Annotated in this window: 101 protein-coding genes and 3 pseudogenes (2 of these 104 cut by a window edge); 46 read left to right on the plus strand and 58 right to left on the minus strand. The window is 72.2% G+C overall.

Annotated elements, in window-relative coordinates; genetic code table 11:
- A protein-coding gene (locus V2J52_RS09955) for a DUF3140 domain-containing protein (RefSeq protein ID WP_331227529.1) crosses the window boundary here: on the minus strand, positions 1–263 show its 5' portion. It extends 76 nt beyond the left edge of the window; the window shows 263 of its 339 coding nt (coding positions 1–263); its start codon is at positions 261–263; its stop codon lies beyond the left edge, outside the window.
- Positions 264–274: 11 nt separating this feature from the next.
- Positions 275–511, minus strand: a complete 237-nt coding sequence (locus V2J52_RS09960; RefSeq protein WP_331227530.1) for a hypothetical protein — start codon at positions 509–511, stop codon at positions 275–277.
- Between the two features lie 135 nt (positions 512–646).
- Here V2J52_RS09960 and V2J52_RS09965 point away from each other — a divergent pair.
- Positions 647–757: pseudogene (locus V2J52_RS09965) on the plus strand (hydantoinase/oxoprolinase N-terminal domain-containing protein); the annotation flags it as partial.
- A gap of 271 nt (positions 758–1,028) precedes the next feature.
- Here V2J52_RS09965 and V2J52_RS09970 read toward each other — a convergent pair.
- Together V2J52_RS09970 and V2J52_RS09975 are read right to left on the minus strand one after the other, a co-directional pair.
- On the minus strand, positions 1,029–1,832 hold the full coding sequence (locus V2J52_RS09970) for a sugar phosphate isomerase/epimerase family protein (protein WP_331227532.1): 804 nt from the start codon (positions 1,830–1,832) through the stop codon (positions 1,029–1,031).
- Positions 1,829–2,584 (minus strand): YflT domain-containing protein, encoded by a 756-nt coding sequence (locus V2J52_RS09975; protein ID WP_331227533.1) that lies wholly within the window; start codon positions 2,582–2,584, stop codon positions 1,829–1,831. The genes V2J52_RS09970 and V2J52_RS09975 overlap by 4 nt, the downstream gene beginning before the upstream one ends.
- A 104-nt stretch (positions 2,585–2,688) precedes the next feature.
- Between V2J52_RS09975 and V2J52_RS09980 the strand changes: the two genes are divergently transcribed.
- From V2J52_RS09980 to V2J52_RS09990, 3 genes are read left to right on the plus strand one after another with little or no spacing between them, the layout of a single operon-like run.
- Positions 2,689–3,993, plus strand: coding sequence for a magnesium transporter MgtE N-terminal domain-containing protein (locus V2J52_RS09980; protein ID WP_331227534.1), 1,305 nt, complete (start codon positions 2,689–2,691; stop codon positions 3,991–3,993).
- Positions 3,986–4,474, plus strand: coding sequence for a DUF1003 domain-containing protein (locus V2J52_RS09985; protein WP_331227535.1), 489 nt, complete (start codon positions 3,986–3,988; stop codon positions 4,472–4,474). Before V2J52_RS09980 ends, V2J52_RS09985 begins: the two co-directional genes overlap by 8 nt.
- Positions 4,475–4,511: 37 nt before the next feature.
- Entirely contained in the window at positions 4,512–5,648 is a 1,137-nt protein-coding gene (locus tag V2J52_RS09990) for an Mrp/NBP35 family ATP-binding protein (protein ID WP_331227536.1), read from the plus strand.
- Positions 5,649–5,651: 3 nt separating this feature from the next.
- Here the strand turns inward: V2J52_RS09990 and V2J52_RS09995 are convergent, their stop codons facing one another.
- Genes V2J52_RS09995 through sigE form a run of 4 tightly spaced genes read right to left on the minus strand, consistent with a single transcriptional unit; the run spans position 5,652 to position 9,140 of the window.
- Positions 5,652–6,008, minus strand: a complete 357-nt coding sequence (locus tag V2J52_RS09995) for a twin-arginine translocase TatA/TatE family subunit (RefSeq protein ID WP_331227537.1) — start codon at positions 6,006–6,008, stop codon at positions 5,652–5,654.
- A 45-nt stretch (positions 6,009–6,053) separates the two neighbouring features.
- Positions 6,054–7,706, minus strand: coding sequence for a S1C family serine protease (locus tag V2J52_RS10000; RefSeq protein ID WP_331227538.1), 1,653 nt, complete (start codon positions 7,704–7,706; stop codon positions 6,054–6,056).
- Positions 7,707–7,746: 40 nt separating this feature from the next.
- A complete protein-coding gene (locus tag V2J52_RS10005; RefSeq protein ID WP_331227539.1) occupies positions 7,747–8,586 on the minus strand; it encodes a hypothetical protein in 840 nt (279 codons plus the stop codon).
- Positions 8,583–9,140, minus strand: coding sequence for an RNA polymerase sigma factor SigE (gene sigE, locus V2J52_RS10010; protein WP_434056404.1), 558 nt, complete (start codon positions 9,138–9,140; stop codon positions 8,583–8,585). The genes V2J52_RS10005 and sigE overlap by 4 nt, the downstream gene beginning before the upstream one ends.
- Between sigE and V2J52_RS10015 the strand changes: the two genes are divergently transcribed.
- The gene (locus V2J52_RS10015) at positions 9,071–9,931 is read left to right on the plus strand and encodes an O-methyltransferase (RefSeq protein WP_434056405.1); all 861 of its coding nucleotides are present in this window, start codon (positions 9,071–9,073) and stop codon (positions 9,929–9,931) included. The two genes, sigE and V2J52_RS10015, sit on opposite strands and share 70 nt — an antisense overlap.
- A 20-nt stretch (positions 9,932–9,951) precedes the next feature.
- On the opposite strand, the gene deoC is transcribed toward V2J52_RS10015, so the two are convergent.
- The 4 genes from deoC to V2J52_RS10035 form a co-directional block, all read right to left on the minus strand.
- On the minus strand, positions 9,952–10,611 hold the full coding sequence (deoC, locus tag V2J52_RS10020) for a deoxyribose-phosphate aldolase (RefSeq protein ID WP_331227541.1): 660 nt from the start codon (positions 10,609–10,611) through the stop codon (positions 9,952–9,954).
- A gap of 42 nt (positions 10,612–10,653) precedes the next feature.
- A complete protein-coding gene (locus tag V2J52_RS10025; RefSeq protein WP_331227542.1) occupies positions 10,654–10,863 on the minus strand; it encodes a hypothetical protein in 210 nt (69 codons plus the stop codon).
- 73 nt (positions 10,864–10,936) lie between these two features.
- Positions 10,937–11,719: a hypothetical protein gene (locus V2J52_RS10030; RefSeq protein ID WP_331227543.1), complete on the minus strand. Its 783-nt coding sequence runs from the start codon at positions 11,717–11,719 to the stop codon at positions 10,937–10,939.
- Positions 11,716–13,008, minus strand: coding sequence for a thymidine phosphorylase (locus V2J52_RS10035; protein ID WP_331227544.1), 1,293 nt, complete (start codon positions 13,006–13,008; stop codon positions 11,716–11,718). Before V2J52_RS10035 ends, V2J52_RS10030 begins: the two co-directional genes overlap by 4 nt.
- Positions 13,009–13,319: 311 nt before the next feature.
- Here V2J52_RS10035 and V2J52_RS10040 point away from each other — a divergent pair, with 311 nt between their 5' ends.
- A complete protein-coding gene (locus V2J52_RS10040) occupies positions 13,320–15,386 on the plus strand; it encodes an acyltransferase family protein (RefSeq protein ID WP_331227545.1) in 2,067 nt (688 codons plus the stop codon).
- Between the two features lie 76 nt (positions 15,387–15,462).
- Here the strand turns inward: V2J52_RS10040 and V2J52_RS10045 are convergent.
- From V2J52_RS10045 to V2J52_RS10070, 6 genes and pseudogenes are all read right to left on the minus strand, one after another.
- Positions 15,463–15,879: pseudogene (locus V2J52_RS10045) on the minus strand (cytidine deaminase); the annotation flags it as partial.
- Between the two features lie 171 nt (positions 15,880–16,050).
- A complete protein-coding gene (locus tag V2J52_RS10050) occupies positions 16,051–17,331 on the minus strand; it encodes an ABC transporter permease (protein WP_331227547.1) in 1,281 nt (426 codons plus the stop codon).
- A complete protein-coding gene (locus V2J52_RS10055) occupies positions 17,328–18,629 on the minus strand; it encodes an ABC transporter permease (protein ID WP_434056406.1) in 1,302 nt (433 codons plus the stop codon). Before V2J52_RS10055 ends, V2J52_RS10050 begins: the two co-directional genes overlap by 4 nt.
- Positions 18,626–20,203 carry an ABC transporter ATP-binding protein gene (locus tag V2J52_RS10060; RefSeq protein ID WP_331227548.1) on the minus strand — a complete coding sequence of 526 codons (1,578 nt, stop codon included), beginning with the start codon at positions 20,201–20,203 and terminating at the stop codon, positions 18,626–18,628. Before V2J52_RS10060 ends, V2J52_RS10055 begins: the two co-directional genes overlap by 4 nt.
- Positions 20,204–20,332: 129 nt before the next feature.
- Complete coding sequence (locus tag V2J52_RS10065) at positions 20,333–21,463, minus strand: BMP family lipoprotein (protein ID WP_331227549.1); 1,131 nt, start codon at positions 21,461–21,463, stop codon at positions 20,333–20,335.
- A gap of 117 nt (positions 21,464–21,580) precedes the next feature.
- Positions 21,581–22,843 carry an amidohydrolase gene (locus V2J52_RS10070; RefSeq protein ID WP_434056407.1) on the minus strand — a complete coding sequence of 421 codons (1,263 nt, stop codon included), beginning with the start codon at positions 22,841–22,843 and terminating at the stop codon, positions 21,581–21,583.
- Positions 22,844–22,886: 43 nt separating this feature from the next.
- Between V2J52_RS10070 and V2J52_RS10075 the strand changes: the two genes are divergently transcribed.
- The 4 genes from V2J52_RS10075 to V2J52_RS10090 are packed head-to-tail and all read left to right on the plus strand — an operon-like array spanning position 22,887 to position 27,464.
- Positions 22,887–23,978 carry a mannose-1-phosphate guanylyltransferase gene (locus V2J52_RS10075; RefSeq protein ID WP_331227551.1) on the plus strand — a complete coding sequence of 364 codons (1,092 nt, stop codon included), beginning with the start codon at positions 22,887–22,889 and terminating at the stop codon, positions 23,976–23,978.
- 48 nt (positions 23,979–24,026) lie between these two features.
- A complete protein-coding gene (locus V2J52_RS10080; RefSeq protein WP_434056408.1) occupies positions 24,027–24,731 on the plus strand; it encodes a succinate dehydrogenase cytochrome b subunit in 705 nt (234 codons plus the stop codon).
- Positions 24,732–24,753: 22 nt separating this feature from the next.
- Positions 24,754–26,724, plus strand: a complete 1,971-nt coding sequence (locus tag V2J52_RS10085) for a fumarate reductase/succinate dehydrogenase flavoprotein subunit (protein ID WP_331227553.1) — start codon at positions 24,754–24,756, stop codon at positions 26,722–26,724.
- A complete protein-coding gene (locus V2J52_RS10090; RefSeq protein WP_331227554.1) occupies positions 26,721–27,464 on the plus strand; it encodes a succinate dehydrogenase/fumarate reductase iron-sulfur subunit in 744 nt (247 codons plus the stop codon). The genes V2J52_RS10085 and V2J52_RS10090 overlap by 4 nt, the downstream gene beginning before the upstream one ends.
- Positions 27,465–27,567: 103 nt before the next feature.
- Here V2J52_RS10090 and V2J52_RS10095 read toward each other — a convergent pair whose 3' ends face one another.
- Complete coding sequence (locus tag V2J52_RS10095; protein ID WP_331227555.1) at positions 27,568–28,896, minus strand: YihY/virulence factor BrkB family protein; 1,329 nt, start codon at positions 28,894–28,896, stop codon at positions 27,568–27,570.
- Between the two features lie 100 nt (positions 28,897–28,996).
- Between V2J52_RS10095 and V2J52_RS10100 the strand changes: the two genes are divergently transcribed.
- The 3 genes and pseudogenes from V2J52_RS10100 (at position 28,997) to galK (ending at position 32,277) form a co-directional block, all read left to right on the plus strand.
- A complete protein-coding gene (locus V2J52_RS10100; RefSeq protein WP_331227556.1) occupies positions 28,997–29,839 on the plus strand; it encodes a DeoR/GlpR family DNA-binding transcription regulator in 843 nt (280 codons plus the stop codon).
- Positions 29,829–31,048 (plus strand): annotated as a pseudogene (gene galT, locus V2J52_RS10105) (galactose-1-phosphate uridylyltransferase). Before V2J52_RS10100 ends, galT begins: the two are co-directional and overlap by 11 nt.
- Complete coding sequence (galK, locus tag V2J52_RS10110; RefSeq protein WP_331227558.1) at positions 31,045–32,277, plus strand: galactokinase; 1,233 nt, start codon at positions 31,045–31,047, stop codon at positions 32,275–32,277. The pseudogene galT and the gene galK overlap by 4 nt, the downstream one beginning before the upstream one ends.
- 67 nt (positions 32,278–32,344) lie before the next feature.
- Here galK and V2J52_RS10115 read toward each other — a convergent pair whose 3' ends face one another.
- From V2J52_RS10115 to V2J52_RS10125, 3 genes are all read right to left on the minus strand, one after another.
- On the minus strand, positions 32,345–33,094 hold the full coding sequence (locus V2J52_RS10115) for an SDR family NAD(P)-dependent oxidoreductase (protein WP_331227559.1): 750 nt from the start codon (positions 33,092–33,094) through the stop codon (positions 32,345–32,347).
- 40 nt (positions 33,095–33,134) lie between these two features.
- On the minus strand, positions 33,135–34,007 hold the full coding sequence (locus V2J52_RS10120) for an alpha/beta fold hydrolase (RefSeq protein WP_331227560.1): 873 nt from the start codon (positions 34,005–34,007) through the stop codon (positions 33,135–33,137).
- 90 nt (positions 34,008–34,097) lie between these two features.
- Positions 34,098–35,018 (minus strand): protein kinase domain-containing protein, encoded by a 921-nt coding sequence (locus V2J52_RS10125; protein WP_331227561.1) that lies wholly within the window; start codon positions 35,016–35,018, stop codon positions 34,098–34,100.
- Between the two features lie 288 nt (positions 35,019–35,306).
- Between V2J52_RS10125 and V2J52_RS10130 the strand changes: the two genes are divergently transcribed.
- Both V2J52_RS10130 and V2J52_RS10135 read left to right on the plus strand, forming a co-directional pair.
- Positions 35,307–38,033 (plus strand): ATP-binding protein, encoded by a 2,727-nt coding sequence (locus V2J52_RS10130; RefSeq protein WP_331227562.1) that lies wholly within the window; start codon positions 35,307–35,309, stop codon positions 38,031–38,033.
- Positions 38,034–38,296: 263 nt separating this feature from the next.
- On the plus strand, positions 38,297–38,770 hold the full coding sequence (locus V2J52_RS10135) for an NAD(P)H-binding protein (RefSeq protein ID WP_491062081.1): 474 nt from the start codon (positions 38,297–38,299) through the stop codon (positions 38,768–38,770).
- Here the strand turns inward: V2J52_RS10135 and V2J52_RS10140 are convergent.
- The 6 genes from V2J52_RS10140 to V2J52_RS10165 form a co-directional block, all read right to left on the minus strand.
- On the minus strand, positions 38,757–39,806 hold the full coding sequence (locus V2J52_RS10140; RefSeq protein ID WP_331227563.1) for a zinc-binding dehydrogenase: 1,050 nt from the start codon (positions 39,804–39,806) through the stop codon (positions 38,757–38,759). The genes V2J52_RS10135 and V2J52_RS10140 overlap by 14 nt on opposite strands.
- Before the next feature lie 55 nt (positions 39,807–39,861).
- Positions 39,862–41,643, minus strand: coding sequence for an alpha/beta fold hydrolase (locus V2J52_RS10145; protein WP_331227564.1), 1,782 nt, complete (start codon positions 41,641–41,643; stop codon positions 39,862–39,864).
- 64 nt (positions 41,644–41,707) lie between these two features.
- On the minus strand, positions 41,708–42,394 hold the full coding sequence (locus V2J52_RS10150; RefSeq protein ID WP_331227565.1) for a GOLPH3/VPS74 family protein: 687 nt from the start codon (positions 42,392–42,394) through the stop codon (positions 41,708–41,710).
- On the minus strand, positions 42,391–43,110 hold the full coding sequence (locus V2J52_RS10155; RefSeq protein WP_331227566.1) for an ABC transporter permease: 720 nt from the start codon (positions 43,108–43,110) through the stop codon (positions 42,391–42,393). The genes V2J52_RS10150 and V2J52_RS10155 overlap by 4 nt, the downstream gene beginning before the upstream one ends.
- A 29-nt stretch (positions 43,111–43,139) precedes the next feature.
- Positions 43,140–44,096: an ABC transporter ATP-binding protein gene (locus V2J52_RS10160; RefSeq protein WP_331227567.1), complete on the minus strand. Its 957-nt coding sequence runs from the start codon at positions 44,094–44,096 to the stop codon at positions 43,140–43,142.
- Positions 44,097–44,375: 279 nt separating this feature from the next.
- The gene (locus tag V2J52_RS10165) at positions 44,376–45,446 is read right to left on the minus strand and encodes a zinc-binding dehydrogenase (protein WP_331227568.1); all 1,071 of its coding nucleotides are present in this window, start codon (positions 45,444–45,446) and stop codon (positions 44,376–44,378) included.
- A 72-nt stretch (positions 45,447–45,518) separates the two neighbouring features.
- Between V2J52_RS10165 and V2J52_RS10170 the strand changes: the two genes are divergently transcribed.
- Both V2J52_RS10170 and V2J52_RS10175 read left to right on the plus strand, forming a co-directional pair.
- Complete coding sequence (locus tag V2J52_RS10170; protein WP_331227569.1) at positions 45,519–46,094, plus strand: TetR/AcrR family transcriptional regulator; 576 nt, start codon at positions 45,519–45,521, stop codon at positions 46,092–46,094.
- Between the two features lie 39 nt (positions 46,095–46,133).
- On the plus strand, positions 46,134–47,204 hold the full coding sequence (locus V2J52_RS10175; protein WP_331227570.1) for a protein kinase family protein: 1,071 nt from the start codon (positions 46,134–46,136) through the stop codon (positions 47,202–47,204).
- Here the strand turns inward: V2J52_RS10175 and V2J52_RS10180 are convergent.
- Positions 47,190–48,464, minus strand: a complete 1,275-nt coding sequence (locus V2J52_RS10180; protein ID WP_331227571.1) for a PQQ-binding-like beta-propeller repeat protein — start codon at positions 48,462–48,464, stop codon at positions 47,190–47,192. The genes V2J52_RS10175 and V2J52_RS10180 overlap by 15 nt on opposite strands.
- Before the next feature lie 149 nt (positions 48,465–48,613).
- Between V2J52_RS10180 and V2J52_RS10185 the strand changes: the two genes are divergently transcribed.
- A complete protein-coding gene (locus tag V2J52_RS10185) occupies positions 48,614–49,033 on the plus strand; it encodes a hypothetical protein (RefSeq protein WP_331227572.1) in 420 nt (139 codons plus the stop codon).
- A 37-nt stretch (positions 49,034–49,070) separates the two neighbouring features.
- Here the strand turns inward: V2J52_RS10185 and V2J52_RS10190 are convergent, their stop codons facing one another.
- Positions 49,071–49,889 carry an exodeoxyribonuclease III gene (locus tag V2J52_RS10190; RefSeq protein WP_331227573.1) on the minus strand — a complete coding sequence of 273 codons (819 nt, stop codon included), beginning with the start codon at positions 49,887–49,889 and terminating at the stop codon, positions 49,071–49,073.
- 121 nt (positions 49,890–50,010) lie between these two features.
- Between V2J52_RS10190 and V2J52_RS10195 the strand changes: the two genes are divergently transcribed.
- Positions 50,011–50,322, plus strand: coding sequence for a hypothetical protein (locus tag V2J52_RS10195; RefSeq protein WP_331227574.1), 312 nt, complete (start codon positions 50,011–50,013; stop codon positions 50,320–50,322).
- A 14-nt stretch (positions 50,323–50,336) separates the two neighbouring features.
- Here the strand turns inward: V2J52_RS10195 and V2J52_RS10200 are convergent, their stop codons facing one another.
- Positions 50,337–51,227, minus strand: a complete 891-nt coding sequence (locus V2J52_RS10200; protein ID WP_331227575.1) for a TIGR01777 family oxidoreductase — start codon at positions 51,225–51,227, stop codon at positions 50,337–50,339.
- A gap of 141 nt (positions 51,228–51,368) precedes the next feature.
- Here V2J52_RS10200 and aqpZ point away from each other — a divergent pair, with 141 nt between their 5' ends.
- Positions 51,369–52,112: an aquaporin Z gene (aqpZ, locus tag V2J52_RS10205; protein WP_331227576.1), complete on the plus strand. Its 744-nt coding sequence runs from the start codon at positions 51,369–51,371 to the stop codon at positions 52,110–52,112.
- Between the two features lie 57 nt (positions 52,113–52,169).
- Here aqpZ and V2J52_RS10210 read toward each other — a convergent pair whose 3' ends face one another.
- Positions 52,170–52,769, minus strand: coding sequence for a DUF998 domain-containing protein (locus V2J52_RS10210; RefSeq protein WP_331227577.1), 600 nt, complete (start codon positions 52,767–52,769; stop codon positions 52,170–52,172).
- Between the two features lie 69 nt (positions 52,770–52,838).
- Positions 52,839–53,984 carry a tRNA 2-thiouridine(34) synthase MnmA gene (gene mnmA / locus V2J52_RS10215; protein WP_331227578.1) on the minus strand — a complete coding sequence of 382 codons (1,146 nt, stop codon included), beginning with the start codon at positions 53,982–53,984 and terminating at the stop codon, positions 52,839–52,841.
- Between the two features lie 100 nt (positions 53,985–54,084).
- Between mnmA and V2J52_RS10220 the strand changes: the two genes are divergently transcribed.
- On the plus strand, positions 54,085–54,324 hold the full coding sequence (locus tag V2J52_RS10220; RefSeq protein ID WP_331227579.1) for a type II toxin-antitoxin system Phd/YefM family antitoxin: 240 nt from the start codon (positions 54,085–54,087) through the stop codon (positions 54,322–54,324).
- Positions 54,324–54,731 carry a type II toxin-antitoxin system VapC family toxin gene (locus tag V2J52_RS10225; RefSeq protein ID WP_331227580.1) on the plus strand — a complete coding sequence of 136 codons (408 nt, stop codon included), beginning with the start codon at positions 54,324–54,326 and terminating at the stop codon, positions 54,729–54,731. Before V2J52_RS10220 ends, V2J52_RS10225 begins: the two co-directional genes overlap by 1 nt.
- 193 nt (positions 54,732–54,924) lie before the next feature.
- On the opposite strand, the gene V2J52_RS10230 is transcribed toward V2J52_RS10225, so the two are convergent.
- Both V2J52_RS10230 and V2J52_RS10235 read right to left on the minus strand, forming a co-directional pair.
- Positions 54,925–55,707, minus strand: a complete 783-nt coding sequence (locus V2J52_RS10230) for an ABC transporter permease (RefSeq protein ID WP_331227581.1) — start codon at positions 55,705–55,707, stop codon at positions 54,925–54,927.
- Positions 55,707–56,651, minus strand: a complete 945-nt coding sequence (locus V2J52_RS10235) for an ABC transporter ATP-binding protein (RefSeq protein ID WP_331227582.1) — start codon at positions 56,649–56,651, stop codon at positions 55,707–55,709. The genes V2J52_RS10230 and V2J52_RS10235 overlap by 1 nt, the downstream gene beginning before the upstream one ends.
- Positions 56,652–56,862: 211 nt before the next feature.
- Between V2J52_RS10235 and V2J52_RS10240 the strand changes: the two genes are divergently transcribed.
- The 9 genes from V2J52_RS10240 (at position 56,863) to V2J52_RS10280 (ending at position 67,958) form a co-directional block, all read left to right on the plus strand.
- Positions 56,863–58,032 (plus strand): sensor histidine kinase, encoded by a 1,170-nt coding sequence (locus V2J52_RS10240; protein ID WP_331227583.1) that lies wholly within the window; start codon positions 56,863–56,865, stop codon positions 58,030–58,032.
- Complete coding sequence (locus V2J52_RS10245; protein ID WP_331227584.1) at positions 58,029–58,691, plus strand: response regulator transcription factor; 663 nt, start codon at positions 58,029–58,031, stop codon at positions 58,689–58,691. The genes V2J52_RS10240 and V2J52_RS10245 overlap by 4 nt, the downstream gene beginning before the upstream one ends.
- Before the next feature lie 198 nt (positions 58,692–58,889).
- The gene (locus tag V2J52_RS10250) at positions 58,890–59,360 is read left to right on the plus strand and encodes a hypothetical protein (RefSeq protein ID WP_331227585.1); all 471 of its coding nucleotides are present in this window, start codon (positions 58,890–58,892) and stop codon (positions 59,358–59,360) included.
- A 176-nt stretch (positions 59,361–59,536) separates the two neighbouring features.
- On the plus strand, positions 59,537–60,820 hold the full coding sequence (locus V2J52_RS10255; protein WP_331227586.1) for a glycosyltransferase family protein: 1,284 nt from the start codon (positions 59,537–59,539) through the stop codon (positions 60,818–60,820).
- Positions 60,810–62,189 carry a glycosyltransferase family 4 protein gene (locus V2J52_RS10260; protein WP_331227587.1) on the plus strand — a complete coding sequence of 460 codons (1,380 nt, stop codon included), beginning with the start codon at positions 60,810–60,812 and terminating at the stop codon, positions 62,187–62,189. Before V2J52_RS10255 ends, V2J52_RS10260 begins: the two co-directional genes overlap by 11 nt.
- Positions 62,189–63,604 carry a glycosyltransferase family 4 protein gene (locus V2J52_RS10265; RefSeq protein ID WP_331227588.1) on the plus strand — a complete coding sequence of 472 codons (1,416 nt, stop codon included), beginning with the start codon at positions 62,189–62,191 and terminating at the stop codon, positions 63,602–63,604. Before V2J52_RS10260 ends, V2J52_RS10265 begins: the two co-directional genes overlap by 1 nt.
- A gap of 1 nt (position 63,605) precedes the next feature.
- The gene (locus tag V2J52_RS10270; RefSeq protein WP_331227589.1) at positions 63,606–65,513 is read left to right on the plus strand and encodes an ABC transporter ATP-binding protein; all 1,908 of its coding nucleotides are present in this window, start codon (positions 63,606–63,608) and stop codon (positions 65,511–65,513) included.
- On the plus strand, positions 65,491–66,735 hold the full coding sequence (locus V2J52_RS10275; RefSeq protein ID WP_331227590.1) for a phosphotransferase: 1,245 nt from the start codon (positions 65,491–65,493) through the stop codon (positions 66,733–66,735). The genes V2J52_RS10270 and V2J52_RS10275 overlap by 23 nt, the downstream gene beginning before the upstream one ends.
- Positions 66,732–67,958: a hypothetical protein gene (locus V2J52_RS10280; RefSeq protein ID WP_331227591.1), complete on the plus strand. Its 1,227-nt coding sequence runs from the start codon at positions 66,732–66,734 to the stop codon at positions 67,956–67,958. Before V2J52_RS10275 ends, V2J52_RS10280 begins: the two co-directional genes overlap by 4 nt.
- 16 nt (positions 67,959–67,974) lie before the next feature.
- Here the strand turns inward: V2J52_RS10280 and V2J52_RS10285 are convergent, their stop codons facing one another.
- The 6 genes from V2J52_RS10285 to V2J52_RS10310 all read right to left on the minus strand — a co-directional run bounded on the left by V2J52_RS10285 (position 67,975) and on the right by V2J52_RS10310 (position 75,052).
- Positions 67,975–68,778 (minus strand): ATP-grasp domain-containing protein, encoded by an 804-nt coding sequence (locus V2J52_RS10285; protein WP_331227592.1) that lies wholly within the window; start codon positions 68,776–68,778, stop codon positions 67,975–67,977.
- Between the two features lie 42 nt (positions 68,779–68,820).
- A complete protein-coding gene (locus V2J52_RS10290; protein ID WP_331227593.1) occupies positions 68,821–69,933 on the minus strand; it encodes a class I SAM-dependent methyltransferase in 1,113 nt (370 codons plus the stop codon).
- Positions 69,863–70,231, minus strand: a complete 369-nt coding sequence (locus tag V2J52_RS10295) for a hypothetical protein (RefSeq protein ID WP_331227594.1) — start codon at positions 70,229–70,231, stop codon at positions 69,863–69,865. The genes V2J52_RS10290 and V2J52_RS10295 overlap by 71 nt, the downstream gene beginning before the upstream one ends.
- 133 nt (positions 70,232–70,364) lie before the next feature.
- Positions 70,365–71,987: a LuxR C-terminal-related transcriptional regulator gene (locus V2J52_RS10300; RefSeq protein WP_331227595.1), complete on the minus strand. Its 1,623-nt coding sequence runs from the start codon at positions 71,985–71,987 to the stop codon at positions 70,365–70,367.
- Between the two features lie 67 nt (positions 71,988–72,054).
- Positions 72,055–73,872 carry a glycerophosphoryl diester phosphodiesterase membrane domain-containing protein gene (locus tag V2J52_RS10305; protein ID WP_331227596.1) on the minus strand — a complete coding sequence of 606 codons (1,818 nt, stop codon included), beginning with the start codon at positions 73,870–73,872 and terminating at the stop codon, positions 72,055–72,057.
- A 13-nt stretch (positions 73,873–73,885) separates the two neighbouring features.
- Positions 73,886–75,052: a cysteine desulfurase family protein gene (locus V2J52_RS10310; protein WP_331227597.1), complete on the minus strand. Its 1,167-nt coding sequence runs from the start codon at positions 75,050–75,052 to the stop codon at positions 73,886–73,888.
- 116 nt (positions 75,053–75,168) lie between these two features.
- Between V2J52_RS10310 and V2J52_RS10315 the strand changes: the two genes are divergently transcribed.
- Positions 75,169–76,101, plus strand: a complete 933-nt coding sequence (locus V2J52_RS10315; protein WP_331227598.1) for an FKBP-type peptidyl-prolyl cis-trans isomerase — start codon at positions 75,169–75,171, stop codon at positions 76,099–76,101.
- Between the two features lie 57 nt (positions 76,102–76,158).
- On the opposite strand, the gene V2J52_RS10320 is transcribed toward V2J52_RS10315, so the two are convergent.
- Positions 76,159–77,148, minus strand: coding sequence for an electron transfer flavoprotein subunit alpha/FixB family protein (locus tag V2J52_RS10320; RefSeq protein ID WP_331227599.1), 990 nt, complete (start codon positions 77,146–77,148; stop codon positions 76,159–76,161).
- 22 nt (positions 77,149–77,170) lie between these two features.
- Positions 77,171–77,941 carry an electron transfer flavoprotein subunit beta/FixA family protein gene (locus V2J52_RS10325; protein ID WP_331227600.1) on the minus strand — a complete coding sequence of 257 codons (771 nt, stop codon included), beginning with the start codon at positions 77,939–77,941 and terminating at the stop codon, positions 77,171–77,173.
- Positions 77,942–78,027: 86 nt separating this feature from the next.
- Here V2J52_RS10325 and glgX point away from each other — a divergent pair, with 86 nt between their 5' ends.
- Positions 78,028–80,307: a glycogen debranching protein GlgX gene (gene glgX, locus V2J52_RS10330; RefSeq protein WP_331227601.1), complete on the plus strand. Its 2,280-nt coding sequence runs from the start codon at positions 78,028–78,030 to the stop codon at positions 80,305–80,307.
- A 287-nt stretch (positions 80,308–80,594) separates the two neighbouring features.
- Here the strand turns inward: glgX and glgP are convergent, their stop codons facing one another.
- On the minus strand, positions 80,595–83,183 hold the full coding sequence (gene glgP, locus V2J52_RS10335; RefSeq protein WP_331227602.1) for an alpha-glucan family phosphorylase: 2,589 nt from the start codon (positions 83,181–83,183) through the stop codon (positions 80,595–80,597).
- 133 nt (positions 83,184–83,316) lie between these two features.
- Between glgP and V2J52_RS10340 the strand changes: the two genes are divergently transcribed.
- The 11 genes from V2J52_RS10340 to V2J52_RS10390 all read left to right on the plus strand — a co-directional run bounded on the left by V2J52_RS10340 (position 83,317) and on the right by V2J52_RS10390 (position 98,554).
- On the plus strand, positions 83,317–85,395 hold the full coding sequence (locus V2J52_RS10340) for an alpha-1,4-glucan--maltose-1-phosphate maltosyltransferase (RefSeq protein ID WP_434056409.1): 2,079 nt from the start codon (positions 83,317–83,319) through the stop codon (positions 85,393–85,395).
- Positions 85,392–87,170, plus strand: coding sequence for a maltose alpha-D-glucosyltransferase (gene treS / locus V2J52_RS10345; protein ID WP_331227603.1), 1,779 nt, complete (start codon positions 85,392–85,394; stop codon positions 87,168–87,170). Before V2J52_RS10340 ends, treS begins: the two co-directional genes overlap by 4 nt.
- Positions 87,170–88,579, plus strand: a complete 1,410-nt coding sequence (locus tag V2J52_RS10350) for a maltokinase N-terminal cap-like domain-containing protein (protein WP_331227604.1) — start codon at positions 87,170–87,172, stop codon at positions 88,577–88,579. The genes treS and V2J52_RS10350 overlap by 1 nt, the downstream gene beginning before the upstream one ends.
- Positions 88,580–88,638: 59 nt before the next feature.
- Positions 88,639–90,861, plus strand: coding sequence for a 1,4-alpha-glucan branching protein GlgB (gene glgB / locus V2J52_RS10355; RefSeq protein ID WP_331227605.1), 2,223 nt, complete (start codon positions 88,639–88,641; stop codon positions 90,859–90,861).
- 721 nt (positions 90,862–91,582) lie between these two features.
- Complete coding sequence (gene purB, locus V2J52_RS10360; RefSeq protein WP_331227606.1) at positions 91,583–92,938, plus strand: adenylosuccinate lyase; 1,356 nt, start codon at positions 91,583–91,585, stop codon at positions 92,936–92,938.
- A 2-nt stretch (positions 92,939–92,940) separates the two neighbouring features.
- Positions 92,941–93,462: a GNAT family N-acetyltransferase gene (locus tag V2J52_RS10365; protein ID WP_331227607.1), complete on the plus strand. Its 522-nt coding sequence runs from the start codon at positions 92,941–92,943 to the stop codon at positions 93,460–93,462.
- An 8-nt stretch (positions 93,463–93,470) separates the two neighbouring features.
- Entirely contained in the window at positions 93,471–94,295 is an 825-nt protein-coding gene (locus tag V2J52_RS10370; protein ID WP_331227608.1) for a transporter substrate-binding domain-containing protein, read from the plus strand.
- Positions 94,296–94,358: 63 nt separating this feature from the next.
- Complete coding sequence (locus V2J52_RS10375) at positions 94,359–95,030, plus strand: amino acid ABC transporter permease (protein ID WP_331227609.1); 672 nt, start codon at positions 94,359–94,361, stop codon at positions 95,028–95,030.
- A gap of 5 nt (positions 95,031–95,035) precedes the next feature.
- On the plus strand, positions 95,036–95,848 hold the full coding sequence (locus tag V2J52_RS10380) for an amino acid ABC transporter ATP-binding protein (RefSeq protein ID WP_331227610.1): 813 nt from the start codon (positions 95,036–95,038) through the stop codon (positions 95,846–95,848).
- Positions 95,829–97,217 (plus strand): MmgE/PrpD family protein, encoded by a 1,389-nt coding sequence (locus V2J52_RS10385; protein ID WP_331227611.1) that lies wholly within the window; start codon positions 95,829–95,831, stop codon positions 97,215–97,217. Before V2J52_RS10380 ends, V2J52_RS10385 begins: the two co-directional genes overlap by 20 nt.
- Positions 97,214–98,554, plus strand: a complete 1,341-nt coding sequence (locus V2J52_RS10390; RefSeq protein WP_331227612.1) for a M20/M25/M40 family metallo-hydrolase — start codon at positions 97,214–97,216, stop codon at positions 98,552–98,554. Before V2J52_RS10385 ends, V2J52_RS10390 begins: the two co-directional genes overlap by 4 nt.
- Before the next feature lie 21 nt (positions 98,555–98,575).
- Here the strand turns inward: V2J52_RS10390 and V2J52_RS10395 are convergent, their stop codons facing one another.
- Genes V2J52_RS10395 through V2J52_RS10405 form a run of 3 tightly spaced genes read right to left on the minus strand, consistent with a single transcriptional unit; the run spans position 98,576 to position 102,343 of the window.
- Entirely contained in the window at positions 98,576–99,508 is a 933-nt protein-coding gene (locus V2J52_RS10395; RefSeq protein WP_331227613.1) for a tetratricopeptide repeat protein, read from the minus strand.
- Positions 99,509–99,554: 46 nt separating this feature from the next.
- A complete protein-coding gene (locus V2J52_RS10400; RefSeq protein WP_331227614.1) occupies positions 99,555–100,604 on the minus strand; it encodes a DUF8094 domain-containing protein in 1,050 nt (349 codons plus the stop codon).
- A complete protein-coding gene (locus V2J52_RS10405; protein WP_331227615.1) occupies positions 100,601–102,343 on the minus strand; it encodes a hypothetical protein in 1,743 nt (580 codons plus the stop codon). The genes V2J52_RS10400 and V2J52_RS10405 overlap by 4 nt, the downstream gene beginning before the upstream one ends.
- Before the next feature lie 234 nt (positions 102,344–102,577).
- Here V2J52_RS10405 and V2J52_RS10410 point away from each other — a divergent pair, with 234 nt between their 5' ends.
- Positions 102,578–103,996 carry a coiled-coil domain-containing protein gene (locus V2J52_RS10410; RefSeq protein ID WP_331227616.1) on the plus strand — a complete coding sequence of 473 codons (1,419 nt, stop codon included), beginning with the start codon at positions 102,578–102,580 and terminating at the stop codon, positions 103,994–103,996.
- Positions 103,997–104,011: 15 nt separating this feature from the next.
- Here V2J52_RS10410 and V2J52_RS10415 read toward each other — a convergent pair whose 3' ends face one another.
- Positions 104,012–104,500 carry a GNAT family N-acetyltransferase gene (locus V2J52_RS10415; RefSeq protein WP_331227617.1) on the minus strand — a complete coding sequence of 163 codons (489 nt, stop codon included), beginning with the start codon at positions 104,498–104,500 and terminating at the stop codon, positions 104,012–104,014.
- An 82-nt stretch (positions 104,501–104,582) separates the two neighbouring features.
- Here V2J52_RS10415 and V2J52_RS10420 point away from each other — a divergent pair, with 82 nt between their 5' ends.
- Positions 104,583–105,005 carry a hypothetical protein gene (locus V2J52_RS10420; protein ID WP_331227618.1) on the plus strand — a complete coding sequence of 141 codons (423 nt, stop codon included), beginning with the start codon at positions 104,583–104,585 and terminating at the stop codon, positions 105,003–105,005.
- Positions 105,006–105,012: 7 nt separating this feature from the next.
- Here the strand turns inward: V2J52_RS10420 and V2J52_RS10425 are convergent, their stop codons facing one another.
- The 10 genes from V2J52_RS10425 to atpA all read right to left on the minus strand — a co-directional run.
- Positions 105,013–105,825, minus strand: a complete 813-nt coding sequence (locus V2J52_RS10425) for an alpha/beta fold hydrolase (protein ID WP_331227619.1) — start codon at positions 105,823–105,825, stop codon at positions 105,013–105,015.
- A 50-nt stretch (positions 105,826–105,875) separates the two neighbouring features.
- A complete protein-coding gene (locus tag V2J52_RS10430; RefSeq protein WP_331227620.1) occupies positions 105,876–106,166 on the minus strand; it encodes an Rv1322 family protein in 291 nt (96 codons plus the stop codon).
- A gap of 4 nt (positions 106,167–106,170) precedes the next feature.
- Positions 106,171–107,631, minus strand: coding sequence for a GH1 family beta-glucosidase (locus tag V2J52_RS10435; protein WP_331227621.1), 1,461 nt, complete (start codon positions 107,629–107,631; stop codon positions 106,171–106,173).
- Positions 107,628–108,833, minus strand: a complete 1,206-nt coding sequence (locus V2J52_RS10440; RefSeq protein WP_491062178.1) for an N-acetylglucosamine-6-phosphate deacetylase — start codon at positions 108,831–108,833, stop codon at positions 107,628–107,630. The genes V2J52_RS10435 and V2J52_RS10440 overlap by 4 nt, the downstream gene beginning before the upstream one ends.
- A gap of 333 nt (positions 108,834–109,166) precedes the next feature.
- On the minus strand, positions 109,167–109,862 hold the full coding sequence (nucS, locus tag V2J52_RS10445; RefSeq protein WP_331227623.1) for an endonuclease NucS: 696 nt from the start codon (positions 109,860–109,862) through the stop codon (positions 109,167–109,169).
- Positions 109,863–109,890: 28 nt separating this feature from the next.
- Complete coding sequence (locus V2J52_RS10450; RefSeq protein WP_331227624.1) at positions 109,891–110,304, minus strand: DUF2550 family protein; 414 nt, start codon at positions 110,302–110,304, stop codon at positions 109,891–109,893.
- Positions 110,305–110,316: 12 nt separating this feature from the next.
- Complete coding sequence (locus V2J52_RS10455) at positions 110,317–110,589, minus strand: F0F1 ATP synthase subunit epsilon (RefSeq protein ID WP_331227625.1); 273 nt, start codon at positions 110,587–110,589, stop codon at positions 110,317–110,319.
- 2 nt (positions 110,590–110,591) lie between these two features.
- Entirely contained in the window at positions 110,592–112,070 is a 1,479-nt protein-coding gene (atpD, locus tag V2J52_RS10460; RefSeq protein ID WP_331227626.1) for a F0F1 ATP synthase subunit beta, read from the minus strand.
- A gap of 46 nt (positions 112,071–112,116) precedes the next feature.
- The gene (locus V2J52_RS10465) at positions 112,117–113,010 is read right to left on the minus strand and encodes a F0F1 ATP synthase subunit gamma (RefSeq protein WP_331227627.1); all 894 of its coding nucleotides are present in this window, start codon (positions 113,008–113,010) and stop codon (positions 112,117–112,119) included.
- Between the two features lie 3 nt (positions 113,011–113,013).
- A protein-coding gene (atpA, locus tag V2J52_RS10470; protein WP_331227628.1) for a F0F1 ATP synthase subunit alpha crosses the window boundary here: on the minus strand, positions 113,014–114,250 show its 3' portion. Its footprint extends 398 nt past the window's final position; only the last 1,237 of its 1,635 coding nucleotides appear in the window; its start codon lies off the right edge, out of view — the gene reads right to left on this strand; it ends in the stop codon at positions 113,014–113,016.

Raw genomic sequence — 114,250 nt, forward strand, 5'->3', positions numbered from 1 at the left:
TCTGCCTGCCCGCCGCGCAGCACGCCGACCTGCTCGATGATCTCCCGCATCAGCGCGGCGTCGTCCGCCGTGAGGTCGGTCCGGCGCTTGGCCAGGATGGCCAGCACGTGGCGGGTCCGGTCCGACCCTGCCTGGTCAGGGAACCGCTCGGCGCTCTCCCCGGCCGCGTCGGTGACCAGCCACTCCTGCAGCTCGCGAGAGCTCATGTTCACCACCGTGTGGAAGTCCTGCCACACGTCGTCGCTGACAAGATCATCAGCCATCGGTCAGCCCCCTATCTGCTCAGCCGCCCGCGCAGCAGCTCCTTGGCGATCTGGGCGCCCTTGTTGCTGTCGGCCTGCGCCTTGCCGAACAGCTCGGTCAGCTCGTCGTCGCCCTCGCGCTGGGCGTCGGCGATGTACTGCTCGAGGCGCAACGAGTTGGACAGGCATGCCTCCAGGTACCAGACGAGGTTGTAGTCCTTGTCCTTGGTGCCGGTCACCTGGCCGGTCTCACCGCTGATATCGGTCATGGTCCACTCCTTCGGTGAACGCGCCGCACCCATCAGGCTGACGAGGCGTCACGTTCCGGGGTGGTTCGACGCTACGCGCGACGCTCGGTGGTCGCACTCCGAGGCCGCCGAACGGCCTGCCCTAGGCTCGCCGCCATGAGCTGGCAGTTCTGGGTCGACCGTGGCGGTACCTTCACCGACGTCGTCGGGCGGCGCCCGGACGGCACGCTCGCCGTCTCGAAGCTGCTGTCCCACGACCCGGCGCGCTAGCCGGCTCGTCGTCGTCGACGAGGGCCACGGCGGCTCGCAGATGATGTCCGAGGTCGTGGCGGCCATCGCCGAGCTCACAGGTCGCTAAGCGGCCCCTGCCTCCCATCTGGCTCGGCGTCGCCTCCCCCGCCCCCGGGCTCGGCGTCGCCGGATCGTACGGGGGTTTGGCTCAGCGGCGCGTGCGGGATGCCCCGATCGATGATCGGAACCCCCGAACCACCGGGGCGGGCGCCGGGCCACGGGCGGGCGCCGCGCGCCGCCCCACCCCTCAGTTGAAGACCGGGAGGTGCTCTCTGGCGAAGGCGAGGGAGTCCGCCAGGGCGGACTCCCGGTCGGCGGGCTTCATCTTGCGGGTGGTGACCTCGACGGCGACCGAGCCGGTGAACCCGACCTCGGGCAGCAGCTCCAGCACCTCGCGGCAGGGCTGGGTGCCGCGGCCCGGGGTGAGGTGCTCGTCCCGGTTGGAGCCGGTGGAGTCGGTCAGGTGGACGTGCGCGAGCCGGCTGCCGAGCTCGCGGACCGCGGCGACGCTGTCGACGCCGGCGATGCCGGCGTGGGAGAGGTCGAAGGTCACGTGCTCGTAGGGCAGCGGGATGGGGTCCCAGTGCGGCAGGTAGGCGTCGCGCTCCTTGGTGCGCGAGCCGTCCTTGGCCTTGGCCTTCCACGGGAACATGTTCTCCACGCTCACCCGCACCGAGGTGCCGCGCTGCCGCTCGGCGATCCCCTCGACGAACCCGGCGGCATAGTCCTTCTGCCACCGGAACGGCGGGTGGACGACGATCACCTCAGCGCCGACGTCCTCCGCCAGCTCGATGGTCCGGTCGATCTTGCCCCACGCGTCCGAGCCCCACACCCGCTGGGTGAGCAGCAGCGTCGGGGAGTGGATCGACAGCACCGGCACGCCGTGCTTCTCCGCCATCGCCAGCAGCGCGCGGGCGTCGCGGGTCTCGGGCCACTTCCAGACCATGATCTCCATGCCGTCGTACCCGAGGCGGGCGGCGTCGGCAAAGGCCGAGTCAGTGGTGCCGGGGTAGCAGGAGGACGTCGAGAGCAGGACGGGAGGCTGTCTCACCGGGCGTCACCGTCCGTCGGGCCCTGCTCCTGCTGCGGCCGCCGTTGGCCGTACCGCGGGTTGCCGTGCTCGTCCTGCCACGGCTGGAAGGGGGCGCGCGGCTGCTCGGCGGTCTCGCCGGCCGGCTCGGCCGACGGCGGCGCCGCCTCCCCGGCGACCGGCGGCGTCACCGCGGGCCGGCCGTACGGGCCCGGCGCCGCACCCGGCGCCGGCTGCTGCGGCGCGCCGGCCCAGCCCTGGGCCGGGGGCGCCTCAGCGCCGACCCGGGTCCGGAAGCCGGCCTCCTCCAGGAGTCGACGGGCCTCGCCCACCACGCTCTCGTCGCACAGCAGCGCGTACCGGCCGGCCACCACCTGGCTCGAGGAGGTGAAGTCACGCTTGCCGCCGGTGAAGGCGTAGGAGACCAGCCCGAACATGATGCCGAAGGCGGCACCGATGACGAGCGCGGGCAGCAGCATGAGCGCGATGCTGCCCTCCGAGAGCAGCCCGAAGAGCAGCCCGACGAACAGGCCGAACCACGCGCCCGACATCGCGCCGGCCAGCGCCACCCGCGGGTAGGACAGCCGTCCGGTGATCCGCTCGACCATCCGCAGGTCGGTGCCCACGATCGTCGTGTGCTGGACCTTGAACTCCTTGTCGGACAGGTGGTCAACGGCACGCTGTGCCTCGAGATAGGTGTCGAAGGTCGCGATCTGCACGCCGGTGGGAAGCGTCGGAGCCTGCGGGACGCCACCCTTGCTCATGAAGGACATGTCCCGATTGTCTCCTGCGTCAGGGGTGTTCGCCACGCCTTGTCCACGAGTCGCCGGAGCAGCCGCGGGAGCGCGGGAGGCGTCGCTGCTCCTAGGCTGGCCAGGTGACGACCCCCGTGAGCAAGCCCGGCCCCAGTCGCGTCTTCGTCGCCCGGCTCGCCGGCACCCATGTCTTCGACCCGCTCGGCGACCAGGTCGGCCGGGTGCACGACGTCGTCGTCCTCGTCCGCAACGCTGCCGCACCCCGCGCCGTCGGGCTCGTCGTCGAGGTCCCCGGCAAGCGGCGCGTCTTCCTGCCGCTGAGCCGGGTGGTGAGCATCAGTCCGGGCGCCGTGATCACCACCGGCCTGCTGAACATCCGCCGGTTCTCGCCGCGGACCGGCGAGACACTGGTGCTCGGCCAGCTCGTCGACCGCCGGGTGGAGATGGCCGACGGCAGCGGCACCGTGGTGATCAACGACGCCGCCATCGAGCAGCAGCGCAACCGGGACTGGCTCATCACCGAGCTGTTCGTGCAGCGCTCCGTCGAGGGCCGCGGCCGGGGGCTGCGCCGTCGTCGTGGCGAGCAGCTCATCGTCGCCGTCGGCGACGTCGTCAGCCTCGCGCGCACCGAGAACACCCAGGAGGTGACGGCGCTGCTCGCCTCGATCGAGGGGCTCAAGTCCGCCGACGTCGCCGACTTCCTCCACGACCTGCCACCGGACCGGCGCACCGAGCTCGCCGGCGCACTGTCGGACGAGCACCTCGCCGACGTCATCGAGGAGCTGAGCGACGACGACCGGGTCTCGATCATCTCCGGCCTCGTCCCCAGCCGGGCAGCGGCCGTGCTGGACGCCATGCAGCCCGACGACGCCGCCGACCTCGTCAACGAGCTGCCCGCCGCCACCGCTGCCGCCCTCCTCGAGCTGATGGAGCCCGACGAGGCCGAGGACGTGCGCCGCCTCATCGGCTACGACGAGCACACCGCCGGCGGCCTGATGACCACCGAGCCGCTCATCCTGCCGCCCGAGTCGACGGTCGCGCTGGCGCTGGCCACCGCCCGCCGCGTCGACGTCACCCCGGCGCTGGCGACGATGATCTTCGTCGTCCGACCGCCGCTGGAGACCCCGGCCGGCCGGCTCCTCGGTGCCGTCCACATCCAGCGCGCACTGCGCGAGGCACCGCACGAACAGCTCGGCAGTATCCTCGACCAGGACATCGAGACCGTCGGGCCGCACGACGAGATCGGCAAGGTCACCCGGCTGCTGGCGACCTACAACCTCACCGCCCTGCCGGTGGTCGACGAGGAGCACCGGCTGCTCGGCGCGATCAGCGTGGACGACGTGCTCGACCACCTGCTGCCCGAGGACTGGCGCGACGCCGACGAGGACGAGACCGACACCGCGATGACGAGGAGCGCCCATGGCTGAGCGTCTGGACACCCCGCTGCAGTCCCGCCGCTGGCGCCGCCCCCGGGTGGACTCCGAGATGGTCGGCAGCGTGTCGGAGGGGATCGCCCGGTTCACCGGCACCCCCCGGTTCCTCATCTACCTCAGCGCGTTCGTCGGGCTGTGGCTGCTGTGGAACACGCTGGCACCGGAGAACCTGCGCTTCGACTCCGCGGCGCTGGGCTTCACCGCGCTCACCCTCATGCTCTCGCTGCAAGCGTCGTACGCCGCGCCGCTCATCCTGCTGGCGCAGAACCGGCAGGACGACCGCGACCGCGTCACCGCCGCGCAGGACCGCCAGCGTGCCGAGCGCAACCTCGCCGACACCGAGTTCCTCGCCCGGGAGCTGGCCGCGCTGCGGCTCGCGCTCGGCGACGTCGCGACCCGCGACTTCGTCCGCTCCGAGCTGCGCAGCGTCCTCGACGAGCTGCGGGAGGACGACGAGCACGACCGGGCGGTGTGACCAACGCCCGTCCGCGCCGCGGGGAATGCCGCCTACCATGGAAGGTATGAGTGCCCCCACGATCGAAGCTATCCGGGTCGAGCTCGACAAGGTCCTGGACCCCGAGATCCGCCGGCCCATCACGGAGCTGGGCATGGTGCGCTCGGTCGACCTCGAGGACGGCGGCAACGTCGTCGTCGGGATCGATCTCACCACCGCCGGCTGCCCGCTGAAGTCCACGATCACCAAGGACGTCACCGAGGCCGCCTCCCGGGTCGACGGCGTGGCAGGCGTCCGCGTCGACATGGGCGTGATGAGCGAGGAGCAGCGCAAGGCGCTGCGCTCCCAGCTGCGTGGCGGTTCCGCCGAGCCGACCATCCCGTTCGCCGAGCCCGGCAACCTCACCCGGGTCTACGCCGTCACCTCCGGCAAGGGCGGCGTCGGCAAGTCCACGGTGACCGCGAACCTCGCGGCCCAGATGGCCGCCGACGGCCTCAAGGTCGGTGTCGTGGACGCCGACATCTACGGCTTCTCGATCCCCCGGATGCTCGGCGTCGAGCACCCGCCGACCAAGGTCGACGACATGATCCTGCCGCCGGTGGCCAAGGACGTGAAGGTCATCTCCATCGGCATGTTCGCCCCGCCCGGACGGCCGATCGTGTGGCGCGGGCCGATGCTCCACCGGGCGCTGCAGCAGTTCCTCGCCGACGTCTTCTGGGGCGACCTCGACGTCCTCCTGCTCGACCTGCCGCCGGGGACCGGCGACATCGCGATCTCGGTGGCCCAGCTGCTGCCGGGCGCCGAGCTGCTCGTCGTCACGACCCCGCAGACGGCCGCCGCCGAGGTCGCCGAGCGGGCCGGGTCGCTGGCCACGCAGACCAACCAGAAGGTGGTCGGCGTCGTGGAGAACATGTCGTGGCTGGACCAGCCCGACGGCTCGCGGCTCGAGCTGTTCGGCACCGGTGGCGGCCAGACCGTCGCCGAGCGGCTGTCGGAGACCCTCGGCTACGACGTCCCGCTGCTCGCCCAGGTGCCCCTCGAGGTCGCGCTGCGCGAGGGCGGGGACTCCGGGGTGCCGTACGTCCTCGATGACGGCACGTCGCCCGGCGTGACGGCGCTGCGGTCGCTGTCGGACCGGTTGAGCCACCGAGCACGAGGCCTCGCCGGCCGCTCGCTGAGCATCAGCCCGCTGTAGCCCTCAGGTCGCCTCGTCGTCGAACGGGGCCTCGCCGCCGGGCGCCTGGTTGACGCCAGCGGCCCGGCTGGTGGCGGCCGCGGCGGCCGCCGGGGTGGCTGCCCGGGCGCCGGGCGCCGGGTCGCGCAGCGCGTCCCGCACGATCCGGCGCGGGTCGTACTGACGCGGGTCGAAGGAGGCGAGGTCGAGGTCGTTGAACTCGTCACCGATCTCGTCCTTGACCCGCTGCGAGGCGTCGGTGGTGAACCGCTTGAGCCCGCGCACGAACTTGCCCAGCTGCTCCGCGTACTGCGGCAGGCGCTCCGGCCCGATCAACAGCAGGGCGAGCACCGCAATCAGCATCAGCTCCGACCCGTTCACAGCCCCAGGATAGTCGGCCCCGCGACCCTCATGGACCGCAACGGATCACTCGCTGGTCTGCTCCCCGAGAACGACGTCGACCTCGCGCTCCGAGCCGTCACGGCGCACGGTGAGCCGGACCGTCTCTCCTGGCGCTCGGGCGCGCACCGCGACGATGAGCTCGGACGGGCTGGTGACCGGTGCGTCGTCGACCCGCGTGATGAGGTCGCCGGCCTCGATGCCGGCAACGTCGCTCGGACCGCCGGAGGTGACCGCCTCGGTGCCGCCGGTGTCCTGCTCGAGCACCCGGACACCCTCGCCCTGGTACTGCGTGTCGAGCGCGACACCGATGACCGGGTAGGTCGCCTGGCCCTGCTCGATGATCTGCTCGGCGGTGCGCCTGACCTGGTCGGAGGGAATGGCGAAGCCGAGCCCGATGCTGCCGGTCTCCCGGCCGGCGGTCTGCGCGATCGCGGTGTTGATCCCGACGACCTCCCCGCCGAGGTTGAGCAGCGGCCCACCGGAGTTGCCCGGGTTGATCGCGGCGTCGGTCTGGATGGCGTTGATGAATGCCGACTGCCCGTCGCCCGAGCCGCCGGCCTGCACCGGCCGGTTGAGCGCCGAGATGATCCCGGTCGTCACCGTCCCCTCGAGGCCGAGCGGGGCGCCGACGGCGACCGCCGGGTCCCCCACGACAACGGTGCTGGAGTCGGCGAGCACCAGCGGCACCAGCCCGTCGCGGTCGACGTGCAGCACCGCGAGGTCGTACTCGACCGTCCGTCCGACGATCTCGGCCGGTTCCTCGGCGCCGTCGGCGAAGGTCACCGTCACCCGGCCCGACTCACCAGCGGCCGCGACGACGTGAGCGTTGGTGACGATGTACCCGTCCTCGCGCAGCACCATGCCGCTGCCGCTGCTCGCCGCGGAGTCGCCGAACACCTGGATGAACACGGTGCTCTCCAGCGCTGCGGCCGCGATGGCCGCGACGCTCTCCGGCGCGCGGTCGACCGGCACGCCGGCCGCCGAGGTCGGCAACGACGGGGACTGCGAAGCGAACAGCTCACGGCCGCCGAGCGCGCCGCCGACGAGCCCCGCGAGCAGGGCCACGAGGACGAGGAGCACGACGACGGCGAGGCTCACCTGGCGCCGCTCGCGACGCTGCTTGCGGGGGCGCAGCGCCGGCTGCTGCTGCGGGTCATGCTCGTGGGGCGCGCCGTGGCCCCGGACGTCCGCCCATGGAAAGGCCTGGGTGGGAGCGGCGGCGTAGTCGCCCGGCGCGAAGTCCCGCGGTGTGGTCGACGGCGGGTAGGAGGTGAGCGGCTGCGGTGGGGCGGTGGGCGATCCTCCGGTGGGCCATCCCGCGGTGGATGATCCCGAGGTGGGCGACCCTGCGGCACTCGACCCTGCGGCCGGCGGTACGGCGGCGCGCGGCGCGGCGGTGGCCCAGCCGGCGTACGGCGAGGGGCTGCGGTTCTCGTCGGCCGCCCAACCGTCGCGGTCCCGCGGTCCGGCCGACGGCGCGCCGGGAACGGGCTGCTCGGGTTCGGGCTGCTCGGGTGCGGGGGCCACCACGGGCTCCGGCGTCGGGGACCAGCGCTCGGCCTCTTCAGCGGGAGCCGAGTACGGCTCGGGCTCCGGGGCGGGTGCCGGCGGGTACTCCGCCCCGCCGTCGTGCCCGGTGCGGGGATCGTCGGCGAACTCGTCGCGTCGCTCGGTCATGGTCCCATTCTCCACGCCTGCTCGCCGCTCGCCGCACGGTTCAGTCGGTGGCCCACGATGCCACCGCCTGCCAGCCCCGGCCGAAGCGTCCCAGCACCGAGGTGTCGTACTCGCCGGCCGGCATCACCTCGAGAACCTGCGCGCCGGCACCGTTCACGTTGACCGCCGGAGTGACGACGACGACGCGGTCGCCGCTCTGCAGCACCACGTGCTGCCCGCCGGTGCCCAGCCGCCACCGGCCGCCGTCGTCCAGACGGGTGACCGCGGCGTCGTCGGCGGCGAGCCGGCCGTGCTGCTGGAGCAGGCGGATGGAGGACGTCTCGCCCGCCAGCTCCACCTCGAGCACCTCGCCGGTGTCGCTCTCGAAGACCTCGACGTCGACGACCCGCATCCCCCCGGGCAGCGGGTCGGGCACGCTCCAGCCGTGGTCGGCGAGCCACCCGACGACCTCCGCGGTCGACGAACCGTCTGCCATGCCCGACGGCAGGCCCTCGGGGGTGGTGCCGGTGCGGCCCTCGACCGCCGCGAGGATGTCCTGCGGATCGGTCCGGTCCTCGCTGAGCGCGCCGAGCACCGGCAGGCCGGCAGCGACCACGCCGAACGCTGCCGCCGCACCGATCCCGACGAGCATCGGCCGTGACGCCCGGCGGCGGGGCGCTCCGTGCCCGCCCGGGTGCTGGATCGCGAGCAGCCGCGCGGTGAGGTCGTCGTCGGGCACGATGTCGCCGGCCTGCCACAGCACACGGCGGGAGGACCGCTCCCGGCGCAGCAGCTCGGCGCACTCGTAGCAGGTGACGGTGTGGGCCAGCGACTCCTCGGCCTCCTCGGCCGGGAGCTGCCCGTCGACCAGCGCCGTCACGCGCGACCCGAGGTGCGTCATACCCGCTCCGGAACCACGGCGCTGGGCCGCAGGTGCTCGAGCGAGTCGCGCAGCATTGCGCGGGCCCGGTGGATCCGCGAGCGCACCGTGCCCATCTTGATGCCGAGGGTGGCGGCGATCTCCTCGTAGGACAGCCCCTCGATGTCGCAGAGCACGACGGCGGCGCGGAACTTCGGCGGCAGCGCGTCGAGCGCGTCCTGGACGTCGGGGTCGAAGTTCTCGTACTCGAACCGGCGGTGGAGGTCGTGGCCCTCGTGGGAGGCGACGAGGCGCTCGGCGTCGTCGCCCAGCGGCGTCACCCGGTGGCGGGTGCGCTTGCGGGCACCGTCGAGGAAGAGGTTGGTGGTGATGCGGTGCAGCCAGCCCTCGAAGGACCCCGGCCGGTAGGAGTGCAGCGACCGGAAGACCCGGATGAAGGTGTCCTGGGTCAGGTCCTCGGCGTCGGCCTTGTTGCCGGTGAGGCGGTAGGCGAGCCGGTAGACGCGTGCGGAGTTGTCACGCACGATCTCCTCCCACGACGGCGGCGTCCAGGCGGAGTCGTCGGTGGTGGTCATCGGGGCCTCTTCCTCGCGGGTGGCGGAGCACCACGCTAGGTCGCGTACCTGAATGCTACCTGGGTGCACCGACATCCCCGCCGCCCGGCGGCACGACGCTACGATCGGGTGACTACCAGACGTCCGCACGGGCGACGACCGCCGGGAGGCCCACGATCGCTGCCGACAAGGCCCAGTCCTGGGCCTACACCGAGGATTTCATCGCTGAGGACGACGTCGTCGCCGAGGCACGCGCCCGCGCCGAAGAGCTCGGCTGCGAAGCCGTCTCGGCCGGCACCGGTGCAGCGCTGCGGCTGCTGGCCGCCGCCGTCGAGGCACGCGCCGTCGTCGAGGTCGGCACCGGGACCGGCGTCAGCGGCCTGTGGCTGCTCGGCGGGATGGCGCCCGACGGCGTGCTCACCACGATCGACGTCGACACCGACCACCAGCGCGCGGCCCGTGAGGCGTTCGCGGCCGCCGGCGTGAAGCCGGCACGCACTCGGCTCATCTCGGGGCGGGCGCTGGACGTCCTGCCGCGGATGGCCGACGCCGCCTACGACCTCGTGCTCGTCGACGGCGACCCGACCGAGGCTGCGGACTACGTCGAGCAGGCGGTGCGGATGCTACGCGTCGGCGGGGTGCTGGCGGTGCCGGGGGCGCTGTGGTTCGACCGGGTGGCCGACCCGGCGCGCCGCGACGAGGCCACCGTGGCGATGCGTGAGCTGGGCCGGACGGTCCGCGAGGACGAGCGGCTCGCTGCCGCGCTGCTGCCGTCGGGGGGCGGGCTGCTCACGGCCGTTCGGCGGCGCTGAGACCGCAGCGCCGACTCACCTCAGTCAGCGAACCCGTCGAGGACTGCGGCGGAGCCGGACAGCCCCAGCCGCGTCGCTCCGGCGTCGAGCATCGCCGTCGCGGTGGCAGCGTCCCGGATCCCGCCGGAGGCCTTGACGCCGAGGCGGTCGCCCACGGTCTGCGCCATGAGCGCGACCGCCTCGACGCTGGCGCCACCGGTCGGGTGGAAGCCGGTGGAGGTCTTGACGAAGTCGGCGCCGGCGGCCTCCGCGGCCCGGCAGGCGGCGACGATCTGGTCGTCGGTCAGCGCCGCTGACTCGATGATCACCTTGAGCAGCGCAGGCGCCGCCACCGCGGCGCGCACGGCGGCGATGTCTGCCTCGACCGCGGCCCAGTCACCGGTGACGGCCTGGGCGAGGTTGATGACCATGTCGACCTCGTCGGCGCCGTCGGCCACCGCGCGGGCGGCCTCGGCGGCCTTGACCTCGCTGTGGTGGGCACCCGACGGGAAGCCGCACACGGTGGCCACGATCAGCCCCTCGGCGTCGGCGAGCGGCAGCTGCGACGGCGAGACGCAGACGGCGAGCACCCCGAGGGACTGTGCATCCGCGACGAGCGCGCTGACCTGCTCCGGCGTCGCCTCGGGCTTGAGGAGGGTGTGGTCGACGAGCTGGGCGACGTCACGGCGGCTGCGGGTCATGGCTTCTCTCCTGAGGGTCGGTGGCCAGAGCCTACGCGAGGCTCACTCGCCCGCGGGCACCACGTCTTCCTCGTCGGCGGGGACCTCCGCCGCCTGGGCGAGCATGTCCGCCTCGGTGGCCTCCCGGTCGGGATCGACCTGCTCGGGCGGGTCGTAGTCCTCGCCGCTCGGCTCGGAGATCTCCGCGACGACGGCCTCCGGGTCGTCGGGCAGGTCGGGTGTGTCGGGCGTGGGACCGGTCTGGGTGCTCATCTGGCAACTCCCTCGTGCGGCGGCCGTGGGTCTCCAGTATCGCCACACGTCGCCGGTGCCCGCGACCGGGCAGTCAGGCCGGAACCGGCAGCAGCGCGACCGTCACGTGGGTCCAGCCGCCGAGCGCCGGGTGCGGCGTGGTGCGGTCGACGAGCGCGGCGGCCGGCACGCGGTAGACCTCGCCGCGACCCGGCTCGTAGAGGCTGAGCATCCCCGGCTCCCCCGCTCCGGGTGGCGGCGGTACCGCGAGGACGACGTGCCTGGGCACCGCGTGGGCGATCCCGCCGCGGAGGTCACCGCCGGTGAACATTGGGACCGGGTGCCCGCGGTGGGTCGCGGCCACCACCTGGGCCAGCACGGCCTGCGCGTCGTCGGTCGCGTCGTCGAACGGGCGGACCCGGTAGCGGACGCCCGGGAACCGCGCCTCCCGCGCAGCGGTCCACGGCGGCGTGCCGAGCGACGCCGGCCACGGCAGCGGGCCGAGCGCCCGGCGGCCGGTGCGGCGCTTGACCTGCCGCTGGGCGGCCGCGAACCGGCCGGCGGCGTCGAGTCCGGTGACCGACTCCCGGGGGATCTCCGGCGGCAGCGTGCCCCGCGGGACGCGGCCGGTCTCGAGCCACTCCGCCAGCACCGGGTCACCGGTGGCGGCCATCATCACCAGCACCGCCGAGCCGCAGGTCGTCTCGTCCACCTGGCGTGCCCGGGCGCCGCCGAGGAGCACCGGGAAGCCCTCGCGGTCGGTCGCCGACGGTGCGTCAGGCACCGTCCCCGTGACGGGCGGGGTCTTCAGCGGTCGACTCAGCGCGGCCAGCGGCGCGGTCAGCTGCCAGCGGTGCCACATCGAGGCGGCGCTCACCCCGAGATCCTTTCGAGCACGACCTCCCGAGCCGCGCCAGCGTCACCGCCGTCGCCGATGTCGACGGCGCCGTCCAGCGCCTGCTCGGCCCGGTCGAAACGCTCGGGGGTGTCGGTGTGGAGGGTGAGCAGCGGCTCGCCGGCTCGCACCTGGTCCCCCGGCTTGGCGTGGATCTCGACGCCCGCGGCGGCCTGCACGGCGTCGCCCTGCCGCGCCCGGCCGGCACCGAGGCGCCAGGCGCACACGCCGACGGCGTAGGCGTCCAGCCGGCTGAGCACGCCGTCGCGCTCGGCGGTGACCACCTGCGTCTCGCGCGCGGTGGGCAGCGGCGCGTCCGGGTCCCCGCCCTGCGCGCTGATCATCCGGCGCCAGACGTCCATCGCGCGGCCGTCGGCGAGCGCCGCGCGGGGGTCGGCGTCGGTGCGGCCCGCGGCGTCGAGCATCTCCCGGGCGAGCGCGACGGTGAGGTCGACGACGTCGGCAGGGCCGCCCCCGGCGAGCACCTCCACCGACTCACGAACCTCGAGCCCGTTGCCGGCGGTGAGGCCGAGCGGGGTGGACATGTCGGTAAGCAGCGCCGTCGTACGGACGCCGGCGTCGGTGCCCAGCGCGACCATCGTGCGGGCGAGCTCGCGGGCGGCGTCGAGGTCCTTCATGAACGCGCCGGAGCCGACCTTGACGTCGAGCACGAGCGAGCCGGTGCCCTCGGCGATCTTCTTGCTCATGATCGAGGATGCGATGAGCGGGATCGCCTCGACCGTGCCGGTGGTGTCGCGCAGCGCGTAGAGCTTCTTGTCCGCAGGGGCGAGGCCGCTGCCGGCGGCGCAGATGACCGCGCCGACACTCTCGAGCTGGCGGAAGATCTCCTCGTTGCTCAGCTCGGCGCGCCAGCCGGGGATGGCCTCGAGCTTGTCGAGGGTGCCGCCGGTGTGGCCCAGCCCGCGGCCGGAGAGCTGGGGCACGGCGACGTCGAACACCGCGACGAGCGGCGCGAGCGGCAGGGTGATCTTGTCCCCCACCCCGCCGGTGGAGTGCTTGTCCGCCGTGGGGCGCGACAGCCCGGAGAAGTCCATCCGGCTGCCGGAGGCGATCATCGCCCCGGTCCACCGGGAGATCTCCTCGCGGTCCATCCCCTGCAGGAAGATAGCCATCGCGAGCGCCGCCATCTGCTCGTCGGCGACGACGCCGCGGGTGTAGGCGTCGACCACCCAGCTGATCTCGCCCGGCGAGAGCACCTCGCCATCACGCTTGTGCCGGATGACGTCCACGACATCGAATGCTTCGCTCATGGCCCAACCCTATGCCGCGGCGGCGTCGGGCGCTGTGACCGGGACCACGAGGGCGAAAGTCACAAACGCAAAACTCGGCAGCCGCACCATAACGATGCACCACAGCCTGGGTTGGCGAAATCCCGGCAACGGCAGAGCCCGTATACTGGCCAGCGCCGCGTCAGTATCGTGCAGCGATCAAACCGTTGAGCACGCACAGCGACGAGCCCGCTTGACGCACCTCCCCGTATTTATCGCCGCGCCACAGGAAAACCATGCCCACCGCACCACCACGCCATGCCAGAAGTACGCGGGCGGCACTCGATGAAGGCTTGCCCGAACGCCGCTACCTGCCCGAGCTCCACGGCGTCCGAGGCTTCGCTCTTCTCGGTGTCGTCCTTTTCCACCTGTTCGGCGACGGCCGCGTGTCCGGTGGTATCGACATCTTCCTCGCCGTCTCCGGCTTTCTGTTTACCGGGATGCTCCTTCGCGAGGCAGCGGCGACCCGCGGTCATATCGACCCGCTGAAATACTACGGGCGTCTGGTTCGACGCATCCTCGTCCCGGCAGCGGTCGTCTTGGCAGCAACACTGCTCATTGGGCTGCTCATCTCTCCGGTAACGAAGCACAACCAGTTGTGGGCAGAAGCCCGGGCCTCACTGTTGTACTACGAGAACGTCGAACTCATCAGCTCACAGCTCGCCTACGGGGCAGCTGGCCCGGAAACCTCACCGTTCCAACACTTCTGGTCACTCTCCGTGCAGGGCCAGTTCTACGTCGTGTGGCCCGCCCTGGCGATCGTCGCCGTCCTTTCTGCCAAGCGGTTGAAGATCTCGGCGGCGCGGTCAATGGCGATTTTCGTCGGCATCGTCTTCATCGCGTCGTTCGGCCACGCCATCGTCGTCAGCAGCTACAACCACGATGAGGCGTACTTGCTGACCACCACCCGCGGCTGGCAGCTCGCGTTCGGCGGCCTGCTCGCACTCGTGGGAGGCACCGTCCGGCTCCCCCGGCCACTACGAGCACCAGCGGGGTGGGTGGGGCTGGCACTGATCGTCTCCTGCGGGTTCGTCCTCGACGGGGCGCAGCTGTTCCCCGGCCCGTGGGCGCTCTGGCCCTTGGTCGGGCTCACCCTGGTGCTGATGTCGGGAGGTTCCGACGGCGGGAACAACGACCCGAGGGGCACTGCGACACGCTTCTTGTCCAACGGGGCACTCTCCTGGGTCGGCGACCACGCCTACGGCCTCTATCTGTGGCACTGGCCGCTCACCATCTTCTACATGGAGATCCTCGACCGGGACGCGATCGGCCTCCGCGGCGCTCTCGTCATCCTCGCGGTCACCGTCGCGCTCGCCATGCTCACCTACAAGTACATCGAGACTCCGTTAAAGAACCGGCAGCAGCAGAGGTCCACGGCCACAGCTCGCACCGTCAACAAATATGTGGTCGCCATCGCCGCAGGAGCACTTGTCGTCGCCGGCACCGGCGCCACCGCCGTCCTCGACCGACCGCAGCACCAGACGGCCGATGTGTTCGCGGACTGGGACTGGGAGAACTACCCCGGCGCACTCGTGACCACGCCTGCCTACGCCGGCACGGCAGCGGCGGACGACTACCTCCCCGCCGTCGCAGACCTCGCAGCACAGCGGGCAACCGTCTACGAGGACGGCTGCGTCCAGGATCTCGGCAACAACCCTGGCCTCGACGAGGTCAAGGTCTGCGAAGACCCCAACAAACCGGATGACCCCACCGCGACCGTGGTCATCTCCGGCGGTTCACACTCGGTGCACTGGCACGCAGCGATCGAAGCCCTCGCGGCCGAGTACCGCTGGGAGTTGCTGGTGGTCACCAAGGATGCCTGCACCTTCATGGTGTCGGAGGACCCCGACTCGGCATCGTGCCAGTCGTGGAACGACAACTACATCGACTGGCTCGCCACCGAGGACGTCGATCTCGTCATCGCGAACGGGACAAGGATCTTCTCCGCTGCCCCAGAACGCATCCAGGAGGGCGCACCGCATCGCTGGCAGCAGATCACCGACACTGGTGCCGAACTCGCGCTCGTGCGCGGCACGCCACGCCCAGGGAAGCGCGTGGACGACTGTCTGGCCTCCGGGCAGACTCCGGTGGAGTGCGGTGCCACGGCCGACCAGATCGCCGACACCAACCCGCTCGAGGACCAGGACCTCCCCGCCGGCACGCACATCATCGACATGCTTCCGCACGTCTGCCCGGACGGTATGAGCACCGGCTCGGGCGCTTGCCCAGCCGTCGTCGGGAACGTCGTTGTCTGGTACGACGGCTCCCACCTCACCAACCGGTACGTCGCTACCCTGACGCCGCTCATTGAGGCTGAGCTGCGCGAGCCGGTGGGCTGGCTCTTCGAACGAAGCCACTAGTCAGGACTGGCGCCCCGCGACCCGGAGCCGGGTGTCCAGTAAGGCCAAGCCTCCACACTTAGGCGGGGGCGGGAAGTCAGACCTCGCGACGGTAGGTCTCAAGGTGGTCGGGGCCGAAGGCCTCGGGCAGGACCTCGGTCATCGGGCGGATTCCGCTGGGCATCTCCACGAGCAGGTCGGCGCCGCCGTGCTCCCACAGCAGCTGCCGGCAGCGGCCGCAGGGCACGATGACGGTGCCTTGGCCGTCGACACACACGAACGCGACCAGGCGGCCGCCCCCGGTCGCGAACAGCTCGGAGACCAGTCCGCACTCGGCGCACAGCGTCACGCCGTAGCCCGCATTCTCCACATTGCAGCCGGTCACCGTGCGGCCGTCGTCGACCAGCGCCGCCGCACCCACCGGGTAGCCGGAGTAGGGGACGTAGGCGCGCTCGGTCATCTCCCGAGCCCGCTCACGCAGGTGCTCCCAGGTGGCGTCGTCGATCATCGCGGTCTCCTGACGTTGCGGACAATCCTGCTCTCGGTGACAAGTCTGCTGTCGCGGACAATCCTGCTGTCGGTGACAAGTCTGCTGTCGCGGACAATCCTGCTCTCGGTGACAAGTCTGCTGTCGCGGACGATCCTGCTGTCGGTGACAAGTCTGCTGTGGGTGACAAGTCGGCTGTCAGGACTTGATGTAGGGGATGTTCTCGGCGGCGGGCGGGCGGACCCGGCCGACGAAGCCGGCGACGGCGAACACCGTGATGACGTACGGCAGCATGAGCAGGAACTCCCCGGGGATCCCGACCCCGCCCATCGCGCTGAGCATGTTCGCGAGGTTGCGGGAGAAGCCGAACAGCAGCGCCGCGGCCAGTGCGCCGAGCGGGTTCCATCTGCCGAGGATCATCGCGGCGAGCGCGATGAAGCCGTTGCCGGCGGACATGTCCCGGCCGAACGCCAGCCCGGAGCCCACCGTGAAGAACGCGCCGCCGAGCCCGGCGAGCGCACCCCCCATGATCGGGGTGATCCATCGGGTGCGGATGACGTTGATGCCCACGGTGTCCGCGGCCTTGGGGTGCTCGCCCACGGCCCGCACCCGCAGCCCCCACCGGCTGCGGAACAGGAAGATCTGCAGCGCGATGACGGCGGCGTACATGAGGTAGACCAGGATGTTCTGGTTGAACAGCACGGGCCCGATCACCGGGATCTCCGAGAGCAGCGGGATCGGCAGGTTGGCCAGTCGCTGCCGGTTGTTGAGGCCGGGGTTCTCGCTGAGCACGGTGGAGAAGAAGAAGCTCGTCAGGCCGAGCACCAGCACGTTGAGCACGACCCCGACGATGATCTGGTCCACCCAGTACTTCACCGAGAAGAACACCAGCAGCACACCGACGAGCGCGCCGGCGATCGGCGCCGCGAGGACTCCGATGTAGGCGTTGGCGGTGACCGAGGCGACGACGGCGGCGAGGAACGCCCCGCCGAGCAGCTGCCCCTCGATCGCGATGTTGATGACGCCGGCCCGTTCGCACATGACGCCGGACAGTGCACCGAACACGAGGGGGACCGACAGCGCCAGCCCACCGGTGAGGAGCGAGGTCAGCGGGATCGTCGCACCGGCGCCCACCCACACGAGGAAGGCGAGCACGAACGCGATGCCGAACGTGGTTGCGGGCCACCAGCTCAGCGACTGGCGCTGCACCGCCCGCATGACGGAGTAGACGGTCACCGCCGCCATCACCAGGGTGAGCACCCACAGCCCCGCGACGGTGGGGATCTCGGTGTTGGGGATCTCCGCCAGCTCGCCGCCGGTGGCGGTACGGAACGTGGTCGTGCCCGACTCGGTGAACAGCACGAAGCCGAACAGCGAGACGAGGGTGAAGAAGATCATGAAGCCCGGGGCGCGCCACTTCACCGGTGGCACGATCGTGGACCTCACCGCCGTGGGCGGGGTCGTGGTCGGGGCGCTCATGCCGCCACCTCCTTCGCGACGAGCACGGACGACTGACGGCGCGACCGGTCCGGCGCGGGGAGCCGGAAGATCGCTCTCACCAGCGGCGGGGCCGCGATGAGCAGCACGATGATCGACTGGACGACGAGGATGATGTCGATCGGGGTGTTGGTCGTGGACTGCATGAGGAAGCCGCCGGCCTTGAGCGCACCGAACAGCAGCCCGGCGGCGAAGGTGCCCCAGGGCTTGGCCCGGCCGAGCAGGGCCACGGTGATCGCGTCGAAGCCGTAGCTCGCGGCGACGCCGGCGGTGAGGATCTTCTCGGTGCCGAGCACCTGGGCCGAGCCGCCGAGCCCGCTGAGCACCCCGGCGACGACCATCGCGACGATGATCACCTTGCTCACCGAGATGCCGGCGGTACGGGCCGCCTCCTGGTTGGCACCGACCGCGCGCAGCTCGAAGCCGAAGGTCGACCGCTCGATCAGCCACCACACGGCGACCACCGCGGCGATCATGAGGATGAAGCCGGCGTGCAGCCGGAACGGGTCGGGCAGCAGCGGCGGGTAGACCGCCGTCGCGTGGATGTTCGGGGACCGCGGCAGCGACGAGCCGGTCTGCTGGAACGCCGGCTGGGTGAGCAGCCAGCCGACGAAGAACACCGCGATGTTGTTGAGCATGATCGTCACGATCACCTCGTTGGCGCCGGTCCGGGCCTTGAGGATACCGGCGATGCCCGCCCAGATCGCGCCGCCGAGGGCCGCGCCGAGGACCGCGAGGAGCAGGTGCAGGCCGGCCGGCAGCGAGTGCGCGAAGCCCACCCAGCCGCCGACGATGGCGCCGATGATGATCTGGCCCTGGCCACCGATGTTGAACATGCCGGCCCGGAAGGCGATCGCGATGCCGAGCCCGGTGAACACCAGCGGCACCGAGAACACCATCGTCTCGGTGAGCGGCCGGATCGCCCGGGTGAAGCTGTCGGCCTGGAAGTCGAAGATCGAGCCGCGGAACAGTGCCGTGTAGGCGGAGGAGATGGCGTCCCAGGCGGCGGCGAGCAGGTCGCCGGGGCGCTGGAAGAAGTAGCTCGCGGCGTCCTGCACGCGGGCGTCGGCGGCAGCGATGAGGACGGCGCTCAGCGCGAGCGCGACGACGATCGCCAGCACCGTGACCAACCAGCTGCCGGAGAGGATGTCGCGGACCACCTGAGCGGTCCGGGACCGGGCGGGCTCGTGCGGCACCTGCCGGCGCGAGGCCGGGGACTCCTCGGCCTGCGCGACGACGTCACCCGGGTGCTCGGGGGGCGTGCTCTGGTCCTCGCTCACGGCGCGGTCTCCTCACTGGTGTCGTCCGCCGCACCGAGGGTCGTGCGGTGCTCGGCGGACTGGGCGCGGGCCTCGTCGAGGGGCACGCCGGCCATCATGAGGCCGAGCACGTCACGCTCGGTGCCGCCCGGGACGATGCCGACGATCGCGCCGCGGTACATGACGGCGATCCGGTCGCCCAGCGCCATCGCCTCGTCGAGCTCGGTGGAGACGAGCAGGACGGGGGTGCCGTTGTCCCGCTCGGCGACGATCTGCTGGTGGATGAACTCGATCGAGCCGACGTCGACGCCGCGGGTGGGCTGGGAGGCGACGAGCAGCTTGAGGGGGCGCGACATCTCCCGCGCGACGACGACCTTCTGCTGGTTACCGCCCGACAGCGTGGCGATGGGGTCGTGGATCGAGGTGAGCCGGACGTCGTACTCCTCGGAGCGTTGCCGGGCGTTCTCCGCGACGAGCCCGGGCTGGATCGTGCCCCACCGGGCGAACTGCTCGGTGTCGTACACGTCGAGGACGAAGTTCTCGGCGATGGTGAAGGCGGAGATGACGCCGCTCGTCGACCGGTCCTCGGGGATGAAGCCGATGCCGGCGCGCAGCCGACGTTTGACCGAGACGTCGACCAGCTCCTCCCCTGCCAGCCGGATCGACCCGGTCAGCGGCTCGACGAGGCCGAGGATCGTCTCGGTGAGCTCGGTCTGCCCGTTGCCCTGCACCCCGGCGACGACGACGATCTCGCCGCGCCGCACGGTGAGGTCGAGCCGGTCGACCGCCACCTGGCCCTTGGGGTCCAGCACGGTGAGGTCACGGATGACGAAGTCCTCGGCGCCGGGCTCGGCCGGCGCCTTGTCGACCGCCATGCTGACGGCGCGCCCCACCATGAGCGAGGCGAGCTCGGTCTCGGACGTCTCGGGGCTGGCCTTCCCCACGACCTTGCCGCGGCGGATGACGGTGATCGAGTCGGCGATCGCCCGGACCTCGCGCAGCTTGTGCGTGATGAAGACGATGGAGGTGCCCTCGGCCTTGAGCTGGCGCATGATCGTGATGAGCTCGTCGGTCTCCTGCGGGGTGAGCACCGCCGTCGGCTCGTCGAGGATGAGCACCTTGGCCTCGCGGGACAGCGCCTTGATGATCTCCACCCGCTGCTGCGCCCCGACCGGCAGGTCCTCGATGACGGCGTCGGGATCGACGTGGAAGCCGAACCGGTCGGAGATCTCCTTAACCCGCTTGCGCGCGGTGCGCTGGTCGATGATGCCCAGCGGCCCCGATGGCTCGTAGCCCAGCGCGACCGACTCGGCGACGGTGAACACCGGCACGAGCATGAAGTGCTGGTGAACCATGCCGATGCCGGCCGCGGCGGCGTCGCCCGGCCCCGCGAAGGTCACCGGCTCGCCGTCGAGCAGGATCTGGCCGTCGTCGGGGTCGTAGAGGCCGTAGAGCACGTTCATCAGCGTGCTCTTGCCCGCGCCGTTCTCACCGAGCAACGCGTGGATCTCCCCGGGTTCCACGACGAGGTCGATGTGGTCGTTGGCGACGAGCGGGCCGAAGGTCTTGGTGATGCCTCGCAGCTCGAGCTTCACAGATCCACTCCATCAGGGATGTGTTGCCGCCCCGGGCAGCAGGGTGCCGTCACCGGAGCGTAGCGGAGGGTGGGACGGTGACGGCCCGGCCCACGTGGGGTCGGGCCGTCACCGGCGGTACCTATCGGGTCACGGAGCGTTCGGGCTCTCCACGACGAGCTCGCCGGAGGAGATCTGCTCCTGGAGCGCGGTGACCGCGTCCTGCAGCTCGGTCGGCACCTCGGTGCTGCCGTAGGCGAGGCTCACGCCACCGTTGGCGAGGTCACCGATGTACGGGTCACCGGAGAACTCCTCGTTGAGGCTGGCCTCGATCGCCTCGAAGACACCGGCACCGATCTCCTTGACGACCGAGGCGAGCACGATGTCGCCGTAGTCGGTCGAGGCGGTCCAGTCGGAGTCGACGCCGACGATCCAGACGTCCCCGGCGCTCTCGGCCGCGGCCGCGGCACCCAGGCCCACCGGCCCGGCGACCGGCATGACGATGTCGGCGCCCTGGGCGATGAACTGCTCGGTCAGCGCCTGGCCCTGGCCCTGGTCCTCGAAGCCACCGGAGAAGGTGCCGTTCTGCGCCTCCTTGTCCCAGCCGAGGACGTTGACGTCGGCGTCGTTGTCCTCGTTGTACTTCGCGACGCCGTCGACGAAGCCGTCCATGAAGATCGACACCGAGGGGATCTGCAGGCCGCCGAAGGTGGCGACGGTGCCGGTCTGGGTGCTGCCCGCGGCGACGTAGCCCGCGAGGTAGGCAGCCTCGGCGGTGTTGAAGATGATCGGCTTGGCGTTGGGCAGCTCGACCGGGACGGGCGGGTCTTCCTCGGTCGCACCCGGGTCGGAGAAGGTCGCGTCGACGAGACCGAAGTGGAGGTCGGTGTTCGCCTCGGCCGCGCCCTGGATCGGGTCCTCGAGGAGGAAGCCGACGCCGATGGTGATGTTGCAGCCCTGCTGAACCATGGAGTCGACGTTGGGGCCGAAGTCGGCCTCGGACTGCGACTCGGCGTCCTGGAGGGTGATGCCCAGCTCAGCCTCGGCCTGCTCGGCGCCCTCCATCGCGGACTGGTTGAAGGACTGGTCGTCCCAGCCGCCCTGGTCGGAGATGAGGCAAGCGGTGAAGTCGGCGTTGTCCCCGGTCGCGCCGTCGTCGGCCTCGGTGGTGGTCTCGGTGTCGTCGCCGGGCTCAGGGGTGTCGTCCGGCGCATCGCCACAAGAAGCGAGGGTCAGTGCCACGACACCCGCGAGCGCGGTCGCGTAGATGCTCTTCTTCACACTTGTCTCCTGATCGGTCTGGCCGAGGATCGGCTGCGTGCGGTCGACACTAACCCCACGACCGTCGTTCCTGACCACACTGTGAGACCCGCACCACGGGTTGTTACCCAGTTGCAATCAGTGCGGCGCCCCCGGGCCGCGCCCCGCGCCCCGGTCACGGCGGCTGGGCGAGCTCTGCTGGTAGGCCGCCACCTGCACGGTTCGGGCGAGGAGCTTGGCGCCCGCCGCGATGGCCCGCTCGTCGATGACGAGGTCACCCTGGTGGAGGTCGAAGGCCGGCCCGCCGGGAGCCCGGGTGCCGAGCCGGACCATCGCGCCGGGGATGCGCGCGAGGTACCACGCGAAGTCCTCACCACCGAGGGACTGCTCGGTGAGCACGACGGCCTCGGGTCCGACGACCTCGCGGACCGCGCCGTCGAGCGTGCGTACGCTCAGCTCGTCGTTGTGGACCGGCGGCATCCCCCGCTCGTGCTTGAGCTCGACGTCCACCCCGAACGGGGCGAGCAGGTCCCGGACGAGGCCGTCGACCAGGCCGGCGGCGCGGTCCCAGGCGGCGATGTCCAGCGAGCGCAGCGTGCCCGAGACGGTCCCGGTCGCCGGGATGGTGTTGGTCGCCTTGCCGGCGTGCACCGCCCCCCACGTGAGGTTGGTGCCCGACCGCGGGTCGATCCGCCGGCCGAGGACAGCCGGCAGCTGGGTGATGAGGTGGCCCAGGGCGTAGACGACGTCCCCGGTGAGGTGGGGGCGCGAGGTGTGGCCGCCGCCGGAGCTGACGGTGACCGTGACGTTGTCCGAGGCGGCGGTGATCGGGCCGATGCGCGACCCCACCTTGCCGACCTCGATCTGCGGTGCGCAGTGGAGCGCGAAGACCTGCTCGACGCCCTCGAGCACGCCGCTGTCGACGAGCTCGCGGCCGCCGCTGGGCTGGATCTCCTCGGCGGGCTGGAAGATGAGCCGCGCGCCGACCGGCAGCAGGCCCTCAGCGTCGAGCTGGGCGAGCGCGAGGCCGGCACCGAGCACGGTGGTGGCGTGGACGTCGTGCCCGCAGGCGTGGGACACGCCGGGCTTGGTCGAGGCGTACGGCAGCCCGGTCCGCTCCTGCACCGGCAGCGCGTCGAGGTCGCCGCGCAGCGCGATCCGCCGGCGGCGGACCCCTCGCGGGTCGGGGCCGATGTCGCACACCAGCCCGCTCGTCGGCAGCAGCCTCGGCCGCAGCCCGGCCGCGGTGAGCCGGTCGGCGATGAGCGCGGTGGTCTCCTGCTCCATCCAGCCGAGCTCCGGGTTCGCGTGGATCTGGCGCCGGATGGCGCGGAGCTCGTCCTCGAGGGTGTCGACGAGCTGGACGATTCGGTCGGCGGGAGGCGCGTCAGTCACAGGCACGACCCTAGCCCGCGGCACCGCCGGCGAGCCGTAGGGTCGCCCCATGACCGCTTCCTCGCTGGGCTTGCACGCCGTCATCCCCGCCGGTGGCGCCGGCACCCGCCTGTGGCCGCTGTCCCGACGGCGTCATCCCAAGTTCCTGCTCGACCTCACCGGCACCGGGCGCACCCTGCTGCAGGGCACCTGGGACCGGCTGGCACCGCTGAGCGACGGCGTCCTCCTCGTCACCGGCACCGACCACGCCGCGGCGGTCCGCGAGCAGCTGCCCGGGCTGGCGACGGACGGCGTGCTCGCCGAGCCGTCGGGCCGTGACTCGATGGCGGCGATCGGGCTCGCCGCCGCGGTGCTCCGCGAGCGCCACGGCGACGTCGTGCTCGGCAGCTTCGCCGCGGACCACGTCGTGCGGGACGAGGCCGCCTTCGCCGCAGCCGTGCGTCAGGCGGTCGCCGCGGCACGTGCCGGATATGTCGTGACCATCGGGATCGAGGCGGACCACCCCTCGACCGCGTTCGGCTACATCGAGACCGGTGAGCCGCTCGGCCTCCCCGCGGCGCCGGCCGCGCACCATGTCACCGGCTTCACCGAGAAGCCGGACGCCGAGACGGCTGCGGCCTACCTCGCCGGTGGCCGCTACCGCTGGAACGCCGGCATGTTCGTCGTCGGCGTCGACGTCCTGCTCGGCCACCTCGCCCGGCTGCAGCCCGCGCTGCACGACGGCGTCGTCGCGATCGCCCGCGCGTGGGACACCGCCGACCGGGAGGAGGTGCTCGCCCGGGAGTGGCCCCGCCTCACCCGCATCGCGATCGACCACGCGATCGCGGAGCCGGTCGCGGCCGACGGCGGCGTCGCCGTCGTCCCGGCCGACCTCGGCTGGGACGACGTCGGGGACTGGGCCTCCCTCGCCGGGCTCGTCGGTGACGGCTCGCAGGTCCGCGTGCTCGGCGACGGCGCGGACGTGCTGGCCGTCGACAGCCCCGGCGCCCTCGTCGTCCCGGGCACCGGCCGGCTGGTGAGCGTGCTCGGCCTGCCCGGCGCCGTCGTCGTCGACACCCCCGACGCCGTCCTCGTGACGACGACGGCGCACGCACAGCACCTCAAGGCCGTCGTCGACCAGCTGCCCGACACGCTGCGCTGACCAGGCGGCGCGCCGACCGGTCGGTAGCACTGCCCGGAAGTGGCTAACATGCTTGATGTGTCCACCACCAAGACTGCGGCGCGGCAGGTCGCCGGCCGGCGCACCACCGTCGCCCTCAAGCTCGTCATGGCCGCCACCGGGATCATCTTCCTGCTGTTCATCCTGGCCCACATGTACGGCAACCTCATGGCCCTCGGGGGCCAGCAGGCGTTCGACGACTACGCGCACCACCTGCGCGAGCTCGGCCAGCCGATGCTGCCGTACGAAGGCTTCCTGTGGATCATGCGGGTCGGCCTGGTCGTCAGCCTCGTGCTGCACGTGTGGGCCGCCGTCAGCCTGGCGCGCCGGGCACGTGGTGCCCGCAGCCAGCGCTACACGGTGAAGAAGGCCGTCGGCTCGACGCTGTCGTCGCGCACGATGCGGTGGGGCGGGCTGACGATCCTGCTGTTCGTCATCTTCCACATCATGCAGTTCACCACCCTGACCATCGAGGTCGGCGGCTCGTTCGACAGCCCCTACGACCGCGTCGTCGCCGGCTTCAGCGTCTGGTGGGTGGTGGCCATCTACGTCGTCGCGATGCTCGCGCTCGGCATGCACCTGCGCCACGGCATCTGGAGCGCGGTGCAGACGCTGGGCTGGTCCAACCGCAAGCGCGAGCCGGCGCTGCGAGCCACCTCGCTCGTCATCGCGCTCGTCGTCGTCGTGGGCTTCCTCGCCCCACCGCTGGCCATCGCCTTCGGGTTCATCAACTAGGACGCGGAGAAAACTCATCGTCATGTCAGAGCAGCTCATCGACGGCCTCTACCGCGAGGGCGAGCCGATCGCCGACACCAAGGCCCCGAGCGTCCCGATCGACCGCCGCTGGCAGGAACGGCAGTTCCAGACCGCGCTGGTCAACCCCACCAACCGGCGCAAGCGCAAGGTGATCATCGTCGGCACCGGGCTCGCCGGCGCCTCCGCCGGGGCCACCCTCGGGGAGGCCGGCTACCAGGTGGAGTCCTTCTGCTACCAGGACTCCCCCCGCCGGGCGCACTCCATCGCCGCGCAGGGCGGCATCAACGCCGCGAAGAACTACCGCAACGACAACGACTCGACCTTCCGGCTGTTCTACGACACCGTCAAGGGCGGCGACTTCCGCTCCCGGGAGTCCAACGTCTACCGGCTCGCCGAGGTCAGCGCCTCGATCATCGACCAGGCCGTCGCCCAGGGCGTGCCGTTCGCCCGCGAGTACGGCGGGCTGCTCGACAACCGGTCCTTCGGCGGCGTCCAGGTCTCCCGGACGTTCTACGCCCGCGGCCAGACCGGCCAGCAGCTGCTCATCGGCGCCTACCAGGCCCTCGAGCGCCAGATCGCCGCCGGCACCGTCACCATGCACACCCGTCACGAGATGCTCGAGCTCGTCGTCGTCGATGGCCGCGCCCGCGGCATCATCGTCCGCGACATGGTCACCGGTGAGATCCAGACCCACCTCGCCGACGCCGTCGTGCTGGCCACCGGCGGGTACGGCAACGTGTTCTACCTGTCGACGAACGCGATGGGCTCCAACACCACCGCGATCTGGCGGGCGCACCGCAAGGGCGCGCTGTTCGCCAACCCCTGCTACACCCAGATCCACCCGACCTGCATCCCGGTCGCCGGGGAGTACCAGTCCAAGCTCACGCTGATGAGCGAGTCGCTGCGCAACGACGGCCGCATCTGGGTCCCCAAGCGCGCCGAGGACTGCGAGAAGGACCCGCGCCAGATCGCCGAGGGGGACCGCGACTACTACCTCGAGCGGATCTACCCGGCCTTCGGCAACCTCGTCCCCCGCGACATCGCCTCCCGGCAGGCGAAGAACATGTGCGACGAGGGCCGCGGCGTCGGCCCGGCGGTCGAGGGCGTGCGCCGGGGGGTCTACCTCGACTTCGCCGAGGCGATCGCCCGGCTGGGCCGCAAGGCGGTCGAGGCGAAGTACGGCAACCTCTTCGACATGTACCAGCAGATCACCGGGGAGAACCCCTACGAGGTGCCGATGCGCATCTACCCGGCGGTCCACTACACGATGGGCGGGCTGTGGGTCGACTACGACCTGCAGTCCAACATCCCGGGCCTGTTCGTCACCGGGGAGGCGAACTTCTCCGACCACGGCGCCAACCGGCTCGGTGCCTCCGCGCTCATGCAGGGCCTGGCGGACGGCTACTTCGTGCTGCCCAACACCATCAACGACTACCTCGCCGCCGGCGGGCTCGACCCGGTGACGGCCGATCACCCCGCCGCCGCCGAGGCGCGCGAGTCGGTCACCTCCCGCATCCACTCGCTGCTGAACAACGGCGGCACCCGCTCGGTGGACTCCTTTCACAAGGAGCTGGGCCACATCATGTGGGAGTACTGCGGGATGGAGCGCACCGAGGAGGGCCTGCGCACCGCGATCGAGAAGATCGGCGTGCTGCGCGAGGAGTTCTGGCGTGACGTCCGGGTGCTCGGTGAGAACGAGGAGCTCAACCAGGCGCTGGAGAAGGCCGGCCGGGTCGCGGACTTCATCGAGCTCGGTGAGCTCATGTGCATCGACGCGCTGCACCGTCGCGAGTCCTGCGGCGGGCACTTCCGTGCCGAGTCGCAGACCGAGGACGGCGAGGCGCTGCGCCACGACGACCAGTTCGCCTACGTGGCCGGCTGGGAGTGGGGCGGGGTCGGGCAACCGCCGGTGCTTCACAAGGAAGCCCTGGAGTATGAGTACGTCGAGATGAAGCAGCGGAGCTACAAGTGAGAATCACGCTCAAGGTCTGGCGCCAGAAGAACGCCACCACCAAGGGTCGGATGGTCGACTACCGGCTCGACGACGTCAGCAAGGAGATGTCGTTCCTCGAGATGCTCGACGTGCTCAACGAGCAGCTCATCGCCGACGGCGAGGACCCGATCGCCTTCGACCACGACTGCCGCGAGGGCATCTGCGGCGCGTGCGGCGTGATGATCGACGGCGTCGCCCACGGCCCCGAGGTCACCACCACCTGCCAGCTGCACATGCGGTCCTTCTCCGACGGCGACTCGATCGTCGTCGAGCCGTGGCGCGCCGACCCGTTCCCGGTGATCAAGGACCTCGTGGTGGACCGGTCGGCGTTCGACCGGATCATCCAGTCGGGCGGCTTCATCTCCGCCAACACCGGGGCCGCCCCGGACGCCCACGCGAGCCCGATCCCCAAGTCCGACGCCGACGGTGCCTTCGAGGCCGCCGCGTGCATCGGCTGCGGCGCCTGCGTCGCAGCCTGCCCCAACGGTTCCTCGATGCTGTTCACCGCCGCGAAGGTCACCCACCTGGGGCTGCTGCCGCAGGGCCAGCCGGAGCGTGACAGCCGCGTGGTGTCGATGGTCAACCAGCAGGACCACGAGGGCTTCGGCGGCTGCACGAACATCGGCGAGTGCGCCGCAGTGTGCCCCAAGGGCATCCCCCTCGACACCATCAACCAGCTCAACTTCGACCTGCGCCACGCCATCGCGCACGGCTACTGACGGCCCGCCCCCGCTGCTTCCGCCGAGATACCCGATCTCGGCGGTAGGTGGCGGCTAGACATCCGGTCTCGGTACCACCACGTCGGTCTCAGCGGGGCGAGGGTCAGCCGGTCGTGTCGTCGGCCGGCGCTGGCTGCTCGCCGCGGGCCCGGCGGCGCTGCTGCGCCTGGGCGAGGTCCGCGTCGTAGCGCGCGAAGCGACCCTCCATCCGGCGCCGGCGCCACGCGTTGACCCGGCGCCGGACCGCGCCGTACAGACCGCCCCAGTAGGCGTCCTTGCGGCGCTGGTCCTCGGCGACCCGCTCGGCCCACTCCCGCTCCTCGATCTCGGCCCGGCGCCGCGCGAGGGCGTCCTCGCCGTCGTCCCCGAGTCGCTCAAGGTCGCCGGCGAGGACCTCCTCACGCACATCCTCGGTGGTCTGTACCGTGCCGGTGATCGCCTCGTAGTCCCACGCGAGCGTCTCCGGCACGCTGAGCGTGACGAAGTTCGGGTCCTCGTCGAACCTGGTCGCCGCCGGGTCCTTCGGCTTGGGCGGCGCCGGCGGGTTCGCCGTCCACGCCGCCACCATCAGGGTCACGCGGGCGAGGAGGTTGATCCACAGCAGCAGCGTCACGAGCGCGGCACCGGCCGCGAGCACCGGGTCGTCGGCGCCGCCGACCACGGACGTCCCGAGGATGCGCAGCACGCCGGCGGCCGCACCACCGACGAGCGCCCCGATCAGCAGGTCGCGCCGCGGCCCGTGGACCCCGGCCAGCACCCGGAACAGCAGCACGAAGACAGCCGCGTCCACGGCCAGTGCCACAGCGAACCCGAGGATCCGCAGGGCCAACGCGGCCAAAGCGCCGTCGATGCCGATGAGGGACATGAACCAGCCGCCGGCTGTGCCGGCGGCGATGCCCAGCGCGGCGGTCAGCACGACGGCCAGCGCCAGCACGAGGAACCCGCCGAGGTTGCGTGCCTTCGCCTTGGCGAAGTTCTCCCTGGGCACCGTGATCCCGAACATTGCCCGGATGGAGCGCTTGAGCGCGTCCATCACGGTGATCGCGGTCCACAGCAGCACGCCCACGGCGATGACGGTCGTGGGGTTGAGCGCCGTGTCGAGGACGAGGCTGTCGGGGTCGACCAGGCCGTCCGGGCTGTCGGCGGTCTGCAAGATGCCTGGCAGTGCCCCGTTGACGCTCTCGATGACGCTGGTGCGAAGCTCATCGTTTCCGCCGAGGACCGCCATGAACGCGGTGTACCCGATGGCAAGCGCCGCGAAGATGGAGAACAGCGCCGAGTACGTGATGCCCCCGGCGAGGAGACCGCCGCGCGCGTTGCCGTACCTGGCCAGGCCACGCCCCACGCGAGAGTGGTTCCACCACTCGAGGAGTGCCTGGAGCCGCTGCGCGATCCCCGGAGAGTCGTCCTGCTGCGGTGCCACGGTTGCCATGGTGGTTCAGCCTAGGCAGGAACCGGCGACGGCGCTCATCAGCCGCCGCTCGATGGTCGTTCGTGTTCGCTTTTGCGCTTTCGTCTGGCATCATGTGGTCATGGTCCACGACACCTCGGCGACGGAGCCGGCACCGATGCTCGCCCGCCAGCGCCAGCAGCACATCCTCAGCGCGGTCAGCCAGTTCGGCGGGGTGCGGGTCGCCGAGATGGTCGAGCAGCTCGGCGTCTCGGAGATGACGATCCGGCGCGACATCTCCACCCTCGTCCGGCGTGGCCTGGTCGCGCGGGTGCACGGCGGGGCGGTGATGCCCAGCCGCTCGGCGCAAGAGCCGAGCTTCGCCCAGAAGGCCACCCAGCACCAGGACGAGAAGGCCCGGATCGGCGCTGTGGCCGCCGCCCGTGTCCAGGAGGGCGACGCCGTCGCGCTCTCCGCCGGCACGACGACGCTCGCGGTGGCCAGGGCGCTGAGCGCGCTCCCCCACTTCGCTACCCTCACCGTCATCACCAACTCGCTGCCCGCGGCGGACGAGCTGCACCGGGCGGTGCTGCAGGCCCGCGAGGCGTCGCGGCCGGCGCCGACGATCATCCTCACCGGCGGTGAGCGCACCCCGTCCGACGCGCTCGTCGGCCCGGCGACGGTCGACTACCTGCGAGCGGTTCGCGTGGAGTGGGTGTTCCTCGGCGCCCACGGCTTCGACCCCGAGCTCGGACTCATGACCCCCAACCTGCACGAGGCAGCGACCAACGAGGCGCTGCTCGCCAGCGGCCGCAGCGCCGTCGCCGTGCTTGACGCCAGCAAGTGGGGGGTGCGCGGGCTGCGCACGTTCTGCCGGATCAGCGAGCTCACCGCGCTCGTCACCGACGCCGAGCCCGACGACGCCACCTTCGACGCCGCGGTCGCCCACGACTTCGCGCTGGAGATCGCCACCGATGGCAGCTGAGACGCCCACCCCCTCGGTCCGCAAGACCACCGGCCGGCTGGCGGACGGCCGCGAGATCATCTACTTCGATGACTCCGAGCCGTACGTTTCGGGTGCCAGGACCCGGCGGCTGGACGATCCCCGCCGGCTGCCCGACCGCTTCGCGCCGGCGCCGGGCCCAGACGGCACGCTCGTGCCGTTCACCGGGCCGCAGATGCGCTTCGACGTCCTCACCGGCGAGTGGGTGCCGATGGCCAGCCACCGGATGAACCGCACCCACCTGCCCGCCGCGGACGCCAACCCGTTGGCCCCGGCGCGCGCCGGGGGGCCGGGGCGGCCTACTCCGACGGCGACATCCCCGCCGACGACTACGACGTCGTCGTCTTCGAGAACCGGTTCCCCTCGCTCGTCCAGGCGCCGGGCCAGGACGACGGCGTCAACCTCCTCGACGGCGAGCCGCTGTGGCCGGTCCGGGCGGCGGCCGGCCGGTGCGAGGTCATCTGCTTCTCCCCCGACCCCGGCGCCTCGCTGGCCACGGTCGACGAGCGGCGGATGCGCACGATCATCGAGGCGTGGGCCGACCGCACGAGCGCGCTCAGCGCGGTCCCGGGCATCGAGCAGGTCTTCTGCTTCGAGAACCGCGGCCGGGAGATCGGAGTCACGCTCCACCACCCGCACGGCCAGATCTACGCCTACCCCTACATCACGCCACGGACGAGCACGATGCTGCGCCGGGCCCGTGAGCACCGGCTGCTCACCGGGCGCAACCTGCTGCGCGACGTCCTCGAGGGCGAGCTGCGCGCCGGGCGACGGGTGGTCGCGGAGTCCGAGCACTGGGCCGCGTACGTCCCCGCGGCGGCTCGCTGGCCGGTGGAGATCCACCTGGCGCCACGACGTGACGTGCCCGACCTGCCGGCGCTGACCCACGTCGAGCGGGCCGACCTCGCCGAGATCTACCTGCGGCTGCTGCGCGCCGGCGACCAGTTCTTCCACGAGAGCGACGGCAGCGGGGAGCAGCGCGCCATCCAGCTGCCCTACATCTCCGCCTGGCACCAGGCGCCGGTGCACGAGGGCCGCAGCGACCTGCGCCTGCACCTCCAGCTGTTCTCCACGTTGCGCGCGCCGGGCAGGCTCAAGTACCTCGCCGGCTCGGAGTCGGGGATGGGGGCATGGATCTCCGACACCACCCCGGAGCAGATCGCCGACCGGCTGCGTGAGGTCCTCGCGTGACCACCCTGCTGCCGGCATGGTCGGCTGCCGAGGGGGCACGCCGGGTGCGTGCGCTGTTCGCGGCCAGCTTCGGCGGCGTCGAGGCGGGTGTCTGGGCGGCGCCCGGCCGGGTGAACGTCATCGGCGAGCACACTGACTACAACGCGGGGCTGTGCCTGCCCACGGCGCTGCCGCACCGGACCTTCGTGGCGGTCCGGCCGCGTCCCGACCGGCTCGTGCGGCTGGTCTCGGCGCAGGAGCCGGGCCGGCGAACGGTCGACCTCGACGCCGTCGGGCCGGCCGGGTCGGCGGGCGCGGTGGACGGCTGGCCGGCGTACGTCCTCGGCGTCGCCTGGGCGCTGGTGGCCGAGGGGCTGGCCGACGGCGCGGGCGCCCTGGGCTTCGACATCGCGGTCGACAGCTGCGTGCCGTTCGGCGCCGGGCTGTCCTCGTCGGCGGCGCTCGAGTGCGCCGTCGTCATCGCGCTGGACGAGCTGTGGGGCCTGGGACTCGGCGCCGACGACGCGGGCCGGGCGCGCCTCGCGGCCGCCTGCGTCCGGGCCGAGAACGAGATCGCCGGCGCCCCGACCGGCGGGATGGACCAGGCCGCGGCGCTGCGGTGCCGCGCGGACCACGCCCTCCTGCTCGACTGCCGTGACGGCGCCACGGAGCAGGTGCCGTTCCCGCTGGCCGACGCCGGTCTGGAGCTGCTCGTCATCGACACCAGGGCGCCGCACCAGCTCGTCGACGGGCAGTACGCGGCACGGCGGGCCAGCTGCGAGGCGGCCGCCCGCCGGCTCGGCGTCGCGTCGCTGCGGGAGGTCAGCGACCTCGACGGCGCGCTCGCCGCCCTCGAGGACCCGGTCGAGCGGCGGCGGGTGCGGCACGTCGTCACCGAGATCTCACGGGTGGCCGAGCTCGCCGCCGTCCTGCGGGAGGGGCCGCCGGCCCGGCTGGCGGTCGACCGGCTCGGCGAGCTGATGGCGGCCTCGCACCGCTCGATGCGCGACGACTACGAGATCTCCTGCCCGGAGCTCGACCTCTCGGTCGACACGGCAGTGGCTGCCGGCGCGCGGGGCGCCCGGATGACCGGTGGCGGCTTCGGCGGGTCGGCCATCGCGCTCATCCCCACCGGGAGCGCGCCGGCGGTGGCTGGGGCCGTGACAGCGGCGTTCGCCGCCGCCGGGTTCGCCGAGCCGCAGCTCCTGCTGGCGCCGGCCTCCGGCCCAGCCGGCCGGGTGGCCGGCTGAGCGAGGGTGCCGCTCCCAGGCGCAGACCACCGGAAGCGGCACCCTCCTTGTCGTCGAACGCCGCGGCTCAGATCTGGTTCACCCCGCCGTCGACCAGCACGTTCGCGCCCAGCATGAAGCTGCTGTCGGAAGACGCGAGGAAAGCCACCGCGGCCGCCATCTCCTCGAGACGCGCCGTGCGGCCGATGGGCAGGCTCGCGGCCAGCGTCTCGTTGTATGCGGCCACGTTCTCCGCCCCGACGAGCTCCACGACGCCGGAGGTCTCGGTCGGACCCGGCGAGATCGCGTTGACGCGGATGCCTCGGTCCTTGAGCTCGTTCGCCCACGTGCGCGTGAAGCTGCGCAGGGCCGCCTTCGAGGCCGCGTAGGCACCCATGCTCGGAGCGCCCCGGTCCGCAGAGGTGGAGGCGTTGATGATCACCGATGCACCCTCATTAAGGAGCGGGATGGCCTTCTGCACCGTCAAGACGGTGCCGACGACGTTGACGCCGAAAACGTTACCGAGGTCCGCCTCCGTGAGGTCGTCGATCGTCGCGAAGGTGGCGATCCCCGCGTTCGCGAACAGGACGTCCAGTCCCCGGCCACGGGCGGCGACCGCCTCGTACAGGCGATCAAGATGGGCCGGCTTCGTGATGTCGCCGGGCACGGCCGTCACGTTGCGGCCGATAGCCGCGACGGCCTCGCTCAGCTCGCTCTCGCGTCGGCCCGTGATGAAGACGTACGCCCCCTCGTCCACCATTCGCGCAGCGGCGGCGCGGCCGATCCCGTTCGTGCCACCTCCAGTAACAACTGCCGTCTTGCCTTCAAGTCTGTTCACTGCTGTTCTTCCTCTCTGTGTGCGTGTCTCGGTGAGTGCGTCATGAGGTGGCGCTGCCGTCCTCGCCGTGGAGCGAGCCGATGAAGGAGCGCAGTGCACCGTTGACGTCGTCGGCGTGCGTCCAGAGCAGTCCGTGGGGTGCGCCCTCGATCTCCACGTAGCGGGCGTCCGGCAGTGCCTGGGCGAAGCGGCGGGCCGTCGCGTCGATGGGCAGAATCCTGTCTGCGGTGCCGTGCAGGATCAGAGCCGGTATCCCGCTGCTGCGGACAGCGTCGACGTCGGTACGGAAGTCCTCGATCCAGGAGGAGACGACGGCGTAGGACGCCACCGGGGCGCTGGCGACCGCGACGTTCCAGCTTGCGGTCACCGCTTCCTGGCTGATCCGAGAGCCGAGGTTCTCGTCGAGGTTGTAGAAGTTGGAGAAGAATTGCGTGTACCAGGCGTAGCGGTCACCCGTCGCCTGGGCGGCGATGCCGTCGAACACCTCCTGCGGCACGCCTTCGGGGTTGTCCTCTCGGGCGACGAGGAACGGCTCGAGGGAGGCAAGGAACGCCAGGGCGGCCACGCGCTCGTGGCCATGTCGGGCGACGTAGCGGGCAAGCTCGCCGGTCCCCATCGAGAACCCGACCAGGACCACGTCACGCAGGTCAAATGCCTCGAGGACCGTGTTCAGATCAGCAGCGAAGGTGTCGTAGTCGTAGCCGAGCCCGACCTTCGACGACCGGCCGAAGCCCCGTCGGTCGTAGGTGATGACGCGGTAGCCCCCGGCCAGCAGGTCCCGTGTCTGGTGCTCCCAGCTGTGGCCGTCGAGCGGGTACCCGTGGATGAGCACGATGGGCTGCCCCGCGCCCTGATCCTCGTAGTACAGCTCGATCGGCGTGCTGTTCTCGGTCCCGACGTTGATGTATCCCATCTCTTCCTCCCTGTGGTGAGCCCAGTGCGAGCCGTTCGCCTGGGCGGATCATGTGGTGGCTTTCTTCTCGTCACGCGCTGGTCGACAAGATCAGCCCGAGCGCACGGCGGCGGAGGCCGTCGACCGCACCGCGCGGTGCCAGGGCGGGGGGACCGGGACCAGGGTCGTCGACGCGGCCCGGAGCGCTTCACTGAACGATCGAGCGCTCTGGAACCGGTCGCCCGCGTCCTTGGCGAGGGCAGTGAGCAGCACCGCGTCGAGCGCCGCAGTGACCTCGGCGCGGAAGTCGCTGGCTCTTCGCGGGGCCTGGTACACGTGCTGATAGGCGCCGGCAACCGAGCTGTCACCGGCGAAGGGCGGCCGACCGGTCAGCAGCTCGTAGAGCAGGCAGCCCGCGGAGTACAGGTCGCTCCGGGCGTCGGCGATCTCGCCGCGCACCTGCTCCGGAGAGAGGTACTGAGCGGTTCCGAGGAACGTATGGGTCTGGGTGGCCGTGGCGCCGTGGTCATTCTCGACGCGCGCGATCCCGAAGTCGACGACCTTGATCTCGTCGGCGGGTGTGACCATGACGTTGGCGGGCTTGATGTCGCGATGGACAACACCCGCGCGATGGCTGAACTCGAGCGCCGACAGGACACCGAGCTGATACCGGATCGCCTCCTCCAGCGTGAGCGCGCCCTCGCGGAGGCGGGCCCGCAGCGACTGGCCGGGGACGTACTCCAGGACGATGAACGCCACGTTCGCCTCGTCCGCCCGGCTGCCGTCGTCGCGCCCGTGCCCGACGTCGTGGACCGCGACGATGGCCGGGTCGTCGAGGCCGGCAAGTGCCTGCGATTCCCGGCCGAACCTGGATCTCACCAGCGGGTCACGGGCCAGCTCGTCGCGGAGCACCTTGACCGCGACCCAGCGCTCGCACCGGATGTCACGGGCCAGGTGGACCACGGCCATGCCGCCCCGGCCCAGGACGTCGCGGAGCTCGTAGCGTCCGCCAAGCACGCGAGCCGTGCTCATGAGATCTCCCTGCCTCTCTGGTGGTCGGTGCGTCGGTCCGCACCGGGGACGGGTCCAGCCACCCTGGTGCGCCGGGGACCGGGGGCCGGTCGTGGCGACGTCCTCAGGCTCGCAGCGACGGCCGCGCCCTCGCGTCGGTGACGGCCACGTAAATCACCACCGCCTCGCGCTCCCCGTGACCTCGCAGGCCTGGTAGTGCCCCGAAGCCGTCCCGCGTCGCGACAGGGACGACTACTGTGACGGCTACCTACTCGGACCGGTTGATGGGAGCACAACCTGGCGGATCTCGTGGGCCGGCGCTCAGAGCGTGACGCGGTCGAGAAGGTCCTCTCCCTGGCCCTGGCCGGGCGCAGCGGCTCCCTTGTGCTGCGCGGAGAAGCCGGGATCGGGAAGACTGCCCTGCTCGAGCACGCGCGGCAGACGGCCCTCGCGTCAGCCTTCCGCGTGGAGTCCTCGGTCGGCTCCGAGTCCGAGACGCAGTTCGCGTTCGCGGGCCTCCACCAGCTGTGCGCTCCCCTGCTGGACCGCACCGGAACGTTGCCCGAGCCCCAGCAGGCCGCGCTCGGAGTGGCGTTCGGACTCCAGGGTGGTGGCGCGCCGGACCGGTTCCTGGTCGGGCTGGCGACGCTCCACCTGCTGGCCGAGGTCGCCGAGGAGGGGCCACTGCTGTGTCTGGTCGACGACGCGCAGTGGCTGGACGAGGCATCGGCGCAGGTCCTGGCCTTCGTGGCCCGACGGCTGGGGGCCGAGAGCCTGGCCCTCGTGTTTGGGGTGCGCGACTCCGATGAGGGTGATCGCCTGCCGTTTGCCGGCTTGCCGGGGCTACGCCTGGAGCGGCTCGGGGAACCGGACGCCCGTGCGCTGCTGGATGACGCGGTGCGTACGCCGCTGGACGAGCGAGTGCGCGACAGGGTCCTTGCCGAGGCCGGCGGCAACCCCTTGGCGCTGCTGGAGCTGCCCAGCAGTGCACCGCCGGCGGAGTTCGCCGGCGGTTTCGAGCTGCCCGATGCGCTGAGTGTCCCGCGCCGCCTGGAGGAGAGCTTCCGACGCCGGTCAGCCAGCCTGCCCCCGCAGACGCAGCTGCTCGTGCTGGCCGCCGCGTCCGAACCGACCGGCGACGCGGAACTGCTGTGGCGCGCGATCGCGCACCTCGACATCACAGCGGAGGCGGCCACCCCCGCGGAGGCAGCCGGCCTGCTCGAGATCGACTCGCGGGTGCGGTTCCGTCATCCACTGGTGCGCTCGGCGGTCTATCAGGCGGCCATGCCGCCGGACCGTCGGCGCGCCCACGCCGCGCTTGCCGAGGCCACCGACCCACAGGCCGACCCGGACCGCCGTGCCTGGCACCGCGCGCAGGCGGTGCAAGGTACCGACGAGGACGTGGCCACCGACCTGGAACGCTCGGCCAGTCGGGCCCGCGCCTGCGGCGGGCTGGCCGCTGCAGCCGCGTTCCTCCAGCAAGCAGCCGAGCTGACCCCGGACCCTGCTGACCGTGCGAGCCGAGCATTGGAGGCCGCGTACGCCAAGCACGCGGCAGGTGCGTCCGAGACCGCTTTGGAGCTGCTGACAATCGCTGCGGCCGGGCCGCTGGACGCCCTGCAAGGTGCCCGCGTCGAGCTGCTGCGCGCCCAGATCGCTTTCAACCTCATTCGCGGCAGCGAGGTGCCGAGGCTGCTGCTCAAAGCTGCCAGGACGCTCACCCCACTGAATGCTGCGCTGGCTCGCGACACCTATCTGGATGCCATCGACGCTGCGCTCATCAGCGGTGGCCACGATGCGGTCCGTGTTGCCACAGCCGCCGGGGCGGCTCCCGACGCCGCCGTGCCACCACGGTCCTCGGACCTGCTCATGGACGGCCTCGTGAGGACGTTCACGGCAGGGTACGCGGCAGGGGCGCCAGCACTCAGATCCGCATTGGAGGCGTTCCGCGACCAGGGGGACAACCGCCGGGCGCTCGAGGGTCGCAGTGACCGCTGGCTGTGGCTGGCCGCTCGCAGCGCCATTGGGATCCTTGATGATGAGCTTGCCCACGTGCTGGCGAGCCGTCACGTACAGCTGGCTCGCGAGACCGGCGCCTTGGGGACGCTGCCCGCTGCCCAGAGCTCCTTGGCCAACGTCTTGATCCTGGCCGGGGAGCTCACTCGCGCCGGGGAGCTGGCCGCCGAGTCCACGGCGATCGCCGAGGCAACCGGCGCAGCGCCCCTCAGGCACACTCTCGCCGCGCTCGCCGCGTGGCGTGGCGATGATGTCGCCGCTGCCCAGCTGAACGAAGCCATGCTCCCGGGCCCCACCGATCCCGATGGCGACACAGAGGTCGCCGTGGCCCAGTACGCGATGGCCGTGCTGCACAACGGTCTGGGCAACTACGCACAAGCGCAGACGGCGGCGAGACGGGCCTGCGAGACCGACGAGCTGGGGCTCACCAACATCGCCCTGCCGGAGCTCATCGAGGCGGCCGTGCGTGCTGGCCACCCGGACATCGCGGCGAGCGCCCTGGAGCAGTTCGACTCGCGCGCGCTCGCCTGCAACACGTCCTGGGCACTCGGGCTGAGGGCACACTCGCGCGCGCTGACCTGCACAGGGCCGGACGCCGAGGAGCACTACCGCGAGGCGATCGAGCAGCTGCGACGCTGCCGGATGGCCGTCTACCTCGCCCGTACCCATCTCGGCTACGGCGAGTGGCTGCGCCGCAAGGGCCGCCGTCAGGATGCCCGCGAGCAGCTCCGCACCGCCCACGCGCTGTTGTCGGACATGGGTGCGGAGGCCTTTGCCGCGCGCGCCGCCCGCGAGCTCCGCGCCACCGGCGAGCACCCACGCGCACGGAGCGCGCAGCCGACCGACGCGCTCACCACCCAGGAGCTGCACGTCGCCCGGCTGGTAGCCACCGGAGCAACCTCCCGTGAGGTCGGCGCGCAGCTGTTCCTCAGCCCCCGGACCATCGAAGCCCACCTGCGCAGCATCTTCCGCAAGCTCGGCATCACCTCCCGCCGCGAGCTCAAGCTCCACCTTCCCTGACCGGCCCGGTGCGGCTCCACCGACGATCGGTGGCTTCTACCGATGCGAAGGCCAGGCCGTGACGGCCAGCCTGGTCCCATGAAGGTCTTCATCATTGGCGTCAGCGGGGCCGTCGGTCGCCTGCTGGCAAGGAACCTGATCGGCCGGGGCGACGACGTCGCCGGGCTGGTGCGTCGTGACGAGCAGCGGACCGCTCTCTCGGGCCGCGGAGTCATGGCTCAGGGGCTCAGCTCGCGGACCTCACTGCCGACTCGCTGGCCCCCATGCTCACCGGGGCCGACGTCGTCGTCTACACGGCTGGTTCCAACGGCGGTTTGAGGGAGGTGACGGCCGCCGTCGACGGCGACGGCGTGGTGAAGGCGCTCGAGGCGACACACCTCGCCGGTGTGGAGCGCTTCGCGCTGGTGTCGGTACTTCCCGAGGCCGGGCGCGGGCAGGATCTCGGCGAGGACGTGGAGTTCTACTTCGCGGTGAAGAAGTTGATCGACGTCACGGTCAGTATGAGCGACCTCGACTGGCTGATCCTGCGGCCGTCCCTACTCGTCGACCGCGACGGGACCGGGACGATCTCGCTCGGTGCGGCGCAGCCCCACGACGAGATCCCACGCCAGGACGTGGCCGCCACACTGGCCGAGCTACTCCACGAGCCCCGGATCCGTCGGCGGATCCTCGAGCTCACTCAGGGGACGACGCCGATTGCCAGCGCGGTGCGGGCCAACGTGATCAGGGATGCATGACGATCTTGCCGACGTGACGGCGTCGACCGAGCTCCTCCTGCGCCTGTGCAGCCTCGTCGAGCGGGTAGGCCCTTGCGATGACGGGGTAGACCTGGGCTTGGCGCGCGATGTCCATCAGCTGGGCGAAGTGGGCGGGCGTGTGCATGCTGGAACCGATGATCCGGGCGTTGTGGAGATAGAGCCGGCGCACGTCGAACGCGACGGCGTGCCCACCGAGAGCACCCGCGACCACCCATCTGCCTCCCTCGCGCAGCAGTGAGAGACCGTCACCGACAAGGTCTCCGGCCACGACGTCGAGGACGACGTCGACGCCGCCACCCGAGGCAACGCGGGCCTGCGCCACGACGTTCTGCGCGCGGTCGATCACCTCATGGGCTCCCGCCCGACGCACGGGCTCGTGCTTGGAGCCGCTGCTGACCGCAAGGACCCGCGCGCCACGTGCCCGGGCGAGCTGGACGAGCGCAAGGCCCACCCCACCCGACGCGCCGGTCACCAGGACGGTCTCCGCCGCGCGCACTGCGCCGCGTTCGATCATGCCCAGCGCGGTGCCGTAGGCAGTGGGCAGGGCGGCGAGCTGGGCGTCCGAGAGCGGAGAGGCGGTGACGTCGTGGGTGTGGTGGACCGGCGCGGTGACGTACTCGGCGTGGCCGCCGTCCCGCTCGCTGCCCATCAGGCCGACAGGGTTCGCCGCCGGCCCCTCGGCGTCGTAGATCGCAGGGTCGATCACCACCCTGCGCCCGACCAGCCGTGACTCACGGTCCGGACCGACCGCTGCGACGACACCTGCGACGTCGGCGCCCTGGATGCGAGGGAACTCGACCGGGCCGCGCCACCCGGCCAAGGCCTCGGGGACGCCCGGAGCCCCGTAGGCGCCCTGCCGGGTCCATAGATCGGTGTTGTTCAGCGCCACCGCGCGGACCTCGACCAGCACCTCGCCCACGTCGGGCACCGGCACCGGGACTCGGACAACCTCCAGCACCTCCGGGCCGCCGTGCCTCGCGATCTTCACCGCTGTCATCTGCTCGGGCACACTCATGCTTCTCCTCCACTCGTCTCGCGGCTGACAGGACACCCCTGCCGGCCGCGCGTGCTCACTGTGCCGGTTCCCGGAGCGTGGCCGTCTCCGCCGGGATGGTCGGATCGGTGAACTGCGGGTCCGACTCGTGCTCGGCGTTCCCGTCGAGGCCGGTCCACGACTCGTAGCTGACCTCCTCCAGGGGCAGCGGCTTGCCCGGCGCGACGATCGTCTCCGAGGGCCTATCGCCACCGAGGAGGAAGTCGATCACCGGACGGTCCACCTCCTCCGTGCCGTAGGGGAACACCCCGTGGATGCTCTCGTTGTCGACGGCGATGAGGCTCGTGTTCGGCAGCCCGGTGCCGGCGGCACGACCCTGCTCGAACGGCGTCATCGAGTCGAGCTCGCTCTGTAGCACGATGGTCTGCGGGAAGCGCTCGTCCAGGGTCGGCATCGTCGAGTCCGTCGGCCAGAACGCGCACGTGGGAGTGAGGAGGAGCCCGAGCTGCGCCGTCAGAGGCGCGAGCTGCGCCGTTCGCTCGTGGAACCGGTCCCAGAACTCCTGCCCCTGCGTCCACTGCCCGTCAGTGCAGGCGGTGAACTCGATGACATAGTCGTGCGTCTCGCGGACGGGCTCCCCTGGCACGGTCTGGGGAGGCGCCGCCAGCAGGGCGAGAGACTGCTCCGCGCCGCTGCGCAGCACGTCGGGCAGGTCCGTCCCCGCAACCATCCGCGTGGCGAGCTCGAGAGGGTCGACCGGCGCGCTCGACGCCTCGGCCTCCGCGACGATGGAGGCGACGAGGCTTCCGGCGACCGGGTACAGCGCCGGCGTCGAGAACGCGAGCGAACCGCTGGCCGCGGTCCAGGCGTACTGCGCCGCGAGCGAAGTCTCGGGGCCGGCGGTCGCGGCGAAGTACCGCTCCCAGATCGCCTCGGGGTCCGGCCCGAGCCCAATGGTCGCGTCGTTTCGGGCGATCCAGTTCAGCATGTGCAGCCGGAACTGGCGGTCACGGCCCTCGTGGGCTGCGTTGTACAGGGTCTGAATCGACTCCTGCGTCGAGTCCGTCGCGGAGTCGAGGACCATCCGCTCGATGTTCGCGGCGAAGAGCGCGCCGTACCAGGTTCCCAGCCAGGTGCCGTAGGAGTACCCCATGTAGGTCACCGTCTCCAGGCCGAGGAGGTGACGGATGAAGTCCATGTCGTAGGCGGCCTGCTCGGTCGTCATCGTCGCCACATCCGGATCCTGCGAGCAGGCCTCCCCGATCGCCCTCGCCGCGGCAGACGGCCCACCGGCAGGGTCATACTCATAGTCGCAGGACGCGTGGCTCGACTGCCCGAGTCCTCGCTGGTCGAAGCTGACGTAGTTCGTCGTCGCACGCAGTTCCGGCGTGTACAGCTGGACCGTGGTGCCGTAGGACAGCCCGGACGCGTAGGGACCGCCGGGGTGGGCGATGATCGTGGTGTGGTACCCGGGATCCGAGGTGTCGATGTTCTTGGCGTGCGAGATCCGCACGTCCCAGGTGAGATCCGGGTCAGGGTTCAGCCAGTCCCGCGGGACCGTGATGGTCGCGCACTCGACGTTGGAGACATCGGCGCCCGGGACGGGAGGTCCGTCGTCGGAGAACTCACAGGCCTCCCAGACCACCTCCTGATCGGCAAGGTGTCCTGCCAGCGCCACGACGTCGGGCATCGTCGTGCCATCCTCCGGTGCCGCCGCGTCGTCGCGACCGTTCCACGCGACGAGCAGCGCGACCACCAGGGCGATGACGACGACGGCGGCCAGCGGGACCGCCGGAGCGACGAACCTGCTTCCTCGGCGGCTGGTTGCGCTGGACGGTTGGGATTCATGCTGGGACATGATCGTTCTCCTTCTTGTTTCGAGTGGTGATTACGTCACTCGTCCCTGCAGAGCGTCGCCGTCGCTATCCGCGCGGCCGCGCAGCAGCGGCGACGACGACGTGGTTGACGATGGTCGCGGTGACGGTACGGGTGACCGCCTCGGCGGCGGCGCCCGCTCCCCAGCTGCCGTCCACGAGCTTCTCGGCGCGGGCGATCACCGACAACGTCCACGGAATCACCGGGTCAAGCTGAGGCAGCGTGCCGCTGCCGTGGAGCAGCGCGGCGAGCGCGGCGACGCGAGGGCTGGGCTCGACGCCCTCGACCAGCACGGCGCGGACCTCACCGAGCAGCGCGGACCTGCGCCCGGTGGTTCCCTCCTCGATCACCGAGGACGTGAAGAGCCCGAGCGTCCTGCGTGTGCTCCGGCGGAGGTCTCCGCGCTCGACCAGTCGGTCAAGCAGCGGTTCACGCAGCACCGGGCCCGTCGCCGGCAGGACGGCCTGCACTGCGCGGGGCTTGTCGGCGACGTACTCCCAGCTCGCGCGCAGGAGGTGGTCCGACGGTGGGTGCTCGGCGACGGCCGCCACGGTCGTCACCCCCGACCGCCCCGTCCCGGTGCGCACGTGGCCACCCAGTCCGAGCTCGGCGAGCACCGCGCCGGCGAGCACGTAGAAGAGCGTCCCCTCGCCCGCGATCGTGCCGGACCCCGGCTGGAACAGCAGCAGGAGGAGGTCCTCGGCCAGCGTCTGTTCAGCAGCACGGGGTGTCATCGGCGCGGCTCCCAGCGGAAGAGCCGGGTGGCCAGCAGGATGGCGACGCCGACCCAGGCGAGGGTGGGGGCCAGCAGCAGGAGCGAGTCGCCGATGCGGGTTCCGCCATCCCATGCCTGGACGACCAGCTCGGTCGCTGCCCCTCCGGGCAGCAGGCGCTTGACCAGCGTGAGGCTCTCGGTGCCGGAGGCGCCGACCCAGATGGCGATGGCGACGATGCCCAGGCTGATCGGGAGCGTGGTGATCTGGGCACGCTCGGAGGACTGCGTCAGCCCGGCGGTGGCCATGCCGAGGGCAAGCATCATGGCGACCGTGGCGGCAATCGCGAGTGCCAGGAGCGGAATGTTGGCCGGTGCGTCGCTGACGACGGAAAAGGCGACCAGGATGAGGCCGAGCTGGACCAGGGCGATCACCGTGACGGGGAGCACCAGCCCGGACAGGATGGCGGGGTCGGTGGCTGCGGTGGAGCGCAGTCGCTTGAGGAACAGGTTCTGCCGACGGGCGGCCAAGGTGGTCACCACAGTGCCGTAGAGACTGAACGAGACAATCGTGAAGACGAGCAGGACCGCGACGAGTCCGAGGCCGCTGTAGCTGGCGAACAGCTCGCGGTTGTAGATGAAGTAGACGCTGGCGGCCACCGGCATGATCAGGCTGGTGAACAGCGCGGTCCGATCGCGGAAGAGTTGGATGAGCTCGCTGTGTGCGATGGTCAACATGACGAGGTTCCTTGTCGGGGTCGGGGTGTTCAGGAGTGCGTCGGGGCGGCGCCGATGGCCCGGAAGACATCGTCGAGCCGGGTCGGTGCGGCGGACAGGTCGACGAGCTCGATCCCGTAGGCGTCGGCCCAGTCGAGCAGCTGCTTGAGCTCGCGCTGCAACTCGCTCGTCTCGATCAGGTAAGCCCCCTCGTCAGCCGGGGCGGCATAGCGTGGCGGGGTGGGTGAGCCCGGGGGAAGGGTGAACTGGATCGACGCGGGCAGGGTGCGGGTCAGCTCGGCCACGGTGCCCTGGTGGCGGAAGGTGCCCTGGTGCATGAGGCCGATGCGGTCGGCGCGCTGCTGGGCCTCTTCCAGGTAATGGGTGGTGAGGATGACGGTGGAGCCGTCCTGCCGGAGCTGGTCGACGGCCTCCCAGAGGGCGTCGCGGGACTGGATGTCCAGCCCCGTGGTCGGCTCGTCCAGGACGATCAGCTCGGGCCGTCCGTACACCGCAGTTGCGAAGTCGAGACGCCGCTTCTCACCACCGGACAGCTGCGCCACCCGGGTGTCGGCCTTGCTGGTCAGGTCGACGACGCCGAGCACCCGCTCGACCGTGTCGGAGCGACCGGAGAGCCGACCGATCAGCCGAACCGACTCGGCGACGGTCAGGTCGGCGGCGAACCCGCTCTCCTGGAGCATGATCCCCATCCGGGGACGCACCGCAGCCCGGTCCGTCGGGCTCTTGCCGAACACCCGGACGGTGCCCGACGATGCTTTGCGGTGACCCTCGATCACCTCCAACGCCGAGGTCTTGCCCGCCCCGTTCGTGCCGAGCAGGGCGTACAGCTCCCCGCGCTGCACCTGGAACGACAGGTCCTTCACCGCGCGGAAGTCACCGTAGGACACGTTCAGAGCCTCGACCTCGATGACATGCGTGGAGGACTCGCCCCCACCGAGCAGTCCGCGATCAGTCGACGCGGCGGTTGTATCTGTCAGTTGTCCCATGCTGCTGACCTCCACATTTCAGTTCTGGTCGTTACCGTGCAATGAGGCTCGCACCGGGGGCGCGCCTTCGCGTCGGTGGAGGTCCCTGTGTATCGCCGGTTGTCACCGTGCCGCGATCTGGATGATTCGCATGCCGGCCGGTGCCCGATCAGCGCCCCGGATCGGCCTGTGACCTGGCACGTCGCGTCGGGATCGGGCATGGGGCCGTACCCGAGAGACCGGGCCTGGCGGGTGAGGTTTCGCCTCGGTGATACCTACCTAGACCGGTGCGGGCCCCCCTCATGGTTGAGGGGTGATCGCCTGAGGGTGCAAGACGATCTTGCCGACATGGCGGCGTCGGCTGAGCTCTTCCTGCGCGTGGGATGCCTGGTCGAGCGGGTAGGTCTTGGCGATGACGGGACGGACCTGAGCTTGGCGGGCGATGTCCATCAATAGTGCAAAATGGGCGGGCGTGTGCATGCTGGAGCCGATGATCTGGGCGTTGTGGAGGTAGAGGCGTCGCACGTCGAATGCGACGGCGTGCCCGCCGAGAGCGCCGGCGATGACCCATTTGCCTCCCTCACGCAGCAGGGGAAGGCCTTCGCCAACGAAGTCTCCGGCGACGACGTCGAGCACGACGTCGACACCGCCATCCGAGGCTGCCCGGGCCTGCGCCATGAGGTTCTGCGCGCGGTCGATCACCTTATGCGCTCCCGCTTGGCGCACGGGCTCAAGCTTGGAGCCGCTGCTGACCGCGAGGACTCGCGCGCCGCGCGCTCTGGCGAGCTGCACGAGGGCCAGGCCCACCCCTCCCGATGCGCCGGTCACCAGCACGGTGTCACCTTCGCGCACGCCGCCGCGTTCGATCATGCCCAGCGCGGTGCCGTAGGCAGTGGGCAGCGCGGCGAGCTGGGCGTCTGAGAGCGGGGAGCCGGTGACGTCGTGGGCGCGGCGAACCGGCGCAGTGACGTACTCGGCGTAACCGCCGTCCCGCTCGCTGCCCATCAGGCCGACCGGGTTCGCATCCGGTCCCTCGGCGTCGTAGATCGCCGGGTCGATCACCACCCTGCGCCCGAGCAGCCCTGGGTCGCCACCGGGGCCGACCGTCGCGACAACACCGGCCACGTCAGCGCCCTGGATTCGGGGCAAGTCGATCGGGCCGCGCCATCCAGCCAACGCATCAGGGTCCCCCGGAGCCCCATACGCGCCCTGCCGGGTCCATAGATCGGTGTTGTTCAGCGCCACCGCGCGGAGCTCGACCAGCACCTCCCCCACGTCGGGCACCGGCACGGAAACCCGGGCCACCTCCAGCACTTCCGGACCGCCGTGCCCGACGATCCGCACCGCTGTCATCTGCTCGGGAACACTCATGTCTCACCCTCCGTTACACTGACCTGTAAACCCGTGCGAGCGAGAGTATACCGATCTGTGAACTCAAGACAAGTGACCGACCCCCCTCGGCCGTTGAGCCCCGCCGGGCGACGCATCGTCCATGCAGCGGAGGAACTCTTCTACAACCGCGGCATCACCGCCGTGGGCGTCGATCTCATTGCTGAGCACTCCGGGGTGTCCAAGCGGACCCTCTACAACCAGTTCGGCTCCAAAGAACATCTCGTGGCCGCTTACCTCAGCGCCCGCGACGACCGGTGGCGCACCCTCGTGGCGGCCACCGTCGCCGCTTGCGACGACCCCGTCGAGGCAGTCACCGCCCCCTTCGCTGCCCTGGAGGAGTGGATCAAGACGAACACCCGCGGGTGCGCATTCATCAACGCTCTCGCCGAGCTGCCCGACCCGGCCGACCCCGCCCACACGATCGCCACCGACCAGAAGCGCTGGCTACTCAACCTCTTCGAGCGTCTCGCCACCGAGGCCGGCGCCACCGCCCCCAGCCAGCTCGCGACCCAGCTGCTCCTCCTGCACGAGGGCACACTTGCCACCCAGCCTCTTCTCGAGAACCCCCTTCGCGCCAGTACCGAGCTCGCTCGCACACTGACCCGTGCGAGCGTCTCGGACAGCTAGCTTCTACGAGGCGGTTCCACCTGCTGCCAGGATGGTGCGATGCTCAGCGCCCGACGTCGCCGTCACGCCCTCGTGTCGGCCTCGCTCGCCGCCCGCGACGACGACGATCTCGCGGCGGCCCTCGACGCCGCACCCGCGGGTGCCGTGGGCGTGGGCGGCGGCTCCGCGGTGCTCGATGTCGACGGCGTGCCGGTGTTCGCCAAGCGGGTTCCGATCACCGACCGGGAGCTGGCGCATCCGCACAGCACAGCAAACCTGTTCGACCTGCCGACCTCGTGCCAGTACGGCATGCACCGCCTCGCCGGCCCCGGCTTCGGCGCGTGGCGCGAGCTGGCCGCGAACACCATCGTCACCGAGGGAGTCCTCGGCGGTGAGACGGAGTCCTTCCCGCTGCTGCATCACTGGCGGGTCCTCCCCGGCCGCCCACCCGTCGCGTCCGAGCACCGTGACATCGACGCGATCGTCGCCCAGTTCGACGACGACCCGGCCGTGCGGACCCGTTTCGAGGCGCTGGCCGGTGCGACCTCCAGCCTCGTGCTGTTCCTCGAGCACATCCCCTATCCGCTCGTAGACACGCTGAATGACCCGGTGGGCAGCGCCGAGACCCTGGAGCGGCAGCTGTTCGAGATCGTCGCGTTCTTGCGCAGCCGCGAGCTGCTGCACATGGACGGGCACTTCGCCAACATGCGGGCCGACGACGACCGGGTCTACCTCGTCGACTTCGGGCTGGCCACGTCGCCTCGCTTCGAGCTGAGCGGCGCCGAGCGCGACTTCGTCGAACGCAACATCGGCCACGACGCCGATTACGCAGCCATGCGGCTGGTCAACTGGCTGGTCACGACGGTGTGCGGGGTACCGATGCCGAGCAGTGGCGGTCCTGTCGCACGGAACGCGTACGTGCGCAGGTGCGCGACCGGCGACATTCCACAGGACGTGCCGGCCGCCTTGGCAGACGTCCTCGCCCGGCACGCGCCAGCCGCGGCACGGATGAACGACTTCTGCTGGCGGCTGGTCGACGGGGACGTCCACGCGCAGTATCCCGGGGCTGTCGCTGGTTCGCCGTCAGGTTGGCTCGACGCGCCACGCGTCTTCCCGTCAGCCGGCCACTGACGGCGGAAGGAGACGGACGACCACGTCGTCGTACACGGCGAACTCGCCGGACATCCCCCAGCCACAGCCCTGGATCTCCGTGGTGGACGCGAGCTCCTCACCGGTGCGGACGTGGTGGAGCACGATCCCGCCAGGGCCGGCGACGGCCACCACCCGCCCGTTGCTGGCGCAGACCGCATAACCCGGGACCTCGTACAGCAGGTCTCCGGTGCGAAGGTCCAGCGCCACGACAGTCTGCCCGTCGCCCTCGACGAAGCCGGACGCCGTCTGGTCCTGGAGCAGGTCCACCGCGATCAGCGCGACGCTCGCACCGGCGTCGACGAAGGGATGACCGGTCTGAACGGCAGCCGGCTCTGGGGTGCCCAGCGGCAGCGGGACGTTCCAGAGCTCGTGGCCGTCCGCAGCCGAGACCGCCCACACGCCGTCAGCGGGTGGGTCCTGGCTGAAATCGGTCCACTTGTCGAACACGACGTCACCGGCCGTCACCGGGGACATCCAGGCCGGCGAGACGGTGTACAGCTGCTCGCCGGTCCACGGGTCGACCACCCTGGTCCTCCGCTCGCCCCCACCGAGGTCCTCGTCCACCGTGAGGTGGCCGCCGACCCAGTGCGGGACGGTGGCGCCGTCGACGTCGATGACGACGTCGGTCAGGTGGCCGTCCGAGAGGCGGACCAGGCGTCCTCCCGCGACCGCTGCCCACCCGTCCTGGATCGCGGAGACCACGGCGCTGCGGTAGGTCATGCAGTTGTGCTCCGCCTCGGGGATCGCCACGTCCCAGCGCACCTCGTACGTCAACGGGTCGTATGCCCGCAGGTGGTGGGCCCCGCCCTGCGCCCCCTCCTCCGTCGCGGTGTACCCGACGAGGACCAGGCCGTCCTGCGGTGACGCGCCGACGGGGAACGCGTTGCCACAGGCCAGGTTCGGCCCGTCGGTGGACGCGAGTATCTCGCCGTCGGGCAGATGGGTCGAGATCCGGGTCGGCTCGCCGTCGTCGAAGGTGTCGAGCATGCCGACGAAGAATCCGTCAGTGAAGTTGTAGGTGACGCCATCCTCGCGGGAGGGAATCTCACCGACGGTCTCGAACAGCTCGACCTCGTCGGCGGGCGGTTCGGTCGCGTCGACCGCCGTGGGTGCCTCCGGCGAGCTGGTCGCAGCGGGAGCCGAGGCCTTCGCGGGTTCCGGATCGGTGCACGCCCCCAGGGCGAGCACCGCCAACGTTGCTGCCGCCGCGACGATGCCCCGCGATCGCGTGATTCTCATCAGTCTCCCCGGTCGCCTGCGTCCATCGGTGACCGTACCAGCGTCCTCGGAGCGGGACGGGCGCTACGGGCGGGACTGTGTCGCGCCCCGTGAGAGGAGGAAGAACCTTGCGGTTGCGCGTCGTTCTGGCCGCTCCTAGCGTCGAAGCGATGGCAACGAGGCACTGGATCACCGCAACCGCGCTCGGCGCGCTCCTCCTGGGTGGGTGCACCGCGTCCGACGGCGACGCCGGGCCCCCCGACGCACTCGAGTGTGACGTCATCTACCGGGCGGGCGAGGGTGCCGAACCCGAGCAGGCCACCATCCGGGTAGAGCGCCAGATCGGCCAGGAGGGGAACACCGACTCGGTGACCTTCGGCCAACAGACCGACGCAGAGATGACCGTCTCGGTCAGCTACCACGCGAGCTCGGCCGCTCACGGCCTTGTCCAGGCGTGGGTGACCGCGGACGGCGATGAGATCGACCGGCAGATCGTCGAGTTCGAGGATGAGTACCCCGGAGGGCCCGAAAGACCCGAGGACCAGGGGAACCGGGCGGTAGTCACCTACGTCTGCGACGCCGCGGACTGACGCGAGGGTCTCCGGGGCCCGCGCTCAGCAACCACCGCTACAGCTCGTACTCCACGACCATCGGCGCGTGGTCGGAGAAGCGGGTGTCGTAGGACGGCGCCCGGTCCACCGCCGCGCTGCGAGCGGCACCGGCGAGCTCGGGCGTGGCGATCTGGTAGTCGATCCGCCAGCCGGCGTCGTTGTCGAAGGCCTTGCCGCGCTGCGACCACCACGTGTACGGCCCGGGGCCGTCGCCGCCGAGCCGCCGGCCGAGGTCCACCCAGCCGAGCTCGTCGAACCACTTGTCCAGGTAGGCGATCTCGGCGTCGAGCACCCCGGAGGCGCGGTTGTGGTTCGGCTTCCAGTTCTTGATGTCGACCGGCCGGTGGACGATGTTGATGTCCCCGCCGACGACGACGTCGCGCTCACCGGCGGCGGCCTGCGCCGCCAGCTCGGTCATCCGCACCGTCACGGCGTCGAGGTGGGCGTACTTGGCCGCCATCTTCTCGGCATCGGTCGCGGTGCCGGAGTGGATGTAGGTGGACACCAGCGTCAGCGGCCGGTCCCGGCCCTCGACCTCGACGTCCATCTCCAGCCACCGGCCGGAGTCGACCGGCACCTCCTCGGCGGCCAGCCCGATCCGCACCGCGCTCGCCGGCAGCAACGACGCGACCGCGACGCCCGCGCGGCCCTTGATGTCGGACGCCTGGTGAGCGATGTGCCAGCGCGGGCCGAGCAGCTCGTGCACGATGGCGTCCGGCGCACGGACCTCCTGGAGGAGCAGGATGTCGGGTGTGCGCTGGGCGAGCCAGGTGTCCATCCCGTTGCGGAAGGCGGCCCGCAGGCCGTTGACGTTGACGGTGGCGATCGTGAGCATCAGTCCATTGTCATCGCGGGCACCGACATCCCGGGCCGCGGTCCGCACGGCGGGCACCCGAGTATCCACAGCTCCGTCAGCACCAGTGTCAGGCACCCCGTGCCGCGCGTATGGTGGCGGCATGACGAGTCATCCGGCGGACGAGTCACGACGCCTGCACCAGGCCACGAACGACATCGATGCGTTGTACGACCTCACGAGCCGGATCGACGAGAAGATCGATCGACGCTTCGAGCTGGTGGACGGGCGCTTCGACCAGGTCGACCAACGCTTCGCACAGGTGGACAAGCGCTTCGAGCAGGTCGAGCAACGCTTCGAGCAGGTCGAGCAACGCTTCGAGCAAGTAGACCAACGCTTCGTCGCGATGACCGCGGAGATGGTTACGCTCCGCAAGGGCGTCGGCGAGATCATCACGATGCTGAAGGAGCGGTAAGGCTCCGGAGCGGATCAGCGCGCCAGGGCCGTCCCGACGGCGTCGCCCAGGTCCGGCTGCTGGAAGGTGAAGCCGTCGTCGAGCAACCGTTGCGGGTGCACCTGCTGGTCGGCGAGCAGCAGTTCCTCCGCCGGCTCCCCCATGACGAGCGTCAGCAACGGTGCCGGCAGCCGCAGCAGGTGAGGGCGTCCCATCCCGGCCGCGAGCGCCCGGGTGATGTCCTCGGCGGTGGCCGGCCGTGGCGAGGCGAGGTTGACCGCGCCGTCGAGCGACGACTCGGTGAGCAGGTGGACGATCCCGCGGGCCTCGTCGGTGCGGGAGATCCACGGCCAGTGCTGGCGGCCGGTGCCCACCCGGGCGCCGGCGCCGAGCCGGGTCGCGAGGAACAGCGGCTGCAGCGCCCCACCCTGCGCCAGCACGATCCCGGTGCGCGCGTGCACCACGCGGGTGCTCGCCGGCGCCGCCGCGGTGGCCGCCTCCCACCGCGTCACCAGCTCGGCGAGGAACCCCTCGCCCGCCGCGGCATCGTCGGTGAGGACCTCGTCGGGCCGGTCGCCGTAGTAGCCGACGGCGGAACCGCTGACCCAGACGGTCGGCGGGTCGGCCGCGACGGCGAGCGCGGTGGCGATCGTGCGGGTCGGGTCGACCCTGCTGCGGTAGAGCGTGCGCCGGTAGGCCGCGGTCCACGGCAGCCGGCCGAGCGCGGCACCGGAGAGGCTGACGACGCCGTCTGCCCACTCGATCGCCTCGGCCGGCAGCCGGCCCTCGTCGGGCTGCCATTCGTACTCCGCCACGTTGCGCGGCACCCGGCGCACGAGGGTGCGCACCTGGTGCCCGGCGTCGCGCAAGGCGTGCTGCACCGCGGTGCCGATGAGGCCGGACGCACCGGCGATGAGGACCTTCATGGTCTCGACGCTACCGGTCGCTGACCGGCCGCGCCGCCCCTCACCTGGCCCGATGCGTCAAACGCCGGTGCGGTTGGCCGCTATGTTTAGCCCCGATCGCTCGACCATCGACGGTGAGCGGCATCATCAGGGGGATCCGACTTGCCTACATCACCGCTGCTCTCACGACTTGCCGCCGAGTTCCTGGGCACCTTCGTCCTCGTCTTCGGCGGCGCCGGCAGTGCCGTGCTCGCCGCCAAGGTGGTCAGTGACGGCACGATCAACATGGGCATCGGGTTCCTGGGGGTCGCGCTGGCCTTCGGGCTCACCGTGCTCGTGATGGCCTACGCCGTCGGCCATATCTCCGGCGGTCACTTCAACCCGGCTGTCACCCTCGGCGCCGTCCTCGTCGGCCGGATCGACCTGAAGTCCGTCGCGCCGTACATGGCCGTCCAGGTGGTCGGCGCCTCGGCCGCCGGGCTGGTGCTGTACGTCATCGCCTCGGGCAAGGACGGCTTCGACGCCGTCGCCTCGGGCTTCGCGACCAACGGCTACGCCGAGCGCTCCCCCGACGGGTACTCCCTGGTCGCGGCGCTGGTCATCGAGATCGTGCTCACCGCGGTGTTCCTCTACGTCATCCTCGGCGCCACCGACTCGCGCGCCCCGAAGGGCTTCGCACCGATCGCCATCGGGCTGAGCCTCACGCTCATCCACCTCGTCTCCATCCCAGTGACCAACACCTCGGTCAACCCGGCGCGGTCGCTCGGTGTCGCGTGGTTCGCCGGCGGTGAGGCGCTCGGGCAGGTGTGGCTGTTCATCCTCGCGCCGCTCATCGGGGCGGCGATTGCGGGACTGACCTACCGGGTGATGTTCCCCAACACCGAAGCGGTCGTGCTCGAGCGCTGACCCGCACCCGTGACCGGGGCTGCCACGAGTGGCAGCCCCGGTCAGATGCGTACCCGCTCACGGGACCAGGTGCCAGCAGAGCAGCCCGAGCCAGCTCCAGCCCACGACGATGGTGAGACGCTGGATGAGCCCGGCCCTCGGATGATCGGCTTCCCAGGCGGTGCCGAAGTACAGGAACAGCGCCCCGGTCGTCGCCGCGGTGACCGCGGCGTAGACCACCCAGCCGAGGTCGTCGAGGACCACAACCGCCACGCCAGCCGCCACCGGTGGCGCGGTGAACACCACCACGCCGGCCCAGTCGTGCAGTCGGTGCCGCAGGCTCGTGGTCGACGGCGTGGTGTCGGGCGTGCCCGGCGGGTAGCCGCGCATCGGGTCCATCGGGAAGATCCCGGACGCAACGAGCCCGAGCCCGAACGCGGCGACCACGACGGCGAGCAGCCAGCTGCCCGTCGCGAGGTGCAGCCCGGCCGCCGACGCGGTGATGAGCAGTCCGCAGACGATGAAGCTGCTCGCCTGCAGCCAGCCGCGGGGGCCGAGCGCCAGCGCGCTCACCGGCTGGCGCACCGGGCTGTAGCCGGGGCGCGTCGCGCCGTCGACCAGGAACACCAGGATGAACAGCGCGGCGCCGGCGGTGCCGGCGAGGAGAAGTGCGGTCATACCGAGCGACGTTAAGGAACGCGCCGGGCCGGCCACCAGTGCCGGTCGTCACTTCCTTGGCTCGCGCGGTCAGGCGCTGCTGGCGGCCTTCGTTGCCGGCCTGACGGCGCCCCGACCGGCGCGCGCGAGGGTCGCCTGGCCGAGCACCCGGCTGCCGTCGTAGACGACCACCGACTGACCGGGTGCCATCCCCCGCAGCGGGACGTCGAGCAGCACCTCGAGGCCGTCGTCGACGGCCGACCCGGCGGGCGTCGTTCGGCGCACCGTGGCCGGGACCGGCTCGCCGTGCGCGCGGACCTGGACCTGCGCCGTCGTCCACTCCCCCGCCGGAACGTCGTCGGCGAGCCAGATGGTCTGGTCGGCGGCCAGCTCGGTCACCGACAGCAGCTCGCTGGCGCCGACGACGACGGTGTTGGCCTTCGGATCGACCTTCAGCACGTAGCGGGGCTTGCCGTCCGCGGCGGGCCGGCCGAGGCCGAGGCCCTTGCGCTGGCCGACGGTGTAGGCGTAGGCGCCGTCGTGGCTGCCGACCGTGTTGCCCTCGGTATCGACGACGACGCCGGGCTTGGCGCCGAGCCGGTCGCGCAGGAAGCCCTGGGTGTCACCGTCGGCGACGAAGCAGATGTCGTAGGAGTCCGGCTTGGCCGACACGCTGAGCCCGCGGGCGGCGGCCTCGGCGCGGACGTCGTCCTTGGTGGCGGCGTCGCCGAGCGGGAACAACGAGCGGGCCAGTCGCTCGGCGCCCATGACAGCGAGCACGTAGGACTGGTCCTTGGCCATGTCCGCGGCGCGGTGCAGCTCGCGGCCGCCGTCGGGGCGCTCGACGATCCGGGCGTAGTGGCCGGTGGCGACGGCGTCGAAGCCCAGCGCCAGGCCACGGTCGAGCAGCGCGGAGAACTTGATGTGCTCGTTGCAGCGCACGCACGGGTTGGGGGTGCGGCCGGCGGCGTACTCGTCGAGGAAGTCGGCCACCACCGTCTCCTCGAACTCCTCCGACAGGTCCCACACGTAGTACGGGATGCCCAGGACGTCGGCGGCGCGGCGGGCGTCGGACGCGTCCTCGATGGAGCAGCAGCCGCGCGAGCCGGTGCGGTGCTGGGCGCGCGAGCGGCTCAGCGCCATGTGGACGCCGACGACGTCGTGGCCGGCGTCGACGGCGCGCGCCGCGGCCACCGCGGAGTCCACCCCGCCGGACAGTGCTGCCAGCACGCGCATGCTCGTCTCCCCTCGTGGTCCTGTCGGGCGCCCAGCGTAATCGCTCGACGAGAGGTAGTACGCATCGACGTACAGACTGGTCGTCGACTAGTCTGACACCATGGAGTCCATCGGTTCATACGAGGCGAAGACGCACCTTGCCAGGCTGCTGGACGACGCCGCCCAAGGCCGCTCGGTCACGATCACGCGACACGGCCGCAGCGTCGCCCGCCTCGTGCCGGTGAGCGTTCCGCCGGAGGAGCCCAGCGCCGTCATTGACGAGCTTCGCGAGGCACGAGCGGGTGCCACTCTCGGCGGGGACCGGTTGCGTGACCTCATCGACGAGGGCCGGCAGCACTGATGGCATTCGTGGTCGACACCTCGGTGACGATGGCCTGGTGCTTCCAGGACGAGGCCACGTCGTCGACGGAGGAGCTCCTCGATCGCCTGCGGGAGGAGGAGGCGCACGTTCCCGAGCTGTGGCGGTTGGAGGTCACCAACGTGTTGCTCGTGGCCGAGCGGCGGGGTCGGATCCGCGAGGCCCAGTCGCGACGTTTCGTCGATCTCCTCGAACGCCTGCCGATCCGCGTCGCACCCTCCGCCGGCTCCCTCACCGAGGTGCTCGACCTCGGCCGCCGGCATCGCCTCAGCGCGTATGACGCGGCCTACCTCGAGCTGGCGGAACGGCTCGGGACGCCACTCGCCACCCTCGACGGGCGCCTGGTGGACGCCTGCCGCACCGCGGGGGTCGTACGCCTCGGGAGCTGAACGTGCCGTCGGACGGCGACCGGCCACATGCCCCCTCGCCGACACCGGACATCGCCTACCGAGACCGAATGTCCCGGCGGCCGCTGGCTCCCAGATACCCGATCTCGGCAAGGACGTCAGGGGCCGGGGAAGACCGATGCGTGGAGGATGTGCGGGCTATCCGTGGTCATGGGCCATTCCTCCAGGTCCGTGGTCAGGTCCAGCGGAACAGCTTGGCGGCCAGGCCACCGGTGACCACCGCCCAGGCGCCGAGAGCCGCGAGATGCAGCGTCTCGGGCCGCTCGCCGACCCACGCGGCCGAGAGTGCGCCGTTGCCGGCACCGTAAGGCAACGACTCGCCGATGGTCTGCAGCACGTCGGGCAGGCTCTCGGACGGGCCGAACCCGCCACCGAGGGCGAGCATGAGGAAGAACGCGCCGAGGCCGAGCGCGATGGCCGCGTTCACCGTGGGGGCGACGGCGGCGATGAGGATGCCGATGCCGTACATCGCGGCGAGCAGCAGCGTCCCGGCGAGCAGCGCCCACCCGAGGTTCGCCGGCAGTGTCACCCCGAAGAACGCGGCTCCGACGCCCATCATCAGGCCCACGCCGACGAGCACCTGCGCCAGGCTCACGAGCATCTGCGCGAGCAGGATCATGATCGGCCGGGCCGGGGTGACCGCGAGTCCCTTGAGGACCCCGTACTTGCGGTATGCCGCGAGGAACGAGGGCATGTTCACCACGCCCACAAGGGCCACGACCATGGTGATGGTCAGCGGCAGGAGGATTGCGTTCATCACGGTGGCGCCGTTCGGCAGCACCTGGTCGGAGCCGTCTCCGATGCCATTCGTCACCATGAGCAGCAGCGGCAACCCGATCGGGAGGAGAAGGCCGGAGGTGTCGCGGATGATCATCCGCGCCTCGGCGAGGAACATCTGGCCCCAGGCTGCCGCCGGCAGGCGGCGCGCGGGGGGCAGGGCTGTCGTCGTCTCGGTCATCATTGTCCCTTCTCGGTCATGTGGAGCGGCATCTGCGGCTCACCGAGCTCGTTGCCGGTGATCTGGAGGAACGCGTCGTCGAGCGTGGCGGTACTGGTTCGGAAGTCGGTGGCGGGCACCTCGTGGCGCACCAGGGTGCTCGTGATCTTGGTGACGAGGTCGCCGCGGCCCACGACCCGCACCTGGTCGCCGTCGACGGACACGTCCTCGACGCCGGGCAGCGCGGTGAGCACCGACGGGTCGAGCGGTGCGTGGGCGCGAAAGCTCACGCCGTCGGCGCCGGACACCTGCTGGACGAGCGCAGCGGGGCTGTCCAGCGCCACGATCTTCCCGGCGTCGATGACGGCGACCCGGTCGCACAGTCGCTCGACCTCCTCCATGAAGTGGCTGACGAGCACGATCGTGATGCCGTCCTCGCGCATCTCCTCGACGAGCCGCCACATGCCGCGCCGGGCCGCGGAGTCCAGCCCGGTGGTCAGCTCGTCGAGCACCGCGAGCCGGGGGCGGCCGACGAGGGCGAGGGCGATGCTCAGCCGCTGCAGCTCCCCGCCGGACAGGTTCATGGAGCGGTTGTCGCGCACGCCGGCCAGCCCGAGCCGTTCGACGAGCCCGTCCGGGTCGAGACCGTCGCGGTAGAAGGAGCGGTACATCCGCACCAGCTCAATGACCGTCAGGCTCATGTGAACGTACGTCGCCTGCAGCTGGACGCCGACGGCCTGCTGCACCCGGGCGCGCTCCTTGCGTGGGTCGAGGCCGAACACCCGGACCCGGCCGCCGTCAGGCTTGCGCAGCCCGATCGCGGACTCGACCGTCGTCGTCTTCCCGGCGCCGTTGCGGCCCAGGATGCCGAAGATCTCGCCGCGCTCGACGGCGAGGCTCACGCCGTCGACCACGGCGCGCCCTCCGTAGACCTTGCGTAGGTTGTCGATCTCGACGACGGCCATCGGTCTCCTCCTCGGTTGTCCGCCCGGTCGCCGCGGTGCCGGTCGCCCTCGGGCGTCGCGGCCATCACGGCTCCGGTCACCAGTCCCTCCAACCGGTGTGCTTCCACGCTATGAATCCGGCAGGGCGGCGCACATCTGCCGGACGTCACCGGTTCCGGCCATGACTTCCGGCACCTGCCACGGGTCGTGGACCTGTCCGTAGGGTGGGCGCATGGAACGCTCGAGCCGGGTCCAGATCTGGGCGGCCGTGAGCATGCTCGTGCTGTGCGTGCTCATCGGCGTGGTCGAGGGCGCCACGATCCTGCACACCGGGTCGTGGCCCTACTTCGTACCGTGGCTGGCGGTGTTCCTCACTTTCCTCGCGGGGGACGTCGTCGCCACCGTCCGGCGTCCGCCGACGACATCCCGCGGGCGGCTGTCGATCGTGGCGGTGCCGGTGCTCGCCGCGAGCACGATCGTCCTGCTCTCCCCGAACCGGGGCGGCCTCAGCCTCATCCTGTTGGTGCTCACCGCCGCCACCGCCGCCATGCACCTGGACTTTCGCGGGATCGCTGCCGTCATCGGATGGAACTCCGCCGTCATCCTGGCCGCCGGCGCCGCCCTCGGGCCGCTGGTCGAGGAGCCCAACCCGCCGGTCGAGCTGCTGCTCGCGACCGTCCTCTACGGCGTGCTCCAGGCCGCCAGCGCCGCGATGGTGTGGAGTCAGCAGCGTGTGGAGGAGACCCTGCAGGACCTCACCGTGGCCCACGTGGAGCTACGGAGCGCGAGCGCACTGCTCGCCGAGTCCAGCCAGGCCCAGGAGCGGCTGCGGATCTCCCGCGAGCTGCACGACGTCCTCGGCCACCAGCTCACTGTGCTGTCCGTCGAGCTCGAGGTCGCCTCGCACCAGGTGGACGGCACCGGGCGGGAGCACGTGGTGCGCGCCCGAGCGATGGCCAAGGAGCTGCTCGCCGACGTCCGTTCCGTCGTCGGGACCGAGCGGCAGCGCAGCTTCGACCTGCCCGCTGCGCTGGCCCGGGTGACCAAGGAGATCCCCCACCCCCGGGTGCACCTGGACACCGCCACGGGGATCGCGCCGGACGATCAGCGAGCCGCCACGATGGTGCGCGCCGTGCAGGAGATCGCCACCAACACCATCCGCCACTCCCAGGCGGACAACCTCTGGGTCACCCTCACCGCCGACGACGACGTCCTGCGCCTGGAGACCCACGACGACGGCTGGGGCGCCACGACCTTCACCCCGGGCCACGGCCTCACCGGTATCCGGGAGCGAGCAGAGTCGCTGGGCGGCACCGTGCAGATCGATGCCAGCTCCGGCTTCCGGGTGACGGTCGACCTGCCCCTCCGCGTGGGACCGGTCCGCCGGGAGGTGCCGGCGTGATCCGGGTGGTCATCGCCGACGACCAGGCCCTCATGCGCCAGGGGTTGGCGAGCCTGCTGGCGATCAGCGACGAGATCGAGGTCGTGGGGCACGCCGCCGACGGTGACGACGCACTCTCCGTCGTCGCGGAGCTCGATCCCGACGTCCTGCTGCTGGACCTGCGGATGCCGGGGCGGGACGGGATCGCCACCCTCGAGGAGCTGCGCCGGCGCGGCAGCGACGTCCCGGTGCTGGTGCTGACCACCTTCGACGACGACGAGCTCGTCCTGCGCGCCCTGCGCGCCGGCGCCCGGGGGTACCTGCTCAAGGACGTGACACTCGAGGAGCTCGTCGGCGCCATCCGGACGCTGGCCGACGGTGACACGCTGGTGCAGCCGGCGCTCACCGAGCGGCTGCTGCAGGGACTCGGCGCACTGCCCGCGCCGGACGACTTCGCCCACCTGCCCACGCCCGGACCGCTGACCCCGCGCGAGACCGAGATCCTGCGGCTGCTGGCCAGCGGCTTCAGCAACCGGGAGATCGCCGACGCGCTGTTCCTCGCCGAGGGCACCGTGAAGAACCACCTCTCCACCGTGCTGGCCAAGCTTGGCGTCAAGGACCGCACCCGCGCCGTGCTGCGGGCACTGCACCTCGGCCTGCTGAGCGCCCCGTCGTCCTGACCGAGCCCCCTCGCCGACAGCCGAGTTATCACCGACAGCAGGATCGTCACCGACAGCCGAGTTATCACCGACAGCAGGATTGTCAGCGGCAGCAGGATCGTCACCGACAGCGGGATTGTCAGCGACAGCAGAGTTACCGCCGAAGCAACCGCGACGTCCCTGGGAAAGGCATCGTCGGTCGTGCGTCATGATTGCGCCATGACAGCCGCGCCGCAGCAGGTGCCGCCCGCGGAAGCCGCCTCCCGCCGAGGTCGCTTGCGCCGGTGGATGCGCGCCCGTCCGAGCGACGTGGTCGACCTGTTCGTCTACGTCGTCGTCCTCAACCTGGCCATCGAGTACGTCCCGTCTGTCATCAGCGAGAGCTTCACCCTCTCGCTGCTGACAGCCGTGCTCCTCAAGGTCGCCCTCGAGCTGGTGATCATGGTCAAGGGCCGCATCCTCGCCCGGCTACGGACAGCCACGACGCGGCGCACCAAGGCGGTGGCCGTCCTGTCGTTGTGGGTCGTCGCCGCCGGTAGCAAGCTGGTGGTCCTGGAACTGGTGAACCTCGTCTTCGCCGACTCCGTGAGCCTCGGGGGCTTCGTACCGGTGACGCTGCTCGTCCTGGCCCTCCTGGCATCGAGGTCAGCCGTCCGCAGCCTCCTCTACGACACTCCTGCGACGATCTGAAGACGTCCGCAGCCGCCGCTCGGAGCGTGGGTCGCGCGTCACCCGGAGTTCACGCACCGCTCACCGGGAGTACATGAGAGGGGCCTCATCTGCCCGTCACCTCGGACTCACATCGGCGTCGTTAACTCTTTCTCAGCACCAATGCTGTCCGTCGGGCGGCCAGAGGAGGGGGACCGATGACCGTCATCGCACCGAGGCTCACCCGGGCCGAACGCCGGGACGCCGACCGTGACGGCACCTCGCCGCACGACCGCACCCGTCGTGGCACCGCGACCGCGAGCGGCGGTGGCCGCCGGCTGCGCGTCGCGCTCTACTCCCACGACGCGCTGGGGCTGGGACACGTCCGCCGCAACCTCGCGATCGCCCGCGCCCTCGGTGCCCTCGACCCGCAGCCCGACATCCTGCTGCTCACCGGGGCGCCCGAGGCGGTTACCGCGGACCGGCCGGCGCACTGTGACCTCGTCTCGCTGCCGGCGCTCACCAAGGACGCCCGCGGGCAGTACGGCGCGCGGCACCTGTCGGTCAGCCAGGGGCACATCGCGCACATGCGTCGCAGCATCCTCACCGCCGCCCTCACCTCATTCCGGCCCGACGTCGTCGTCGTCGACAAGCATTCGCGGGGCTTCCGCGGCGAGCTCGAGCCCGCCCTCGAGCAGCTCCGGGCCGCCGGCACCCGCATCGTCCTGGGGCTGCGCGACGTCCTCGACGACGACGTGACGTCGCGCCGTGAGTGGGACGCCGACCGCGCCACCGACGCCGTCGACCGTTGGTACGACCAGATCTGGGTGTACGGCGACCACCGGGTCCAGGACCTCGGCGCCCAGCTCCAGCTGCCCGGCCGGCTGCGCCGGCACACCACCCACACCGGCTACCTCGCCAACGGCCGCATCCCGGAGCGACCGGTCGGCCACACCGAGGTGGAGCGGCCCTACGTGCTTGCGATGGTCGGTGGCGGTGGGGACGGCATCCAGGTCGCCGAGGCGTTCGTCGCCGCCGACATGCCCACCGGCCACCACGGCGTGCTCGTCACCGGGCCGCAGATGCCGGTGGAGGACGTTCGACGGCTCGTCGAGGTCGCTGCGACCCGCTCCAACCTCACCGTTCACACCTACGTCACCGACCCGGAGACGCTGCTCGCGGGCGCCGCCGCCGTCGTCTCCATGGGCGGCTACAACACCGTCTGCGAGGCGATGGCGCTCGGTGCCCGGCTGCTCGTCGTGCCCCGGGTCCGGCCGCGGACCGAGCAGCTCATCCGCGCCCGGCTGCTCGACGCCGCGGGGATGCTCGATCACCTCGTCCCCGACGACCTCACCCCCGCCGCGCTCGCCGGCTGGCTGCGCGACGCCGTCGCGACGCCGTCGACCCGCTACGCCCCCGCCGTCGACCTCGACGGGCTCGCCCGCCTGCCCGGCCTGCTCACCGCTCTCGTCAGCACGAAGGAGAAGACAGATGTCGCCTGAGAAGATCGGCTACGTCCTCAAGATGTACCCGCGGTTCTCCGAGACCTTCATCGTCTCCGAGATCCTCGGCCGGGAGGCTCGCGGCGCCGACATCGAGGTGTTCTCGCTGCGCCCGCCGGTGGACCCGCGCTTCCACAGCGCGCTGGCCAGGGTCAGCGCCCCGGTCAGCTACGTGCCCCGTGCCCGCAAGCCCGAGGAGCTGTGGTCCGCGCTGCGTGAGGCAGCGCCGATGCTGCCCCGGCTCCCCCAGGTGCTGCCCGAGCTGCTGGCCGCCGACGCCACCGACGCCGCGCAGGCCCTCGAGGTGGCGGTCCAGGTCAGTCGGCGGGGCATCACCCACCTGCACGCGCACTTCGCCTCGATGGCGACGACGGTGGCGCGGCTCGCGTCGTTGCTCACCGGGGTGCCGTACTCGTTCACCGCGCACGCCAAGGACATCTTCCACGAGTCGGTCGACCCGGCCGACCTCGCCCGCAAGATCGCCGACGCCCACCACGTGGTGACCATCTCCGACTACAACGACCGGCACCTGCGGCGCACCTTCCCGGCCGCCGTGGCCGCCACCCGCCTCCACCGCATCTACAACGGCCTCGACCTCGATGCCTTCCCGTTCCGCTCCGCTGCCCAGCACCCGACCGGCACGGTTCCCATCGTCGTCGCGGTCGGCCGGCTGGTGGAGAAGAAGGGCTTCGACGTGCTCCTCGACGCGACGGCCGCGCTGCGTGACGCCGGGCGCCCGGTCCGCTGCCGGATCATCGGCGGCGGCGAGCGGGAGGCCGCGCTGCGGGAGCAGGTCGCCCGGCTGGGCCTCGGCGACGTCGTCGAGCTCACCGGCCCCCTCCCCCAGGACGAGGTCCGCGAGCAGGTGGCCGGTGCCGACGTGTTCGCCGCCCCGTGCGTCGTCGGCGCGGACGGCAACGCCGACGGCCTGCCCACCGTGCTCCTCGAGGCGATGGCCGTCGGTACCCCGTGCGTCTCCACCGACGTCACCGGCATCACCGAGGCGATCCTCTACGAGGTCACCGGCCTCGAGGTGCCCCAGCACGACGCCGTCGCCCTCGCCGCCGCGATCGGCCGGCTGCTCGACGACCGCCCGCTCGGCGACCGGCTCGCCCGCGCCGCGCGTGACCTCGTGGAGCGCCAGTTCGACACCCGCCGTCAGGTCGCCGAGCTCGAGTCTGCCTGCCGCCCCCACCCCATCCCCCAAGGCAGCAGCCCCACCCGCGAGAGCAGACTTGTCCCCGACAGCAGGATTGTCCCCGACAGCAGACTTGTCACCGACAGCGGGATTGTCACCGACAGCAGGATTGTCGACGCCGGATCGCGCCCCGCCGTCGTCCCTCGCAACGAGCACGTGGGGGTGCGCTGATGCGGATCGCCTACGTCTGCGCCGACCCCGGCATCCCGGTCTTCGGCACCAAGGGTGCCTCGGTCCACGTCCAGGAGGTGCTGCGGGTGCTGCTCGACGCCGGGCACCACGTCGACCTGTTGTGCCGCCGCACCGGCGGTGAGCCGTGGCCGGCCGCCGCGGCCGCCATCGCCGCGGGCCAGCTCGCCGTCCACGACCTCGGTCGGGTCACCGGCGAGGACCTCGCCACGCGCGAGCTACGTGCGATGGCCGCCGACCTCGACGTCGCCGCCGCCCTCGAGACGCTCGGCGGCCCGGCCGGTTTCGACGTCGTCTACGAGCGGTACTCGCTCTGGAGCCGCGCCGGCAGCGCTTACGCGCACCGTCACGGCGTGCCGTCGATCCTGGAGGTCAACGCCCCGTTGCCGCAGGAGGCTGCCCGCCACCGCGGCCTGGTCCATGTCGACCAGGCTTGGACGACGGCGCGCGAAGCGATCGGCGCCGCCACCGCCGTGGTGTGTGTCTCCGAGCCTGTCGCCGACTGGGTGCACGGCGTGCTGGCCGACGCGGAGCCGTGCCCCGGCGACCGGCCGCGCGTCGTCGTCGAGGCCAACGGGGTCGACGTCGACCGGATCGTCCCCGGGCCGGTACCGGTACCCGGCGTCGTCGCCGGCCCGTTCACGGTCGGTTTCGTCGGCACGCTCAAGCCGTGGCACGGCACCGAGACGTTGCTGACTGCCCACGCCCTGCTGCGCCGATCAGTGCCCGACGCCCGCCTGCTACTCGTCGGTGACGGGCCGCAGGCCGAGGCCCTGCGCGCGCAGACCCACCGCCTCGGTATCTCCGACGCCGTCGACATGACCGGCGCCGTCACGCCGCTCGACATCCCCGCGCTGCTCCACCGGATGGACGTCGCCACCGCCCCCTACCCGGGTGACGGCGAGGGCTACTTCTCCCCGCTCAAGGTGTACGAGTACATGGCTGCCGGGCTACCGGTCGTGGCCTCGGCCGTCGGCCAGCTGCCGCAGGTCCTCGAGCACGCGTCGACCGGCTTCCTCATCCCCGGCTCGGACCCGATCGCGCTGGCGGGCATGCTCCACGTGCTCGCCGACGACCAGTGGTTGCGTGACCGGATCGGCACCGCGGCGCGCGCCCACGTCGTCGAAGGCCATACCTGGCGGCACGTCGTCGAGCGCTCGCTGGCGGCCGCCGGGCTGACCTTGGCGGATACCACGGCGCAGCGCGGTCACGAGGACGTGGACAATCCTGCTCTCGTGGACAAGTCGGCTCTCGCAGACAATCCCGCTCTCGCGGACAATCCCGCTGTCGGCGACAAGTCGGCTGTCGGCGACAAGTCGGCTGTCGGTGACAAGTCGGCTGTCGGCGACAAGTCGGCTGTCGGCGACAAGTCGGCTGTCGGGGCGGGGGTGGGCTGAGATGGCGAAGAAGCCGACCGAGGAGCTCAAGTCGATCCTGCCCTCGCTGCGCCGGATCTACTCCTTCCTGCGCCCCCACCTGCGGCCGCACCGTGCGATCGTCGCCGGGGGGTTCGTCGCGCTCTTCTTCGAGGTGGCCTTCCGGCTCCTGCAGCCCTGGCCGCTGAGCTTCGTCATCGACGCCGTCATCGCCCCCGGCGCCGCCCAGGACCCCGGGATCCTCCGGGTGCTCGTGCTGTGCGCGGTGGCTGTCGTGGCCGTCGCCGGCCTCCGCGCGCTGGCGTCCTACCTCATGACGGTGTTCTTCGCGCTCGCCGGCACCCGCGCGATGACCTCGGTCCGTGCGCAGGTCTACTCCCACGTGCTGCGGCTGTCGCTGCGCTTCCACGGCTCGGCACGGGGCGGCGACCTCATCACCCGGCTGATCGCCGACGTCGGCCGGCTGCGCGACGTCGCCGTCACCGCCGCGATGCCGCTGCTCGGCAACGTCTTCACCCTGCTGGCGATGCTCACCGTGATGTTCATCCTCGACTGGCGCCTCGCGCTCGTCGTGCTCGCCGCCTTCCCGTTCTTCGCGATGTCCTCCTCGCGCTCCACCCGCAAGATCACCTCCGCCTCCCGCGTCCAGCGCCGCCGGGAGGGCGACCTCGCCGGCGCCGCCGGCGAGTCGCTGGGCGCGATCAAGGTCGTCCAGGCCTACTCGCTGGCCGGGCGCCTCGAGGAGAGCTTCGCGGCGTCGAACAACCAGGAGCTCACCCAGGGCGTCAAGGCCACCCGGCTCTCGGCCGCCCTCGAGCGCAAGACCGACGTGCTCGTCGGCATCGCCACCGGCGCGGTGCTCCTCATCGGCGGCTGGTCGGTGGTGCGCGGCAACCTCAGCCCCGGCGAGCTCGTCGTCTTCACCACCTACCTCAAGGGCGCCTTCAAGCCGATGCGCGACCTCGCCAAGTACACCGGGCGCATCGCCAAGGCGGCAGCCTCCGGCGAGCGCATCCTCGACCTCATGCACACCGAGCAGGACATCACCGACTCGGCGAAGGCGTACGGGATCACCCGGCTGGCCGGCGAGATCCGGCTCGAGCACGTCACCGCCTCCTACACCGGGACCGACCGGGCGCTGGACGACGTCACGCTGCGCATCCTGCCCGGGCGGAAGGTCGCCGTCGTCGGCCACTCCGGCTCCGGCAAGTCGACGCTGGCCAGCCTGCTGCTGCGGCTGCAGGACCCGGTGAGCGGGGCCGTCAAGCTCGACGGCCACGACCTGCGCGACGTGACCATCGAGTCGCTGCGGGCCCACGTAGCCGTCGTGCTCCAGGAGTCGGTGCTGTTCCAGGGCACCATCGCGGAGAACATCGAGATGGGCCGTCCCGGCGCCACCCCGGAGGAGGTCGAGCAGGCCGCGCGGTCGGCCAACGCCCACGAGTTCATCTGCCGGCTGCCCGACGGGTACCAGACCGGCGTCGGCGAGCGCGGCGAGACCCTCTCCGGCGGGCAGCGCCAACGCATCGCCATCGCTCGCGCCATGCTGCGCAACGCCTCGATCATCATCCTCGACGAGGCCACGACCGGTCTGGACCCGAAGAACTCCGCCGAGGTGCTCGAGGCGATCGACCGGCTCGCGGAGGGCCGCACGACCGTCGTCATCACCCACACCCTGGCCGACGCCGTCAGCTGTGACGAGGTCATCGTCCTCGAGCGTGGCCGGGTCGTCGAGCACGGCCGGCCGCAGGACCTGCTCGCCGCGGCCGGCTCTCGGCTGACCATGCTGGACCCGGAGCGGCACCGTCGGCTGGTCGCGGTGCCGGACCCCGCCGAGCCCGCCGAACCCGCCGAGCCCACCGAGACCGACGAGCCCCACGAGCCCCACGACCCCGACGAGGAGCCCCATGACCGCCGTCGCATCGGCTGACCAGCGGCTGGCCGCCGCCGACCCGGCCGTCCCCGGACTGGCCGAGGTGCTCCGCCCGCTCGACCTGGTCCAGCGGCTCGCGCCGGGCTGGGGCGCCGTCGCCGCCCGCGTCACCTACCTGCGGTACAAGCCCGGCACCTCGCTCGTCGCGGGGCTGGTGCTCACCGCCGACGACGGCGCGACCGTCGCGGCGCAGGCGCTCGCCCTCGGGCCCGCTGCGCCCGACAAGCTCACCAAGGTGCGCCGGGCCGGTGAGGCCGACGACGTCGGTCTCGGCGCGGTGCTCGACCCCCGGCTCGGCGTCGCGCTCACCGACGTCACGGCCGACCGGCACCTGCCCGGGGTACGGCGGGTGCTGCGGCACGCCGACCGCACGACGTCCCCCCTCGTCTACAAGCCGGGACGACGCTGGGTGGCCCGCCAGGACCGCACCGACGCACCGCCGTCCCTGGTGAAGGTGCACCGGCCCGCCACGTTGCCCGGCCTGCTCGCCGGCTACCACGCCCTGCGCGGCCTGCCGGTGTCGAGGGTGACCTCGGTGCACCAGCGACGCGGCGTCGTCACCAGCGCCTGGCTGCCGGGCACCCCGCTCGACCGGCTCGCCGGCGACGGCGTCGCCGACCTCTGGGCCCGCGCCGGCGGCGTGCTGGCCGACGTGCACCGCCAGCCGGCCACCGACGGGCTCGTTCCGGTGGACCGGGCCGCCGGCCTGGCCGCCGCCGTCGCCGCGGTACGGTCCGTCGCGCCAGAGCTCGCGGCCGAGGCCCGCACCGTCGCCGAACGGGTGCGCGCCGGCCTCCGCGGCGGCGACGGCTCCCGGGTGGTGCACGGGGACTTCTCCGCCGACCAGGTCATCGTCCGGCCCGACCTCGCCGCGGCCGCGGGTGGCACCGGGCCGGGGACGCCGGCCGAGCCAGGCCAGCCGGCGGTGACCGTCGTCGACCTCGACCGGGTCGGGCTCGACGACCCGGTCGCCGACCTCGCGTCCTGGTACGGCGCGCTGGTCGCCGCCGGTGCCGAGCCGGGCGACCCGCGCGACGTGCTCGCCCCGCTGCTCGCGGGCTACACCGCCGCCGGGGGCCGGCCGTGCCTCGACCGGCTGCGTCTGCACTGCGCCGCCGCCGTGCTGCAGCGAGCCACCGAGCCGTTCCGGCAGCACCTGCCCGGCTGGCCCGCCGGCGTGGCCGGTCTCGTGGCCGTGTCGACGGGGTTGAGCACATGAGTGCCCACGGGCCCGTCAATGCGTGGCGGTCCGTCTCGGCCGACGACGGCGCAGCGGCTGCGCAGCCCGTCGCACCTCCGCGCCGGGCGCGCCAGGCCGCTGGCCACGACGTCCGGCGGCTGCCCGACGTCGTGTTCGACGGCGAGCTGCGCTACCGGCTCGTCCGGGCGTGGCCGCGCGGCACCGGCCATGCCCTCGCCGAGCTGGCGGCCGACGACGGCGCCACCGTCGCGGCGCAGTGGTTCGCCGACCCTGCCGCGCTCGCGGCGGCCGCCGCCAAGGCACCCGAGGCGGCGAAGGTGGCCGGGGACGTGCTGCTGCAGCCGGCCGGCGCGGACGCCCGGCTGGGCGCGCTGCCCGAGCTGCTCGCCCGTGACGGCGCCCAGCTGATCGCCCATCGGCCGGGGCGGCGCGCCGTCGTGCGGCTGGCCGGCGCCGACGGCACCCCCCGCGAGTTCGTCAAGGTGGTCCGGCCGAGCAAGGCGGCGGACCTCGCCCGGCGCGGCGGCCTGGTCGCCACGCTGATCGGCGACGACGTCCCCGTCCCACGGCTGCTCGACGAGTCGGGGCTGGCGCGCGGAGTGCTGCGGTGGAGCGTCGTGCCCGGCCGGACGTTGCACGACCTCGGCGCCGCCGCCGGCTGGACGGCTGACGAGGCGCGGGCCGCGTGGCGCGCCGCGGGCCGGGCGGTCGCGCACCTGCACGACGCGCCGGTGGCGCAGGTGAGCGCCCGCCACGGCGCCACGGACGAGCTCGACGCGGCGGCCGCCTGGTTGCACCCCGCCGTCGGCCACGGCCTGCTCGACGCCGACCTCGTCGCCCGGGCCGGCGAGCGGGTGACGGCCGACCTGGCCGCCGATGACCGCGACCCGGTGCTCGGCGTGCTCCACCGCGACCTGCACGACAAGCAGCTGCTGCTCGACGACGACGGGACCGTCGGCATGATCGACGTCGACACCCTCGCCGTCGGCGAGCGGGCGCTCGACGTCGCGAACCTCCTCGTGCACCTCGAGCTGCGGCAGGCCCAGGGCCTGCTGACCGCGGAGCTCGCCGCTGCGGCGCGCGACGGCTTCCTCGCCGGTCTCGACGCCCGACTGCCGGCTGCGCGGGTCGCCGCCTACGCCCGGGCCACCCGGCTGCGCCTCGCCGGGGTCTACGCCTTCCGTCCCCGCTGGCGGACCGTCGCCGCGGACCTGCTGCACCGGGCCGCTACTCAGCCGTGAGGCTCCGTGCGCGCGGTCAGCCGGCGGAGGGGCCGGCCACGTGCTCCAGGATGTGCTCGGTCACCAGTGGCACCGCCCCCGGCACCCCACGGAACCCCGGGAACCCGTTGACGTCGACGACCACCGGACCGGTGGGCGTGTGCAGCAGGTCCACCCCGATCAGATGGGCCCCGAGCGCCCGCTGGACCCGCAGCGCAAGGTCCACCTGGACGGCGTCGGGCTCGAAGGGCGTGCCCGACGTCGTGTGCCGGCCCTCGAGGGTGGAGGCCTTGAGCAGCCCGCGCACCACGCGCCCCGCCAGGTAGAGCTTGCGGTCGGTGCCGTCAGCAGGCAGCCGCTGCTCGACGAGGTACGGTCCGGGGAACGGCGCATCGCGCGGCAGCGTGCGACCGGTGCCGGTGACCACCTGTGTCCCGCGTCCCGGGCCGGCGAAGGCTTTGGCCACGACCTGCTGGGTCCCGGCGCGAGCCAGCACGTCGGGCCACCGCTCCACCGTGATGGATGGCGGCAGCGGGACCTCGGCAGCGGCCAGCGCCGCCTGCCAGGAACGCCGGTCGCGCAGCAGCCGGTCTGCTGGCCACGGGTTGCACAGCGGAACGCCGCGGTGGTGCAGCTCCCCGAGCACGGAGGTCACCGAGCCGTTCAGCCCCCGGTGGACGACGAGCGACTCCGCCGCGAGGTCGGCCGCCTCGACCGGCTCCTCGTGCGGCAGCCGGACCGTCACCGTGAGGCCACGGGTCTCGAGCTCGTCGGCAACCTCGGCGAGGAGCGTCCCGGGCCGGGGCGGCTTGCCGAGCAGGAGCGTGACACGAGAGGGCATGGTTCATCCTCTCAGCGGATCGCGGCCGTGTGGTGGCCCCGGCTACGGGCGCGCCACGAAGTAGGCGTTGAACGGGTCCGACGCCACGTCGAGCACCTCCACCTGCCCGAACCCGGCCTCCCCGAGCATCTGCTCGGCCAGCTGGGTCCCCCACACCGTGCCCAGGCCCGCGCCACCGAGCCCGAGGGAGACGCTCATGCAGTGGAACATCGAGACGGTGTACAGGTAGCTGCCCCACGGCAGCGCGACGTTGTCCTCGAGGTTGCTGGACGCCTTGATGTCCACCATGAGGAACACCCCGCCCGGCCGCAGGGACGACCGGACGTTGGCCAGCACGAGGGCAGGGTGCGCCTGGTCGTGGACGGCGTCGAACGCCGTCACCAGGTCGTACTGCCGGCGGTCTCGGATCGTGGCCAGGTCGGCGACCTCGAACCGGACGTTCGCCAGCCCCCAGGCGGCCGCCTCGGAGCGTGCGGTGGCGATGCCCTCGGTGGAGAAGTCGTAGCCGGTGAACCGGCTGCTCGGATAGGCGCGTGCCATGAGGTTGGCCGCGTGCCCGGACCCGCAGCCGGCGTCGAGGACGTCGATCCCCGCCGCGAGCCGCTCCGGGAGCTCAGCGGCCAGCGGCAGGATGCCGTCCACGAGGACGGCGTCGTTGACCGTGGCCGACTCATCGGCCATGGTCCGCTGGAACCGCGGGTACTCGGCGTAGGCGAGGCCGCCACCGTGACGCAGGCACTCCAGCACCCGCTGCTCCGCCGCGCCCAGCATGGGGATGTACTGCATCAGCTGGGCCAGGTTGGCCGGGCCGGCGGCCCGGGTGAGCACCGCGGCGTGCGACCGCGGGAAGTGGTAGCTGTCGGCGGTGGGCTCGTAGCGGACGATCCCGGCCGCCGCCATCCCGCCGAGCCACTCGCGGACGTAGCGTTCGTCGAGGTTCGCGGCGGCGGCGATCTCGGCGCTGCCGGCCGGCGGCAGCGTGGCAAGCACCTCGAACAGGCCGGCCTGGTGGCCGATGCTGGTGAGCAGGGCTATCGCGCTGGAGTTGAGGATCTCCAGGTAGCGGGCGGACAACGCCTCGGTCTCAGCGTCGGCCGGCTCCGGCACGCTGGCGGCCGCGGTCGAGGGGCCCTCGGTGGTCAGGTTGGTAGTCATCAAGCATCTCCGTGGTGTGCTCGGTCCCCAGCCGGTGCACCCGTGACGCGAAGCGCAGGTACATGGCCAGCATCAGGGCGCTGGTGATGAGGTAGAAGCTGTGCAGCGCCCAGATGGGTCCCGCCGGGAGGCTGAACACGTAGAGGGAGTGCACGAGGTTGCCCGCGTTCGCGAGCAGGAGGTTGCCGGGGCTGTAGGAGGCGAGGTCGCGCGTGCGGATCGCCTTGACGAGCATCGGCATCGCGCTGGCGGCGAAGATGGCGGTGGAGACACTGCCCGCCACTGTGGTGAGCTCCATCTCCGGCCTCCTTCTGGGCCAAGCGGTTCTGTCGTGATCAACGCTAGGGACCGGCAGGCCGCGGCGAATCGGGAGAACCACCCAATCCCGCCCAGCACACCTGGGGCGAACCATGCAGGGAGCGTGGGCGCACCTACCGGCGTGGCCGCAGCCCCTGCTCGTGGGCCCAGGCGGCCGCTGCGGTGCGGGAGGAGACCCCGAGCTTGGCGAAGATGTTCGCCAGGTGCCGGCCCACCGTCTTCTCGCTGATGAACAGCGCCCCGGCGGTGTCCCGGTTGCTCGCTCCGGCGGCGATGAGGCCGAGGACCTCGGCCTCGCGCGAGGTCAGCCCGCCCGGCAGTGCTCGGGCGTCGAGCCGTGCCACGTCCGGCAGCGCGCCGAGCTCTCGGTAGATGGCCAGCGCGGTGGCCAGATCGGCGTGCGCGGCGGCCGCGTCCCCGCGCCCGGTGTGGGCCGACGCCCACAGCTCGTAGATCGTGGCGGTCTCGTAGCGGGCGTGCAGCTCGCGGTAGGCGACCGCGGCGGCCCGCAGCACCGGCAGCGCGTCGTCGTGCCGCTGCTGCGCCACGAGGACCGCGGCCCGGGCGTGGGCCGCCCAGGCACGGTACCCGTCGGTGGCGAACTCGACGGCGGTGGCCTCCAGCTCCTCGCACAGCGCCGCTGCCTCTGCCACGAGGCCCACCGCGAGCGCCACCTCGACCCCGGGCCGAAGCAGCCGGGCGGCGGCCACCCGGTCCCGTCCGGCCAGGGCGGCACGCAGCCCGGACCAGGCGTCGCGCCCGCGTCCCTGGGCGAGCTCGAGCAGCGCGGTGCCGGGCTGCGTCTCGGCGCCGAGATCCTCGGCACGGGCGTACGCCTCGCGCGCGCCGGGAACGTCGCCGCGCAGCCGCCGGATCTCGCCGAGCTGGTAGTACGCCTCCCCCGCGACCCAGTCGTTGACGCCCACCAGCTCCGCGCCGCTGCGCTCGACGTCACTCTCCAGCGCGGTCCAGCCACCCTCGACGCAGCGCAGCTGGAGGCGGTGGACGCGGCAGATGCCGGAGTAGACCACCTCGCCGCGGAACTGCTCGCACCACGTCTCGGTGGCTCGCGTCCACGCGCGCATCCGGGACAGGTCGGCCAGGTCGTGACAGACGTGGATCACCGTGCAGTACACGTCGCCGGCCCACTGCGCCGGCAGCTGCCCCGCCAGCACCGACAGCATCGCCTCGTCCAGCTGGGCGAACCCGCCCGCCGGGTCACCGGTGCGGACGTCGGCCAGCCCGGACAGCACCAGTCCCAGCGAGGTCAGCTGCGGCGCGTGGAGCCGCCGGCCCATGTCCTGCAGCGCCGCTGCCGACTCCCGGGCCGGTGCCAGCTCACGGAAGTCCAGCCCGATCGCCGCGTCCAGGTAGCGCAGGTAGCCGTGCTCGACGGCCTCCGGGAGGCCCGTCAACAGCCGCCGGGCGCGGCTGGCCCAGCCGGAGGAGATCACCAGGTCCCCGCGGACGAACCACAGCAGTCCCAGGTCGATGGCCTTCATCGCGGCGTCGGTGACGTCGCCGTCGCGCTCGAGGCGGTGGAAGACCTCCTCGGAGATCGCCAGCGACGCCCGGACCTGCCCCACCCACCAGGAAGCCCTGCCGAGGAGGTCCAGGTCGGACGTCGAGAGGGCACCGCCGCCGTGCGCCCGGCTCAGGCCTCGGTAGGCGGCGGACCAGTCCCCGCGGGAGTACGCCGCTCGTGCCGCCACCACCTGCACCGCAAGATCGTCCATGACATCGCTCCGGGCCCACGGTACTCCTGCGGCCACGCGCGCCGCAGCGCGGGCGAGTGCCGCGCCGTCACCACCATCCCGCGAGCCCGCGCAGCTCGTCGGTCAGCCGGTCCGCGAGGCTCGTCCCCGAGTCGACCCGTGCCCGTTCCCGCAGCGCCATCGCCGGGGAGCCGGTGATGAGACCGTCGACGCCCGCCCGGGTGTGCTGGCGGACCGCGGCGGCGTCGGAGACCGTCCACAGGAACAGCTCCACGCCCGCCTCGCGCGCCTCACGCAGCATCCTCGGCGCGAACGACGATTGCTCCAGGGCGACGAAGTCGGCGTCGCCCGGGTCCAGCCGGCCGCGGTAGAAGGCGACCACCCAGCCCACGGTGAGGTCCGGGAAACGGTCCACGGCGTCCTCGACCACCGCCCGGTCGAAGGACTGCAGCCGGGAGCCGGCGAGGAGGTCGTGGCGGCGCAGCACCTCGGCAACATCCCCGAGGTAGTCCCCGTGCTCCCGGCCGTGGGTCTTGAGCTCGACCAGCAGCGCGACGTCGAGCTCGGCGGCCAGCGCCGCGAACTCCTCGAAGGACGGGATCCGCGACCGGTGCCCGCCCTGGCTGACCACCGTGGCGGTGAGCTCGGCGGTGGTCATGTCGGGCACCGCGCGGTCGACCCCGGCGATCCGCCGCAGGTTGGTGTCGTGCACGACGACGATCCCGCCGTCGCCGCTCTGCTGGACGTCGAGCTCGACCTGGTCGACCCCGAGCTCGGCGGCGGCCGCCAGCGACTCGAGGGTGTTCTCCACGGCGGCGTCGGTGACCCCGCGGTGCGCGACCACCGCCGTCGTCCCGGTGCGTTCGGCGCCACGGACGACGGCGAGGCTCGTCGTCGTCGTCACTGCCATGACCCCGAGCACCACGACGGCGACGACGACGCGTGACCACGCCGACGCGGCCGGTCGCGGCGCCACCGGTCGGGCGGCCGGGCCGGCGTGCGGCGCCGCGAGGGTGAGCAGGCTGAGGGTGACGACGGCGATGACGGTGGCGGCGACGAGCAGCACGAGCAGCTGGACACCGGTGACCGCTGCCGTCGCCACCACCGGCGCGGCGGCCGGCCACAGCGACTCGCCGAGCCGGACCACCGCGAGCGCGACGACGGTCGCGCCGCCGAGCACCGCTGCCGACGCCAGCCACGCCCCGCCGACGATGACGAGGATCCGCCAGCTCTGGCGGCGGGTGAGGCGCCAGCTGCGCGCGAGCGCCCCGGCGACGCCGACGGAGCCGGTGAGCAGCACGGCTGGGGTGAGCGCGAGCCGGACGTTGACGTAGAGCACGGTCACCAGCCCGGTCATCCAGGCCGCCGTGCCGAGCGGGGTCTTGCGCAGCTCGGACGCGATGAACGGCGGCAGCTCGACGCCGCGGGTGAGGAACGCGGCGACCTCGAGGTTCCCCAGCGGGACGAGGACGAACGCGTAGCCGGCGAACAGCAGGAGCTGCAGGCCGAGCAGCCGGCGGACGACCCCCGCCAGCTCCCGTAGCGCCCGCCGCAGGTCCGGGGCGCTGCCCGTGCGGGCGTCGCGGGCGAGGAGGACGACCACGCCCTGCCCGACCAGCAGGCCGGCGCTCGCCACCGCGGCGAGCAGCAGCAGGAGGAGCACCGCCACCGGGTCACGGAGCAGCTGGCCCAGGCTCGCCTCGGTCAGCGCCCGCACGCCCGCAGCCGCCAGCGCGGCCCGCAGCAGCAGCACGACGGCCGGGGAGAGCACAGCCGCGGTGGCGACCTGCACGAGGAGTACCGCGCCGAGGAAGGTGCGGTGATAGCCGGTGACGGTGCGCCAGGCCCGGGCGACGATCCGGTGCGGTGCGGGCGTCCTCGGTGGTGCGACGGCCGGCGGGGTCACCGCCAGGCCACTCTCATCGTGGCACGCGGCGGGTGGCCGCGGCGGCGCGCGACCGGGAGACCGCCTCGGGCAGGGCGGCGAGCACGGCGTCGACGTCGGCGTCGGTCGAGGTGCGACCGAGGGAGAGGCGCAGCGCCGAGCCCGCGGCGCGCTCGGGGTAGCCCATCGCGACGAGCACGAAGGAGCCCTGCTCGACGCCGGCCTGGCAGGCGGAGCCCGCCGAGGCGTTGATGCCGGCGACGTCGAGCGCGAACAGCAGGGACTCGGACTCGGCGTCGTCGATGGTCAGGTGCGCGACCTGCGGCAACCGGTCGGTGGCGGCACCGGTGAGGTGAAGTCCGGGCACGGCGGCCAGCGCCCCGGCGACCAGCCGGTCCCGCAGCGCGGCGACCCGTCGCGCCTCGGCGGCTCGCTCGGCCACCGCCAGGCTCACCGCGCGGGCCAGTGCCCGAGCCCCGGCGACGTCGAGCGTCCCGGACCGCACCCCGCGCTCCTGGCCACCGCCGTGGTGGACCGGCGCCAGCGCGAGGTCTCGACGCGCGAGCAGCGCACCGGCTCCCACCGGCCCGCCGAGCTTGTGGCCGGTGACGCTCATCGCCGCGAGCCCGCTGGCGGCGAAGTCGACCGGCAGGTAGGCCACCGCCTGGACCGCGTCGGAGTGCACCGGGGCGCCGGCCGCGAGCGCCACGACACCCTCGACCGGCTGAACGACACCGGTCTCGTTGTTCGCCCACATCACCGACACCAGCGCGAGGTCGCGCCCGTCACCGACGAGCTCGGCTGCGGCGGCGAGGTCGACGGCGCCGCTTGCGGTCACCGGCAGCAGCCCGACGTCGGCGTGGCCGCGCTCCGCCAGCCAGGTCGCGGCGTCGAGCACGGCGTGGTGCTCGACCGCGGACACCAGCAGCCGGGGCCGCGCAGCGGGGTGCGCGTAGACGGCGCCCTTGACGGCGAGGTTGTCGGCCTCGGTGCCACCGGCGGTGAACAGCACCTCGGCGGGCTGTGCTCCGAGGGCGGCGGCGAGCTCCTCGCGGGCCTCCTCCAGCCGCCGCCGGGCGTCGCGGCCGGCCGCGTGCGTGGACGAGGGGTTGCCGCCGCGGGCCAGCTCGTCACCGTGCACCGCGGCGGCCTCCGGGCGCACCGATGTCGTCGCCGCGTGGTCGAGGTAGTGGCCGTTCACCCGGCCGAGTCTACGGACGCTCCCACCCAACTCCCAGGAACCACCCGTAGGCTGTCCCGGTCGATGTGCGCCGTCCGGCTCGCTCATCCGTACCCGACCCACCTGAAGGACACCCTGTGCGCCGATCCGTCACGTATGCCGCCACCACGCTGGCTGCCCTCCTGCTGCTCGCCGCCTGCAGCGGCGACCCCGAGCCCGGCTCGGAGGAGACGCCGTCGGCGACCGCCACCGAGGCGCCCACCGGCACCACGCCCGAGGACACCGAGCTGCTCGAGGCGGTCACCGTCGAGGGCGAGGCGGGCGCCGAGCCGACCGTCAGCTTCGAGACGCCCCTGGAGATCTCCGGTCCCGCCGCGCACGTCACGACCCCGGGCGATGGCGAGACCCTCGAGGCCGGCGACATCGCGCTGGTGAACTTCGTCGCGGTCGACGGCACCAGCGGCGAGGTCGTGGAGTCCACCTACGCCGCCGAGCGGCAGGACCCGCTCGTGCTCGGCGGCAACACCATGCCGGCCCTCGTCGAGGTGCTCACCGGCCAGCAGGTCGGCGCCCGGGTGCTCTACGCGGTGCCCGGCGAGGCCGCGACGTCGGTCATGAGCATCGAGGTGCTCGACCGTGCCCCGGCGCGGGCCGAGGGCGCCGCCGCCGACCCGGTCGACGGCCTGCCGGTGGTCACCCTCGCCGAGTCCGGCGAGCCGAGCATCGAGGCCGCCGACGGCGAGGTGCCGACCGAGCTGGTCGTCGAGCCGACCATCGTGGGCGACGGCAAGGTCGTCGAAGAGGGCGACACGGTGCAGGTCCACTACAGCGGCTGGCTGTGGGACGGCACCCCGTTCGACTCCTCGTGGGAGCGCGGCGCGCCCTTCCCGGTGCCGGTGGGTGCCGGTCAGGTGATCGAGGGCTGGGAGAACGGTCTCGAGGGCCAGACCGTCGGCAGCCAGGTGCTGCTCGTCATCCCGCCGGAGCTGGGCTACGGCGAGGCGGACCAGGGCACCATCCCGCCGAACTCGACGCTCGTCTTCGTCGTCGACATCCTCCACGCCAGCTGACGCGACCCACGCTCGGCAGGAGCCGCACGGGCGTCGACGCCGGTGCGGCTCCTTTCGTCAGCGGCCGAGGTGGGTGCGGAGCGCCTCGATGGCCTGCGGCAGGACGTCCTCGAGGGCGCCGACGACGCCGAAGTCGGCGATCTCGAAGATCGGCGCCTCCGGGTCGGTGTTGATCGCGACGACCGTCTGCGCGGCCCGCATCCCGACCGTGTGGTGCACGGCGCCGGAGACCCCGGCGCCGATGTAGAGCCGCGGCGCGACCGTCACACCGGTCTGCCCGACCTGCGCCGAGTGGTCCCGCCAGCCCTCGTCCGTGACGTCCCGGGTGGCGCCCACCGCACCACCGAGCAGCTCGGCGAGCTCCTCGACCGCGGTGAAGTCGCCGTCGGTGCCCCGGCCGCCGACGACGACGGTCGTCGCCTCGGTCAGCGCCACGCCGCCGCTGCGCGGGTGCTCGACCCGCTCGACGACCCGCACCGCGCGGGCGCGGTCGGTGAAGGTCACCTCGACCGGAACCGGCTCGGCAGCGCCTGGCACCGGCGCCGGCTCGGCCGTGACGGCGGTGGGCTCCAACGCGATCACCGGCACTCCGCGGGTGACGGTGCACTCGGTGTCCCAGGTAGCCGCGAAGGCCGTCTTGCTCGCCACCAGCCCGCCGCCGTCACCGCGGGTCAACCCGCGGGCATCCACCACCGCGCCGGAGCCGAGCCGCACGGCCAGGCCGGCCGCCAGCTCCTTGCCGGCGAAGCTCGACACGACGAGCACCGCCTGCGGCCGGGCAGCGCCGACGACGGCGTGGACGGCGTCGACCGCCACCGCGGTCAGCTGCGGGGCGAGCCCGCCGAGCCGCGGCAGGTGGACGGTGGCCGCGCCGAACCGGCCCAGCTGGTCGCGGGCGGCATCGTCGGGCGCCGCCTCCCCCAGCCAGACCGCCTCGACGGGTGCCCCGCCGGCGATCTCGCGGGCGGCGGTGAGCAGCTCGGTGCTGGGAACAGTCGGTGCGCCGTCGACGTGGTCGACGACGACGAGCACGGGTGCCTGGGTCACGGTGGCCTCTCGGGTCAGGGGATCAGACGAGCTTGGCGTCGACGAGGAAGGCGGCCAGCGCGGTGCCGCCGTCGCCGGAGTCGGTGACGATCTGGCCGGCCTCGCGGGCCGGGCGGGCGGAAGCGCTGACCACCGTAGTCCCGGCTGTTGGCGCGTCCACGGCGAGGTCGGCGAGCGACCACGTCACCACCTTCTTCTTCCGCGCGCCCATGATCGCCCGGAAGTTGGGGTACCGCGGCTCGTTGGCCTGGTCGGTGACCGAGACCAGCGCCGGCAGCAGCGCCTCGACGACCTCGACGGCGTCGCCGATGTCCCGGCGGGTGCGCACCAGGCTGCCCTCGACCGTCAGCTCGCTCGCCAGGGTCAGCTGCGGCAGGTCCAGCACGGTCGCCAGCGCGGTCGGCAGCATCGCGGTGAGCCCGTCCGACGAGGCCATCGCGGTGACGACGAGGTCGACCGGCCCGTCGACGGCGATCGCGTCGATCGCGGCGCCCAGCACGCGGGCGGTAGCGACGACGTCGGCGCCCGCCAGCGCGTCGTCGGTGACGTGGACCGCGCGGTCGGCGCCCATCTGCAGAGCGCGGCGGACCGCGTCGGCGGCGCCCTCCGGGCCCATGGTCAGCGCGACGACCTCGCCGCCGTGCGCCTCGACGAGGCTGACGGCGGCCTCGACGGCGTTCTCGTCGAGCTCGCCGAGCACGTCGTCCTCACCACGGACGGTGCGGCCGTCGTCGTCCAGGGCTCGGTCGGACTGGACATCGGGGACATGCTTGACGCAGACGACGATCCTCATGGCCCCAGCCTGCCACCAGAGACGTGCCGACCGCGAACGCCGATGGTGGCCGGCCGACCTGCCGGCCGTGGGAGAATCTTCCAGCCATGACCACTACCCGCCCCGACACCCCGCCGCCGGCCGGCACCGATCCGGTGCCCGGCCCCCTCGCCGCGCCGGCCGAGCCGCTCACCACCCGTCCCGTGCGACTCGGTGCGCACCTGACCGCGACCGGGGTGGACGTCGCGGTCATCGCCGGCCACGCCGAGGCGGTGGACCTGTGCCTGCTCGACCTCGACCGGGCCGGCGAGCTCACCGAGCGCCGGTTCCGGCTGCACCGCGGCCCGCGCGGGGTGTGGCAGGGGCACGTCCCCGGCGTCCGCGCCGGGCAGCGTTACGGGTTGCGCGCCCACGGCCGCTGGGACCCCGACGGCGGGCTGCGGCACAACCCCGCGAAGCTGCTGCTGGACCCGTACGCCCGCGCCGTCGTGGGTGAGTTCGAGCTGGTGCCCGCCGTCTTCGGGCAGCAGGTGTCGGCGGGGTTCGAGCCGCTCGACGGCCGGCCGCGCAGCGACGCGGACTCGGCGCCTCACGTGCGCCACGGCGTCGTCGTCGAGGAGCCGCCGACCGTCCCGGTCAGCGACCGCCCCCACGTGCCGTGGGACCGCACGGTCGTCTACGAGGCGCACGTGCGCGGCCTGACGATGCGGCTGCCCGGGGTGCCCGAGCACCTGCGGGGCACCTACGCGGGGCTCGCGCACCCGGTGACCGTCGCCCACCTGCGATCGCTGGGGGTGACCACCGTCGAGCTGCTGCCCATCCACGCCCGCAACGACGAGCCGTTCCTCGTCGCGCAGGGCCGGACGAACTACTGGGGCTACAACACGCTGAGCTTCTTCGCCCCCGAGCCGACCTACGCCACCGAGGAGGCGCAGGCACGCGGCCCGGCGGCGGTGCTCGACGAGGTCCGCGGGATGGTCTCGATCCTCCACGACGCCGGCCTCGAGGTGCTGCTCGACGTCGTCTACAACCACTCGGCCGAGGGCGGCGCCGACGGCCCGGTGCTCGGCCTGCGCGGCCTGGACAGCGCCGGCTACTACCTGCACGACGGCATGCACCCCGCCCGCCTCGTGGACGTCACCGGCTGCGGCAACTCGTTGGACTTCCGCCGCACCCAGGTGGTGGCGCTCACCCTCGACTCGCTGCGGTACTGGGTGCAGCAGATCGGCGTCGACGGCTTCCGGTTCGACCTGGCCACCACCATGGGGCGCAACGCCGCCGAGTTCACCCCCGACCACCCGTTCTTCGTCGCGATGGACACCGACCCGGTGCTGTCCACCACCAAGCGGATCGCCGAGCCGTGGGACCTGGGCCCCGCCGGCTGGCGCACCGGGCAGTTCCCGGCACCGATGGCCGAGTGGAACGACCGGTTCCGCGACGCCGCGCGGACCTTCTGGCTCGCCGACCCGGCCACCGGGGTCTCCGGCGGCACCGGGCAGGACCTGCGCGACCTCGCCACCCGGCTCGCCGGCTCGGCCGACCTCTTCGCGGTCGGTGGCCCACCGGGCCACCGCGCGCCGTCGGCGAGCATCAACTACGTCACCGCCCACGACGGCTTCACGATGGCCGACCTGGTCTCCTACAACGACAAGCACAACGAGGCCAACGGCGAGGACAACCGCGACGGGACGAACGACAACCGCTCGTGGAACCACGGGGTCGAGGGCCCGGTCGCGGCGCGCGGCGCCGGCAGCGGGGAGGCCGAGCACCCGCTCGCGCACGACATCGTGCGGGCGCGACGCCGGTCCATCCGCAACCTCATGGGCACCATGCTGCTGTCGGCCGGCACCCCGATGATCACCGCCGGCGACGAGCTCGGCCGCACCCAGCACGGCAACAACAACGCCTACTGCCAGGAGAACGAGATCTCCTGGGTGGACTGGGACCTCGCCGACTGGCAGCACGACCTGCTGCAGACCACGCGCTACCTGCTGCGGCTGCGCCGGGAGCACCCGGTGCTGCGGCCGGACTTCTTCGCCTCCGGCCAGCACCGGGAGGACGACGCGCTGCCCGACCTCGCGTGGTTCACCGCAGACGCCCGGCCGATGGACTCCGAGCGCTGGCACGACCCGCACACCCGGGTGCTGCAGATGGTGCGCTCGGGGCACTCGCACGGCGCGGACCTCGTGCTCGTCGTCAACGGCAGCCTCACGGAGCAGGTCGTCACCCTCCCCGAGGGGCGCGGCGACGACTACGTGCTCATGTGGGACTCCGGCTGGGAGCGGCAGCCGACCATCGACAACGGCACGCTGCCCGCGGCGGTCCGTCCCGGCGCCACCGCCACCCTCGAGCCGCTCTCGCTGCAGGTCTTCCTCACCCGTCGCTGAGCCCGGGCAGCTCGCGCCAGCTGCTCACGACCGGCACGCGCCGGTCCCGGTCACGGACGACCCGTTCGCCCACCGGCGCGTCGACGACGACGGCGACCTGGCCGCCCTCGTCGATCGCCGGGCAGTCGCGGCCCTGCAGCGGCCGGGCTCAGTGCCCGCACCCGGTCCCGGGCCTCACCGGTGAGCCGGTCCATGGCGCCATGATCCCCCACCGCAAGAGCCGACAGCTGGATTCTCCACGTGGAGAATCCAGCTGTCGGCGAGCTGTGCCACCGAGGGCGACGTCGTCAGGCCTGCGCGGCAGCCACCAGCGCGAGCTCGGCCGGGCCTGCCAGCGAGCCGTGGCGCGGGACGATCCGCACCGAGTAGCCGAACGGACCGGAGTTCTCGAGCTCGATCTCGCCGCGGTAGGCGTGGCGGCCGGCCTCGAACGACTCCGCCAGCGTGAGCCGCTGGCACTCGACGTCGACCAGGCGGTCCTCGTCGTCGACCCGGCCGTGGACCAGCTGGACGTCCACGTCCTGCGGCGCGAGGTCCCCCAGGCTCACGTAGGCGCTGACGCCGACGGCGTCACCGACCTTGACGACGTCAGCCACGTCGGTGGACTCGACGTGGTCCACCCGGACCCCGGCCCAGCCCTGCCGGACGCGGTCCTTCCACGCGGCCAGCTCGACGGCGCCGGTGTGCCCGGGGCCGTCGAGGTGGCGGTAGCTCGCCGCCACCGGTGTGTAGAGGCGCTCGACGTAGTCGCGGACCATCCGGGTGGCCTGCACCTTGGGACCGAGGGTGGCGAGCGTGTGGCGCATCATCGCCATCCAGTGCTGGGGCACGCCGGTCTCGTCGCGGTCGTAGAACCGCGGCGCGACGGTGTTCTCGAGCAGGTCGTAGAGCGCCGAGGCCTCGATCTGGTCGCGGCGGGCCTGGTCGTCGACGCCGTCGGCGGTGGGGATCGCCCAGCCGTTCTCGCCGTCGTACCACTCGTTCCACCAGCCGTCGAGGATCGAGAGGTTGAGCGCACCGTTGAGGGCGCACTTCATCCCCGAGGTGCCCGAGGCCTCCAGCGGACGCAGCGGGTTGTTCAGCCAGACGTCGCAGCCCGGCATGAGCGTCATCGCCATCTCGATGTCGTAGTTCGGCAGGAAGACGATGCGGTCACGCACCCCCTCCTCGTCGGCGAAGGTCACGAGCTTCTGGATGAGCCCGACGCCGGGCTCGTCAGCGGGGTGCGACTTTCCGGCGACGACGATCTGGATCGGCCGCTCCGGGTGGGTGAGCAACGCGCGCAGCCGGTCCGGGTCGGACAGCATGAGCGTGAGCCGCTTGTAGGTGGGCACCCGGCGGGCGAAGCCGATGGTCAGCACGTTCGGGTCGAGGACGTCGTCGACCCAGCCGAGCTCGGCCGGCGAGGCGCCGCGCTGCAGCCACGACTTGCGCACCCGCTGGCGTGCCGCGGTGACGAGGTCCCCGCGCAGCCGGCCGCGCATCTGCCACAGCTCGGCGTCGGGCACCCCGCCCTCGGCACCGGGGACGAGCCAGCCGTCACCGGAGTCGATCTGCGCCGGGGTGAGGTGCTCCTCGGCCATCCGGGTGAACGCCGGCGCCGTCCAGGTCGGGCCGTGGACACCGTTGGTGATCGAGGTGATCGGCACCTCGTCGACGGCGAACCCGGGCCACAGGTGGTGGAACATGCCGCGGGAGACCTCGCCGTGCAGCTGCGAGACACCGTTGGCCAGGCGCGCGGTGCGCAGCCCCAGGGTGGCCATGTTGTAGACGGCCGGGTCGCCGCCGGCGAAGTCCTCGACGCCGAGGGCGAGGATCTTGTCGACCGGCACCCCAGGGACCTCGGCGGAGCCGGTGAAGTGCTGGCGGACGAGGTCGATGTGGAACCGGTCGATCCCGGCGGGCACCGGGGTGTGGGTGGTGAACACCGTGCCGGCGCGCACCGCCTCCAGCGCGGCGTCGAAGGTCAGGCCCTCGCCCTCGACGAGCTCGCGGATCCGCTCGATCGCGAGGAAGCCGGCGTGGCCCTCGTTGGCGTGGTAGACCTGCGGCGTCGGGCCGCCGGTGAGCCGGGCGTGCAGCCGCAGCGCCTTGACCCCGCCCATGCCCAGCAGCAGCTCCTGCTTGAGCCGGTGGTCGGGCGAACCGCCGTACAGCCGGTCGGTGACCTTGCGAGCGGCGTCGTCGTTGTCCGGGATGTTCGAGTCGAGCAGCAGCAGCGGCACCCGGCCGACGTCGGCGCGCCAGACCTGGGCGTGCAGCAGCTGACCGCCCGGCATCGGCAGGGTGACGCGCGACGGGGTGCCGTCGGCCTCCCTCAGCAGCGTGAGCGGCAGGTTGTCGGGGTCGAGCAGCGGGTAGGTCTCGTGCTGCCAGCCCTCGCGGGTGAGGGACTGCTTGAAGTAGCCGGCGCCGTAGAGCAGGCCGACGCCGACGATCGGCACACCGAGGTCGGAGGCCGACTTCAGGTGGTCGCCGGCGAGGATGCCCAGCCCGCCGGAGTACTGCGGGAGCACAGCGGTGATGCCGAACTCGGCCGAGAAGTACCCGATCGCGTCGGGCTTGTCGGCCGCGTCATAGGTGTCCTGGTACCAGCGCGGGCTGCTGAGGTAGCGCCGGAGGTCCTCGTCGAGCTCACGGACCCGGGCGACGAGGGCCTCGTCGGCGGCCAGCTCAGCGAGCCGGTTGCGGTCGAGCGCGCCGAGGAGCGCGACGGGGTCGCCGTGCAGCGACGCCCACAGCTCGGGGTCGAGGGAGGCGAACAGCTCCCGGGTGGGCTCGTGCCAGGAGAACCTGAGGTTCTGCGCGAGGGTGTCCAGCGGGGCGAGCGACGCGGGCAGGACGGTGCGGACGGTAAATCGGCGAATGGCTTTCACGAGTCCGAGTCTAGGGCCGGCTCGCAACATTTTCAGCAAGTTCCGGCGCTGTTGCAGGTCGGGCCCGGCCACCCCGTCCGTCGCAGGGTCGAAGCGGTCGCCCGATCGCGCGCACGTGGATAGGTTCGTGTCTGTGACACGAGACAACCTGCCCTCCGTCCGGCTCGCGCCGGCGTCGCCCGTTCCTACCCCGGCCAGCGCCACCCCGATCGGCCGGATCCCGGTGATCGAGCTGTCGCCGGTCGTCGAGGGGGGCCGCTGGCCGGCCAAGGCCGTCGTCGGTGAGGCCGTCCCGATCCGCGCGACGGTGTTCCGCGAGGGGCACGACGCCGTCGCCGCCACCGCCGTGCTGCTCGCCCCCGACGGCACCGAGCACAGCCGCGTGACGATGACGTCGGTCAACCCGGGCCTCGACCTGTGGACCGCGTGGGTGGTGCCCGACGCCGTCGGCGACTGGTCCTTCCGCGTCGAGGGCTGGTCCGACCCGTACGGCACCTGGTTCCACGACGCCCCGCTCAAGGTGCGCGCCGGCGTCGACGTCGAGCTCATGCTCACGGAGGGGGCCAACTTCCTCGCCGGCGCGGCGGACCGCCCCGGGCTCGGCCCCGCCCAGCGCGCCACGCTGGAGCAGGCGGTCGCCGCTATGCACGACACCGGTCGGCCGGCGGAGGTCAGGCTGCTCGCCGGCATCTCCCCCGAGGTGCACGCGGTCCTCGATGACGCGCCGGTCCGCGAGATGGTCAGCCACAGCGTCACCTACCCGTTGCGGGTGGACCGCGAGCGCGCGCTGTACAGCGCCTGGTACGAGTTCTTCCCGCGATCCGAGGGCGCCTACTTCGACGCCGACCAGGGCGGCTGGGTCTCCGGCACGCTGCGCACCGCCGCCGAGCGGCTGCCTGCCATCGCCGCGATGGGCTTCGACGTCGCCTACCTCACCCCGATCCACCCGATCGGGACGACCAACCGCAAGGGCCGCAACAACACGGTGACCGGCCGCGAGGGCGACCCCGGCTCGCCGTACGGCATCGGCGCCGCCGAGGGCGGCCACGACGCCATCCAGCCTGAGCTCGGCACCTTCACGGACTTCGACGCGTTCGTCGCCCGGGCGCGCGGGCTGGGCATGGAGGTCGCGCTGGACATCGCGCTGCAGGCCTCCCCCGACCACCCGTGGGTCACCGACCACCCGGAGTGGTTCACCACCCGGGCCGACGGCTCCATCGCCTACGCCGAGAACCCGCCGAAGAAGTACCAGGACATCTACCCGCTGAACTTCGACAACGACCCCGAGGGGATCTACGTCGCCATCCGCGACGTCCTCCAGGTCTGGATCGACCACGGCGTCACGCTGTTCCGGGTGGACAACCCGCACACCAAGCCGCTCGACTTCTGGCAGCGCATCCTCGCCGAGTTCCGCGAGCGCCACCCCGAGGTGATCTTCCTCGCCGAGGCCTTCACCCGGCCGGCGATGATGCGGACCCTGGGCGCCATCGGCTTCCACCAGTCCTACACGTACTTCACCTGGCGCAACACCAAGAAGGACGTCGAGGAGTACCTCGAGGAGGTCTCCGAGGAGACCTCGGCGGTGATGCGCCCGAGCTTCTGGCCCACCACCCACGACATCCTCACCCCGTACATGCAGACCGGCGGGACGGCGGCGTTCGCGATCCGCGCGGTGCTCGCCGCGACCGGCTCACCGACGTGGGGCATCTACTCCGGCTACGAGCTCGTGGAGAACGTCGCACGGCCGGGGGCCGAGGAACAGATCGACAACGAGAAGTACGAGTTCAAGCCGCGTGACTGGGCGCGTGCGGAGCCGATAGGTATCTCCCGGCTGCTGACGGCGCTCAACCGCATCCGTGGGTCCCACCCGGCGCTGCAGCGGCTGCGAGGGCTCACCGTGCACAAGACCAGCGACGACTCGATGGTGTGCTTCTCGCGCCACCTGCCCGCGCACCTGTCGCCCACCGGCGAGGCGGACACGGTGGTCGTCGTCCTCACCCTCGACCCGTTCGCCACCCGTGACGGCACGGTCAAGCTCGACCTCGAGGCGCTGGGCATCGCGGCGCCGGCACCAGGCAGCCCGGCCGGTACGCCGGTGCTCGCCGCCACCGACGAGCTGTCGGGTGAGACCTACTTCTGGTCCGACCAGCCGTACGTGCGCCTGGACCCGCACGAGGCGTGCGCGCACGTGCTGGCGGTGCGTGCGCTATGACGGCGCCGAGCCCGGTGCGCGCGCTCGCCGCGCAGGCCTCCCCTGCGCCCGCGCTCAGCAGCGGCGAGCGCCCCGGCCTCGTGGACGACCCCGACTGGTACCGCACTGCGGTGTTCTACGAGGTGCTGCTGCGGGCCTTCGGGGACTCCGACGGGTCGGGGACCGGGGACCTGCGCGGCCTCATCGACCGGCTCGACTACCTGCAGTGGCTGGGCGTCGACTGCCTGTGGGTGCCGCCGTTCTACCCCTCGCCGCTGCGCGACGGCGGCTACGACGTCTCGGACTACACCGCGGTGGCGTCGGAGTACGGCAGCCTCGAGGACTTCGAGGAGCTGCTGACCGAGGCGCACGCCCGCGGCCTGCGGGTCATCGTCGACCTCGTGATGAACCACACCAGCGACCAGCACCCGTGGTTCCAGTCGTCGCGGTCCAAGCCCGACGGCCCCTACGGCGACTTCTACGTGTGGCGCGACGACAACACCGCCTACCAGGACGCCCGGATCATCTTCGTCGACACCGAGACCTCCAACTGGAGCTTCGACCCGGTGCGGCGCCAGTACTTCTGGCACCGGTTCTTCTCCCACCAGCCGGACCTCAACTTCGAGAACCCCGAGGTCGTCGCCGCCATGCACGACGTCGTGCGGTTCTGGGCCCGGCTCGGCGTCGACGGCTTCCGGCTGGACGCGGTGCCCTACCTGTTCGAGGAAGAGGGCACCAACTGCGAGAACCTGCCGCGCACCCACGAGTACCTGCGTGACCTGCGCGCGATGGTCGATGAGGAGTTCCCCGGCACCCTGCTGCTGGCCGAAGCCAACCAGTGGCCGCAGGACGTCGTCGACTACTACGGCACCGAGGCGGAGCCGGAGTGCCACATGTGCTTCCACTTCCCGGTGATGCCGCGGCTGTTCTACGCGCTGCGCGAGCAGCGGGCGCACGCCATCCGCGACATCCTCGCCGACACCCCGGCGATCCCGGCCGGCGCGCAGTGGGGCACCTTCCTGCGCAACCACGACGAGCTCACGCTGGAGATGGTCTCCACCGAGGAGCGGGCGTCGATGTACGGCTGGTACGCGGAGGACCCGCGGATGCGGGCGAACGTGGGGATCCGGCGGCGGCTCTCCCCGCTGCTGGGCAACTCCCGGGCGGAGATCGAGCTCGCCCACGCCATGCTGCTGTCGCTGCCGGGCAGCCCGTGCCTGTACTACGGCGACGAGATCGGCATGGGCGACAACATCTGGCTGCCTGACCGTGACGCGGTCCGCACCCCGATGCAGTGGACCCCGGACCGCAATGCCGGCTTCTCCACCGCGGACCCGGGCAAGCTCTACCTGCCGCTCGTGCAGTCGCTCATCAACCACTACAACTCGGTCAACGTCGAGGCGCAGTACGCCCAGCCGACGTCGCTGCTGCACTGGGTACGCGGCATCCTCGAGGTCCGCCGGTCCCACCCGGTGTTCGGCACCGGGTCCTTCGAGCTGCTCGACACCGACAACGAGTCCGTGCTCGCCTTCCTGCGCGCCGACGACGACGAGACCGTGCTGTGCGTGATGAACCTCGCCAACACGCCCCGCTCGTCGCGGGTGGAGGTGGCCGGCAGCGCGGGTGCGCCGCTGACCGACCTGTTCGGCGGCGCCCCGTTCCCGCCGGTGGGGGCCGACGGCACGGTCACGCTCACGCTGGGCTCCCGCGACTTCTTCTGGCTGCACCTCGGTGGCCCGCTCGCCCCGGCGACGGCACCGACCCCGGCGGACCCGCCGCAGTCGATCGAGCCGTGATGGCCACCGTCGACCCGCCGTTCGGCGAGTTCCTGCCGCCATGGATCGCCCGCCAGCGCTGGTACACCGCCAAGGGGCGCACGCCGCGGCTGCGGCGCGTCGGCGGCCTGCGCTTCCAGGACCCGGCGGGCGAGGTGGGCATCGAGACCTGGCTGCTCATCGACGACGCCGGCCCGCAGCCGACGCTCTACCAGGTGCCGCTCGCCTACCGGGGCGCCCCGGTGCCCGGGCTGGAGCATGCGCTCGTCGCCACCACCGAGCACTCCGAGCTCGGCCCGCGCTGGGTCTACGACGGCTGCCACGACCCGGTCGCGGCGCGGGTGCTGCTCGGCACCATCCTCAACGGCGCCGGCGTCGCGTCCGACGGCCCGCCCGGCTCTGGCGGTGCCGTCGGGCACCGGGCCACCGGCGCCGGGGCGGTGCACGGCCCGGTGGCCGCCGAGCGGTCCCGGGTGCTGTCCGGCGAGCAGTCCAACACCTCGATCATCTTCGACGGCGGCGAGGGCACCCCGGTCATCGTCAAGGTCTTCCGGGTGCTGGCCGGCGGGCAGAACCCCGACGTCGTCGTCCAGGAAGCGCTGGCGGCGGCCGGCAGCACGCGCGTCCCCGCCCCGCTCGGCGACCTCGCCGGCGAGTGGGCCGGGCCGGACGGCGCGCAGGTCCACGGCCACCTGGCCTTCGCCCAGGAGTTTCTCCCCGACGTCGAGGACGCGTGGCGGGTGGCTGTCCGCGCCGCGCGCAGCGGCACCGGCTTCACCGCGGCGGCCGGTGAGCTGGGCCGGGCGGTGGCCTTGGTGCACCGCGACCTCGCCGTCGCCTTTCCGCTGACCAAGACGACCCGGCAGGTGCGCGACGGGCTGCGTCGCGGCTGGCAGCAACGGGCGGCGGGCGCGCTGCGGGAGGTGCCGGCGCTCGCCGAGCATGCCGACGCCGTCGCCGAGGTCTACGAGCGCACCACGGACGTCCCGTGGTCGCCGCTGCAGCGCATCCACGGCGACCTCCACCTGGGCCAGGTGATCGACGCTCCGGGCCGCGGCTGGCTGCTGCTCGACTTCGAGGGTGAGCCGCTGCGCCCGCTGGCCGAGCGCACCGCGCCGGACCTCCCGCTGCGCGACGTCGCCGGCATGCTGCGCTCGCTCGACTACGCCGCCGGCGCGGCCGTGCAGGACGGCGGCGACGACACCGCGGTGGCAGCCTGGGCAGCGCGTGCCCGCGGCGCCTTCCTCGACGGCTACGCGGCCGGCGCGGGCCGCGATCCGCGCGAGGACGCCGCGCTGCTCGCCGCCCTGGAGCTGGACAAGGCCCTGTACGAGGCGGTCTACGAGGCCCGGAACCGCCCCGACTGGCTCGCCATCCCAGTGACGGGCGTCCGCCGGCTCCTCGCCGCCGCCCCGCCGAGCAGGCCGTAGCCGGTCGCCCCTCCGCCGATCCGCGCGCACCGGCCGCGCAGGAATGGAAGAGTGGGGCCATGACCGACATGGACCCGCCGATCGCTTCCGTCCCCGCTCCGTCGGGCTCTCCCGTCGTCGTGGATGAGGGCCTGTTACGGGCGGTGGCTGCCGGCGTCCACCACGAGCCGCACGCCGTCCTCGGCGCGCACGTCGGCTCGTCCTCGGTGACCATCCGCGCGCTGCGCCCGCTGGCCGACGCCGTCGTCGTCGTCACCGCCGACGCGCGGGTACCGCTCCAGCACGAGCTCGACGGCGTCTGGGTGGGCACCATCCCCGGCACCGAGACACCGGACTACCGGCTCGACGTCACCTACGGCGGGCACACCAGCCGGGTCGACGACCCGTACCGTCACCTGCCGACGCTCGGCGACATCGACCTCCACCTCATCGGCGAGGGGCGCCATGAGGAGCTGTGGACCGCGCTCGGCTCGCAGGTGCGGCGCTATCCCTCGGTGCTCGGCGAGGTCGAGGGCACCGCGTTCGCGGTGTGGGCGCCCAATGCCCAGGCGGTCCGCGTCAAGGGCAGCTTCAACGGCTGGGACGGCCGGCTGGCCGCGATGCGGTCGCTGGGCTCCTCCGGCGTCTGGGAGGTGTTCGTCCCTGGGGTCGGGGTGGACGCCACCTACAAGTACGAGATCCAGCACCGCGACGGCTCCTGGCACGAGAAGGCCGACCCGATGGCCCGCGCCACCGAGCACCCGCCGGCCACCGCGTCGGTCGTCACCGAGTCCAGCTACGAGTGGGGCGACGACGAGTGGCTCACTCGTCGCGCCGCCACCGACCCCCACCAGGGTGCGATGAGCGTGTACGAGGTCCACCTCGCCTCGTGGCGGCCCGGGCTGAGCTACCGCGACCTTGCCCGTGACCTCGTCGACTACGTCGCCGGGCTGGGCTTCACCCACGTGGAGCTCATGCCGGTGGCCGAGCACCCGTTCGGCGGCTCGTGGGGCTACCAGGTCACCTCGTACTTCGCGCCGACGTCGCGGCTCGGCAGCCCGGACGACTTCCGGTTCCTCGTCGACTCCTTCCACCAGGCGGGGATCGGCGTCATCATGGACTGGGTCCCGGCGCACTTCCCCAAGGACTCGTGGGCACTGGCCCAGTTCGACGGCACCGCCCTCTACGAGGACCCCGACCCGCTGCGCGGGGAGCACCCCGACTGGGGCACGCTGATCTTCAACTTCGGCCGCCGCGAGGTGCGCAACTTCCTCGTCGCCAACGCGGTGTACTGGCTCGAGGAGTTCCACATCGACGGCCTTCGGGTCGACGCGGTGGCCTCGATGCTCTACCTCGACTACTCCCGCCAGCCCGGTCAGTGGCGGCCCAACGAGCGGGGCGGCCGGGAGAACCTCGACGCGATCAGCTTCCTGCAGGAGACCAACGCCACGGCGTACCGCCGGGTGCCGGGGATCGTCATGATCGCCGAGGAGTCCACCGCATGGCCCGGCGTCAGCGCCCCCACCAGCCACGGCGGGCTCGGCTTCGGCCTCAAGTGGAACATGGGCTGGATGAACGACACGCTGCGCTACGTGGCCGAGGAGCCGATCAACCGCCGCTACCACCACGGCGAGCTGACGTTCTCGCTCGTCTACGCGTTCTCCGAGCAGTTCGTGCTGCCGCTGAGCCACGACGAGGTCGTCCACGGCAAGGGTTCCCTGGTGCGCAAGATGCCCGGCGACCACTGGCAGCAGCTCGCCGGGGTCCGCACGCTGTTCGCCTACCAGTGGTCACACCCCGGCAAGCAGCTGATCTTCATGGGGATGGAGTTCGCTCAGGGAAGCGAGTGGCAGGAGTCGGCGAGCCTCGAGTGGCACCTGCTCGACAACCCGGCGCACTCGGGCGTCGCGGACCTCGTGCGGCGGCTCAACGACGTCTACCGCAGCCACCCGGCGCTGTACGCCGACGACTTCTCCCCCGCCGGCTTCCAGTGGATCGAGGCCAACGACGGCGACCACAACGTCGTCAGCTTCCTGCGGAGGGACCCGAGCGGGAAGGGCAAGGATGTCGTGTGCATCATCAGCTTCTCCGGCGTCCCGCACGAGCACTACCGCGTCGGGCTCCCGCAGGCAGGCGACTGGACCGAGCTGCTGAACACCGACGCCGTCGAGTACGGCGGCTCCGGCGTGGGCAACCTCGGCCGGGTGACGGCGGAGGAGCTGCCGTGGCACGGCCGGGACGCCTCGGTCTCCCTGCGGGTCCCCCCGCTCGGCGCCCTCTGGCTCACCCCCGCCGACGACTGACCAAGCCCCCTACTCGCGACAGCGGGATTGTCCACGAGAGCGGGATTGTCTGCGAGAGCGGGATTGTCTGCGAGAGCGGGATTGTCCACGCGCCCTGCCCGAACCCCATCCCCGACAGCAGGATTGTCCACGCGCCCTGCCCGACCCCCATCCCCGACAGCAGGATTGTCCACGCGCCGTCTTCTTCCCGAGAGCGGGATTGCCCACCCGCTCGTCCCCGGGGCAGGCCTGTCCCGAACCGTGGTCTTCCGCGGCAGCGATGGCGGCAAGCACCGGCCGCTGCCACAACGATCGGCGGACGCTGTCGCCCGAGACTGTTCAGCCGGCACGGACGGCTCGACTCCCCGCGACCCACCCGGCTGAACAACGACAGCCGGACCGTGCGGACAATCCTGCTCTCGCAGACAATCCCGCTCTCGCAGACAACCCTGCTCTCGCAGACAATCCCGCTCTCGCAGACAACCCTGCTCTCGCAGACAATCCCGCTCTCGCAGACAACTCTGCTCTCGCGGACAATCCTGCTCTCGCGGACAACTCTGCTCTCGCGGACAATCCCGCTCTCGCGGATGGGGGTGGGGGCGTCTCACGACCTGGACGCTGGTGGCTCGTGGGAATGCCGGTCCCGACCCGGCAGTTATCTTGGGCGTACCCGGACCTGGGTGGTGCACGCCCAGGTGGCGGACTCGCCCGGGTGCTTCGCAGACATGGATGGAGACGCAGCGTGCCCTCACACGTCGTGGACATGCGCACGATCGGCAACAGCTTCAGCACGCCGGAGATGCGCGAGGTGTGGGCGGAGACCAACCGGCTGCAGAAGCAGCTGGACGTCGAGGCCGCGCTGGCCCGCGCCGAGGCCGCGCTGGGCATCATCCCGCAGGCCGCGGCCGACGCGATCACCGCCGCCGCGCGCGCCGACGAGCTCGACCTCGACGCCGTCGCCGAGGCTGGCGCGCGCACCATGCACTCCCTCAACGCCACCATCGGCGCGCTGCAGACGGCGGCCGGCCCGGCGGGCGAGTGGGTCCACTACGGGGTGACCACCCAGGACATCGTCGACACCGGCACCGTCCTGCAGGTGCGCGAGGGCCTGGACATCATCGAGCGCGACACCCGGGCGGTGGCCGCGGCCCTCAAGGCGCTCGCGACCACCCACCGGGACACCGCCATGGTGGGGCGCACCCACGCGGTGCACGCTCTGCCGACGACCTTCGGCTTCAAGGTGGCCGTCTGGCTCGACGAGCTCATCCGGCACGTCGAGCGGCTCACCGACGTCCGGCGCCGGGTCCTCACCGGCAACATCAACGGCGCCGTGGGCACCTACTCCGCCTTCGGCGAGCGCGGCCCCGAGGTCGAGCGGGCCACCCTCGACCTCCTCGAGCTCGCCGCCCCGAACATCTCCTGGCAGTCCGCGCGGGACCGGTTCTCCGAGTATGCCGCCGTCCTCACGCTAGTCTCCGGCACGCTCGGCAAGGTCGCCGGGGAGCTGACCAACCTCATGCGTACCGAGATCGGCGAGGTCGAGGAGCCGTTCGTCGCGGGCAAGATCGGTTCCACGACGATGCCCCACAAGCGCAACCCCGCACTGCTCGAGGGCGTCGCGGCGCTGACCGCCCCGATGAAGCACGCGATGGGGCTGACCTTCGACTCGATGAACACCGTCCACGAGCGCGACGCCATCAGCTGGCGCGCCGAGTGGATCGCGCTGCCCGAGCTGCACCTGTACCTCTCGGCCCAGCTCGCCACGATGGCGCGGATCCTGCCCGGGCTCGTCGTCAACGAGGACGCCATGGCGCGCAACCTCGACCACCAGGGCGGGCTGCTGCTCTCCGAGCGGGTGATGTTTGAGCTTGCGGCGACCCTTGGCAAGCAGACCGCCCACCAGGTGGTGTACGACGCCTCGATGACCGCGGTCGACTCCGGCCGGCAGCTGCTCGACGTGCTGCTCGAGGAGCCGAGGCTCGAGGGCCGGTTCAGCGCCGAGGAGATCTCCGGCTGGCTCGACCCCCGCCAGTACCTCGGCGCTGCGGGCACGACCGTCGACCGGGTCGTAGCCGCCGCAGCACAGGCAGGCCTCTGAGCGTGGCCGGCGGAGCCGTCCGTATCGCCGGCCCCGACGATCTCGAGGCGTACGCGCAGCTCGTCAGCGGCGCCTACGAGGACATCCGGGGGCTCGGCATCAACTTCGCCGCCGCCTCCGCGGGCCACGCGGACGCCCTCGAGCACCTGCGGCGCAACGTCGCCTACGTGCTCGTCGCGGACCAGCAGCTCGTCGCGACAGTGTCGGTGCGCTACCCGTGGGGCCCCAACCCCGGCCCCTTCGGGCTGCCGCACCTCGGCTGGATCGCTACCGCCCCCAGCCACCGGCGTCGCGGCCTCGCGCAGAGCCTGATGACCACCGTCGAGGAGGAGCTGCGCGACCGGCTCCATGCCCCGGCGGTGAGCCTAGGGACCGCCGAGCACCACCCGTGGCTGACCGAGATGTACACCCGGCTCGGGTACCGGCCCGCCGGCACCACCGACCTCGGGCGCGGCCACACCACCCTCTATCTCACCAAGCAGCTCGCCCCCGCGGCGATCGACAGCACCACCGACACCCCATGAGGTATGCCATGAAGAAGAAGACCACCGCCATCATCGCGGCCGCGACCGTCTCGCTGACGCTCGTCGCCTGCGGCTCCGGCGACGACGCGCCCGACGACGCCGCCAACGGTGACGACGCCCGCGTCCTGCGGGTCGGCTCCACCGGCCAGAGCTACCCCAACAGCTACCAGGAGGACGGCGAGCTCATCGGCTTCGACGTCGAGGTCATCGAGACCGCGGCCGCCAACCTCGGCTGGACCGTCGAGTGGACCAACACCGACTTCGCCGGCCTCATGGGCCAGCTCGAGGCCGACCGGCTGGACACCGTGGCCAACGCCGTGGCGATGACCGCCGAGCGCTCCGAGGTCTACGACTTCAGCGAGCCGTACGCGTACTACGGCGCGCAGATCGTCACCAACGAGGCCAACACGGACATCAACGATCTCGAGGACCTCACCGGCATCACGGTCGCCGGGGTGCTGGGCTCGAACAACACCGCCCACCTCGAGGCGTGGGCAGAGCGCACCGGCGCCGACATCGAGGTGCGCACCTACGAGACGCGCGACGGCGCCATGCAGGACATCGTCAACAACCGGGTCGAGGGGTACATCAACTCCCGGCCGATCCTGCTGGCAGAGGTCGAGCGCTCGGGAGCGCCGTTCAAGATGGTCGGCGAGCCGATCGCCTGGGAGGGCGTCGGCTTCCCGTTCGCCAAGACCGACGAGGGTGCCGAGCTGCTCGCCACCATCAACGAGCAGGTCACCGCGATGCGCGAGGACGGCACGCTCGCCGAGCTGTCGACGAAGTACTTCGGTGAGGACATCACCACCGAGCCCGCCGAGTTCGACAACTAGCCGACGTGCGCGGCGCCCCCGGCGGGTGCCGCGCACCGTCCCGGCGGCGTTAGGAGCTGCACGATGGACATCAGCCTGACCTACATGCTGGAGGTGGCGCCGCAGGTCCTCAAGTACCTGCCGGTCACGCTGATCCTCGCGGTGGTCTCCATGGCTTTCGCGCTCGTCCTCGGACTCGTGCTGGCGCTCTTCCGGTTCGCCAAGGTGCCGGTGCTCAACCAGCTGGCGGCCGCCTACATCTCGCTGTTCCGCGGCATCCCCACCCTCGTGCAGCTGTTCATCATCTACTACGGGCTGCCGCAGGTGTTCCCGGTGATGTCCACGATGGACGCGATGACCGCGGCGATCATCGGCTTCAGCCTCAAGCAGGCCTCCTACCTGGCGGAGATCTTCCGCGCCGCCCTCACCTCGGTGGACCGCGGCCAGTACGAGGCCGGCCTCGCGGTGGGCATGACCAAGGCGCAGATCTACCGCCGCTTCGTGCTGCCGCAGGCGGCCCACAACGCGGTGCCGGCGACCGGGAACATCTTCATCTCGCTGATCAAGGAGACCTCGCTGGCCTTCACGCTCGGGCTGACCGAGATGTTCGCCGAGGCCAAGATCGTCGCCTCCGCCTCGTTCCGGTTCTTCGAGACCTACCTCGTCGTCGGTCTGATCTACTGGGGCCTGGTCGTTGTCTACTCCTGGCTGCAGCAGCGCCTCGAAGTCGTCCTCGACCGTCCCTACAAGAGGTGAGCACCATGATCGACGTCAAGGGACTGCGCAAGTCCTTCGGGACCAACCTCGTGCTCGACGGGGTCGACCTCCAGGTGGCCGAGGGCGAGGTGGTCGCGGTCATCGGTCCCTCCGGGTCGGGCAAGTCGACCCTGCTGCGCTGCCTCAACCTCCTCGAGTCCCCGGACGCCGGCACCGTGACGATCAACGACGTCACGATCACCGCGCCGCGGTGGACCGGCAAGCAGGCCTACGCGCTTCGCCAGCAGACCGCGATGGTCTTCCAGAACTACAACCTGTTCCGCAACAAGACCGCGCTGCGCAACGTCACTGAGCCGCTCGTCGTCGGCAAGGGGATGACGAAGTCGGAGGCGGACGAGGTCGGCCGGCGGCTGCTGACGCGGGTCGGGCTGAGCGAGGAGACCATCCAGCAGTTCCCGGTGACGCTGTCCGGCGGCCAGCAGCAGCGCACCGCGATCGCCCGGGCGCTGGCGGTGCGCCCCAAGGCGATCCTGCTCGACGAGCCGACGTCGGCGCTGGACCCCGAGCTGGTCAACGAGGTGCTCGCCGTCATCCGCGGCCTCACCGAGGAGCAGATGACGATGGTCATCGTCACCCACGAGATGTCCTTCGCCGCGGAGGTCGCCGACCGGGTGGTGTTCATGGACGGCGGCGTGGTCGTGGAGACCGGCACGCCGGCGCAGATCCTCGCCAACCCGCAGCACGCCCGTACCAAGCGCTTCCTGCGGGACATCGGCACCACCTCCGCCCACCCGCACCACGAGGATCCGCCCGAGGACGACCCTGGGAGCCGGAGCCTTGAGATCCCCCTCGGCTGACTGGCGCGAGGTCACCGGCCGGCTGCTCGCCGCGCGTCCTTCCGGGGACGCCGTCGACGCCGCCGGCGCCGCGCTGCAGGACCACGTCGCCTCCTCGCTGCTGGCCCGCGACGAGCCGCCGGTCGCCCGGCTGCTCGACCACGCCGTCGCCCAGGGGGTGCCGGCGTCCCCGGCCGCCGTCCTCGGGCACGCGGCCGGCCTCTCGGCGGGGCAGGCCGCACTCGTCGGCGGGTTCCAGGCCCACCTCCTCGACGTCGACGACACCCATGAGGACGTGCGGGGCCACCCGAGCGCAGTGCTCTTCCCCGCGCTGCTCGCGCTGGCCCCGGCCGGCACCTCGGTGACCCGGCTGCTCGAGGCCTACGTCGTCGGCGTCGAGGTGATGGCTCGTCTCGGGCGGGCCCTGGGACCCTCGCACTACGAGGCCGGCTGGCACCCGACCGGCACCGCCGGGACGCTCGCCGCAGCCGCCGCCGGGGCGTACCTGCTCGCGCTCCCCACCGAGGAGGCGGCCCGGGCGGTGAGCCTGGCCGCGTCCCAGGCCGGCGGGCTGCGGTTCCAGTTCGGCACCGAGGCCAAGCCGCTGCACGCCGGCCTCGCCGCGCAGTCGGCGGTGCAGGCGGTGCAGCTCGCCGTCGCCGGTGTGACGGCGAACCCTGACTTCCTCGATCCCCGTGCGGGGTTCCTCGCCGTCCACGGCGCCGTCCGTGGTCTCGACGAGCTCACCGCGCCCTGCGGGCCGCGCTGGCGGCTGCTGGACCCGGGCCTGTGGTTCAAGCAGTTCCCGTACTGCTCGGCCGCGATGTCAGCCGGTGACGCCGCCGCTGAGCTCGCCGGGTGGGCCGCCGGCGCCGACGTCGACCACGTCGCCGTCCGGGTGCCACCGGGCGCCGACACCGCGCTGCGTCACACCCGTCCCGCCACCGGGGAGGAGGGCCGTTTCAGCCTCGAGTACGTCGTCGCGCTCCGCCTCACCGGCACCCCGCCGGACCACGTCTCCCTCGGCCCACGGCCCGTCTCCCCGGTGCTGGACGCGCTCGTCACCCGCACCTCGCGCGAGCACGTCACGCCACCTCCGAGCCCCGGCCGCAGCTTCTGGGCGGAGGTCGAGGTGACGCTCGGGGACGGGCGCCGCCGCGCCGCCGCCGTCGAGCACCCGACCGGCAGCCCGCGCGCCCCGCTCACTGCCGAGCAGCACCGGGCCAAGCTGGTGCTCGCCACCGGCAGCCCGCGCGCGGCTGAGGCCGTGGGCGCCGCACTGACGGACACCGCCACCGTGGGTAGCCTCATGACAGCGGTCGCGACCGCCGTCGGTGCCACCGACCCGCGACAAGCCCCACACTCCCCGAACCAGGAAGGCCCCCGATGACACCCGTGAGCCCGGACGACACCACACTGATCGAGGACGAGGCGGTGCAGATCACCCAGGACCTCATCCGGATCGACTCGACCAACTACGGCGACGGCACCGGCCCCGGCGAGCGAGCGGCCGCCGACCACGTCGTCGAGCTGTTGCGCGACGTGGGGCTGGACCCGGTGCTCATCGAGAGCGAGCCCGGCCGGGCCAACGTCATCGTGCGGCTCGAGGGGGCCGACCGCTCCCGCCCCGGCCTCGTGCTGCACGGGCACCTCGACGTCGTGCCCGCCAACGCCGACGACTGGACGGTCGACCCGTTCTCCGGGGAGATCCGCGACGGCATGATCTGGGGCCGTGGCGCGGTCGACATGAAGAACATGGACGCGATGATCCTCGCCAACGTCCGCCACCTCGCCCGGACCGGCACCAAGCCGCCCCGCGACATCGTCGTCGCGTTCTTCGCCGACGAGGAGGCCGGTGGGACCTACGGCGCCCAGTGGCTGGTCACCCACCACCCCGAGCTGTTCGAGGGCTGCAGCCAGTCGATCAGCGAGGTCGGCGGCTACTCGATCACCGTGCCGGACAAGGACACCGGCGAGCCGGTACGCGCCTACCTGCTGCAGACCGCCGAGAAGGGCTTCGCCTGGATCCGGCTGCGAGCGACCGGCCGCGCCGGCCACGGCTCGGTGCCCAACGACGAGAACGCCATCGTCCGCCTCGCCCGCGCCATCGACCGCATCGACGCCCACCCGTGGCCCCAGGAGCTCGTCTCCTCGGTCACCACGCTCTTCGACTCGATCACCGCGATCACCGGGATCGAGCGCGACGAGGAGAACATCGAGGAGTTCCTGCCCCTGCTGGGCGGGGCGCGGCAGTTCGTCGCCGGCACGCTGCGCGACAGCGCGAACCTCACCATGCTGACCGCCGGCTACAAGAACAACGTCATTCCCGGCTCCGCGGAGGCGGCGATCGACTGCCGCTTCCTGCCCGGTCACCAGGACCTGCTGCTCGACACCATCCGTGAGCTCGCCGGCGAGCACGTCGAGGTCATCATCGACAAGCTGGGGATCTCGCTGGACGCGCCGACGTCGTCCGAGCTCATCGACGCGATGCGCGAGTCGATCCTCGCCGAGGACCCCGGCGCCCACCTCGTGCCGTACTGCCTGTCCGCCGGCACCGACAACAAGGCGCTCAAGCGCCTCGACATCGACGGTTACGGCTTCGCGCCGCTCCAGCTGCCCGCCGACCTCGACTTCGCGCCGCTGTTCCACGGCGTGGACGAGCGGGTGCCGGTGGATGCGGTGCGGTTCGGCGCGCGGGTGCTGCGCCGCCTGCTCGCGACCTGCTGAGCCCGGCGGCCCCCGCGGGGCTCAGTACAGCGCGCTGGCGAGCGCGCGGCGTGCTGCCGCCACCGCGGGGTCGCCGTGCCCGAGGAGCTCGAAGTAGGCGATGAGCCGCTGACGGACGGCCTCGCGCTCGTCACCGGCAGTGGCGCGGACGACGGCCAGCAGCCGGTCGAAGGCCGCCTGCTGCTGCCCCGCCGCGACCTCGACGTCGGCCGCCGCGAGGTGCGCCTCGACGTCGGTGGCGGCCGCCCCCTCGGCCTCGGCTACCGCCTGCGCGCCGGTGAGGCTGGTGCGCTGGATGAGCTCGACCTGGGCGAGCGCGGCGCGGGCCTCGGCGTCGGCCGGGTTCGCGGCCAGCGCGCGCCGGTAGGCGTCGGCGGCGGCGTCGTAGTCCTCACGGTCGATGGCTGCGTGCGCCTCGGCGTGCAGCGGGGGCAGCGGTGGCTCCGCCGGTTCGGCGGGCTCGGCCGCCTCTCCCACGACGACCCCGGTGACGCCCTGCTGCGCCGCCATCCGCAGCACCTCGTCGAGCACCTGGCGCAGCTGCTCCTGGGGGTGGCTGCCCTGGTAGAGCGGGACCGGCTGGCCGCCGACGACGGCGACGACGCTCGGCACGGTCTGCACCTGGAACGCCGCCGCGATCTGCGGCTGCGCCTGGGCATCGACCCGTGCGAGGTGGAACCGCCCGCCGTACTGGGTGGCGAGGGCGGCCAGCTCGGGGGCCGGGCCACTCTGCTGGGCCCACAGCTCAACGACGACCGGGACCTGCGTGGACAGCTCGACGGTCTGACCGAAGGTCTCCTCGGTGACGTCGGCGATCACCGGCGCAGCGATCTGCGCCGCGGGCTCGCCGGTGGCGCTGGCGGGGCCGGGTGCGCCTGGCGCGGGCGGCGTGCTGGGCCGCGCCAGGCCGGAGAGGTCCACGGCGCCGTGCAGATTGAGAGAGGGCTGGCTCATCGGTGTCCTTGCGTGTCGTCGGTACTCAGTCTCGCTACCCCAGACGTTACCCGTCCTCGCTCTCGTCGTCGGCCTCCGGCTCGGGCTCCTCGACGCTCACCTGGGAGATCACGTGCCCGGCACCGAGCACGGTGATCGGGTCGGGCGAGCCCGCGGGCGGCACGACGAGCGCCACCGGCACGAGGTAGTCGGCCGTTGCCGAACCAGCGATCCGGGCACCGTCCCCCATGAGGAGTGCGATGTCGCCACCGGCCTCCAGCGTCGAGCCGTCGACGGTCCTGCTGATGGTCAGCCCGGCGTCGATGACGCCGACGACGAGCGCTCCGCCGTCGTCGGTGGTCATCGCCGCGACCGAGCCGTCCCTCACGGCGTAACGCTCGGTGACCTCACCGGCCACCTCGACGGTGGCGCTGAGCGCGTCGATCATCTCGCGGTAGCCGGCGCGGAACGGGTCGTCGGCGAAGTCCGAGCTCGTCCCGGGGTCGCCGAGGAGGTCCGCGTACGCCGATACTGCCTCCGCAGGGGTGCGACGGAGTCCCTCGGCATCCGGGGCCAGCGGCGGGCTGCCCGCCTCCGGGCGAGCGGTGGTCGGGGTCTGCGCGCCCGGCAGCAGCGGGCTCCAGAACCACAGCTTGTACTGGTCACGCGGGGACTGCTGGGTGAGCACGAGCAGCAGCGGCAGGTTCGCGTCCTGCGGGATGTGGGAGACGACGAACAACGACCGCGGCCACTCGTCGGTGGCCGCGACCACCTCGACCTGGCTGTCAGTGGTCAGCGGGGTCGGGGCGCGCTCACCGTCGGAGGCTGCAGCGAGCTGATACTCGGCCCGTCGCATGTCCAGCGCGGGCCCGCTGACCCGGCTCTCGAGCAGCTCGGCGTCGAGCGCCTCATCGCCTTCCGCCACGACGGTCTGGACGTCGTCGAGGATGCGTTCGATGCGGTCGTCATCGAGGACGGGCACCGGTGCGGTCGCGGCCGGCTCCGGCTCGGGCTGCGGCACGTCGCTGCCACAGCCGGCGAGCATCACCGCGGCGGTAGCCGCGGTGGCGACCATACGGACGGCTCGGCGCCGCGTGGTGTCGTGGTGGCGGCTCATCGTGCCTCCTCCCCCTGGTCGTCATGTCGGTCGATCGGTCGGTCCTCGCGCGGTGCCGGTGCGCCGCCGAAGCCCCACACCGAGCGCCAGCTCGGCAGCTCGGTCCCGCTGTCGGTCTCATCGGTCTCGACGGTCTCGTCGGTCTCGTCGGTCTCATCGGACTCGTCCGGCTGGTCGGCAGCCTCGTGGGGCTGCGCGGGTGCGCGCTCGGCGGGCGGGACGGTCGGCTCGGGGTCGCGCGCGGGCTCATCCTCGGTGGTGGCGCTGGGCTCCGGCGCCAGAGGTACGAGCGGCGCCGGCTCAGGCGCCGGCTGTGCGAGCGGCGCGGGCGTCGGCTCAGCGGGCGCGCTGGCCCCCACCCCGGCGGCGGGCGCATCGTCCCGGCGGGCAGCTGCCGCTCGACGGCGCGCCCACCAACCACGCTTGTCGCGCGCCGGCACCGCGGCTGCGGCCGGGCGCGGCGTCGAGCCATCGGCAGGGATCTCGGGCTCGTCCGGCGGGTCCTGGTCCGCAGTGCCGTCGTCGCGGCTTGCCGAGGGCAGCGGCTGGACGGCCACCGGCTCAGCTGCCACGCCATCACCGTCAGCGGCGTCGCCGGGCACCGAGGGCTCAGTCAGCGGGTCGACCGCCGCCTCATCGGAGGCGTGCGTGTCCACCTGCTGCGCGACGACGTCGTCCTCGTCGGCGGCGACGTCGGCTACGTCCTCGTCGGAAAGCTGCGCCGGCACCGCCTCGTCGGAGGCATGGCCGGCTGCGTCGTCGTCGGAGAGCTCCGCAGGCACCGCCACGTCGGAGGCGTGGTCGGCTGCGTCGTCGTCGGAAGGCTGCGCCGGCACCGCCTCCTCGGAGGCATGGTCGGCTGCGTCGTCGTCGCCGGCCATCGGGATCGGCGGCGCGTCGTCGCCGCGTCGGCGCCGACGCTCGGCCTGCGCCACGGAGCGTTCCATCTCACGGATCTGGCGGCGTGACAGCCGCTCCCCGGAGCCGGCCTCGGTCTCGGCCGAGCTCAACGGGATGGTGGCGATCGGGCCGGTCCCGGCCGGCGTCCACTCCAGATCCTGCCGTTCGCGAGCCTCGTCGCGGCGCCGCTGCTCGCGCCGGGCGAGTCCGTCGAGCACCAGCATGGTGCCACCGACCAGAAGCAGCAGGGCTCCGACGACGATGCCCGGCACCAGCCACGGCGTCCCCACCTCGCGGCCCCACTCGAGCTCGACCATCGGAGCCGGCCCGCTGCCGTCTCCGGCGGCGACGAGGCTCCACCGGCCGGGCCGGTCGGCCCAGCTGAGCTCGATCTCCCCGGTGCCGACCGCCTCGGCGACCCACAGGTCCGAGCCCGCCGGGTTCGGCAGGCCGGCCGCCGTCGGCTCCTCGGTGGCGTCCTCGGCCCCGTCCTCGGGCTCAGCCGGCGCGGCGGTCGAGACCTCGACGCTCAGCTCCTCCCACGAGGACAGCCCGACGACCCGCACATGCTCCGCACCGTCCAGCCACGCCTCGACCTCGGAGGTCCGGCCGACGGCGAGCGTGACAGGCTCATCGGTCTCACTGACGGCCCGGATGGTGACCGTCGGGTCGACCGCGCTGAGTACCCCGGGCTCGGTCACCACCACGGCCTCGTCGGGCCGTTCGGGCAGCGCGAGGGTCACGGTGTCGGTGGAACGGACCAGCGCAGCGGCGATCACTGACGCGATGATGACGACGGCACCGAGGATGGCGAGCACCACTGGCAGTCTTCGGGTCACGGGGATGTGAGCCTCCAGGACGGATGGGCGTGGGAGAGCGACAAGTACAGCGTCCCAGGATACGCCGCGGGTCGGTGCAATGCGTTATCGAGTTGTGACCGTCGCGGGGTGATCGTGCGCGGCTCCTGCACAGACCCGGTCCACGACGGCGGTCGTCATCGTCGACGGTTACGCTGACCCGGGCACGCCCCGCACGCGGACCACGAGGGCCGTGTCGATCGATGAGGAGGTCAGATGACCGAGGAGCAGTCCGGGTTCCCGATCGTCATGCGCGGGTACGACCGCGCCCAGGTGGACCAGCGGCTCTACGCCCTGGAGACGGCGCTCAACGGCGCCCGGGAGCAGGTGGCTGCGCTCGACGCGCGCACGATGCGGATGTCCGGTGAGCTGTCGCAGGCGCACCGTCAGCTCCGCGAGCACGAGCGCCCCACCTACTCAGGCCTCGGCTCACGGATCGAGCAGCTGTTGCGGTCGGCCGAGGAGCAGTCGGCAGGCGTCGTGGAACGCGCCAACCAGGAGGCGTCCGACGTCATCGCCACCGCGAGGCAGCAGGCCACCGAGCTCACCGCGCGCGCCGAGCAAGACGCCGCGCAGCGCACCGCCGCCGCCCGCCGGCAGGCCCAGGAGACCGTCGGTGACGCCGATACGCAGGCCGCCTCGGTGCTCGCCGTCGCCCAGCGGCGGGCTGAGGAGGTCGTCGCCTCGGCGGAGCGCGAAGCCGCCCGCATCACCGAGACCATCCGCGAGGAGGAGCAGCAGCGCCGGGCCACGCTCGAGCGTGACCTCGCCCTCGCACGCGCCACCGCGGAACGAGAGCTGGCCGAGCTGCGCACCGGCACCGAGGCGGAGGTCAGCCGGCTGCGCGCCGCGGCCGACGCCCGTGACGCCGAGGCACGCGCTACGCACGCGCAGGCGCACGCCGACGCCGAGGAGCTGCGTCACCGCACCGAGCTCGAGGCCACCGCGCTGCGCGAGCAGACCGAGCGCGACGCGCACGAGGCGCAGGAGGCGGCCCGCGCCGCCACCGCCGCGCTGGCCGAGGAGAGCGAGACCCGCGCCGCGGCGGCCGAGCAGCGGCTGGCCGAGGCACTGACCCGCACCGAGTCGATCATCGCCGACGCCGACGCCACCGCGCGCGAGCGGCTCGCCGCGGCTCGCAGCCAGGCCGAGCAGATCATCGGCGACGCACGGGACGAGGCCGGCCACCTCGTGCACGAGAGCAACAGCCGCGCGCTGGCCGAACGGGACGCGCTCGCCGCCGACGTCGCCGAGCTCACCCGACAGCGCGAAGACATCTCGGCCTACCTCAGCCAGCTGCGCGGAGTCCTGCACGAGCAGGCCGCTCCCGCGGCCACGGACGACGATGTGGCGCCGGCCGCCGACCCCGCCCAGGGCGCCGACGAGGTGGGGACCGACGACGCCGCAGCCGAGCCCGACGACGTCGCAGCGGAGCCTGACGACGCCGCAGCCGAGGCTGAGGCCGCCGCAGCGGAGCCTGACGACGCCGCAGCCGAGGCTGACGCCGCCGCAGGCGAGCCCGCGGCCACCGACGAGATCGCTGCGGCCGGCGACGCGACCGAGCTCATCGAGCAGGTGGGTGGCGACACCGCCGTGATGCCCGCAGTGGTCGACGAGGAGCAGGCCCGGGACTGACCCGAGCCGGGGCGGCTAGCGCACCATCCGCAGGTCCGCGAGCCCGCCCCACCGCTCCTCGACGTGCCGCGTGCCGTCGAGCCCGAAGCCGTTGCGCCGGTAGAACCGCTCGGCGGACTCGTTGCCCTCGGCCACCCAGAGGTAGGCCGGCGCGTCCCCCAGGGCGCGTTCCAGCAGCACGCGTCCGAGCCCGCGGCCGTGGCACCGCTGCAGCACGTACAGCACGCTGAGCCGCAGCGGCCGGACGTGGCCGGGCCCCATCGCTTCGGCGACGGCCACCGCCACGACTCCGCCGGACTCCCGCTCCACCCCGATCCAGGTGCTGCGGCCCTGCGGCTCAGCGAGGTCAGCGGCCCACCGGGCCGGCCCGGCCGCCGCCATCTCGGCGAGCACCTGCTCGGGCACGAGCCCGGTGTAGGTCTCACGCCAGGCCGCGGCGTGGGTCGCCGCGATCTGGTCGGCGTCGGGTGGTGCTGCTTCGCGCACGAAGAATGGTCCGGCCATGAAGCCGACGGTATGGCAGCACGCCGGCGATCGACAACGCGGTCTCGGCCGGGCGCCGTCGTGACGGACATAGGGTGACACCATGACCAGCGCCGGGTGGGCCGAGCAGCGCCGAGAGGCGGCAGCCGTGCACGCCGAGCGGCTCGCGAGCCGGGAGCAGGCGGTGAATGACCGCGCCCGGGCACTGCTGGCCGAGTTCGTCGCCGTCGCCCGGGAGCAGCTGCCGGCGCAGCCGCTGCGGGTGCTCGGGTACGGCGGCCGGGGCAGCGCCCGCAGCAACGTCACCGGCTGGTACCTGCGCGCCGACCGGACCTCCGGCGTCAGCACCAGCGGCGAGTTCTACGTGCTCACCGCGCCGTTGACCCTGCGGGACCGGCTGGTCGGCGTCGAGCCGGCCCCGTCACCGCCACCGATGGTGCTCGGCGCCGGCGGCAAGGACGGCGAGTCGCTCGACCTTCCCGTCGCCCTCGAGCGGCTGCTGCCCGGCTGGCGCAGCCGGCGCTGATCCGCGGCTACGCGACCCGCTCGTAGAACCGGCGCAGCACCTCGGCGACCGCCCCGGGATCCTCCATCGCGCTCAGGTGGCCCGCTCGCGGCACGACGGCGAGCTCGCTGCCGCCGCCGAGCGCACGGGCCATCGCCTCCGCGGCGTCCTGCGGGCTCATCGCGTCCTCGGCGCCGCGCAGCACGAGCCCGGGGACCGAGAGATCCTCCAACGCGGTCAGTCGCGTCGGCCGCACCGCCATTGCCCGCTGCGCCCAGGCGATCGAGGGGCCCGGCGCCTGGGCGAGCAGGTCGCGCAGCCGCTCGACGACGTCGGGCCGCTCGGCACGGGTGGTCTCCCCCAGCACCGTGCCGACCATCCCCGTCACCGCCGCGCTGCCGCGCTCCTCGGCGTCCTGCGCGACCCGTAGCCGGCCGGCGCGTGCGTCGTCGTCGTCGCCGGTGGCTTTGGTGTCGAGCAGCGCGATGCCGGCGATCAGCCCGCGGTGGCGCTCGGCGAGCGCGAGCGCGGCGTAGCCGCCCATCGACAGCCCCGCGACGACAGCGCGGCGCACCTCCACCGCGGCGAGCGACTGCGCGACGGCGTCGGCGAAGGTCTCCAGCGACGGCTCGTCCGGCCGGTCGACCGCCGCAGCGACGTCGCCCGGCAGCGGCGAGTCACCGAAGCCGGGGGCGTCGACCGCGATCACCCGGATGTCGCCCGCGAGCTCGGCGAGAACGCCGTCCCACATCCGGGAGTCCAGCGGGAAGCCGTGGAGCAGCACGAGCGGCAGTCCCGTCCGCGGTCCGTGGTGGTGCAGAGCCAGCGCCGTGGTAGCCATGCCACGAGGATGGCACGGACCACCGGTCGGGGCAGCAGAGGCCGGCCGACCTACCGGCGCCCCCAGCATGCGGTGTGCCAGTGGCGCCGCTCCCCCAGCGCCACGTCGGCGCCGAGGATGTGCTCGGTGGGCCACGCGACGACGTGGGGCGTCCCTGGCTCGATCAGCTGCTGGCAACCGGGGCAGCGATAGGACTTCTCCGCACCGCGGACCTGTCGCACCATGTAGTCCTCACCGCCCGGCCCGGGCTGGGTCCGCGGCACTGACTGCAGCCGGCCGAGGTCGAGCGGCACGTGCTCGGAGCCATAGGGCCGCTTCTTCGACCGACGTCCCCCTGCCACCAGATCACTCGCCCTCGGTCGGCCCGGTGACCACCGGCAGCGGGGGCAGCGAGGCGGCCTCGATGACGTCGGGCAACCGCCCTGTGCGGATGAGCTCGCGGTACCAGCGGGCGGAGTCCTTGGGGATCCGGTCGAGGGTCTGCGGGTGGGCGTAGACGATGCCGAACCGCTTCTCGTAGCCGTAGGACCACTCGAAGTTGTCGATGAGGGACCACGCGAGGTAGCCGCGGACGTCGGCCCCGGCGTCGCGGGCGGCGACCACCGCCTGGACGTGGGAGTGCAAGTAAGCGACACGAGCGACATCGTGCACCCGACCGTCGGCAGTGAGGACGTCATCGAAGGCGGCACCGTTCTCGGTGACCATCAGTGGCTGGTCCGGGTAGGCGTTGTCGAGCGCGAGGAGCAGCTCGGTGAGCGACTCGGGGGCGATGTTCCAGCCCATCGCGGTGTGCGGCGGCGCGAGGGGGAGGAACTCGACATCGGTCGCGCCCACCCACGGCGAGGCCGCGGAGGCGCCGTGGCCGTCCGCGCGCGGCGCATCCCCGGTCCCCTGGTGGCGCCGCACGAGCTGGGTCGAGTAGTAGTTGACGCCGAGCACGTCGATCCGCTGACGGGTGATGCCCAGGTCACCGGGGCGCACGAAGGACCAGTCGGTCAGCTGCTCAGTGTCACGCAGCAGCCGGGCGGGGTAGCTGCCGTCGAGCAGCGGGCCGAGGAAGACGTGGTTGCCGACGGCGTCGATCTGGGCGACGGCGTCCAGGTCCGGGCCGGACCCCGGGTCAGCGGGATGGGTGACATGGATGTTGAGCGAGACCGACACCGGGGTGCCCTCGCCGAGCACCTCGCGGATCGCCAGCGTGCCGAGCCCGTGGGCCAGGTTGAGGTGGTGCGCGGCAGCCAGCGCGGTCGCCGGCTCGGTGCGGCCCGGGGCGTGCACGCCCGACGCGTAACCGAGGAAGGCCGCGCACCACGGCTCGTTGAGCGTGGTCCACAGCGCCACCCGGTCGCCGAGGGCGCCCGCCATCAGCCGGGCGTACTGCGCGAACGCCTCCGCCGTCGCCCGGTTGCCCCACCCGCCGTCGTCCTCCAGCTCCTGCGGCAGGTCCCAGTGGTAGAGCGTGACGATGGGTTCGATGCCGGCCTCGCGCAGCGCGTCGAGCAGCGTGACGTAGAACGCGACGCCCTCGGGATTGAGCGGTCCGCGACCGCCCGGCTGCACCCGCGGCCAGGAGATCGACAGCCGGTAGGCCTGCACGCCGAGGGCGACGAGCAGCGCGACGTCCTCGCGCCAGCGGTGGTAATGGTCCACGGCGACGTCGCCGGTGTCCCCGCCCTGCACCCGGCCCGGGGTGTGGGAGAAGGTGTCCCAGATCGACGGGCCGCGCCCGCCCTCGGTCGCGGCGCCCTCGATCTGATAGGCCGCTGTGGCGGTCCCCCAGCGGAACCCCTCGGCGAACGTGCTCATACGGTCACTCCCTCTCGGACGATCTCCAACGGCTGCAGGTCGTGGTCGGTGACGACGACGTCGGCCCGGCGCCCCGCGACCAGCGCGCCGACGCCGTCGTCGCCGAGCACCGTGGCTGGGCCGGTCGCTGCCATGTAGACGGCGTCGACGAGGCCGATGCCGCCGGCGACGCAGGTCCGGACGACGTCGATGAGGTGGGCGGTACCACCGGCGATCGAGCCGCCCTCGGTGAGCCGGGCGACGCCGTCGGCGACGGTCACCGCGAGCGAGCCGAGCTGGTACTCGCCGTCGGGCATCCCGGCGGCGGCCATCGCGTCGGTGACGAGGACGACGTTCTCGCGTCCGACGAGCTCGACGATGCTCCGCACCAGCCCGGTGTCGACGTGGGTGCCGTCGGCGATGAGCTCCAGGGCGAGCCGCCCGTGCCGCGCGGCGGCCAGCACTTCGGGCACCGGACCGGGGTCACGGTGGTGCATCGGGTTCATCCCGTTGAACAGGTGGGTGACGGTCGCGCGCCGGGAGCGTGCGGCGGGGTGGGCCGCGAGCATCTCGTCAGCCTCGGTGACCGCCACCCGGGTCTGCTCCGCCGTCGCGACGGTGTGGCCGAAGGAGGGCAGCGCGCCGCCGGCGACCAGCGCCTGCACGACATCGGCAGCGCCGGGAGCCTCGGGCGCCAGCGTCATAGTGACGCCATGGCCGGCAGCGAGCTGGAGCAGCTCGGCGGTGAGCGACGCGTCCGGCTGCCGGATCGCGGCCGGGTTCTGCGCGCCGCACCGGTCGGCGGAGATGAACGGCCCCTCGAAGTGGATGCCGGCGATCTCACCGGCCGTCGCCAGCTCGGCGAGCATCGCGGTGCGCTGCCGCAGCACTTCGGGCTCAGCGGTGACCAGGGAGGCAACGAGCGACGTCGTGCCGTGGCGGAGGTGCTCGAGGACGGCGGTCCGTGCCGTGGCGGCATCGGTCGCGTCCGGAAAGCTCACTCCGCCCCCACCATGGCAGTGGAGGTCCACCAGGCCCGGCAGAAGGTAGCGCTCGGCAGTGGCGGCAGCTGTAGCGACGGCCTCCCGCCAGCGATCAGGAACGTCGTCCGCCACACCCACCCAAGCGATGCCGCGCCCCTCGATGACAACAGCGCCGTCAGCGAGGAGCTGATCGGGCGTCACCACGCACCCGCGAAGCACTCGCACGCCTGAAGCCGTCATACCCGCCATTGTGCCCCGTCCGCCGAGAGCGGAGGGCGGGGGCGTCGTGCCGGTGTCGTGGCGGGTCTGGCGGGAGCCGCGAGGGACGAGCGGCGGATGGCAGACCCGGCGCGACACCCCCGTCCGCAGCGAAGGTGAGCCACGGACCCACCCCGCGTGGACAACCCCGCTCTCGGCGACAAGTCGGCTGTCGGCGACAAGTCGGCTGTCGCGGACAAGTCGGCTGTCGGTGACAAGTCGGCTGTCGGTGACAAGTCGGCTGTCGCGGACAAGTCGGCTGTCGGCGACAAGGCAGCTGTCGCGGACAAGTCGGCTGTCGGTGACGGAGGTGGGTCAGAAGAGGCGGGAGTCGACGTCGTCGAGGCCGCGCATGGCGTCGTAGTCGAGGACGAGGCAGCGGATGCCGCGGTCCTGGGCCAGCACCCGCGCCTGCGGCTTGATCTCCTGGGCGGCGAACACGCCCTCGACCGGCGCGAGCAGCGGGTCGCGGTTGAGCAGCTCGAGGTAGCGGGTCAGCTGCTCGACGCCGTCGATGTCGCCGCGTCGCTTGATCTCCACCGCCACCGCGCGCTCCTGCGGGCCGCGGGCGAGGATGTCGACCGGCCCGATCGCGGTGGGGAACTCGCGCCGGACCAGCCGGTGACCGTCACCGAGCAGGTCGATCTGGGCGGCGAGCAGCTCCTGGAGGTGGGCCTCCACACCGTCCTTCACCAGGCCCGGGTCAACGCCGAGGTCGTGCTCGATGTCGTGGATCACCTCGTGGAGCCGCACGACGAGCCGGTCGTCGGACTTGGTGTTCTGCACCGTCCAGACCTCGACGACGCCGGCCGCCACCTCGTCCGCGGACGGCGGGCTGATCGTCAGCCGGCACGGCGGGGTCATCCAGTTGAGCGGCTTGTAGGACCCGCCGTCGGAGTGGACCAGCACCGAGCCGTCGGCCTTGACCATAAGTAACCGGCTGGCCAGCGGCAGGTGGGCGTCGAGCCGGCCGCTGTAGTCGACCGAGCAGCGGGCGATGACGGTGCGCACGTGAACCTCTTTCTGCAGTACCGGCCGGTCAGCGCAGGCCGGGGTCGACCGGGGGGCTGGACTCCAGCCAGCTCGTCAGGCCGTCGAGCGCCGCGCCGGCCAGCGCGAGGTTGAACTCCTGGTCGCCCGACCGGCAGGAGACCTCGACGACCCCGTGCGGGCCGCCGGGGAGCGTCCGGCGCTGCGGCTCGACGACGAACGTCAGCCGTGACCACCGGTACCGCGGGCGCAGCGTGAGCGACACCAGCCGGTACCAGTCCAGCCGGCCCACGCCGTAGACGGCCACGCCGTTGGTCCAGTGCTGTGACTCGGGCTCACGGACGGCACAGGCGAACGACCCGACCAGCCGGTCGAGCGCCCGCACGCGCAGCAGCACCGCGGCCGCCGCCACTGCGAGCACGGCAAGCAGGACGAGCGACCACCACAGCCATGCCCACCCCACCCCGCCGTTGCCCTAGTGCTCGTCGGCGCGGTGCTCGTCCTGGCTGTCGACGACCACGGTGATGTCGTCGTCGTCGACGGAGACGAACCCACCAAGGATGTCGACCGACTCGCTCGAGCCACCTTCACCGATGACGCGCACCGTGCCGGGGCGCAGCACGGCCAGCACCGGCTGGCGCCCCGGACGGATGCCGAGCTCGCCGTCGGCCGCGGGCACGCTCACCGAGGTGGCCTCGCCCTGCCACAGCGTCGCCTCGGGACCGACGATGTGCACGCTGAGTGTCACGATCAGCGCTCCTCGGCCTGCATCGTGGACCAGGCACGCTCGAGGTCGTCGATCCCGCCGATGTTGAAGAACGCCTGCTCGGGGACGTGGTCGTACTCGCCGTCGGCAATCCGACGGAACGCCTCGACGGTCTCGGCGACCGGCACGGTCGAGCCCTCGACGCCGGTGAACTTGATCGCGGTGTAGGTGTTCTGCGACAGGTACTGCTCGATCCGACGGGCCCGGGCGACGGCGACCTTGTCCTCCTCGGACAGCTCGTCGACACCGAGGATCGCGATGATGTCCTGCAGCTCCTTGTTCTTCTGCAGGATGGACTTCACTCGCGTGGCCACCTCGTAGTGCTCCCGACCCACGTACTGTGGGTCGAGGATCCGCGAGGTCGAGGTCAGCGGGTCCACGGCCGGGTAGAGGCCGCGCGAGGCGATGTCACGCGACAGCTCGGTGGTGGCATCCAGGTGGGCGAAGGTGGTCGCCGGCGCGGGGTCGGTGTAGTCGTCGGCCGGCACGTAGATCGCCTGCAGCGAGGTGATCGAGTGTCCGCGGGTGGAGGTGATGCGCTCCTGGAGCACGCCCATCTCGTCGGCGAGGTTCGGCTGGTAGCCCACGGCCGAGGGCATCCGGCCCAGCAGCGTGGAGACCTCGGAACCGGCCTGGGTGAAGCGGAAGATGTTGTCGATGAACAGCAGCACCTCCTGCTGCATGACATCGCGGAAGTACTCCGCCATCGTCAGCGCGGACAGCGCGACACGCAGCCGGGTGCCCGGCGGCTCGTCCATCTGGCCGAAGACCAGGGCGGTCTTGTCGAAGACGCCGGCCTCCTCCATCTCGTTGATGAGGTCGTTGCCCTCACGGGTGCGCTCCCCGACGCCGGCGAACACCGAGACACCGCCGTGGTCCTGCGCCACGCGCTGGATCATCTCCTGGATGAGGACCGTCTTGCCCACACCGGCGCCGCCGAACAGGCCGATCTTCCCGCCCTGGACGTAGGGGGTGAGCAGGTCGATGACCTTGATGCCGGTCTCGAACATCGTGGTCTTGGACTCGAGGGCGTCGAAGCTCGGGGGCTTGCGGTGGATGGGCCAGCGCTCGGTGATCTCGAGGGTCTCGCCCTCCTTGAGGTTGAGCGGCTCGCCGATCACGTTGAACACGTGGCCCTTGGTGACGTCCCCGACCGGAACGGTGATGGGCTCGCCGGTGTCGCGCACGGCCATCCCCCGCACCAGGCCGTCGGTCGGCTTGAGCGCGATGGCGCGAACGAGGTTGTCGCCGAGGTGCTGGGCGACCTCGAAGGTCATGTCCACCTCACCCTCGCCCTGGCCGATGGTGGCCTTGTCGAGGGTGACGACGAGCGCGTTGTACATCCCCGGGATCTGGTCGGGGGCGAACTCGACGTCGATCGTCGGGCCGATGACCCGGGAGATCCGGCCCACGCCGGGGGCGGACGGCTGCTCGGTGAGAGAGTCGGTCGTGGTCGCAGTCATGTCAGTCTTCCTTCGCGGCGGGCGGCAGTGGTCTGGGTGGGCACGGTCAGCTCGCTGCCAGTGCGTCGGCTCCCGAGACGATCTCGGTGAGCTCCTGGGTGATCTCGGCCTGGCGGGCGGCGTTGGCCATCCGGGTGTTGTCGGCGATGATCTCTTCGGCGTTCTCGACCGCGGTGTGCATCGCCTGCTGGCGGTTCGCCAGCTCCGAGGCCGCGGCCTGCAGCAACGCGTTGTAGATCCGGCTGCGCACGTACAGCGGCAGCAGCTGGTCGAGCACCGCATCCGCGGACGGCTCGAACTCGTAGAGCGGCAGCGGCTCGGCGTCGGGCTCGGCGACGCCCTCGACGACCTCGAGCGGCAGCATCCGCCGCACGAAGGGCTCCTGGGTGACCATCGTGACGAACTTGGTGAACACGACGTGCAGCTCGGAAACGCCGCCCTCGCCGGCCGGCGCGAGGAACGCCTCGAGCAGCGTCCTGGCGACATCGCGAGCGAGGTCGACGCTCGGCTTGTCCGACTCTCCCGCCCAGGTCTTGACGATGTGGCGCTCCCGGAAGGAGTAGTACCCGATGCCGCGGCGCCCCACGACGTACAGGTCGATCTCCTTGCCCTCCGCCTCCAGCTTCTCGCGCAGCTCCTCGGCCGCCCGCAGCACGGTGGCCGTGTACGAGCCGGCCATGCCGCGATCAGCGGTGAGCACGAGCATCGCGACCCGGTTGGTGTCGGTCCGCTCGCTGAGGATCGGGTGGCCGACGTCGGCGTGGGAGGCGACGGCGGACGTAGCGCGGGTCAGCGCGACCGCGAACGGGCTCGCCTTGGTCGCCCGGTCACGTGCTGGGCCGATCCGAGAGGCGGCGATGAGCTCCATCGCACGGAACATCTTGCGTAGCGTCTGCGTCGACTTGATTTTCTGCTTGTAGACGCGCTGCTGGGCTCCCATTCCTCAGCCCCGCTTCTCGGCGACGATCTGCTCCTGCTCGGTCTCCACCGGCGCGTCTGCCTCCGGCGCGGCGACCTCGGAGCCGAGCGTGCCCTCACCGGCGAGGAAGCCCTGGCGGAACTCCTCGATCGAGGACTTCAGCGCGTCCGCGGTGTCGCCCTCGAGCTTGCCGGTCTCGGAGATCGTCTTCAGCACGTCCGAGCCCCGACGCAGGTGGTCGAGGAACTCCGACTCGAAGCGGGAGACGTCGGAGGTCTCGACGTCGTCGAGGTAGCCGTTGGTGCCGGCCCAGATCGCAGCGACCTGGTCCTCGACGGCGTGGGGCGAGTACTGCGGCTGCTTGAGCAGCTCCATGAGCTTCTCGCCGCGGGTGAGCTGCTGGCGCGTCGTCGGGTCGAGGTCCGAGGCGAACATCGCGAACGCCGCCTGCGCCCGGTACTGCGCCAGGGTGATCTTCAGCGTCCCGGCGACCTTCTTCATCGCCTTGATCTGGGCGTCACCACCGACCCGCGACACCGAGATGCCGACGTCGACGGCGGGGCGCTGGTCGGAGTTGAACAGGTCGGACTGGAGGAAGATCTGACCGTCGGTGATCGAGATGACGTTGGTCGGGATGTACGCCGAGACGTCGTTGGCCTTGGTCTCGATGATCGGCAGACCGGTCATCGAGCCCGCGCCGAGCTCGTCGCTCAGCTTCGCGCAACGCTCCAGGAGCCGGGAGTGCAGGTAGAACACGTCACCGGGGTAGGCCTCACGGCCCGGCGGGCGGCGCAGCAGCAGGGAGACCGCACGGTAGGCCTCGGCCTGCTTGGACAGGTCGTCGAAGACGATGAGGACGTGCTTGCCCTGCTCCATCCAGTGCTGGCCGATGGCCGAGCCGGTGTAGGGGGCGATGTACTTGATCCCGGCCGGGTCGGAGGCCGGGGCGGCGACGATGGTGGTGTACTCCATCGCGCCGGCTTCCTCGAGCGCGCCTCGCACCGAGGCGATGGTCGAGCCCTTCTGTCCGACGGCGACGTAGATGCAGCGGACCTGACGGTTCTCGTCGCCGCTGTCCCAGTTGTCCTTCTGGTTGAGGATCGTGTCGATCGCGATGGCCGTCTTGCCGGTGCCGCGGTCGCCGATGATCAGCTGGCGCTGGCCGCGGCCGATCGGGATCATCGAGTCGATGGCCTTGATGCCGGTCTGCAGCGGCTCGTGGACGCTCTTGCGGTCCATCACGCCGGGGGCCTGGAGCTCC

Origin of the sequence: Georgenia sunbinii, assembly GCF_036421875.1 — a bacterium.
Classification (GTDB): Bacteria; Actinomycetota; Actinomycetes; order Actinomycetales; family Actinomycetaceae; genus Georgenia_B; species Georgenia_B sunbinii.

Coding starts and splice junctions, on each gene's coding strand:
- V2J52_RS09960 (WP_331227530.1), bottom strand. CDS start 511: ATGACCGATATCAGCGGTGAGACCGGCCAGGTGACCGGCACCAAGGAC.
- V2J52_RS09975 (WP_331227533.1), bottom strand. CDS start 2,584: ATGTCCTTCATGAGCAAGGGTGGCGTCCCGCAGGCTCCGACGCTTCCC.
- V2J52_RS09985 (WP_331227535.1), top strand. CDS start 3,986: ATGGCTGAGCGTCTGGACACCCCGCTGCAGTCCCGCCGCTGGCGCCGC.
- V2J52_RS09990 (WP_331227536.1), top strand. CDS start 4,512: ATGGAAGGTATGAGTGCCCCCACGATCGAAGCTATCCGGGTCGAGCTC.
- V2J52_RS10000 (WP_331227538.1), bottom strand. CDS start 7,706: ATGACCGAGCGACGCGACGAGTTCGCCGACGATCCCCGCACCGGGCAC.
- V2J52_RS10005 (WP_331227539.1), bottom strand. CDS start 8,586: ATGACGCACCTCGGGTCGCGCGTGACGGCGCTGGTCGACGGGCAGCTC.
- sigE (WP_434056404.1), bottom strand. CDS start 9,140: ATGACCACCACCGACGACTCCGCCTGGACGCCGCCGTCGTGGGAGGAG.
- deoC (WP_331227541.1), bottom strand. CDS start 10,611: ATGACCCGCAGCCGCCGTGACGTCGCCCAGCTCGTCGACCACACCCTC.
- V2J52_RS10025 (WP_331227542.1), bottom strand. CDS start 10,863: ATGAGCACCCAGACCGGTCCCACGCCCGACACACCCGACCTGCCCGAC.
- V2J52_RS10035 (WP_331227544.1), bottom strand. CDS start 13,008: ATGAGCGAAGCATTCGATGTCGTGGACGTCATCCGGCACAAGCGTGAT.
- V2J52_RS10050 (WP_331227547.1), bottom strand. CDS start 17,331: ATGAGCGCCCCGACCACGACCCCGCCCACGGCGGTGAGGTCCACGATC.
- V2J52_RS10075 (WP_331227551.1), top strand. CDS start 22,887: ATGACCGCTTCCTCGCTGGGCTTGCACGCCGTCATCCCCGCCGGTGGC.
- V2J52_RS10080 (WP_434056408.1), top strand. CDS start 24,027: ATGCTTGATGTGTCCACCACCAAGACTGCGGCGCGGCAGGTCGCCGGC.
- V2J52_RS10085 (WP_331227553.1), top strand. CDS start 24,754: ATGTCAGAGCAGCTCATCGACGGCCTCTACCGCGAGGGCGAGCCGATC.
- V2J52_RS10095 (WP_331227555.1), bottom strand. CDS start 28,896: ATGGCAACCGTGGCACCGCAGCAGGACGACTCTCCGGGGATCGCGCAG.
- V2J52_RS10100 (WP_331227556.1), top strand. CDS start 28,997: ATGGTCCACGACACCTCGGCGACGGAGCCGGCACCGATGCTCGCCCGC.
- V2J52_RS10120 (WP_331227560.1), bottom strand. CDS start 34,007: ATGGGATACATCAACGTCGGGACCGAGAACAGCACGCCGATCGAGCTG.
- V2J52_RS10125 (WP_331227561.1), bottom strand. CDS start 35,018: ATGAGCACGGCTCGCGTGCTTGGCGGACGCTACGAGCTCCGCGACGTC.
- V2J52_RS10135 (WP_491062081.1), top strand. CDS start 38,297: ATGCTCACCGGGGCCGACGTCGTCGTCTACACGGCTGGTTCCAACGGC.
- V2J52_RS10140 (WP_331227563.1), bottom strand. CDS start 39,806: ATGAGTGTGCCCGAGCAGATGACAGCGGTGAAGATCGCGAGGCACGGC.
- V2J52_RS10145 (WP_331227564.1), bottom strand. CDS start 41,643: ATGTCCCAGCATGAATCCCAACCGTCCAGCGCAACCAGCCGCCGAGGA.
- V2J52_RS10150 (WP_331227565.1), bottom strand. CDS start 42,394: ATGACACCCCGTGCTGCTGAACAGACGCTGGCCGAGGACCTCCTCCTG.
- V2J52_RS10155 (WP_331227566.1), bottom strand. CDS start 43,110: ATGTTGACCATCGCACACAGCGAGCTCATCCAACTCTTCCGCGATCGG.
- V2J52_RS10160 (WP_331227567.1), bottom strand. CDS start 44,096: ATGGGACAACTGACAGATACAACCGCCGCGTCGACTGATCGCGGACTG.
- V2J52_RS10165 (WP_331227568.1), bottom strand. CDS start 45,446: ATGAGTGTTCCCGAGCAGATGACAGCGGTGCGGATCGTCGGGCACGGC.
- V2J52_RS10175 (WP_331227570.1), top strand. CDS start 46,134: ATGCTCAGCGCCCGACGTCGCCGTCACGCCCTCGTGTCGGCCTCGCTC.
- V2J52_RS10180 (WP_331227571.1), bottom strand. CDS start 48,464: ATGAGAATCACGCGATCGCGGGGCATCGTCGCGGCGGCAGCAACGTTG.
- V2J52_RS10185 (WP_331227572.1), top strand. CDS start 48,614: ATGGCAACGAGGCACTGGATCACCGCAACCGCGCTCGGCGCGCTCCTC.
- V2J52_RS10190 (WP_331227573.1), bottom strand. CDS start 49,889: ATGCTCACGATCGCCACCGTCAACGTCAACGGCCTGCGGGCCGCCTTC.
- V2J52_RS10195 (WP_331227574.1), top strand. CDS start 50,011: ATGACGAGTCATCCGGCGGACGAGTCACGACGCCTGCACCAGGCCACG.
- V2J52_RS10200 (WP_331227575.1), bottom strand. CDS start 51,227: ATGAAGGTCCTCATCGCCGGTGCGTCCGGCCTCATCGGCACCGCGGTG.
- V2J52_RS10210 (WP_331227577.1), bottom strand. CDS start 52,769: ATGACCGCACTTCTCCTCGCCGGCACCGCCGGCGCCGCGCTGTTCATC.
- mnmA (WP_331227578.1), bottom strand. CDS start 53,984: ATGCGCGTGCTGGCAGCACTGTCCGGCGGGGTGGACTCCGCGGTGGCC.
- V2J52_RS10220 (WP_331227579.1), top strand. CDS start 54,085: ATGGAGTCCATCGGTTCATACGAGGCGAAGACGCACCTTGCCAGGCTG.
- V2J52_RS10225 (WP_331227580.1), top strand. CDS start 54,324: ATGGCATTCGTGGTCGACACCTCGGTGACGATGGCCTGGTGCTTCCAG.
- V2J52_RS10230 (WP_331227581.1), bottom strand. CDS start 55,707: ATGACCGAGACGACGACAGCCCTGCCCCCCGCGCGCCGCCTGCCGGCG.
- V2J52_RS10235 (WP_331227582.1), bottom strand. CDS start 56,651: ATGGCCGTCGTCGAGATCGACAACCTACGCAAGGTCTACGGAGGGCGC.
- V2J52_RS10240 (WP_331227583.1), top strand. CDS start 56,863: ATGGAACGCTCGAGCCGGGTCCAGATCTGGGCGGCCGTGAGCATGCTC.
- V2J52_RS10250 (WP_331227585.1), top strand. CDS start 58,890: ATGACAGCCGCGCCGCAGCAGGTGCCGCCCGCGGAAGCCGCCTCCCGC.
- V2J52_RS10255 (WP_331227586.1), top strand. CDS start 59,537: ATGACCGTCATCGCACCGAGGCTCACCCGGGCCGAACGCCGGGACGCC.
- V2J52_RS10260 (WP_331227587.1), top strand. CDS start 60,810: ATGTCGCCTGAGAAGATCGGCTACGTCCTCAAGATGTACCCGCGGTTC.
- V2J52_RS10265 (WP_331227588.1), top strand. CDS start 62,189: ATGCGGATCGCCTACGTCTGCGCCGACCCCGGCATCCCGGTCTTCGGC.
- V2J52_RS10270 (WP_331227589.1), top strand. CDS start 63,606: ATGGCGAAGAAGCCGACCGAGGAGCTCAAGTCGATCCTGCCCTCGCTG.
- V2J52_RS10275 (WP_331227590.1), top strand. CDS start 65,491: ATGACCGCCGTCGCATCGGCTGACCAGCGGCTGGCCGCCGCCGACCCG.
- V2J52_RS10280 (WP_331227591.1), top strand. CDS start 66,732: ATGAGTGCCCACGGGCCCGTCAATGCGTGGCGGTCCGTCTCGGCCGAC.
- V2J52_RS10285 (WP_331227592.1), bottom strand. CDS start 68,778: ATGCCCTCTCGTGTCACGCTCCTGCTCGGCAAGCCGCCCCGGCCCGGG.
- V2J52_RS10290 (WP_331227593.1), bottom strand. CDS start 69,933: ATGACTACCAACCTGACCACCGAGGGCCCCTCGACCGCGGCCGCCAGC.
- V2J52_RS10295 (WP_331227594.1), bottom strand. CDS start 70,231: ATGGAGCTCACCACAGTGGCGGGCAGTGTCTCCACCGCCATCTTCGCC.
- V2J52_RS10300 (WP_331227595.1), bottom strand. CDS start 71,987: ATGGACGATCTTGCGGTGCAGGTGGTGGCGGCACGAGCGGCGTACTCC.
- V2J52_RS10325 (WP_331227600.1), bottom strand. CDS start 77,941: ATGAGGATCGTCGTCTGCGTCAAGCATGTCCCCGATGTCCAGTCCGAC.
- glgX (WP_331227601.1), top strand. CDS start 78,028: ATGACCACTACCCGCCCCGACACCCCGCCGCCGGCCGGCACCGATCCG.
- treS (WP_331227603.1), top strand. CDS start 85,392: ATGACGGCGCCGAGCCCGGTGCGCGCGCTCGCCGCGCAGGCCTCCCCT.
- V2J52_RS10350 (WP_331227604.1), top strand. CDS start 87,170: ATGGCCACCGTCGACCCGCCGTTCGGCGAGTTCCTGCCGCCATGGATC.
- glgB (WP_331227605.1), top strand. CDS start 88,639: ATGACCGACATGGACCCGCCGATCGCTTCCGTCCCCGCTCCGTCGGGC.
- V2J52_RS10370 (WP_331227608.1), top strand. CDS start 93,471: ATGAAGAAGAAGACCACCGCCATCATCGCGGCCGCGACCGTCTCGCTG.
- V2J52_RS10375 (WP_331227609.1), top strand. CDS start 94,359: ATGGACATCAGCCTGACCTACATGCTGGAGGTGGCGCCGCAGGTCCTC.
- V2J52_RS10380 (WP_331227610.1), top strand. CDS start 95,036: ATGATCGACGTCAAGGGACTGCGCAAGTCCTTCGGGACCAACCTCGTG.
- V2J52_RS10390 (WP_331227612.1), top strand. CDS start 97,214: ATGACACCCGTGAGCCCGGACGACACCACACTGATCGAGGACGAGGCG.
- V2J52_RS10395 (WP_331227613.1), bottom strand. CDS start 99,508: ATGAGCCAGCCCTCTCTCAATCTGCACGGCGCCGTGGACCTCTCCGGC.
- V2J52_RS10400 (WP_331227614.1), bottom strand. CDS start 100,604: ATGAGCCGCCACCACGACACCACGCGGCGCCGAGCCGTCCGTATGGTC.
- V2J52_RS10410 (WP_331227616.1), top strand. CDS start 102,578: ATGACCGAGGAGCAGTCCGGGTTCCCGATCGTCATGCGCGGGTACGAC.
- V2J52_RS10415 (WP_331227617.1), bottom strand. CDS start 104,500: ATGGCCGGACCATTCTTCGTGCGCGAAGCAGCACCACCCGACGCCGAC.
- V2J52_RS10420 (WP_331227618.1), top strand. CDS start 104,583: ATGACCAGCGCCGGGTGGGCCGAGCAGCGCCGAGAGGCGGCAGCCGTG.
- V2J52_RS10425 (WP_331227619.1), bottom strand. CDS start 105,825: ATGGCTACCACGGCGCTGGCTCTGCACCACCACGGACCGCGGACGGGA.
- V2J52_RS10435 (WP_331227621.1), bottom strand. CDS start 107,631: ATGAGCACGTTCGCCGAGGGGTTCCGCTGGGGGACCGCCACAGCGGCC.
- V2J52_RS10440 (WP_491062178.1), bottom strand. CDS start 108,833: ATGACGGCTTCAGGCGTGCGAGTGCTTCGCGGGTGCGTGGTGACGCCC.
- atpD (WP_331227626.1), bottom strand. CDS start 112,070: ATGACTGCGACCACGACCGACTCTCTCACCGAGCAGCCGTCCGCCCCC.
- V2J52_RS10465 (WP_331227627.1), bottom strand. CDS start 113,010: ATGGGAGCCCAGCAGCGCGTCTACAAGCAGAAAATCAAGTCGACGCAG.